At 72.3% G+C, this 115,343-nt stretch carries 95 protein-coding genes (1 of these 95 only partly in view); 53 read left to right on the forward strand and 42 right to left on the reverse strand.

Annotated elements, in window-relative coordinates; all coding sequences use genetic code 11:
- Positions 1-541: the 3' portion of a cytochrome bc1 complex cytochrome b subunit gene (qcrB, locus tag AC0QU1_RS08535; RefSeq protein ID WP_483575924.1), read on the forward strand. It extends 1,130 nt beyond the left edge of the window; only the last 541 of its 1,671 coding nucleotides appear in the window; its start codon lies off the left edge, out of view; its stop codon occupies positions 539-541.
- Positions 542-552: 11 nt separating this feature from the next.
- On the opposite strand, the gene AC0QU1_RS08540 is transcribed toward qcrB, so the two are convergent.
- The 6 genes from AC0QU1_RS08540 to AC0QU1_RS08565 form a co-directional block, all read right to left on the reverse strand.
- Positions 553-834: an Lrp/AsnC family transcriptional regulator gene (locus tag AC0QU1_RS08540; protein ID WP_483575926.1), complete on the reverse strand. Its 282-nt coding sequence runs from the start codon at positions 832-834 to the stop codon at positions 553-555.
- Positions 828-2,633 (reverse strand): DEDD exonuclease domain-containing protein, encoded by a 1,806-nt coding sequence (locus tag AC0QU1_RS08545; protein ID WP_483576652.1) that lies wholly within the window; start codon positions 2,631-2,633, stop codon positions 828-830. Before AC0QU1_RS08545 ends, AC0QU1_RS08540 begins: the two co-directional genes overlap by 7 nt.
- Positions 2,634-2,749: 116 nt before the next feature.
- Positions 2,750-3,580 carry a phosphoribosylaminoimidazolesuccinocarboxamide synthase gene (locus tag AC0QU1_RS08550; protein WP_483575928.1) on the reverse strand — a complete coding sequence of 277 codons (831 nt, stop codon included), beginning with the start codon at positions 3,578-3,580 and terminating at the stop codon, positions 2,750-2,752.
- 48 nt (positions 3,581-3,628) lie between these two features.
- The gene (locus tag AC0QU1_RS08555; RefSeq protein WP_483575930.1) at positions 3,629-4,036 is read right to left on the reverse strand and encodes a type II toxin-antitoxin system VapC family toxin; all 408 of its coding nucleotides are present in this window, start codon (positions 4,034-4,036) and stop codon (positions 3,629-3,631) included.
- Positions 4,033-4,290 (reverse strand): type II toxin-antitoxin system Phd/YefM family antitoxin, encoded by a 258-nt coding sequence (locus tag AC0QU1_RS08560; protein WP_483575932.1) that lies wholly within the window; start codon positions 4,288-4,290, stop codon positions 4,033-4,035. The genes AC0QU1_RS08555 and AC0QU1_RS08560 overlap by 4 nt, the downstream gene beginning before the upstream one ends.
- A gap of 91 nt (positions 4,291-4,381) precedes the next feature.
- The gene (locus AC0QU1_RS08565; RefSeq protein ID WP_483575934.1) at positions 4,382-6,001 is read right to left on the reverse strand and encodes an alpha-amylase family glycosyl hydrolase; all 1,620 of its coding nucleotides are present in this window, start codon (positions 5,999-6,001) and stop codon (positions 4,382-4,384) included.
- A gap of 83 nt (positions 6,002-6,084) precedes the next feature.
- On the opposite strand from AC0QU1_RS08565, the gene AC0QU1_RS08570 reads away from it, so the two are divergent.
- Entirely contained in the window at positions 6,085-7,578 is a 1,494-nt protein-coding gene (locus AC0QU1_RS08570) for a sulfatase family protein (protein ID WP_483575936.1), read from the forward strand.
- Here the strand turns inward: AC0QU1_RS08570 and AC0QU1_RS08575 are convergent.
- The 5 genes from AC0QU1_RS08575 to AC0QU1_RS08595 all read right to left on the reverse strand — a co-directional run bounded on the left by AC0QU1_RS08575 (position 7,568) and on the right by AC0QU1_RS08595 (position 13,574).
- On the reverse strand, positions 7,568-9,193 hold the full coding sequence (locus tag AC0QU1_RS08575) for a glucoamylase family protein (RefSeq protein ID WP_483576653.1): 1,626 nt from the start codon (positions 9,191-9,193) through the stop codon (positions 7,568-7,570). The genes AC0QU1_RS08570 and AC0QU1_RS08575 overlap by 11 nt on opposite strands.
- A gap of 97 nt (positions 9,194-9,290) precedes the next feature.
- Positions 9,291-10,478, reverse strand: a complete 1,188-nt coding sequence (locus AC0QU1_RS08580; RefSeq protein ID WP_483575938.1) for a glycoside hydrolase family 1 protein — start codon at positions 10,476-10,478, stop codon at positions 9,291-9,293.
- A gap of 10 nt (positions 10,479-10,488) precedes the next feature.
- Entirely contained in the window at positions 10,489-11,403 is a 915-nt protein-coding gene (locus AC0QU1_RS08585; RefSeq protein ID WP_483575940.1) for a carbohydrate ABC transporter permease, read from the reverse strand.
- Positions 11,403-12,293, reverse strand: coding sequence for a carbohydrate ABC transporter permease (locus AC0QU1_RS08590; protein ID WP_483575942.1), 891 nt, complete (start codon positions 12,291-12,293; stop codon positions 11,403-11,405). Before AC0QU1_RS08590 ends, AC0QU1_RS08585 begins: the two co-directional genes overlap by 1 nt.
- Before the next feature lie 3 nt (positions 12,294-12,296).
- Positions 12,297-13,574 (reverse strand): extracellular solute-binding protein, encoded by a 1,278-nt coding sequence (locus tag AC0QU1_RS08595; RefSeq protein WP_483575944.1) that lies wholly within the window; start codon positions 13,572-13,574, stop codon positions 12,297-12,299.
- A gap of 205 nt (positions 13,575-13,779) precedes the next feature.
- Between AC0QU1_RS08595 and AC0QU1_RS08600 the strand changes: the two genes are divergently transcribed.
- Positions 13,780-14,808 (forward strand): LacI family DNA-binding transcriptional regulator, encoded by a 1,029-nt coding sequence (locus AC0QU1_RS08600; protein ID WP_483575946.1) that lies wholly within the window; start codon positions 13,780-13,782, stop codon positions 14,806-14,808.
- Positions 14,809-14,994: 186 nt separating this feature from the next.
- Here the strand turns inward: AC0QU1_RS08600 and AC0QU1_RS08605 are convergent, their stop codons facing one another.
- A complete protein-coding gene (locus tag AC0QU1_RS08605) occupies positions 14,995-15,753 on the reverse strand; it encodes a lysophospholipid acyltransferase family protein (RefSeq protein WP_483575948.1) in 759 nt (252 codons plus the stop codon).
- A 70-nt stretch (positions 15,754-15,823) separates the two neighbouring features.
- Here AC0QU1_RS08605 and AC0QU1_RS08610 point away from each other — a divergent pair, with 70 nt between their 5' ends.
- Positions 15,824-16,411 carry a hypothetical protein gene (locus AC0QU1_RS08610; protein ID WP_483575950.1) on the forward strand — a complete coding sequence of 196 codons (588 nt, stop codon included), beginning with the start codon at positions 15,824-15,826 and terminating at the stop codon, positions 16,409-16,411.
- Between the two features lie 103 nt (positions 16,412-16,514).
- Here AC0QU1_RS08610 and AC0QU1_RS08615 read toward each other — a convergent pair whose 3' ends face one another.
- A complete protein-coding gene (locus AC0QU1_RS08615) occupies positions 16,515-17,459 on the reverse strand; it encodes an ROK family glucokinase (protein WP_483575952.1) in 945 nt (314 codons plus the stop codon).
- Between the two features lie 164 nt (positions 17,460-17,623).
- On the opposite strand from AC0QU1_RS08615, the gene AC0QU1_RS08620 reads away from it, so the two are divergent.
- Positions 17,624-19,456 carry an AMP-dependent synthetase/ligase gene (locus tag AC0QU1_RS08620; protein WP_483575954.1) on the forward strand — a complete coding sequence of 611 codons (1,833 nt, stop codon included), beginning with the start codon at positions 17,624-17,626 and terminating at the stop codon, positions 19,454-19,456.
- A gap of 200 nt (positions 19,457-19,656) precedes the next feature.
- On the opposite strand, the gene AC0QU1_RS08625 is transcribed toward AC0QU1_RS08620, so the two are convergent.
- Positions 19,657-20,403 (reverse strand): GNAT family N-acetyltransferase, encoded by a 747-nt coding sequence (locus AC0QU1_RS08625; RefSeq protein ID WP_483575956.1) that lies wholly within the window; start codon positions 20,401-20,403, stop codon positions 19,657-19,659.
- Between the two features lie 518 nt (positions 20,404-20,921).
- Between AC0QU1_RS08625 and AC0QU1_RS08630 the strand changes: the two genes are divergently transcribed.
- Both AC0QU1_RS08630 and AC0QU1_RS08635 read left to right on the forward strand, forming a co-directional pair.
- Positions 20,922-22,148 (forward strand): pyrophosphate--fructose-6-phosphate 1-phosphotransferase, encoded by a 1,227-nt coding sequence (locus AC0QU1_RS08630; protein WP_483575958.1) that lies wholly within the window; start codon positions 20,922-20,924, stop codon positions 22,146-22,148.
- Between the two features lie 43 nt (positions 22,149-22,191).
- Positions 22,192-23,571: a class II 3-deoxy-7-phosphoheptulonate synthase gene (locus AC0QU1_RS08635; RefSeq protein ID WP_483575960.1), complete on the forward strand. Its 1,380-nt coding sequence runs from the start codon at positions 22,192-22,194 to the stop codon at positions 23,569-23,571.
- A 50-nt stretch (positions 23,572-23,621) separates the two neighbouring features.
- Here the strand turns inward: AC0QU1_RS08635 and AC0QU1_RS08640 are convergent, their stop codons facing one another.
- Positions 23,622-23,987 (reverse strand): Rv2175c family DNA-binding protein, encoded by a 366-nt coding sequence (locus AC0QU1_RS08640; protein ID WP_483575962.1) that lies wholly within the window; start codon positions 23,985-23,987, stop codon positions 23,622-23,624.
- 118 nt (positions 23,988-24,105) lie between these two features.
- Here AC0QU1_RS08640 and pknB point away from each other — a divergent pair, with 118 nt between their 5' ends.
- A complete protein-coding gene (pknB, locus tag AC0QU1_RS08645) occupies positions 24,106-25,998 on the forward strand; it encodes a Stk1 family PASTA domain-containing Ser/Thr kinase (RefSeq protein WP_483575964.1) in 1,893 nt (630 codons plus the stop codon).
- Positions 25,999-26,085: 87 nt separating this feature from the next.
- On the opposite strand, the gene AC0QU1_RS08650 is transcribed toward pknB, so the two are convergent.
- Positions 26,086-27,234: a polyprenyl synthetase family protein gene (locus AC0QU1_RS08650; protein ID WP_483575966.1), complete on the reverse strand. Its 1,149-nt coding sequence runs from the start codon at positions 27,232-27,234 to the stop codon at positions 26,086-26,088.
- A 19-nt stretch (positions 27,235-27,253) separates the two neighbouring features.
- On the reverse strand, positions 27,254-27,823 hold the full coding sequence (locus AC0QU1_RS08655) for a hypothetical protein (RefSeq protein ID WP_483575968.1): 570 nt from the start codon (positions 27,821-27,823) through the stop codon (positions 27,254-27,256).
- A 130-nt stretch (positions 27,824-27,953) separates the two neighbouring features.
- Here AC0QU1_RS08655 and AC0QU1_RS08660 point away from each other — a divergent pair, with 130 nt between their 5' ends.
- The 5 genes from AC0QU1_RS08660 (at position 27,954) to AC0QU1_RS08680 (ending at position 36,236) form a co-directional block, all read left to right on the forward strand.
- On the forward strand, positions 27,954-29,270 hold the full coding sequence (locus AC0QU1_RS08660) for a DUF4192 domain-containing protein (RefSeq protein WP_483575970.1): 1,317 nt from the start codon (positions 27,954-27,956) through the stop codon (positions 29,268-29,270).
- Between the two features lie 40 nt (positions 29,271-29,310).
- On the forward strand, positions 29,311-29,676 hold the full coding sequence (locus AC0QU1_RS08665; protein ID WP_483575972.1) for a universal stress protein: 366 nt from the start codon (positions 29,311-29,313) through the stop codon (positions 29,674-29,676).
- A gap of 334 nt (positions 29,677-30,010) precedes the next feature.
- Positions 30,011-31,756: an RNA polymerase sigma factor gene (locus AC0QU1_RS08670; RefSeq protein WP_483575974.1), complete on the forward strand. Its 1,746-nt coding sequence runs from the start codon at positions 30,011-30,013 to the stop codon at positions 31,754-31,756.
- Between the two features lie 139 nt (positions 31,757-31,895).
- Entirely contained in the window at positions 31,896-33,488 is a 1,593-nt protein-coding gene (locus AC0QU1_RS08675) for a SpoIID/LytB domain-containing protein (protein WP_483575976.1), read from the forward strand.
- 108 nt (positions 33,489-33,596) lie between these two features.
- Entirely contained in the window at positions 33,597-36,236 is a 2,640-nt protein-coding gene (locus tag AC0QU1_RS08680) for a LamG-like jellyroll fold domain-containing protein (protein ID WP_483575978.1), read from the forward strand.
- Between the two features lie 214 nt (positions 36,237-36,450).
- Here the strand turns inward: AC0QU1_RS08680 and AC0QU1_RS08685 are convergent, their stop codons facing one another.
- Positions 36,451-36,657 (reverse strand): DUF7455 domain-containing protein, encoded by a 207-nt coding sequence (locus AC0QU1_RS08685; protein ID WP_253867690.1) that lies wholly within the window; start codon positions 36,655-36,657, stop codon positions 36,451-36,453.
- Positions 36,658-36,942: 285 nt separating this feature from the next.
- Between AC0QU1_RS08685 and AC0QU1_RS08690 the strand changes: the two genes are divergently transcribed.
- The 4 genes from AC0QU1_RS08690 to AC0QU1_RS08705 all read left to right on the forward strand — a co-directional run bounded on the left by AC0QU1_RS08690 (position 36,943) and on the right by AC0QU1_RS08705 (position 42,248).
- Positions 36,943-39,066 carry a DNA gyrase/topoisomerase IV subunit B gene (locus AC0QU1_RS08690; RefSeq protein ID WP_483575980.1) on the forward strand — a complete coding sequence of 708 codons (2,124 nt, stop codon included), beginning with the start codon at positions 36,943-36,945 and terminating at the stop codon, positions 39,064-39,066.
- Between the two features lie 281 nt (positions 39,067-39,347).
- Entirely contained in the window at positions 39,348-39,833 is a 486-nt protein-coding gene (locus tag AC0QU1_RS08695; RefSeq protein ID WP_483575982.1) for a DUF4430 domain-containing protein, read from the forward strand.
- A complete protein-coding gene (locus tag AC0QU1_RS08700) occupies positions 39,812-40,432 on the forward strand; it encodes a DUF6580 family putative transport protein (RefSeq protein ID WP_483575984.1) in 621 nt (206 codons plus the stop codon). The genes AC0QU1_RS08695 and AC0QU1_RS08700 overlap by 22 nt, the downstream gene beginning before the upstream one ends.
- A gap of 385 nt (positions 40,433-40,817) precedes the next feature.
- Positions 40,818-42,248, forward strand: a complete 1,431-nt coding sequence (locus AC0QU1_RS08705; protein WP_483575986.1) for a lipase family protein — start codon at positions 40,818-40,820, stop codon at positions 42,246-42,248.
- A gap of 66 nt (positions 42,249-42,314) precedes the next feature.
- On the opposite strand, the gene AC0QU1_RS08710 is transcribed toward AC0QU1_RS08705, so the two are convergent.
- Entirely contained in the window at positions 42,315-42,956 is a 642-nt protein-coding gene (locus AC0QU1_RS08710; RefSeq protein ID WP_483575988.1) for an SRPBCC family protein, read from the reverse strand.
- 269 nt (positions 42,957-43,225) lie between these two features.
- On the opposite strand from AC0QU1_RS08710, the gene AC0QU1_RS08715 reads away from it, so the two are divergent.
- From AC0QU1_RS08715 to AC0QU1_RS08755, 9 genes are all read left to right on the forward strand, one after another.
- Complete coding sequence (locus tag AC0QU1_RS08715) at positions 43,226-43,522, forward strand: WXG100 family type VII secretion target (protein WP_483575990.1); 297 nt, start codon at positions 43,226-43,228, stop codon at positions 43,520-43,522.
- 4 nt (positions 43,523-43,526) lie between these two features.
- Positions 43,527-43,814, forward strand: coding sequence for a hypothetical protein (locus tag AC0QU1_RS08720; RefSeq protein ID WP_483575992.1), 288 nt, complete (start codon positions 43,527-43,529; stop codon positions 43,812-43,814).
- A 47-nt stretch (positions 43,815-43,861) separates the two neighbouring features.
- Positions 43,862-45,145: a hypothetical protein gene (locus AC0QU1_RS08725; RefSeq protein WP_483575994.1), complete on the forward strand. Its 1,284-nt coding sequence runs from the start codon at positions 43,862-43,864 to the stop codon at positions 45,143-45,145.
- Positions 45,146-45,293: 148 nt separating this feature from the next.
- The gene (locus AC0QU1_RS08730; protein ID WP_483575996.1) at positions 45,294-45,956 is read left to right on the forward strand and encodes a hypothetical protein; all 663 of its coding nucleotides are present in this window, start codon (positions 45,294-45,296) and stop codon (positions 45,954-45,956) included.
- Positions 45,953-46,666: a hypothetical protein gene (locus AC0QU1_RS08735; RefSeq protein ID WP_483575998.1), complete on the forward strand. Its 714-nt coding sequence runs from the start codon at positions 45,953-45,955 to the stop codon at positions 46,664-46,666. Before AC0QU1_RS08730 ends, AC0QU1_RS08735 begins: the two co-directional genes overlap by 4 nt.
- An 84-nt stretch (positions 46,667-46,750) precedes the next feature.
- Positions 46,751-48,421 (forward strand): LysM peptidoglycan-binding domain-containing protein, encoded by a 1,671-nt coding sequence (locus tag AC0QU1_RS08740; protein ID WP_483575999.1) that lies wholly within the window; start codon positions 46,751-46,753, stop codon positions 48,419-48,421.
- Complete coding sequence (locus AC0QU1_RS08745; RefSeq protein WP_483576000.1) at positions 48,414-50,297, forward strand: discoidin domain-containing protein; 1,884 nt, start codon at positions 48,414-48,416, stop codon at positions 50,295-50,297. Before AC0QU1_RS08740 ends, AC0QU1_RS08745 begins: the two co-directional genes overlap by 8 nt.
- A gap of 1 nt (position 50,298) precedes the next feature.
- Positions 50,299-54,744, forward strand: a complete 4,446-nt coding sequence (locus tag AC0QU1_RS08750) for an FtsK/SpoIIIE domain-containing protein (protein ID WP_483576001.1) — start codon at positions 50,299-50,301, stop codon at positions 54,742-54,744.
- A gap of 246 nt (positions 54,745-54,990) precedes the next feature.
- Complete coding sequence (locus AC0QU1_RS08755) at positions 54,991-56,301, forward strand: family 43 glycosylhydrolase (RefSeq protein WP_483576002.1); 1,311 nt, start codon at positions 54,991-54,993, stop codon at positions 56,299-56,301.
- A gap of 54 nt (positions 56,302-56,355) precedes the next feature.
- Here AC0QU1_RS08755 and AC0QU1_RS08760 read toward each other — a convergent pair whose 3' ends face one another.
- On the reverse strand, positions 56,356-57,864 hold the full coding sequence (locus tag AC0QU1_RS08760; protein ID WP_483576003.1) for a lipase maturation factor family protein: 1,509 nt from the start codon (positions 57,862-57,864) through the stop codon (positions 56,356-56,358).
- Positions 57,865-58,228: 364 nt separating this feature from the next.
- On the opposite strand from AC0QU1_RS08760, the gene AC0QU1_RS08765 reads away from it, so the two are divergent.
- Positions 58,229-58,900 (forward strand): cytochrome b, encoded by a 672-nt coding sequence (locus tag AC0QU1_RS08765; RefSeq protein ID WP_483576004.1) that lies wholly within the window; start codon positions 58,229-58,231, stop codon positions 58,898-58,900.
- A 126-nt stretch (positions 58,901-59,026) separates the two neighbouring features.
- Here AC0QU1_RS08765 and AC0QU1_RS08770 read toward each other — a convergent pair whose 3' ends face one another.
- Positions 59,027-59,959 carry an LLM class flavin-dependent oxidoreductase gene (locus tag AC0QU1_RS08770; RefSeq protein WP_483576005.1) on the reverse strand — a complete coding sequence of 311 codons (933 nt, stop codon included), beginning with the start codon at positions 59,957-59,959 and terminating at the stop codon, positions 59,027-59,029.
- Between the two features lie 112 nt (positions 59,960-60,071).
- On the opposite strand from AC0QU1_RS08770, the gene AC0QU1_RS08775 reads away from it, so the two are divergent.
- Positions 60,072-61,616, forward strand: a complete 1,545-nt coding sequence (locus AC0QU1_RS08775; protein ID WP_483576006.1) for a peptide MFS transporter — start codon at positions 60,072-60,074, stop codon at positions 61,614-61,616.
- A gap of 264 nt (positions 61,617-61,880) precedes the next feature.
- On the opposite strand, the gene AC0QU1_RS08780 is transcribed toward AC0QU1_RS08775, so the two are convergent.
- The gene (locus tag AC0QU1_RS08780) at positions 61,881-62,306 is read right to left on the reverse strand and encodes a VOC family protein (RefSeq protein WP_483576007.1); all 426 of its coding nucleotides are present in this window, start codon (positions 62,304-62,306) and stop codon (positions 61,881-61,883) included.
- Between the two features lie 204 nt (positions 62,307-62,510).
- On the opposite strand from AC0QU1_RS08780, the gene AC0QU1_RS08785 reads away from it, so the two are divergent.
- A complete protein-coding gene (locus AC0QU1_RS08785; protein WP_483576008.1) occupies positions 62,511-63,677 on the forward strand; it encodes a helix-turn-helix transcriptional regulator in 1,167 nt (388 codons plus the stop codon).
- Here AC0QU1_RS08785 and AC0QU1_RS08790 read toward each other — a convergent pair.
- From AC0QU1_RS08790 to ilvD, 3 genes are all read right to left on the reverse strand, one after another.
- Positions 63,664-64,998 carry a purple acid phosphatase family protein gene (locus AC0QU1_RS08790; protein ID WP_483576009.1) on the reverse strand — a complete coding sequence of 445 codons (1,335 nt, stop codon included), beginning with the start codon at positions 64,996-64,998 and terminating at the stop codon, positions 63,664-63,666. The genes AC0QU1_RS08785 and AC0QU1_RS08790 overlap by 14 nt on opposite strands.
- Positions 64,999-65,247: 249 nt before the next feature.
- Entirely contained in the window at positions 65,248-66,450 is a 1,203-nt protein-coding gene (locus tag AC0QU1_RS08795; RefSeq protein WP_483576010.1) for an MFS transporter, read from the reverse strand.
- A gap of 96 nt (positions 66,451-66,546) precedes the next feature.
- Positions 66,547-68,253, reverse strand: a complete 1,707-nt coding sequence (gene ilvD / locus AC0QU1_RS08800) for a dihydroxy-acid dehydratase (protein WP_483576011.1) — start codon at positions 68,251-68,253, stop codon at positions 66,547-66,549.
- Between the two features lie 126 nt (positions 68,254-68,379).
- Between ilvD and AC0QU1_RS08805 the strand changes: the two genes are divergently transcribed.
- From AC0QU1_RS08805 to AC0QU1_RS08835, 7 genes are all read left to right on the forward strand, one after another.
- Positions 68,380-69,459 (forward strand): amidohydrolase family protein, encoded by a 1,080-nt coding sequence (locus tag AC0QU1_RS08805; protein ID WP_483576012.1) that lies wholly within the window; start codon positions 68,380-68,382, stop codon positions 69,457-69,459.
- The gene (locus tag AC0QU1_RS08810) at positions 69,456-70,247 is read left to right on the forward strand and encodes an SDR family NAD(P)-dependent oxidoreductase (protein WP_483576013.1); all 792 of its coding nucleotides are present in this window, start codon (positions 69,456-69,458) and stop codon (positions 70,245-70,247) included. The genes AC0QU1_RS08805 and AC0QU1_RS08810 overlap by 4 nt, the downstream gene beginning before the upstream one ends.
- Positions 70,248-70,270: 23 nt before the next feature.
- Positions 70,271-71,434, forward strand: a complete 1,164-nt coding sequence (locus AC0QU1_RS08815) for an aldo/keto reductase (protein ID WP_483576014.1) — start codon at positions 70,271-70,273, stop codon at positions 71,432-71,434.
- Positions 71,434-72,282 (forward strand): fumarylacetoacetate hydrolase family protein, encoded by an 849-nt coding sequence (locus AC0QU1_RS08820; protein ID WP_483576015.1) that lies wholly within the window; start codon positions 71,434-71,436, stop codon positions 72,280-72,282. Before AC0QU1_RS08815 ends, AC0QU1_RS08820 begins: the two co-directional genes overlap by 1 nt.
- Before the next feature lie 153 nt (positions 72,283-72,435).
- Positions 72,436-74,007 carry a sugar ABC transporter ATP-binding protein gene (locus AC0QU1_RS08825; RefSeq protein ID WP_483576016.1) on the forward strand — a complete coding sequence of 524 codons (1,572 nt, stop codon included), beginning with the start codon at positions 72,436-72,438 and terminating at the stop codon, positions 74,005-74,007.
- A 25-nt stretch (positions 74,008-74,032) separates the two neighbouring features.
- Positions 74,033-75,040, forward strand: coding sequence for an ABC transporter permease (locus AC0QU1_RS08830; protein WP_483576017.1), 1,008 nt, complete (start codon positions 74,033-74,035; stop codon positions 75,038-75,040).
- 83 nt (positions 75,041-75,123) lie between these two features.
- On the forward strand, positions 75,124-76,104 hold the full coding sequence (locus AC0QU1_RS08835) for an ABC transporter substrate-binding protein (protein ID WP_483576018.1): 981 nt from the start codon (positions 75,124-75,126) through the stop codon (positions 76,102-76,104).
- Positions 76,105-76,213: 109 nt separating this feature from the next.
- Here the strand turns inward: AC0QU1_RS08835 and AC0QU1_RS08840 are convergent, their stop codons facing one another.
- Both AC0QU1_RS08840 and AC0QU1_RS08845 read right to left on the reverse strand, forming a co-directional pair.
- Positions 76,214-76,918, reverse strand: coding sequence for a FadR/GntR family transcriptional regulator (locus tag AC0QU1_RS08840; RefSeq protein ID WP_483576019.1), 705 nt, complete (start codon positions 76,916-76,918; stop codon positions 76,214-76,216).
- A 25-nt stretch (positions 76,919-76,943) separates the two neighbouring features.
- Positions 76,944-77,852 carry an alpha/beta fold hydrolase gene (locus AC0QU1_RS08845; RefSeq protein WP_483576020.1) on the reverse strand — a complete coding sequence of 303 codons (909 nt, stop codon included), beginning with the start codon at positions 77,850-77,852 and terminating at the stop codon, positions 76,944-76,946.
- A gap of 431 nt (positions 77,853-78,283) precedes the next feature.
- On the opposite strand from AC0QU1_RS08845, the gene AC0QU1_RS08850 reads away from it, so the two are divergent.
- From AC0QU1_RS08850 to AC0QU1_RS08870, 5 genes are all read left to right on the forward strand, one after another.
- Positions 78,284-78,961, forward strand: a complete 678-nt coding sequence (locus AC0QU1_RS08850) for a response regulator transcription factor (protein ID WP_483576021.1) — start codon at positions 78,284-78,286, stop codon at positions 78,959-78,961.
- Between the two features lie 118 nt (positions 78,962-79,079).
- A complete protein-coding gene (locus tag AC0QU1_RS08855; protein ID WP_483576022.1) occupies positions 79,080-80,750 on the forward strand; it encodes an ATP-binding protein in 1,671 nt (556 codons plus the stop codon).
- 75 nt (positions 80,751-80,825) lie between these two features.
- A complete protein-coding gene (locus AC0QU1_RS08860) occupies positions 80,826-82,286 on the forward strand; it encodes an ABC transporter permease (protein ID WP_483576023.1) in 1,461 nt (486 codons plus the stop codon).
- Between the two features lie 3 nt (positions 82,287-82,289).
- Positions 82,290-83,015: an ABC transporter ATP-binding protein gene (locus AC0QU1_RS08865; RefSeq protein ID WP_483576024.1), complete on the forward strand. Its 726-nt coding sequence runs from the start codon at positions 82,290-82,292 to the stop codon at positions 83,013-83,015.
- Positions 83,016-83,058: 43 nt separating this feature from the next.
- Positions 83,059-84,546 (forward strand): S1C family serine protease, encoded by a 1,488-nt coding sequence (locus AC0QU1_RS08870; protein WP_483576025.1) that lies wholly within the window; start codon positions 83,059-83,061, stop codon positions 84,544-84,546.
- A 114-nt stretch (positions 84,547-84,660) separates the two neighbouring features.
- Here AC0QU1_RS08870 and AC0QU1_RS08875 read toward each other — a convergent pair whose 3' ends face one another.
- Entirely contained in the window at positions 84,661-85,344 is a 684-nt protein-coding gene (locus AC0QU1_RS08875) for a DUF4232 domain-containing protein (protein ID WP_483576026.1), read from the reverse strand.
- A gap of 449 nt (positions 85,345-85,793) precedes the next feature.
- On the opposite strand from AC0QU1_RS08875, the gene AC0QU1_RS08880 reads away from it, so the two are divergent.
- Positions 85,794-87,896, forward strand: a complete 2,103-nt coding sequence (locus tag AC0QU1_RS08880) for an HNH endonuclease signature motif containing protein (RefSeq protein WP_483616477.1) — start codon at positions 85,794-85,796, stop codon at positions 87,894-87,896.
- Between the two features lie 396 nt (positions 87,897-88,292).
- On the opposite strand, the gene AC0QU1_RS08885 is transcribed toward AC0QU1_RS08880, so the two are convergent.
- Positions 88,293-89,174: an SDR family oxidoreductase gene (locus AC0QU1_RS08885; RefSeq protein WP_483576028.1), complete on the reverse strand. Its 882-nt coding sequence runs from the start codon at positions 89,172-89,174 to the stop codon at positions 88,293-88,295.
- Between the two features lie 85 nt (positions 89,175-89,259).
- Between AC0QU1_RS08885 and AC0QU1_RS08890 the strand changes: the two genes are divergently transcribed.
- Together AC0QU1_RS08890 and AC0QU1_RS08895 are read left to right on the forward strand one after the other, a co-directional pair.
- Positions 89,260-89,943: a TetR/AcrR family transcriptional regulator gene (locus AC0QU1_RS08890; protein ID WP_483576029.1), complete on the forward strand. Its 684-nt coding sequence runs from the start codon at positions 89,260-89,262 to the stop codon at positions 89,941-89,943.
- 54 nt (positions 89,944-89,997) lie between these two features.
- The gene (locus AC0QU1_RS08895; RefSeq protein WP_483576030.1) at positions 89,998-90,504 is read left to right on the forward strand and encodes a GNAT family N-acetyltransferase; all 507 of its coding nucleotides are present in this window, start codon (positions 89,998-90,000) and stop codon (positions 90,502-90,504) included.
- Positions 90,505-91,195: 691 nt separating this feature from the next.
- On the opposite strand, the gene AC0QU1_RS08900 is transcribed toward AC0QU1_RS08895, so the two are convergent.
- On the reverse strand, positions 91,196-91,843 hold the full coding sequence (locus AC0QU1_RS08900) for a TetR/AcrR family transcriptional regulator (RefSeq protein WP_483576031.1): 648 nt from the start codon (positions 91,841-91,843) through the stop codon (positions 91,196-91,198).
- Positions 91,844-91,920: 77 nt separating this feature from the next.
- On the opposite strand from AC0QU1_RS08900, the gene AC0QU1_RS08905 reads away from it, so the two are divergent.
- The gene (locus AC0QU1_RS08905) at positions 91,921-93,231 is read left to right on the forward strand and encodes a glycosyltransferase (RefSeq protein WP_483576032.1); all 1,311 of its coding nucleotides are present in this window, start codon (positions 91,921-91,923) and stop codon (positions 93,229-93,231) included.
- A 324-nt stretch (positions 93,232-93,555) separates the two neighbouring features.
- Here AC0QU1_RS08905 and AC0QU1_RS08910 read toward each other — a convergent pair whose 3' ends face one another.
- From AC0QU1_RS08910 to AC0QU1_RS08925, 4 genes are all read right to left on the reverse strand, one after another.
- Positions 93,556-94,605, reverse strand: coding sequence for a hypothetical protein (locus AC0QU1_RS08910; RefSeq protein WP_483576033.1), 1,050 nt, complete (start codon positions 94,603-94,605; stop codon positions 93,556-93,558).
- A gap of 242 nt (positions 94,606-94,847) precedes the next feature.
- A complete protein-coding gene (poxB, locus tag AC0QU1_RS08915; RefSeq protein WP_483576034.1) occupies positions 94,848-96,581 on the reverse strand; it encodes a ubiquinone-dependent pyruvate dehydrogenase in 1,734 nt (577 codons plus the stop codon).
- 145 nt (positions 96,582-96,726) lie between these two features.
- Positions 96,727-97,380 carry a response regulator transcription factor gene (locus AC0QU1_RS08920; protein ID WP_483576035.1) on the reverse strand — a complete coding sequence of 218 codons (654 nt, stop codon included), beginning with the start codon at positions 97,378-97,380 and terminating at the stop codon, positions 96,727-96,729.
- Complete coding sequence (locus AC0QU1_RS08925; RefSeq protein ID WP_483576036.1) at positions 97,365-98,654, reverse strand: sensor histidine kinase; 1,290 nt, start codon at positions 98,652-98,654, stop codon at positions 97,365-97,367. Before AC0QU1_RS08925 ends, AC0QU1_RS08920 begins: the two co-directional genes overlap by 16 nt.
- Positions 98,655-98,809: 155 nt before the next feature.
- Here AC0QU1_RS08925 and AC0QU1_RS08930 point away from each other — a divergent pair, with 155 nt between their 5' ends.
- Both AC0QU1_RS08930 and AC0QU1_RS08935 read left to right on the forward strand, forming a co-directional pair.
- Positions 98,810-99,277: a hypothetical protein gene (locus AC0QU1_RS08930; RefSeq protein ID WP_483576037.1), complete on the forward strand. Its 468-nt coding sequence runs from the start codon at positions 98,810-98,812 to the stop codon at positions 99,275-99,277.
- Positions 99,278-99,448: 171 nt separating this feature from the next.
- Entirely contained in the window at positions 99,449-101,107 is a 1,659-nt protein-coding gene (locus AC0QU1_RS08935) for an FAD-binding oxidoreductase (protein ID WP_483576038.1), read from the forward strand.
- Between the two features lie 156 nt (positions 101,108-101,263).
- Here AC0QU1_RS08935 and AC0QU1_RS08940 read toward each other — a convergent pair whose 3' ends face one another.
- Positions 101,264-101,533, reverse strand: coding sequence for a hypothetical protein (locus AC0QU1_RS08940; protein WP_483576039.1), 270 nt, complete (start codon positions 101,531-101,533; stop codon positions 101,264-101,266).
- Positions 101,534-101,559: 26 nt separating this feature from the next.
- On the opposite strand from AC0QU1_RS08940, the gene AC0QU1_RS08945 reads away from it, so the two are divergent.
- Positions 101,560-102,084, forward strand: a complete 525-nt coding sequence (locus AC0QU1_RS08945) for a CGNR zinc finger domain-containing protein (protein WP_483576040.1) — start codon at positions 101,560-101,562, stop codon at positions 102,082-102,084.
- Positions 102,085-102,208: 124 nt separating this feature from the next.
- On the opposite strand, the gene AC0QU1_RS08950 is transcribed toward AC0QU1_RS08945, so the two are convergent.
- Together AC0QU1_RS08950 and AC0QU1_RS08955 are read right to left on the reverse strand one after the other, a co-directional pair.
- Positions 102,209-102,733: a 2'-5' RNA ligase family protein gene (locus AC0QU1_RS08950; RefSeq protein ID WP_483576041.1), complete on the reverse strand. Its 525-nt coding sequence runs from the start codon at positions 102,731-102,733 to the stop codon at positions 102,209-102,211.
- Positions 102,734-102,808: 75 nt separating this feature from the next.
- The gene (locus AC0QU1_RS08955; RefSeq protein WP_483576042.1) at positions 102,809-103,639 is read right to left on the reverse strand and encodes a helix-turn-helix transcriptional regulator; all 831 of its coding nucleotides are present in this window, start codon (positions 103,637-103,639) and stop codon (positions 102,809-102,811) included.
- Between the two features lie 180 nt (positions 103,640-103,819).
- Here AC0QU1_RS08955 and AC0QU1_RS08960 point away from each other — a divergent pair, with 180 nt between their 5' ends.
- A complete protein-coding gene (locus AC0QU1_RS08960; protein ID WP_483576043.1) occupies positions 103,820-104,665 on the forward strand; it encodes an SDR family NAD(P)-dependent oxidoreductase in 846 nt (281 codons plus the stop codon).
- A gap of 23 nt (positions 104,666-104,688) precedes the next feature.
- The gene (locus tag AC0QU1_RS08965; protein ID WP_483576044.1) at positions 104,689-104,961 is read left to right on the forward strand and encodes an acylphosphatase; all 273 of its coding nucleotides are present in this window, start codon (positions 104,689-104,691) and stop codon (positions 104,959-104,961) included.
- A gap of 85 nt (positions 104,962-105,046) precedes the next feature.
- On the opposite strand, the gene AC0QU1_RS08970 is transcribed toward AC0QU1_RS08965, so the two are convergent.
- On the reverse strand, positions 105,047-105,532 hold the full coding sequence (locus AC0QU1_RS08970; protein ID WP_483576045.1) for a DUF488 domain-containing protein: 486 nt from the start codon (positions 105,530-105,532) through the stop codon (positions 105,047-105,049).
- A 227-nt stretch (positions 105,533-105,759) separates the two neighbouring features.
- Positions 105,760-106,875, reverse strand: coding sequence for a hypothetical protein (locus AC0QU1_RS08975; protein WP_483576046.1), 1,116 nt, complete (start codon positions 106,873-106,875; stop codon positions 105,760-105,762).
- Between the two features lie 270 nt (positions 106,876-107,145).
- Here AC0QU1_RS08975 and AC0QU1_RS08980 point away from each other — a divergent pair, with 270 nt between their 5' ends.
- The 3 genes from AC0QU1_RS08980 to AC0QU1_RS08990 all read left to right on the forward strand — a co-directional run bounded on the left by AC0QU1_RS08980 (position 107,146) and on the right by AC0QU1_RS08990 (position 109,602).
- Complete coding sequence (locus AC0QU1_RS08980) at positions 107,146-107,682, forward strand: AAA family ATPase (RefSeq protein WP_483576047.1); 537 nt, start codon at positions 107,146-107,148, stop codon at positions 107,680-107,682.
- Positions 107,683-107,775: 93 nt separating this feature from the next.
- On the forward strand, positions 107,776-108,258 hold the full coding sequence (locus tag AC0QU1_RS08985; protein WP_483576048.1) for an NUDIX hydrolase: 483 nt from the start codon (positions 107,776-107,778) through the stop codon (positions 108,256-108,258).
- 99 nt (positions 108,259-108,357) lie between these two features.
- A complete protein-coding gene (locus tag AC0QU1_RS08990) occupies positions 108,358-109,602 on the forward strand; it encodes a M20 metallopeptidase family protein (RefSeq protein WP_483576049.1) in 1,245 nt (414 codons plus the stop codon).
- A gap of 76 nt (positions 109,603-109,678) precedes the next feature.
- Here AC0QU1_RS08990 and AC0QU1_RS08995 read toward each other — a convergent pair whose 3' ends face one another.
- The 3 genes from AC0QU1_RS08995 to AC0QU1_RS09005 all read right to left on the reverse strand — a co-directional run bounded on the left by AC0QU1_RS08995 (position 109,679) and on the right by AC0QU1_RS09005 (position 115,177).
- Positions 109,679-110,128, reverse strand: coding sequence for a hypothetical protein (locus AC0QU1_RS08995; RefSeq protein WP_483576050.1), 450 nt, complete (start codon positions 110,126-110,128; stop codon positions 109,679-109,681).
- Between the two features lie 242 nt (positions 110,129-110,370).
- The gene (locus tag AC0QU1_RS09000; RefSeq protein WP_483576051.1) at positions 110,371-113,655 is read right to left on the reverse strand and encodes a family 78 glycoside hydrolase catalytic domain; all 3,285 of its coding nucleotides are present in this window, start codon (positions 113,653-113,655) and stop codon (positions 110,371-110,373) included.
- A gap of 868 nt (positions 113,656-114,523) precedes the next feature.
- Positions 114,524-115,177, reverse strand: a complete 654-nt coding sequence (locus tag AC0QU1_RS09005) for a hypothetical protein (protein WP_483576052.1) — start codon at positions 115,175-115,177, stop codon at positions 114,524-114,526.
- Positions 115,178-115,343: the final 166 nt, after the last annotated feature.

Below are 115,343 nucleotides of genomic sequence, written 5' to 3' on the forward strand. Positions count from 1 at the left end.
CACGGCGACGGGCGTCGCCCTGTTCGTCGCGTTCCTGGTGTGTGCGCTGGCGGCCACGAACGACCTCATCGCCACGCACTTCTCGCTCTCCATCTTCGCGATCACCTGGGCGCTGCGCGTGCTGCTGTTCGTAGGCCCCCTGTTCGCCTTCTGGGTGACCAAACGGGTGTGCCTCGGGCTGCAGCGCAAGGACCGTGAGCTGGTGCTGCACGGCCACGAGTCGGGCCGCATCGTGCGGTTCGCCAACGGCGAGTACGTCGAGGTGCACACCCCGCTCGACCCGCAGGAGGTGTGGCTGCGCACCTCGCACGACGTCCCGCGCCCGCTGGAGATCAAGCCCGCGACGGACGCGCGCGGCGTGCGGCGCAAGGGCTACCGGTCCGACCGGCGCTGGCAGCGGCTGTCGGAGTTCTTCTACGAGGACCGGGTGGAGCGTGCGACGCCCGCCGAGGTCGCGGCAGCGCACTCGCACGGCAAGCACGACGAGATCGAGGCGGCGGCCCCGGCCGGCGTCGCGGGCGGTGCGTCCCGCAAGAAGTGACCGAGCCCGGCTCAGTCGTCGAGCCCCAGTGCGAAGGCCTGCTCCAGGTCCGCCTTGGAGTACGCGCGGAACGCGATGAGGGTCTCGGTGTTCTGCACGCCGGCCACCTTGTTCACGGCGTCGGACACGACGCCGGCGAGCTGCTCGTGCTCGGGCACGCGGACGATCGCCACCAGGTCGGCCTTGCCGGTCACGGAGAAGACCTCGCTCACTCCGTCGATGTTCGCGACCTCCTGCGCGACCTCGGGGATGCGGGACGTCTCGGCGTCGATGAGGACGATCGCGGTCAGCATGCGGTCATCGTATCCACCCGCTCCGGGTCCGGGCCGACCACCGCGCCGACGGCCGCGCCGACCACCTGGCCGATCTCCGCCCGCACCCGGTCCGACGCCCACGCCAGGTCGGCGTGCGCGCCCGCCGCGCGCACCGGGCAGGCCCACGTGTCGCTGACGTGCACCAGCCGCACGCCGGGGGAGTCGAGCCACGCGAGCAGCAGGTCGGTCTCCTCAGGGTGCGCGGCCGGCGCCGGGGGGACGGGCGGCTCGACGTGCTCCGCCGTCGTGCGCAGCGCGGACACCAGGGGGAGGGGACTCGCCCCGGGGGCCGAGACGTCGGTGGCGGCGAGCCGGCCGTGCTTGATCACCACGATCTCCCAGCCGCCGGGCCTGCCCGGTGCGTCGCCGATGCCGGAGGGGCGCGCCGCGACCAGCTCGGCGCAGCGCGCGAGGGGGTCCAGCTTCTGGGCCCGGTGCGCGCCGGCAACGAAAGCGCGCAGCCGCCGCGTGACCTCGCCCGCCTCCTCGTACCGTTCCTGATGGGCGAGCGTCGCGATCCGGTCGGAGAGCGCGCGCACCACCGGGCCGGCGTCCCCGGTCAGGGCGTCGCGGGCGGCGTCGGCCACCTGCGCGTAGGCCGTGTCGGGGCCCTCGGTGGCCACGCACGGGGCGGAGCAGCGGCCCATGCCCGCCAGCGCGCACGGGCTGCCGGCCTTCGCCGAGACCAGCGGGATGCGGGCGGTGCACTGGCGCAGGTTCAGGGCGTCGTGCAGGGCGTGCACGGCCTCCTGCGCCGTGCGCCGGGACCCGAACGGGCCGATGTGGGCGGCGCCCGCCACCACGTTGCCCACTACCGACAGCCGCGGGTAGGCCTCGTCGGTCAGGCGCACCCACGAGTGCCGCTCCGGGTACTTGGAGCGCCGGTTGTAGCGCGGCGCGTGCTCCGTGATCAGCCGCAGCTCGCGCACCTGCGCCTCCAGCGGCGTGGCGCACACGACGGGCGTGACCCGCTCGGCGATGCGCACCATCTCGGTGATCCGCTTCCGCTTCTCGGCGGCGGTGAAGTACGAGCGCACCCGCTTGCGGATGTTGACCGACGTGCCGACGTACAGCACCTCGTCGCCCGGTCCGCGGAACAGGTAGACGCCGGGCGCGTCGGGCAGGTCGTCGGCGAGGTGCCGCTTGCGGCGCACCTCGGGCGGCACCGGGTCGGCCGCCGTCGCGAGGTCCTCCAGGTGCGTGATGCCCAGGGGCGCGAGGCGCTCGAAGAGGGCGTGCAGCACGTCGACGGTCGCGCGCGCGTCGGCCAGGGCGCGGTGCTCGGGGGAGACGGTCGCGTGGAACAGGTTGGCGAGCGTGGACAGCTTGTGGTTGGGCGCCTCGTCCCGCGTGACCACCCGCCGGGCCAGCGGCACCGTGTCCACGACGGCGAAGCCCGGCCACGGGTAGTCGAGCCGGGCGCACATCTCCTTGAGGAAGCCGACGTCGAACGGCGCGTTGTGCGCCACCAGCACCGTGTTCCGGGCGAACTCCAGGAAGCTGGGCAGCACCAGTGCGATATCGGGCGCCGTCGCCACCATGGCGTTGGTGATGCCCGTCAGCCGCGCGACGAAGGCCGGGACCGGCTGACCCGGGTTGACCAGCGACTGGAACTCGCCCAGCACCTCGCCGCCGCGCACCTTCACCGCGCCGATCTCGGTGATACCGCCCTCCTTGGCGCTCGTCCCGGTCGTCTCCAGGTCCACCACCACGAAGGTCACGTCCCGCAGCGGCGTGCCGAGCTCCTCGAACGTGGCCTGGTAGGCGGACGTGGTCATGCTCACGGGGCAGAGGCTAGCCGGAGACACTGACACGCTTGTTCGAGCCGCGCCGTCGGACGACGGGGCGGTGACGTGCCTTTCCTACGGGGGCTAGCGGACGCCCGCGGAGACGCTCAGGCCCAGCGCTCGCCCGTCAGCGTCTCGTAGATCTCGACGTACCGCGCGCGGGTCTCCGCGACGACGTCGGCGGGGATCTCCGGGCCCGGGTAGGTGCGGTCCCACTCGGTCAGGGTGGACGACCAGTCGCGGACGAACTGCTTGTCGTACGACCACTGCGACCGGCCGGGCTCGTACTCGCTCGCTTTCCAGAACCGGGAGGAGTCGGGGGTGAGCACCTCGTCGGCGAGCGTCAGGACGCCGTCGGCGTCGGTGCCGAACTCGAACTTGGTGTCCGCGATGATGACGCCGCGCTCGCGGGCGATCTCGGTGCCGCGGCCGTAGATGGTGAGCGTCAGGTCCCGCAGCCGGGCCGTGGTCTCCTCGCCCAGGTCCTTGGCGATCTCCTCGGCCGAGACGTACTCGTCGTGCCCCTCGTCCGCCTTGGTCGAAGGCGTGAACACGGGCTGCGGGAGGCGGTCCGCCTCGACCAGGCCCGGGGGGAACGCGACGCCGGAGACGGTGCCGGTGGCGCGGTAGCTCTCCAGGCCGCCGCCCGCGAGGTACCCGCGCGCGATGCACTCGACGGGCAGGATCTCCAGCCGCCTGCAGCGAATCGCCCGTCCCGCCCACTCGGCGGGGACGTCCTCGTTGATCACGTGGTTGGGCACCAGGTCGGCGAACTGACGGAACCACCACAGCGAGAGCTGTGTCAGGATCGCGCCCTTGTCGGGGACGGGGGTCGGCAGCACGACGTCGTATACCGACACCCGGTCGGAAGCCACCAGGATCACATCGTCGCCGTCCGCGTAGACCTCGCGAACCTTGCCCTTCCGGATCAGTTCCACGCGGCCAAGGCTAACCCGGCGCACGGGGTTGGTCCGGCGGGGTGGGGGCTACGAGAACGGGTTGAAGACCTCGACGCCCGTCTCCGCGAAGTCCTTCTCGTTGCGGGTGGCGACGGTCAGCCCGTGCTCGATGGCGGTAGCGGCGAGGAGCGAGTCGACGGCGGGGAGCGTTCGCCCGGAGTTGATCTCGCCCCAACGGGTGGCGATCTCCGTCGTGACCGGCAGAATTCGGTCCTGGTAGGTCTGCTCGAGCAGCGAGACCCAGTCGCCCAACGTGCGGGCCCGGGCCGGGGCCTTGCGCGCCAGCCTCTTGATCCCCCGGCGGAGCTCGCCGATCGTGAGTACCGAGAGCGAGATCTGTTCTGTTCGTAGCTGCGCCAGCCAGGTACTCACCTGGGGGTCCGGTTCGCGCTTGCGCACCTCGGAGATCACATTCGTGTCGAGGAGGAAGTTCATGCGAGCTCGTCGAAGTCGACCTCGCGAATGGTGGAGCGGTCTCGCTCCACGGCCAGGTCGTCGGCGGCGGGACCGTGTACCAGGAACTCACCGAGCTCGACCCGGGGTGTCGCGAGCTGGTGGTACAGCTCGATGCCGATGACGACGGCGACCTCTTCGCCGTGCCTCGTGATGGTCTGGGGTCCGTCCGTGAGTGCTTCCCGGAGCACCTCACTGAACCGCTGCTTTGCCTCTTGCACCTGCCATGCCGCCATGGGTCCACCTCCCGTCGTCTGGACAGTCTAGACAGAGAATCGAGGAGCGCGCCAGACGAATGTCGGTCTGTGCGGCGTCGGTCCGGGATCCTCAGCTGGTGGCCAGGTCGAGCACCGCGTACCCGTACCGGTCGAGGCGCACGACGTCAGGCCCGCCGTCGGCCGCCTCGACCCGCAGTCCCTTGGCGAGGACCTGCTGCGCCCGGGCGGCGCCGTCGAGCGGGAGCCGCACGGGGGCGCGGCCCGGGTTGAGCACGACGGCGAGCGTGCCGCCCCGGACGTACGCCATGGGGTACCCCGTGGCGAGGACCTCGACCGGCGCCTCGACCGCCAGGCGCGGGTCGCGGTGCCGCAGCGCGATCAGCTCGCGCACCAGGTGCAGCAGCGAGCTGCCGTCGCCGAGCTGGCCGGCCACCGTCGGGCGGTCGGGGTCGGGGTCCTGCGGCAGGTACGTGGTGGTCGCCGGGGTGCCGGGGCCGAGCGTCCCGGCGGGCAGGTCGCCCCACTGCATGGGGGTGCGTGAGCCGGCCCGGTCGTACGTCGGGCTCAGCCGGGAGCCCTCCAGCGTCGGCGTGCCCGGCACGTACCGCATGCCGATCTCGTCGCCGTAGTACACGGACGGCATCGCCGGCCAGGTCATCGTGAGCAGGTGCGCCACGCGGGCCTGCTCGGCGTCGCGCGGTCCGGCGACCAGCCGGGTGAAGTCGTGGTTCGACGTCGGCAGGCCCACCACCCCGCCGTGGCCCGCCGCTGCGATCGCGTCGGCGGCGTCCTGCCAGGCCTTGACGAACGTGGCGGCGTCACCGCGGCCGTCGTCGCCGGCCCAGGCGGGTACCTCGCCCCACGACGGGTTCACGGTGCCCGCGCCGTTGTTCCACAGGGACCGCAGCGGGAGGCCGTCGTCGTCGCCCCCGAACTGGAGGAAGAAGTCGGCATGGAAGCCCGCCGGCACGGCCACCTTCGGGTTGCCCCACTCGCTGATGATGACCCGCCCGGGCCACTCGCGGTCGAGCCACGCGCGCGTCTCGTGCCACAGGCGGCCCGTCTCCACGTGCCCCGGGTCGTCCTTGACGAGCGAGGACGCCATGTCGACGCGGAACCCGGCGACGCCCAGCCCGAACCAGTGCGCCATGATCTCGCGCAGCGCCGCCCGGTTGGCCTGCGGGCCCGGCGCGTCGACGGGCTGGCGCCAGGGCTCGGCGGGATCGGTGCGCGCGTAGCCGTAGTTCAGCGCGGGCTGCACGGGGAAGAAGTTGGGCCGGTAGAACCCGCCGCGCGCGCCCGGGCCGGGCTCGAACCCGTCGACCGGTACGTCGCTCCACACGAACCGGTCGTCGTCCGGGTCGTCGGCCGACGCGCGGAACCACGGGTGCTGGTCGGAGGTGTGCCCGGCCACGAGGTCGAGCAGCACGGCGATCCCGCGGCGCCCCGCCTCCTCGGTGAGCCGCGCGAGGTCCTCGTTGGTGCCGTAGCGCGGGGCGATGGTGAGGAAGTCCGCGACGTCGTACCCGGCGTCGGCGAACGGCGAGACGAAGCACGGGCTGAGCCAGATGGCGTCCACCCCGAGCCACGCGAGGTAGTCCAGGCGTCCGGCGATGCCGGCGAGGTCGCCGATCCCGTCGCCGTTCGCGTCCGCGAAGGACTGCGGGTAGATCTGGTACAGCACGGTGCGCCCAAGCCGAGAGGCGAGGTCCACTGCGGTGGAGGTCAACGGTCTACCCCTTCGTAGGTGTCCGGGTCGTCGGTGTCGAGACGGTGCGCGGTGATGCCCACCGAGGATGCTATGCATGAAACATGACCCGCCCCGCCCGCAGGCCCGACATCGTGCTGATCCTCACCGACGACCACGCAGCGCACGCGATCGGCGCCTACGGGTCGGTGGTGAACACGACGCCGCGGATCGACGAGATCGCGCGGGCGGGCTGGCGGCTGGACCGCTGCTACGCGACCAACGCCCTGTGCACCCCGAGCAGGGCGTCGATCCTGACCGGCACGTACAGCCACGTCAACGGCGTGACCACGCTGTCGACGCCGATCGACGCGAGCCTGCCGACGTTCGTCACGCAGCTCCGCGCGGCGGGGTACCGCACGGGGATCGTCGGCAAGTGGCACATGGGCCACGGCGAGGGGCACGACCCGCAGGGCTTCGACTACTGGGACGTACTGATCGGCCAGGGCGAGTACTTCGACCCGACGTTCCTGTCCGCCGACGGCCGGCGCACCGTGCCCGGGTACGCCACCGACGTCATCACGGACCTGGCCCTGGGCTGGGCCGACAGCCTGGCCGACGACGAGCCGGTCTGCCTGCTGATCTGCCACAAGGCGCCGCACCGGTCGTGGGAGCCGGACCCGAGGCACGCGGGCCTGTACACCGACCCGATCCCGGTGCCTGCCACGTTCACCGACGACTACGCGACGCGCACGTCGTCGGCCCGGCGCGCCGCGATGCGGGTGGCCGACCACCTGACCCTGGAGGACCTGAAGGTCGCGCCGCCCGAGGGGCTGGGCTACGACGAGCTGGCTCTCTGGAAGTACCAGCGGTACATGGAGGACTACCTGCGCTGCGTCGCGTCGGTGGACGACAACGTGGGCCGGGTGACCGACTGGCTGCGCGAGCGCGGGCGGCTGGACGACACGCTGCTCATGTACTCCTCGGACCAGGGGTTCTTCCTGGGGGACCACGGCTGGTTCGACAAGCGGTTCATGTACGAGGAGTCGATCCGGATGCCGTTCGTGCTGTCCTACCCGCGCCGGCTGCCCGCCGGCCGGGTGCACGACGGCATCGTGACGAACGTCGACCTGGCCCGGACCGTCCTGGAGGCGGCGGGCGTGCCGCCGCACCCGGGCATGCAGGGGCGCAGCTTCTTCGCGGACCTCGCGGGCACCAGCGCAGCCGCCGACGCCGACGGCGACGCGTCGGCCGGCGCCGGGGACGCCTCCGTCGGGCCGAACGGCCCAGCCCCCGAGGGCTTCTACTACCGCTACTGGGAGCACGACGACGGCAACCACCGCGCGCCCGCCCACTACGGCTACCGCGACGCCCGGTACAAGCTGATCTACTTCTACAACGACGGGCTCGGCCTGCCCGGGACCGGCCGGGGCCGGTACCCGGGCGAGTGGGAGCTGTACGACCTGGAGCTGGACCCCGACGAGCTGCGCAACGTGGCCGACGACCCCGCCTACACGCAGGTCCGGGCGCGGCTCGAGGTCGCGCTGTGGGAGGCACAAGCCGCCGTCGGCGACGTGCCGCACCCGGACCAGCCGGTGCCGGACGGCGTCAGCGGCTGACAGCGAACTCCTCCATCGCCATCAGCGGCCGGACCGTCCGCTCCAGGGCGCCGCGCGAGACGTAGCGCCGCACGGCGTCGTCGGCGAGCTCGTTGCCGAGCGCTGCCATGATCATGCCCTGGTCGAGCGCCAGGTAGCGCTGGGAGACCTGGCCGCTGCGCACGGCGACGGCGTCGTAGAAGCCGCCGGGGCCGTAGGCGTCGAAGTCCGCGGCGATGTGCCGCAGGTTGGCCATCGCCTCGCGCGGCGCGTACCGGAGCGCGAGGAACGACGCGTGCGGCGTCACGACGCCGTCGCCGTACTCCGTGGGCGCGGGGGAACCCTCGCGGCAGCCCTCGTAGGGCTGGTCCACGGTCGTGCGCTCCTGGTCGGAGGTGTAGCCCGGGCCGTCCAGCCCGAGCTGGTCCACACCGTACTCGCGGTACCCGCCCGCCGGGTTGTTGGACGGCGAGAAGCCCCAGTACCCGTAGTCCGCCTCGCGCAGCCCGTGCTCGATCTGGCCGCGCACGTACAGCGGGTGGTTGCGGCCCCACGACCGGGGCCCCCATGTCTCCTCCGGCACGAAGAGCGGCACCATCAGCGCCTCGAACATGCTGCCGCCCCAGGTCGGCACCACGTGCATGCCGCGGTACGGCAGGGCGCCCTCGAAGACCGGCACGCCCAGGTACTCGGCCCACTGCCCGACCGGGCGGGTCTCGGTCCAGGACCAGTCGCACGAGTCGGGGAAGGTGCGGTAGGTGCCGAAGTAGTGCTTCGCCGGGATCTGCCCCTCGGCGATGCCCAGGTAGGACGCGATCCGCGGCTCGGTGTTGAACGCGCCGTAGTGGTGGCCGGTGTACCAGACGTCGGCGCCCATGCCGCAGTAGTCGCCGGGCACCGGCGCGGTCTCCTGCGGGTCGACGTCCCAGAACCCGCCGCGGATCTGGTTCTGCGCCGGGTCGTAGTAGCAGCCGAAGTTCATCCGCTCGCGGACGGCGTCGGCCTCGTCGGCCAGGGACGGTTCCGCGCGGGCCGTCAGGAGCAGGCCCGTGGCGAGCCAGCCGTTGTCGACGCTGGACAGGAACGGCTTGACCGGGTCGCCGCTCGTGGGGAACTCCAGCAGCTTGGCGCCCGTGGCCGGGTCGTACCAGTTGTAGAACATGCCGCTGGGCTCGTGCGTCTCCAGCCCGGCCACGGTGTCCAGCGTGGTCGCCAGGCGCTCGCGCGCCTCGGCGCGCCCGATCAGGCCGACGTCGCGGGCCACGACGGTGCTCCACAGGTAGGCGCCGATGTTCGTCGGCGAGGTGTAGCCGCCGCGGCTGCCGGGGTCCAGGTCGCCCGCGATGTTGTCGTCGGGCAGGCCCGTCTCCTCGACGACCAGCGCCTCGAACGAGCGCCACGTGTCGGCAGCCCAGGTACGGAGCTGACGGCGGTCGTGGCTCTGGCTCGCGGCCTGGTCCTGGGTGGCGGCTCGGTCGGGGGCAGCGGGGGCCGCGCCGGTGGCGCTCGCGGGTACGGCCGTGAGCGCGAGCGCCGCGACGGCAGCCGCCGCGGCCGCCGTCCTGTGCCTCCCCGTGACCCGCTTCCCTGTGACTTGCTTCCCCGCGACCTGCTTCCCCAGGGCGCGCTTGTTCATGACGTGCCTTCTCACGGTGTGTCTCCTCTACGTCGTCGTAGCCATGACGGGTGGTGCGGTGCGGCGGCGGGCGGCCGCCGCCTGGTCGGGCGTCGGGTCAGGCGGAGAGCTCGCCCGTGCGCGCGACCTTGCCGAGCCACGCGAGGCTCGGCTTGGGCGTGCGCTCGAACGTCGTGCGGTCGACGGCGATGAGCCCGAACGTCGGGGCGAAGCCGCTCATCCACTCGTAGTTGTCGAGCAGCGACCAGTGCAGGTAGCCCTCGACGCGGCAGCCGCCGGCCATCGCGCGGGCCATGCCCTCCAGGGCGCCCCGCGTGTAGTCGATGCGGCGGGCGTCGTCCGCGGTGGCCATGCCGTTCTCGGTGACGATCATCGGCACGCCGCCGGTGATCTTGTGGGTGTACTCCAGGGCCTCGCCCAGCGCCTGCGGGTAGTACTCCCAGCCGGTCAGCGTCTTCTCGACGTCGTCGCCGAAGGGGATGGGCTCGCCGTCGGCCCCGATGATGGTGCGCAGGTAGCTCTGTACGCCCACGAAGTCGTCGCCGCGGGCGACCTCCAGGAAGAAGTCCTCGCGCGGGTAGGCGTACGCGTCGCGGGCCGCCTCGGCGCCGGGCGCGGCCTGGAACACCTGGTTGGCGATGGTCCACCCGGCGCGCACGTGGCCCAGGCCGTGCAGGATCTCGACTGCGCGCCGGTGGGCGGTCGCCTGGGTCTCGGAGGCGGCCTGGTCCGGGGCGGCGAGACCGGCGGCGTCCAGATTGGTGCGGCGGCTGGCGCCCAGCATCATCGAGGTGATGTTGGGCTCGTTGATCGTGACCACGTGCCGCACGTCGTCCAGGATCGAGCTGACCGTCTCGACGTAGCGCGCGTACACGTCGACGGCGTCGGGCGCGAACCAGCCGCCGCGCTCCGCGAACCACCGCGGCAGCGTGAAGTGCAGGAGCGTGACCACCGGCGTGACGCCGGCCGCGAGGCACGCGTCGATCATCCGCCGGTAGTGCGCGAGCTGGGCCCGCGAGACCTCGCCCTCCGCCGGCTCGATGCGGGCCCACTCGACCGAGAACCGGTAGGCGTTCAGGCCCGCGTCCGCCAGCAGCGCGATGTCCTCCGGGTAGCGGTGGTAGCTGTCGACGGCGTCGCCGGAGCTCTCCGCGCACAGCGTGCCCGCAACGTGCTCCTTGGCCCACCAGTCGCTGTTGACGTTGCCGCCCTCGATCTGGTGCGCGGCGGTCGAGGCGCCCCACAGGAACTCGGGTGCGGTGGGCAGCGTGATCTGTTCGGTCACGGAAGAACTCCTACTTCAGGCCGGTGGTCGAGATGCCCTGCACGATGTGCCGCTGCAGGACGAGGAAGACGATGAGGATGGGCAGCACGATGACCGTCGCGCCCGCCACGAGCAGGCCGTACTGGACGGTGTTCTGCCCGGTCGAGTACAGGGCCAGCGCGACGGGCAGGGTGTACCTGTCGGCGGACTGCACGGCGACCAGCGGCCACAGGAAGTTGTTCCAGGACCCGAGGAACGTCAGGATGCCGAGCGTCGCGAGCGCCGGCCGGGTCTGCGGCAGGACGATGCGGAAGAACGTGCGGAACTCGCCGGCCCCGTCGACGCGCGCGGCGTCGAGCAGCTCGTCCGGGATGTCGAGCATGAACTGGCGCATGAGGAACACGCCGAACGGCGCCGCGAGGAACGGCAGGATGAGCGCCGCGTAGGTGTTGATGAGGTCGAGGTTGGCCACCAGCACGAACAGCGGCACGAAGGTGACCATGCCAGGGACCATCAGGGTACCCATGACCAGCGCGAACAGGGTGCGGCGGCCGGGGAAGTCCAGCTTGGCCAGCGCGTAGCCGACCATCGCGCTGAACAGGACCGACCCGACGGTCACCACCACCGCGACGACCACCGAGTTGAGGAAGTACTGCGGGAAGTTCAGGGACGCGAACAGGTCCGTGTAGTTGGACCAGGTCACCTCCTCCGGGAGCAGCGTGGGCGGGAACCGCCGGATCTCGCCCTCGGGCTTGACCGACGAGAGGACCATCCACACGAGCGGCCCGATGGAGGCGGCCAGACCCACCAGGAGGGCGACGTTCAGGAGCACGGCACGAGGGCCGAGGCGCCGCCGCCGGACGGCGCCGCGCGCCGCGTCGTCGGGTGATCCGGAGCGGTCGGCCGCGGTGGTGCGCGCCGCGGGCCGGCTGGACGTGGACGTCATCACTTCTCCGTCCTGAGCAGGCGGAACTGGAAGTAGGACAGGATCACGATGGCGATGAACAGCACGTAGCTCATCGCGGCGGACAGCCCGTAGTTCCCGAACCCGAACTGGTTGAAGATCTCGTAGGCGACCGAGTTGGTGGCGCCCAGCGGACCGCCCTGCGTCATGACGAACGGCTCCTCGAAGAACTGCAGGTAGCCGATGCCGGTGATGACGGCGCAGAACAGCAGGGTGGGCCGCAGCAACGGGACGGTGATGGACCGGAACTGCCGGACCACCCCCGCCCCGTCGATGGCCGACGCCTCGTACAGGTCGCGGGGGATGCCCTGCAGCCCGGCCAGCAGGATCACCATCGAGTATCCGACGTTGCGCCACGTGGCCATCACGATGAGGGACGGCATGGCCCAGACCTCGTCGGTGAGCCAGCGCGGACCGTCGATGCCCACGGCGCCGAGCACCGAGTTCACGAGGCCGAAGTCGGGCTGCAGGAGGAACCGCCACACGACCGCCACCGCGACGATCGACGTCACCACGGGGGCGTAGAAGCCCACGCGGAACACCGAACGGAACCATACGAGGCCCGAGTTCAGCAGCACGGCCAGGAGCAGCGCGATGCCCAGCGTGAGCGGCATGGCGACGCCGACGAAGTAGAGCGTGTTGCCGGCGGCCTGCTGGAACTTCGGGTCCGCCAGGACCGCCACGAAGTTGTCGAGCCCCACGAAGTTCACGGCCCAGGGCGACCTGAGGTCCGCGCCCCGCATGTCGGTGAACGCCATGTACAGCGACGAGGCGACCGGCACGAGCAGGAACACGGCGAACAGGAGGGTGAAGGGTAGCGCGAAGCCCCAGGCGGCGAAGCCGATGCGGCGGCGGCGTGCGGAGACGGCCACTGGTCAGTCCAGCCCCGTCCCGATCGAGGTGGCTGCCTCCTGCATCTGGGTGGCCGCCTCCTGGGGCGTCACGTCGCCCGCGATGACCTGCTCGATGATGAGGTCGAGCTCGTGCTCGATCTCCGACCAGGTCGGCACGGCGGGCGTGGAGCGCGCGGTCTCCAGCACGTCCTGGTAGACGGCGACGGCGTCGTCGTCGGCCAGCGCCGGGTCGTCCCACGAGGCCTGGACCGCCGGCAGGTCGGACGAGATCTCGAACCAGTCGACCTGGGTGGCGGGGTCGGTGGCGTACTGGACGAACTTCCACGCGGCGTCCGGGTTGGCGGCGTCGGCGAGGACGGCGAGGTTGGAGCCGCCGATGAACGACGCCGTCGCCTCGTCGGACGGCAGCGGCACCACGCCGAACTGGTCCGCGAAGTCGTCGCCCGCCGTGGTCAGCAGGTTCGCGCGCTCCCACGGGCCCGAGACGAACGAGCCGAGCCGGCCGTCGATGAAGTTCTGCACCTTCTCGTCCTCGACGAGCACCGGCGGGGCGAGCCCGTCGCGCATGAACGAGGAGTAGTACTCCAGGGCCTTGACCTGGGCGTCGTTGTCGAGCGTGAACTCGCCCGCGTCGTCCATGATCTCGCCGCCGGCCTGCCAGTAGAACGGGAAGTACATGAGAGCCGTGGAGTTGCCGCGGGTCTGCAGCGCGATGCCGTGGTCGGCCCCGGCGTCCTGCAGCCCGGCCGCGAAGTCCGTGAGGTCCGCCCAGGTCTCCGGCGCCTCGACACCGGCCTCCTCGGCGAGGTCGGTGCGGTAGTACAGGACGCGCGACTCGACGTACCAGGGCACGCCGTAGGAGGTCCCGTCGACCACCGTGGTGTCCCACGCGCCCGGGAAGAAGGCTTCGGAGTCGAAGTCGTCGGGGGTGGGCGCCAGCCCGTCGAGCCCGACGAAACCGCTCATCAGCGTGGTCCCGACCTGCATGACGTCGGGCACCTCGCCGGTGGCGATGGCCGTGTTGATCTTCTCCGTGGACGACTCCCACGGGACCGGCGTCACGTTCACCGTGACGTCGGGGTTGTCGGCCTCGAACTGCTCGGCGAGCTCAGGCAGCAGCTCACCCTCCGTGCCCATGGCCCAGACCTCGACGGTGCCGGTGGCTGGGCCCTCCGAGATGCTGCTGGAACCTTCTGCTGTGCCGCCGGCCTCGTCGCTGCGGCCGCAGCCCGTCAGGGCGAGGGCTAGCGTGAGGGTCGACGCCGTCGTCGCTGCGACGAGGCGAGGTGTCCTGTTCACGATCACTCCTTTGTTGATCCGCCGTCCGAAATTTCGCGGTTGAATCTCGGAAAGACCCCGGGAGGTTAGACGCGCCGGCCTGCCTTGTCAACGGACGGCAACGGCGGTTTGCCCGAGCACTTGGGCTTTCGGCCGAGCACTCCGCGGCGTCGGCTACGATCCTGGTTTCGGAAACGCTTTCCCACCGACGTCCGACGGAGGACCCATGACCCAGGACCGGCCGCACATCCCGCTCGCCGTTGTCGCGGCAGAGGCCGGCGTGTCCGTGCCCACCGTCTCCAAGGTCCTCAACACCCGGCCCGACGTCGCGGGCGCCACCCGCGCCCGCGTCACCGAGGTGCTGGAACGGCACGGCTACGTCGTCCGGGCGAAGGCGCCCAAGCCGACCGGCATGATCGACGTCCGGATCGTCGACTTCGAGGGGACGTGGTCGGAGGCCGTGGTGCGCGGCGCCGTCGCTGGCGCGCGGCGGTTCGGCCTCGACGTGGTCCTCGCCGTCGAGCCGGACCCCGACGACTGCAGCTCCTGGGTGCGGCACGCGCTCGACCGCGGCACGGACGGCCTGGTCAGCATTGTCGCCGTGCCCGACGCCGAGGCGCGGCGCGCCCTTGAGGACACCGGCACGCCGCTCGTCGTCGTCGACCCGCGGCAGCGGCCGCCGGAGGGGATGCTCAGCGTGGGCGCCACCAACTTCCAGGGCGGGCTCGAGGCCACGGCGCACCTGCTGTCGCTGGGCCACCGGCGCATCGCCACGATCACGGGGGCGCTCGAGCAGGACAACGCCATCGCGCGGCTCGCGGGCTACCGCGCGGCCATGATCCGCGCCGGCGCCACCACCGAGGACGAGCTCGTCTACGTGGGCGCCTACGGCGTGACCTCCGGGTACGAGGGCGCGCAGCGGCTCCTGAGCCTGGACGACCCGCCCACCGCCATCTTCGCCAGCAGCGACGACACGGCGCTGGGCGCCCTGCGGGCACTGCGCGAGGCGGGCCTGGTGGTGCCGCGCGACGTGTCGCTCGTCGGCTTCGACGACCTGCCGATCGCGCCCTGGATCGACCCGGCGCTCACCACGGTGCGGCAGCCGCTGGCCGAGATGGGCGCCACCGCCGTCGACCTGGTGCACCGCGCGCGCACCGCGAGCGGCCACACGCTCCGCACGGAGCTGGCGACCAGCCTGGTGCTCCGCGCCTCGACGGCCCCGCCTAGGGGGCTGGAGGCCGGCGGCCTCGCGTGACGTCGGCAGTTGGCACCGAGATCGGCTCAGGCCTGGACCGATCTCGGTGCCAACTGCCGACTTTGTGGGGCAAACTGCCGACCGTGGGGCGCTGGGGCGTGCGGCAGCGCGGGGGCGCTGGGGCAGGTGTGGCGGTGGGGCGGGTGTGGCGTTGGGGCAGCGCGGGGGCCGGCAGCGCCGGAGCAGTCAGCGTCGCTTGCGGCGCGGCGGGCGCGGGCGCTCGACCTCCGGCAGCGGCAGCCCGCCCGGACCCTCCTCCGACGCCGGGATCGGGTCCTCACCGCGGGCGGCGCGCTCCTTGGCGCTGGCCGCGTAGGCGTCGACGTACTCCTGGCCGGACAGGGCGAGGATCGCGTACTGGATCTCGTCGGCCACGGCGCGCAGCACGAACTTGTCGGTCTCCATGCCCTTGTACCGGCTGAAGTCGAGCGGCTCGCCGACCACGGCGCCCAGCGGCATGAACGTGGGGATCGTCCGGCCCACGGGCTGGGCGATCTCGGTGTCGACCATGGCGACGGGCACCACGGGGGCACCCGACTCCAGGGCCATCCGCGCCACGCCCGTTTTCGCCTTGTAGAGGCGGCCGTCAGGGCTGCGCGTGCCCTCCGGGTAGATGCCGAACAGGCTGCCCTCGCGCAGCACCCGCAGGCCGGTGCGCAGCGCGGCCTCGCTGGCGGCGCCGCCGGAGCGGTCGACGGGGATGACGCCGATGCCCGTCATGAACCAGGCCACGAACCGGCCCTTGACGCCCCGGCCGGTGAAGTAGTCGGACTTGCCGAGGAAGGTCATCCGGCGCGGGATCACCAGGGGCAGGATGAACGAGTCGATCACCGCCAGGTGGTTGCTGGCCAGGATCGCGGGACCGGTGCGGGGCACGTTCTTGGCGCCGATGACCCACGGCTGGTACGCGAGGCGCAGCAGCGGGCCCACCAGCAGGTTCCTCATCACCCAGTAGAACAAAATTCCTCCTCAAGACCCGCCCCCGCGAGTTCCCCGACGACAATAGAGTGTGCCCATGGCCGCATCGAACACCAACGACCGCGACGACGACGTGCCGGGCGACACCCCCCGCGAGCTGGGCGACGACGACGTCGCGTCGCGCTGGGCGGACATCGTCGCCACGCTCGGCGACATGGACGTCTCTCGGGCCGGCGGCGAGGCCGACGGCAGGGAGCAGCCTGCCGAATCTTCTCAGACTTCGCGGCCCGATGACGAGGGCAGCGGCGATGACCGGGCGGCCGAACCCGGCGGCGACGCGCCGGGGACCGAGTCGCGTCCGATCGTGCCCTCCGGGCCGCGCGACTGGCCGCTGTCGCCGGAGGCCGAGGCGCTCGAGGAGGCCGACTCGCACTTCACGCCGCCGGAGCCTCCGCCGCTGCTGTCCCGCGACCCGCTGATGACCATGGCGTGGAGCTTCGTCGTCGGTGTACCCGTGCTGGCGGTGATCGGGATGATCGTGTCGGCGGCCATGCCGTCCGTGGCGATCCCGCCGCTGGCCGGGCAGATCGGCATCGGCCTGTTCGTCGCGGGCCTCGGCGTGCTGATCTGGCGCATGCCGCACCAGCGGGACCCGGACGACGACGGGCCGGGCGCCGTCGTCTGAACGTTGCCCGAACGGTCCTCCGGACCGCCGGCCGAACCGCCGTCCGACGATGTCAGAAGCTCAGGCCACCCCGGTGACCTGAGCTTCTGACCTGAGGGGAGGCTCAGCGGCGGGCGAGGTCCGCCGCGCCCACGATGCCGGCCTCGTTGCCGTGCTGGGCCAGCTCGATCTGCGCGACGGGCCGGTGGCCCATGGCGGAGAGCTGGGCCTCGAAGCCGCGGCGCACCGGGCCGAGCAGCAGGTCGCCCGCCGCGCCGACGCCGCCGCCGATGACGATGAGCTCCGGGTCGAGCAGGGCGGCCACCGAGGCAGAGCCCTCGCCGATCCAGCGTCCGAGGGTCGCGAGCAGATCGATCGACAGCTCGTCGCCCTCCTGCGCGGCCTCCGTGACCATCTTGCCGCGGATCTTCTCGGGGTCGCCGCCGGCGAGCTCCAGCAGGCGCCCGGCCTGGTCCACGCGGGCGACGGCGGCGTGCTGGGCGTCACGCTCCAGCGCGCTGCCCGACGCGTACTGCTCCCAGCAGCCCTCGTGGCCGCAGCCGCAGTAGTGCCCCTCCGGCACCACGCGCATGTGCCCGACCTCGGCGGCCATGCCCCACTTGCCGCGCACGAGCTCCTTCTCGGAGATCACGGCGCCGCCCAGGCCGGTGCCGACCGTGAGCATCAGCATGTCGGTGGCGTCGCGGCCCGCGCCGAACCGGAACTCGGCCCAGCCCGCGGCGTTCGCGTCGTTCTCCACGACGATCGGGACGTCGGCGTCCACGAGCGCGCCGACCTTCGCGGCCAGCGGGTACTCACGCCAGGCGATGTTGGGGGCGAAGTTCACCGACGTCCGGTCGGGGCTGACGAAGCCGGCGGCGGCCAGGCCGATGGCGCCCACCTCGTGCTCCTTGACCAGCTCGTTGCACGCGTCGGCGATGGCCTTGTCGATGTGCGCCACGTCGTCGGCGTCCGTCTCGCGGCGCACCTGGGCAAGGATCTTGCCGTCCTCGTCGACGACTCCCACGGCGATCTTGGTGCCGCCGATGTCCACCCCGATGGCGTGCATTCGTCCTCACGTTCTTTCGTCGCGTGACGGCCGACGGGCCGTCGAGAAGGGGGCTGCACCGAGTCGGTGCGCACACCCAGGGTAGCGACCGTGGGCGGTGCAACACGCGGCGTCCGTTTCCCGGTATCTTTGCAGGCACGGTCAGTACTGCCACTGGAGTCAGAATGGACGAGATCTTCAGCCCGATCCTCATCGAGCTGCCCCCCACCTCCAACCTCAACGACGTGCTCGCGGAGCGGGTCGGCGCCGGTGCCGACAAGCCGATGATGGAGGTTCCTCGCGGCAAGGGAGAGCCCTGGCGGGTCGTCTCGGCCGGCGAGTTCGACGCACAGGTCGTCGCCGTGGCGAAGGGCCTCGTGGCCCGCGGGATCGAGCCCGGCGACCGGGTAGGCATCATGTCGCGCACCCGGTACGAGTGGGCGGTGCTGGACTTCGCGGCCTGGGCCGCCGGCGCGGTCCCGGTCCCGGTCTACGAGACGTCCTCGGCCGAGCAGGTCGAGTGGATCCTGTCGGACGCCGAGGTGAAGCTGGTCTTCGCCGAGACCGCGGCCAACGCCGCCACGGTCGAGGAGGTGCACGGCACCCTCCCGCTCCTGTCCGACGTGCTCGTCATCGACGACGGCGCGCTGGACGCGGTAGCCGCCGACGGCGCCGACGTGCCCGACGCCGAGATCACCCGTCGCCGGGCACTCGCGGACCTCGACGACCTCGCCACGATCATCTACACCTCCGGCACCACCGGCCGCCCCAAGGGCGCCGAGCTGACGCACCGCAACTTCGCGTCGCTCGCCGTGAACGCCGTCGAGGCAGTGCCGGAGGTGTTCGCCAAGGACGGCGGCCGCACCCTCCTGTTCATCCCGATGGCGCACGTGTTCGCGCGCTACATCCACGTGCTCGCCGTGGCGGGCGGCGTGGTCACCGGGCACTGGGGCGACACGTCCACGCTGGTGGACGGCCTGGGCGAGTTCAAGCCCACGTTCATCCTCGCGGTGCCGCGTGTGTTCGAGAAGGTCTACAACACGGCCGAGCAGACGGCGGCGGCCGGCGGCAAGGCGAAGATCTTCCACTGGGCCACCGCGACGGGCATCGCGTGGTCGCGGGCGCTCGACACGCCGTCGGGCCCGAGCGTGGGGCTGCGGCTGCAGCACGCCGTCGCCAGCGCGCTGGTGTTCTCCAAGCTGCGCGCCCGGCTGGGCGGGCAGGCGGAGTTCGCGGTGTCGGGCGGCGGGCCGCTCGGCGAGCGCCTGGGCCACTTCTACCGTGGCCTGGGCCTGACGGTGCTCGAGGGCTACGGCCTCACCGAGTCCACGGCCCCGACCTGCGTGAACCGTCCGACGGCCACACGGATCGGCTCGGTCGGCCTGCAGCTCCCCGGGTGCGGCGTCAAGATCGCCGACGACTCGGAGATCCTGCTCAAGGGGCACCACATCTTCCGCGCGTACCACAAGAACGAGGCCGCGACGGCGGAGGCGTTCACCGAGGACGGCTGGTTCCGCACCGGCGACCTGGGCGTGCTGGACGACGACGGGTTCCTCACGATCACCGGCCGCAAGAAGGAGATCATCGTCACCGCGGGCGGCAAGAACGTGGCGCCCTCGCTGCTCGAGGACCGCATCCGCGCGCACGCGCTGGTCAGCCAGTGCGTCGTCGTCGGCGACGGCAAGCCGTTCATCGGGGCGCTCTTCACGCTCGACGCCGAGGGCCTGCCGGGCTGGCTCAAGATGCACGGCAAGCCCGCGATGTCGGTGGAGGAGGCCCGGAGGGACCCGGACGTCCTCGCGGCGCTCGACCAGGCGGTGCAGCGCGCCAACAAGGCGGTCTCGAAGGCCGAGTCGATCCGCAAGTACACCGTGCTGGCGGGCGACCTGACCATCGAGAACGGGTACCTCACGCCCAAGCAGAGCGTGAAGCGGGCGGTGTTCCTCAAGGACTTCGACGCCGACGTGGAGCGCCTGTACGCGGACAAGAACAAGGAGAGCCTGCACCTGATCGGGTGAGGCTGTTCTGGTGCGCAGGGGCTGTTCTGGTGCGCAGGGGTCGGGACTGGTTCGCTGGGTCGCGACTTCGGTCGGTTGCGTCGTGAGGTTCCGTGACTTCGGTCGGTTGCGTCGAGATCGGTCGGTCGTTGGACCGATCTCGACGCAACCGACCGAAGTCATGTCGGGGCCGGTGCATCCGACCGAGGTCGTGTGGCCGGTTACCTCGTTGTGAACGAGATCCACGTGTCCGGGGGCAGGTCGGGGCGGCCCGGGACGGCGCGGTGCTCCTCTGTCCACTCCTGGCCGACGGCGTCCGTGGCCACCTTCCGCCAGAAGCGCACCGCCGGCGGGTTGTCGTCCTGGAACGCGATCTCCCAGCGCCCGGGGAAGCTCGCCAGCACCTGGGCCGCGAGCCGCCGTCCGACACCTGACCTGCGCGCCCCGCGCACCACGAAGAACGAGTTGAGCACGCGCGTGGGGGTGTCGACGGCGCGGACGAGCGCGAAGCCGACCGGGGACGGCAGGACGGCGGGGGACGGCGGGACGACGGGCGGCGTCGGTACGGCGAGGGATGGCGGGACGACGTCGGCGGGCCGGACGCGGTTGTCGGGCTGAACAGGGTCGCCGGGCCGGATGCGGCTGTGGGGCTGGACGCGGTCGCCGGGCTGGATGCCGCCACCCGGCTGGAATCGGCTGCCGGGCTGGATGCCGCCACCCGGCCGGAGTCGGCCGCCGGGCTGAGCACCGTCGCCCGGCTCCAGGTGCGCGATGATGCCGCGCCAGCCCGGGTCCGTGAACGCCGCGTCCAGGCGCTCGCGGCGGAACTGGCCGGTCGGGTCGGGCAGCGCGCCCGAGACCTCGGACAGGTCGTGGCGGAACAGGAGCCAGAGCCGCTCCAGCACGGGGCGGTCGGCGGGCGTCGCCGGGCGGATGGTGAGCTGCGGTGAATCGTGAGTGCTCGTCATAACAAAAAGCCTCCCGGGCCGCTGGCCGCCGGGAGGTTCGTGAACATTCTCGCACGCGCGGCGACCCGCCGTCGAACCGCAGCTTGCCGGTCACCGCCGGCCCCGAACCGCAAGGCACACGTCGATCAGAGCCCAGATCGACGCGTAGGTTCCGGTTGGACGCCGATGGTGACCGGTAACCTGCGGTTTGGCGGCGGTGGTGGCCGGTAACTTGCGGTTTGGCGGCGGTGGTGGCCGGTAACTTGCGGTTTGGCGGCGGTGGTGGCCGGTAACTTGCGGTTTGGCGGCGGTGGTGGCCGGTAACTTGCGGTTTGGCGGCGGTGGTGGCCGGTAACTTGCGGTTCGGCGCCGGCGGTGGCCGGCAACCTGCGGTTCGGCGTCGTCGGCGGGGGTGCTCATTCACCGGACGTGCCCGGCACTGTCAGCCGCCGTCAGTAGGATGACGACGAAGGGGTGCCGCGCGGGCGATGGCCGGTCGGGGCGCCCGCGAATTCTCCCTGATGAGAGGTGCTCCTCCGATGGCTGTTCGTCGTGTGGCCCTGCTGACCGCCGGCGGCTTCGCGCCCTGCCTGTCGTCCTCGGTCGGCGGTCTGATCGAGCGTTACACCGAGCTCGACCCCGAGATCGAGATCATCGCCTACCTGCACGGCTACCACGGCCTGCTGACGGGCAACAAGATCGAGATCGGGGAGGAGGCCCGCAAGCAGGCGCACGTGCTGCACCGCTTCGGTGGCTCGCCCATCGGCAACTCGCGCGTCAAGCTGACCAACGTCAAGGACGCGGTCAAGCGCGGCCTGGTCCAGGAGGGCCAGGACCCGCTGCACGTGGCGGCCGAGCAGCTCAAGGCCGACGGCGTGGACGTCCTGCACACCATCGGCGGTGACGACACGAACACCACGGCCGCCGACCTGGCCGCCTACCTGCACGAGAACGGCTACGAGCTCACCGTCGTCGGTCTGCCCAAGACCATCGACAACGACGTGGTGCCGATCAAGCAGTCGCTCGGCGCGTGGACCGCCGCCGAGGAGGGCGCGAAGTTCGCGGCCAACGTCATCGGCGAGAACCGGGTCGGCCCGCGCATGCTCATCGTGCACGAGGTCATGGGCCGGCACTGCGGCTGGCTGACCGCCGCGACCGCCCAGAAGTACCGCGGCTGGCTCGACGACCAGGAGTGGGCGCCCGCGCTCGGCCTGTCGCGCGAGCGCTGGGACGTGCACGCGGTGTTCCTGCCCGAGCTGGAGATCGACCTGGAGGCCGAGGCCAAGCGCCTGCGCGGCGTCATGGACGAGATCGGCAACGTCAACATCTTCCTGTCGGAGGGTGCCGGCATGCACGAGATCGTGGCCCAGCTCGAGGCGGCGGGCGAGACCGTGGAGCGCGACCCGTTCGGGCACGTGAAGCTCGACACGATCAACCCGGGCCAGTGGTTCGCGAAGCAGTTCGCGGAGAAGCTCGGCGCCGAGAAGGTCATGGTGCAGAAGTCGGGCTACTACTCGCGTGCCGCCGCGGCGAACGCCGAGGACCTGCGCCTGATCAAGTCCATGACGGACTACGCGGTCGAGTGCGCGCTGCGCGGCGAGTCCGGCGTCATCGGCCACGACGAGGAGGACGGCGACCGGCTCAAGGCCATCGCGTTCCCGCGCATCGCGGGCGGCAAGGCGTTCGACGTCTCGCAGGAGTGGTTCGGGCAGATCCTCGCGGAGATCGGCCAGCCGCTCGTGCCGGCCGTCGCGGCGGAGCACTGAGCCAGGTGCGGGCACCACTCCGGCCGGCACGCCAGGCGAGCCGATGAGCACCGTCACCGATCCGGCCGGGCGGTCAGCCGTGCCCGTCGGGCCGTCCGGGCCGGCCGGCCTGGACCACTTCCGCACGCTGGAGGCGCGGCAGCAGCCGACGTGGCCGGACGCGGCGGCGCTCGCCGCCGCGACCGGCCGCCTGGCCCAGGCCGCGCCTATCGTGGTGCCTGCACAGGCCGACACCCTGACCGAGCGGCTCGCCGCCGCCGGCCGGGGCGAGGCGTTCCTGCTCCAGGGCGGGGACTGCGCGGAGACGTTCGCCGAGGCGAACGCCGACCGCATCCGCAACAAGATCCGCACCATCCTGCAGATGGCGGTGGTGCTCACGCACGGCGCGAGCACGCCAGTAGTGAAGATGGGGCGCATGGCGGGCCAGTACGCCAAGCCGCGCTCCAGCGACACCGAGACGCGCGACGGCGTGACGCTGCCCGCCTACCGCGGCGACATGATCAACGGGTTCCCCTTCACGGAACAGGCCCGCACGCCCGTCCCGGAGCGGCTGGAGCAGGCCTACCGGATCTCGTCGGCGACGGCGAACGTGGTGCGCGCCTTCACGCAGGGCGGGTTCGCCGACCTGCGCCAGGTGCACGAGTGGAACCGCGGCTTCATGCGCAACCCCGCCTACGCGCGGTACGAGAAGACGGCGGACGAGATCGACCGCGCCATCCGGTTCATGCACGCCTGCGGGGCCGACTTCGACGCCCTGCGCACCGTCGAGTTCTTCCTGAGCCACGAGGCCCTGGTGCTCGACTACGAACGGGCGCTGACCCGCACCGACCAGCGCACCGGCAAGGCGTACGACACCAGCGCGCACTTCCTGTGGATCGGCGAGCGCACCCGCCAGCTCGACGGCGCCCACGTCGACTTCGTGGCCCGCATCGCCAACCCGATCGGCGTGAAGCTGGGCCCGACGACGACGCCGCACGACGCGCTGGCGCTCACCGAACGGCTCAACCCGGAGAACACCCCCGGACGGCTCACGTTCATCACCCGCATGGGCGCGGGCCGGGTCCGGGACGTGCTCCCGGCCATCGTCGAGGCCGTGACCTGGTCGGGCGCGAACGTCACGTGGGTGACCGACCCGATGCACGGCAACACGATCACGTCGGACAGCGGCTACAAGACGCGCCGCCTCACGGACGTGCTCGACGAGGTGGCCGGGTTCTTCGAGGTGCACAAGACGCTGGGCACCGTGCCCGGCGGCCTGCACATGGAGCTGACCGGCGACGACGTCACCGAGGTGCTCGGCGGCAGCGAGGAGATCTCCGACGAGGGCCTCGCGCTGCGCTACGAGACCCTCGTGGACCCGCGCCTGAACCACCAGCAGTCGCTGGAGCTGGCGTTCCAGGTGGCGGAGATGCTCCGGAGGTAGGCGGCGGCGCCCCGGCGGCGGGTCACCCGAGTGCCGTCACAGGAGCATCGTCACAGGAGCGTCTGCGCCACCCGGCGCACCGCCGCGCGCTTGCCGTTGATCAGGGCGTCCACGGGCCGCTCGCCGAGCTCGTCGTTGGGCGTGAACAGCCACTCGAGGATCTCCTCCTCGGTGAACTGGGCGTCCGACAGCACCATGACGGTGCCGCGCAGGGTGGGGATGACGCCGGGGCGGCCGTCGACGTCGGGCAGCACGAACCGTGCGGGGACCTGGAAGGTCTTGGGCTCGCCGCGCTTGGTGCCGACCACCTGCCGGTCCCGGACCAGGCCGCGGGCCTTGCCGACCTCGATGCCGAGGGTCTCGGCGAGGTCGGGCAGGGTGAGCCATTCGCCCACGAGGGTGTCGAGATCTGTCACGGGAGAAGCGTAGGCGACAGGGCCCGGAGTCGGGAGACGGCAACGATCCGGCAACGGCCACTTGTCCGATATGCGGGTTACTGCCGGGGCGTCGGTGGTCACCCGTACACTCCCACCCGTGGCTCAGGTGACGGCAGACCCCCTCATCGGCCGCCTGGTCGACGGGCGGTACGAGATCGTCGCGCGCGTGGCGCGCGGAGGAATGGCCACGGTGTACCGCGCGCAGGACACGCGTCTGAACCGTGAGATCGCCCTCAAGGTGATGCACCCGCACCTGGCGGAAGGGGAGCAGGCCGCGAGCTTCCGCGAGCGGTTCGAGCGCGAGGCGCGCTCGGCGGCCGGCCTGCAGCACCACGGCGTCGTGGCGGTCTACGACCAGGGCACCGACGGCGACATGCGCTACCTGACGATGGAGTACGTGCCGGGCACGAACCTCCGCCAGCTCATCCGCGACGGCGAGCTCACCCTGCGCCGCTCGTTCGCGATCCTCGACGTCGTGCTGTCGGCGCTGGCGGCCGCGCACGCCAAGGAGATCGTGCACCGCGACATCAAGCCGGAGAACGTGCTGCTGGAGGAGGGCACCGGCCGGCCGAAGGTGGCCGACTTCGGCCTGGCCCGCGCCATCTCCGAGGTGTCGAACACGACGACGGGCACCGTGCTGGGCACCGTCGCCTACCTGGCGCCCGAGACCATCTCGACCGGGCACGTCGACACGCGCGCCGACGTGTACGCCGTGGGGATCCTCGCCTTCGAGATGTTCACCGGCCGCCTGCCGCACGAGGGGGACGGGCCCATCCAGGTCGCGTTCGCGCACGTCAACAGCGACGTGCCGCCCGTGAGCGCGTTCGCGGGCCACCTGGGCAGGCCCCTGGACGCGCTGGTGCGCGCCTTCACGGCCCGCGATCCGGACCAGCGGCCGCGCGATGCGGCGGTCGCGCTCGACGTGCTGCGCAGCACGTTCCGGCAGATCCCGAACGAGGTGCTGGACATTCCCGCCAAGGCCGCGCCGCCGCCGTCGTCGGCAGCGGTGAAGGCGGCGCGCACCGCCGTGGTGGAGCGGCCGCCCGCCGGCGGCTGGGTGGCCCAGCGGCCGCCGCAGCCTCCGCCGCCCCCGCCGGAGCCGGCGCGCAGACGCGGCGGCAAGGTGCTGCTGGCGGTCGCGCTGGTCGCGGTCCTGTTCAGCGCCTGGTGGTACACGGAGCGGGGCCCGGGCGCCTACGCCGTGGTGCCGAACGGCGTGGTGGGCGTGCCCGCCGAGCAGGCGGAGGAGGCGCTGACGGGCGCCGGGCTGACGTCGACGAGCGAGGAGCAGCACAGCTCCGAGGTCCCGGAGGGCGAGGTGGTCTCCGCGGAGCCGGACGAGGGCAGGCGCGCGCTGCGCGACGAGCCCGTGCGCCTGGTGGTCTCGCTCGGGCCGGAGCTCGCGGAGGTCCCCGCCGGCCTGGTCGGCATGCGCGAGCGCGAGGCACGCCTCGCCCTGAGAGGTGTCGGCCTGGCCGACATCGAGGTCTCGCGCGAGTACTCCGCCGACGTGCCGCGCGGCGAGGTCATCTGGGCCTCCGTGCGCGACGGCGCCATGGTCCCGACCGACGAGACCGTGCGGCTCACCGTGTCGGCCGGCCCGCCGCCCGTCACGGTGCCAGAGGTGGCGGGCCTGACGCTGGAGGACGCGACGGCGACGCTGGCCGCCGAGGGGTTCGACGTGGTGCGGGCGGACCGGTTCGACGAGCAGGTCCCCGCCGGGTCGGTGGTCGGGACCGACCCGGGTGCCGGCGAGGGCGCCGAGCAGGGCAGCCCCATCACGGTGGTGGTGAGCATGGGCCCGAAGGGGACGGTGCCCTACGTGGTGGGGATGTCCGCGGAGGACGCCCAGGAGCTGCTGGAGAAGGCCGGCTACACGGTGGAGGTCCGCGGGTTCGGCGGGCTGTTCGGCGACGGCGTCACCGAGACCGTGCCGGCGGCGGGCGAGCGGCTCAGGCAGGGCGGCGAGGTCACCATCTGGACCTGGTGACCCGGACCTGGTGACCTGCTGGACCTGCTGGACCTGGTGACTCGGACCGGAGGACGGCTGGCCCGTGCGCCTGCCGGAGTCGGGCGGTCAGGCCGCCCGGTCGACGGCGGCGTGGGCCAGGTCGGTCAGCACGCCCCGCCCCGGCTCGGTCAGGTCCGCCAGGTCCAGCAGCGCGTGCGCGCGGACGGCGAGGTCGCCGATGAGCTGCTCGACGGCGTCCAGTGCGCCGGACGCGACGATGATCTCGCGCACCCGCGCCACATCGTCGTCGGACAGGTCGGGGTTGCCCAGCGCTGCGACCAGGGCGGCGGCGTCCGGGCCGGCGGCGTCCGGCAGGAGCGCGAGGGTGCGCGCCACGACCACCGTCCGCTTGCCTTCGCGCAGGTCGTCACCGGCCGGCTTGCCGGTGACGGCCGGGTCGCCGAAGACGCCGAGCAGGTCGTCGCGAAGCTGGAACGCCTCGCCCAGCGGCAGGCCCGCCGCCTCGACCGCCGCTGCCGCCTGCGCACCCGCGCCGGCCAGCAGCGCGCCGAGCGCGAGCGGCGCCGCCACCGAGTAGCTCGCCGACTTGGCGCGCAGCACCTGCCGGGCGCGCTCCTCGTCGACGGCGGGGTCGTGGCCCCACGGCTCGGCCTGGACCAGCACGTCGAGGTACTGGCCCACCACCACCTCGCTCTGCATGGCGTCGAAGCGGGTGCGGGCCGCCTCGGCGAGCGCCGCAGGCAGCGGAGCGAGCGCCGCCGACAGCTCGCGCTGGGCGGCCAGGAGCACGAGGTCGCCGAGCAGGATCGCCGCGGCGTCGCCGAACCGGACGGGCTCCCCGGCCCAGCCGGCGGAGGCGTGCTTGGCGGCGAACGCACGGTGCGTGGTGGGGCGGCCCCGGCGGGTGTCGGAGTTGTCCATCACGTCGTCGTGCAGCAGTGCCGCCGCCTGGAAGAGCTCGAGCGCCGCGCCCACCCGGACGGTCGCGATGCGGGCGGGGTCGGTGGCGTCGGCGGAGCCGCCGTGCGCGCGGAACGACCAGTAGCAGAACGCGGCCCGCAGGCGCTTGCCGCCCATGAGCAGGCCCGCCGCCTCGTCGACCAGCGCCCGTGCGCTCGGGCTGATCGCGCCGACCTCCGCCGCCAGGCGGTCGAGGTGAGCGGTGACGGCGGCGTCGACGTCGGCACGGAGGTTCTCGGCGTCGACGAGGGCCGCTGGGGTCAGGGGGCCGGTGCGGGCGGGGGAGAGGGGCACGGCACCAGCCTATGGGGTCCTACGGAGTGCGGACGGTGCCGCTGATCGAGCAGAGGCGCCGCTCGCCGTCGTCGAGCACGCCGACCAGGAGCGACTCCTGCACCTCACCGGACTGGCCCCTGGAGATGCGCAGGAACGCGGTCTGCGCGGTGAGGCCGCTCGACTCCGGCGCGGGGATCTGCCGGAAGCCCTTGCTGGTCAGGATGTGCTTAGCCTGCTGGATCACCTGGGCGGTCGGGCGGCTCGACGACAGGTTGAGCGTCACCTGCGTCATCGGCGTCGCCTTGGCCCCCGCGTTCTCGGAGACAGGCGCGGGCCGCGCCGACGAGGCGAGCAGGGTCGCGTCCTTCGGCATGGGGAACAGGTCAGCGGGGAACCCCTCCGCGTACGTGCCCACGGCCGACGACGGGTCGAACGTCGGCAGGTCGGTGGGCCCGTCCGACGTCGCGGTGGTCGGCTCCTGGGTGCCCGCGGCGGTGGCGGCCGAGGCCTCCGGCTCCGACCCCGCTGCGCACGCGGCTGTCGCGAGCGCCAGCCCGACGGCGGCGGCGAGCGCGGCCGCACGACGGGGCGAGGCGAACTGGGGCACGAGGCACACGGTAGCCGGAGAGACCCTCGTGACGACAGCGCGCGGGACTGAGCGAGACCACAGGAAATTCGTTGTCCACACGGCCCTCCTGGACGCGCCGCCGCCTTCCCGGCGGGCTGGGATCGTGGACATGAACCCGAAGAACACACCCGAGAACTACCGCCGGGGACCGGCGGAACCCAACGCCGTGGTGGTCCGCGTGGCGGGGCCGGCGGACCTCCTGGCCTACATTCCCTACCGGCTCGGCTTCGAGCCGGTCGAGTCGGTCGTCGCGGTGAGCCTGACCGGACCGCGCCAGCGCGTGGGGCTCGTCGCCCGCGTCGACCTCGACGACCTGCGCCTGCGCCAGCCGGACGACCCCGACGGTCCCGACGGCGGCGCCACCGCCCGCTGGCTCGCCGACCACGTGGTGGCCGACGGCGCCGACCGCGCGGTCGTCGTGCTGTACACCGCCACCGACCCGACGGCGCCCTCCGGCCCGGCCCGGCGCGCTGTCGAGCTGGTGCGGGCGCGGCTCGAACGCCGGCTGCCCGGCACCGAGACGTGGCTCGTCAGCCCCACCGGGTACCGGGCGCTCGACTGCACCGACCCGGCCTGCTGTCCCGCCGAGGGCCGGCCGCTGGCCGACCTCAAGGGGAGCCGGGTGGCCGCCCACATGGTGCTGGAGGGCCGCACCGTCGCGGGCACCCGCGAGGAGCGGTACGCGCTGCGCGCCGCACCCGAGGCGGCCCGCACCCAGGCCCGGCGCGCGGCGGCGCGCTGGACCGGCACCTACCGGCGGCTCCTGAACAACGGCGCCGCCTTCGACAGCAAGGGTGCGGCCTTCGGCCCGCGCGCGGCGGCGGCCGAGGCCGAGCGCGCCGAGCGGGCGCTCGCCGAGTGGGGCGCCGAGAGCCTCGCCCTGTGGCGCTCCACCACGCGCCTCGTGGCCGACGCCCGGCCGGGGGAGCCCGCCACGCTGTCCCCGGTCGACCTCGGGAAGATCGGCGCGGCGCTCGCGGACACGTACGTGCGGGACGCGGTGCTGCTCACCCTGGCGCCGGGGACCCAGGAGGCGGCGCTGCGCACCGCCCGGCGTACGGTGGACGGCGACGCGTTCGCGGCCACGGGAACGGTCATGGCGGGGATCGTCGACCCCGAGCAGGGCGTCCCGCCGTCCGAGGAGATCACCCGGCCGGCGCGCCAGGTCCTCGAGGCGGTCGTCCGGCACGTACCGCGCGCCCGGCGGGCTCCGGCCTACCTCCTGCTGGCGCTCGTCGCGTGGTGGCACGGCGACGGCGGACTGGCGGCCGAGCGCGTCGCGGACGCGCTCGGGGTGGACCCGGAGTACCGGCTCGCGCTGCTGCTGCGCGGCGCGATCGTCGGGGGAGTCCCGCCGGGCTGGGTGCGGCGGGAGCAGGCCCTCTTCCGCGGCGGGCCGGACGCCGAGCGGGCGGCCGCCGTGTGAGGCGCGGCAGGAGGCGCGGTGTGGGGTAGCGTCGGTGGACATGACGATCGTCGTCGGCCACCTCGCCACGCCGGAGGGCCAGGGCGCCCTCAGCACCGCCGTCACCGAGGCCAGGGAGCGCGGGGCCGCGCTGGTCGTGGTCACGAGCGGGAAGAGTCCCGTCGACGAGTGCCGGGCGGAGGTCGCCGAGCTGGTCGGCGACCTGGCGGCCGAGGTGGACGTCCGGGTCGAGGAGGGCACGGGCGACCTTGCCGAGGACCTGATCCGTGCCGCCACGAGCACCGGGGCGGAGCTGATAGTGATCGGGCTGCGCCGGCGCAGCCCCGTCGGCAAGCTCATCCTGGGCGCCGGCGCGCAGCGGATCCTGGTCGAGGCGCCCTGCCCGGTGCTGGCTGTCAAGGTCTGACCGGGGCTGATCTGACCAGGCCGGTGTGAATCGGCCGACCGCGGACCGGCCGACCCGATCCGGTTGAGCTGGTTCGCCTCAGCCGGCCGGCGCAGGCCCGACCCGACCAGATTCGCCGGATCGGGAATTGCGGGGCCGCCCCGCTCGTTGACTCTTGGCACGCAAAATCAGAAAGCCCCGCGGGGCTGCCCGCCCGAAGTGACTCTCGCACTGACTTTGCCTGTATCGCGGCGTTGGTCGCGGCGTACAGGGCTGCCGACGGTACAATATATATGTTCGCCGGCGGAAGAAGAAGGTCTAGCGAGGCCTCGCCGGCGGTACACCGCCCCCTCGAATGCCGAAAGGTCGGTTTGTGGCGCCCACTCCGCTGAAAGCCCCCCAGGACATCGCTCCTGTCCCTGCACGCGACAACCTGCCCCGTGAGTTCGAGCATCCTGCCCTGCAGGAGCTCCTCGCTCGCGGTGCCGCCGACGGCTCGGTCGACGCCGAGAACTTCCGGCGTGCATGCGAGACCGCGGAGGTCGGTGACGCCAAGCGGCTCAAGGCGGTGCTGCGCGCACTGGCCAACGCCGGCGTGCAGGTCGGGCTACCTACCGTGACCAAGGTGGCCGCCGCCGCGGCCACGCGTTCCACCGCCGTCGCCGCGAAGGCGCCCGCCGACGAGGAGGCCGAGGCCCCCGCGAAGCCGGCCCGGCGCACGCGCTCGACGGCCACGAAGACCGCGAAGTCCGCGGCCAAGACCTCGACGGCCAAGAAGTCGACCTCGACGCGGTCCACCGCGAAGCCGAAGGACGCCGACACGGGTCCCAAGGACGACGTCGACCTGCCCGACGACGTCGACCTCGAACTGGACGACGACTTCGACGACGACCTGGACGACGACGAGGCGGGCGAGGGCACGCGCAAGAAGCCGTCGGCGAAGTCCGCGGCCAAGAAGCCCGCCGCCCGGGGCAAGTCGAAGTACGACAACATCGAGCCCGACGGCGTCGCCGTCGAGGACCCGGAGGACGAGGCGGAGCCCGGCCCCGAGGTCGTCACGAAGACGAGCCGTGGCCGGGGTGGCAAGGCGGTCAGGGAGGGTGACGAGAACTCCGGTTTCGTCGTCTCCGACACCGACGACGACGACCAGCCCGCACAGCAGGTCGTCACCGCCGGTGCCACGGCCGACCCGGTCAAGGACTACCTCAAGCAGATCGGCAAGGTCGCGCTGCTGAACGCGGAGCAGGAGGTCGAGCTCGCGAAGCGCATCGAGGCCGGCCTGTTCGCGGAGGAGCGCCTGGCGACCACGGACTTCGACCGCAACGACAAGGACCAGCGCCGGCTGGAGCGCGACCTCAAGTGGATCGCGCACGACGGCAAGCGCGCCAAGAACCACCTGCTGGAGGCCAACCTCCGCCTCGTGGTCTCGCTGGCCAAGCGCTACACGGGCCGCGGCATGCTGTTCCTGGACCTGATCCAGGAGGGCAACCTCGGTCTGATCCGCGCGGTCGAGAAGTTCGACTACACCAAGGGCTACAAGTTCTCGACGTACGCCACCTGGTGGATCCGGCAGGCGATCACGCGCGCCATGGCCGACCAGGCGCGCACCATCCGCATCCCGGTGCACATGGTCGAGGTCATCAACAAGCTGGCCCGCGTCCAGCGCCAGATGCTCCAGGACCTGGGCCGCGAGCCCACGCCGGAGGAGCTGGCCAAGGAGCTGGACATGACGCCCGAGAAGGTGGTCGAGGTCCAGAAGTACGGCCGCGAGCCCATCTCGCTGAGCACCCCGCTCGGCGAGGACGGCGACAGCGAGTTCGGCGACCTCATCGAGGACTCCGAGGCCGTCGTCCCGGCGGACGCGGTGTCGTTCACGCTGCTGCAGGAGCAGCTCCACCAGGTGCTCGACACGCTGAGCGAGCGCGAGGCCGGTGTGGTCTCCATGCGGTTCGGCCTGCAGGACGGCCAGCCCAAGACGCTCGACGAGATCGGCAAGGTCTACGGCGTGACGCGCGAGCGCATCCGCCAGATAGAGTCCAAGACGATGTCGAAGCTGCGGCACCCCTCGCGGTCGCAGGTGCTGCGCGACTACCTCGACTGACGACGGCGGCGGCTGACGGCAGCCACCGACAGCAGCCACTGACGGCGGCCCGAGCAGCAGCGGGCGGCCTGGACGCCGGGCGGGTGAACTTCTTCGGAAGGCCACCCGCCCGGCGTCGTCATGTGGAAATGTGCCCGATGTGTCCTCACTGATCAGCGCCGCTCCCGCAGCCCGCATCGCTCGGGTGGCCGCCTCCCTCCTCGCCCTGTTCCTCGCCGCCGGGATCGTCACCGTCGGCCTGCCGGCCGTTCCCGCAGCGGCGGCCGGCTACACGCTGACGGCCTCCGGCACGTCGACCACCACGGCGTCGACGCCCAGGACCCTCTCGGTGGTCTACCGCTACGACGGCGCGCCGCGGGCGAACGCCACGGTGGCGCTGCAGAAGTACAGCGACGGCTCGTGGGTTCGGGTCAGGTCCGTGACCACGGGCTCCACCGGCAAGGCGACGACGTCGGTCAACCCGACCGTCACGTCGAAGTACCGGTTCAAGACGACCAGGGCGACCAGCGCCACCCTCACGGTGACCGTGGTGCCCGGCTCGTGGAGCATCGCGGGGTCCGGGAACGGGCACGGCGTGGGCATGTCGCAGTACGGGGCCTACCAGATGGCGCGCACGGGCAGCACGGCGTCCGACATCCTGCGGTACTACTACCCGGGCGCGACGGTCGGCACCGCGAGCAACCCGTGGACGACGATCGACGTCCAGGTGCTCGGCAAGTCGTCCGACCCGGCGACCACCACGCTGAGCCTGTCCGCCGGGTCCTGGCGCCTGCTCGACGGCGCGGAGGCGCAGCTCGCCACGGGCACGTCGGCGCGCAAGATCACGATCGGGCGCACGACGTCGGGCGTGACCGCGAAGATCACCCAGAACGGCAGCGTGGTGCAGACGATCGGCGCCCGCCGCACGCTCTACCTGGAGTGGACGGGCACCGACCACTGGGCCGGCACCGCCGGGACGGTGACGGTGTCCGGCGCCCAGGGCAGCTACCGGCACGGCCGGCTGCGGATCACCAGCCCCAACCCCCGGCCCAACGTCGTCAACCAGGTGGTCATCAACGACGAGTACCTCTACGGGCTCGACGAGATGCCCTCGCTGTGGGGAACCAGTGGCTACGGCGGCGCCGCCGCGCTGCAGGCGCAGGCGATCGTCGCCCGCAACTACGCCATCCTGGACAAAACCGAGGGCCTGAAGGCCTCGTGCGACTGCCACCTGTCCGACGACACCGCCAGCCAGAACTACACCGGCTGGAAGAAGGAGGGCGGCGAGGCGGGCGCGACGTGGCGCGCCGCGGTGGACGCCACGCGGCAGGACGACGCCGCGACGGTCACCGTCGTGCGCAACGGGTCGGGCGGCATCGCCGAGACGCCGTACTTCGCCTCCTCGGGCAGCGGCGGCATCTTCGCGGGTACCGCGAACAACCAGGACGCCTTCGGCACGGCCGCGCAGTCCCACCTCGCCCACGTGGCGGACCCCTACTCGGCCCAGGCGCCGGGCAACCCGAACACCTCGTGGACGGGCACGCTCACGCAGACGAAGGCGAAGAGCGTCTTCGACCTGACCTGGGTCAAGTCGGTCAAGGTGACGGCGCGCTACTCCAGCGGGCAGATCAAGACCATGCAGGCGACGTCGACCACCGGCGCGACCAGGACCCTCACGAAGACGGCCGAGGGCTGGCGCACCACCCTCGGGTTCCGGGGCTCGTGGGCGGACACGGTCACCGCGCGGAAATGACCTCAATGGAAATGTTCTGAATGCGGGCTAGGCGGGGCCCCGACCGGCCGTTACGGTACTTCCTGGCAACGATGCCCATCGTGTTTCGGGACCAGGAAGGTGACGCCGATGTCGCTAGCAAGGTCGCACCGCAACCCGTCCGCCACCCGCTCACGCCGCGCTGAACGCTCCGCGCCGGCCGTCGCCCGGCGCCGTCTCGGCGCGGCGGTCGTCGCCCTCGCCACGGGCGCCGTGCTCGCCGTCGTCCCCGGGACGTCCGCACCTGCGGTCACCCCGGCGGACGGCGGCGGGGCCGCCTGGCCGGTCACCGATGCGCACCTGCCCACGCCGTGGACCGAGGAGGTCACGCCGGACAACGCGCTGCCGGAGTACCCGCGGCCGCAGCTCGTCCGCGACCGGTGGGAGAACCTCAACGGGCTGTGGGAGTTCGCGGGGGCCACCGAGGGCCAGGCGCCGCCGTTCGGCGAGACCCTCGCCGAGGAGATCCTGGTGCCGTACCCTACGGAGTCCGAGCTGTCGGGCATCGACCGGCACGAGGACCACATGTGGTACCGCCGGACGGTCGACGTGCCGCCGTCCTGGCGCACGGGCGGCCAGCGGGTGCTGCTCAACTTCGGCGCCGTCGACCACACCGCGACGGTGTGGGTGAACGGGCGGGAGGTGGCCCACCACGAGGGCGGCTACGGCCGGTTCTCCGCCGACATCACCGGCGCCCTGACGGCGTCGGGCCCGCAGGAGGTGCTGGTCGGCGTCACCGACCGCACCGACGCCACCTGGCAGCCCGTCGGCAAGCAGCGCAACGTGCCCGACCGCGGCATCTTCTACGAGGGCGCGTCCGGGATCTGGCAGACGGTCTGGATGGAGCCGGTCGCCGCCGTCCACGCCGAGAAGCTGAGCATGACCCCCGACGTCGACACGAACACCCTCGCGCTCACCGTCCAGGGCAGCGCGGCGGCCGACGGCCGCACGGTCGACGTCGTCGTGCGTACGCCCGGCACCCCGGCTGACGGCGACCGCGCGGCAGGCTCGGGCTCGACGACGGGTTCGACGGCGGGCAGGGGCGTGGCGCGGGCCGTCGGCACGGTGGGCGACGAGCTCACCGTGCGCGTGCCGCGCGCCCACCTGTGGACGCCGGACGACCCGTACCTGTACGACCTGGAGGTACGCGTCCGGGACGCGCGTGGCCGGGTGGTGGACACCGTGGGCTCGTACTTCGGGATGCGCGAGATCGGGATCGCGCAGGGCGAGGACGGGCGCAACCACATCACGCTCAACGGCGAGATCCTGTTCCTGCTGTCCACGCTCGACCAGGGCTACTGGCCGGACGGCATCTACACGGCGCCTACCGACGAGGCACTCGCGTTCGACCTGGTCAAGCACAAGGAGCTGGGCTTCAACACCGTGCGCAAGCACATCAAGGTGGAGCCTGACCGGTGGTTCTACCACGCCGACCGCCTCGGGCTGCTGGTCTGGCAGGACATGCCGTCGATGAAGCCGGGCCGCCCGCCGGCCGAGGCGCAGCAGCGGTTCGAGCGCGAGCTGCACGAGATGGTCGACCAGCACTCGAGCTGGACGTCCGTGATCGGCTGGGTGCCCTTCAACGAGGGCTGGGGCGAGTGGTCGCGGGAGGCGACCGGGCGGATCGCGCGCGAGGTCAAGGCGCAGGACCCGACGCGCCTCGTCGACGCCCACTCGGGCGTGAACTGCTGCGACTCGCTCGGTGACAGCGGTGCGGGCGACATCATCGACTGGCACGCGTACGTCGGACCGGGCCAGCCGCTGCCCGACGCCACGCGCGCCTCGATCGACGGCGAGCACGGCGGGTTCGGCCTCGAGGTGGACGGCCACATGTGGTTCGAGGACGGGCACGCGTACGAGATGACGCCCGACGTCGCCACGCTCACCCGCCGGTACGTCGAGAACCAGCGGGACGTGCTCACCGCTGCCCAGCAGTGCGGCATCAGCGGGTCGGTCTACACGCAGATCACGGACGTCGAGCACGAGGTCAACGGCTTCTTCACCTATGACAGGCAGGTCGAGAAGATGGACTTCGGCCAGGTGCGGGAGGTCAACGAGTCGATCATCGAGGGCGCCGACGGCACGGGCGGCGAGCCGCCCGTCGTCGACCCGGGCACGCCAGGCCTGGCCGGGGTGCACGCCTGGGGCTTCGACGAGGGCAGCGGCACGGTGGCCGCCGACGGCGTCGGCGACGCCGACGCCACCCTCACCGGCACCACCTGGACCGACGGCGTGACGGGCGGCGCGCTGTCGTTCGACGGCGCGGGCGAGGCCGACACCGGGCAGTCCCTCGTGGCCACCGACGGCTCCTACAGCGTCTCGGCGTGGGCGCGCCTCGACGTGGCCGACGGCGGCTTCCAGACGGTGGTCAGCCAGGACACCGGGAGCAACAGCGCGTTCTTCCTGCAGTACTCGGGACAGGACCAGCGCTGGGCGATGAGCTTCGTGGGCACGCGCGCGCTGTCGCCCACCAAGCCGGAGCCGGGCCGCTGGTACCACCTGACGGGCGTGCGGGACGCCGTCGCGGGCACGCTGTCGCTCTACGTGGACGGCGAGCGCGTGGCCACGAGGGACGTCTGCACGGCGCCGGCGACCGAGGGGTCGCTGGTGATCGGCCGCGGCCAGTACGGCGGCGCCGAGGTCGACCACGTGCGGGGCGACGTCGACGACGTCCGGGTCTTCGACCGCGCGCTGACCGACGCGGAGGTCGCGGAGCTCGCGGCGGGCTGACGGGCTGGGCTCTGCTGGCGGGCTGGGCCCGTGCTGACGGGCCGGGCCGCGCTCGGGCCGTGCTGACAGGCCGGCGCCGCGCGGGGACGACGAAGGCGGTGGGTCACCTCTCGCAAGAGGTGACCCACCGCCTTCGTCGTCCTTCGGCTGATCCCGGTGGTCGGATCAGGCCGTCGGATCCAAGTGTGTGGCCCGGTGGTGGTCCGGTCTGGTCTCAGGCCTGGCCGTGCTCCGCGTGGAGCCGGTCGGTCTCGTCCTGGACATGGGTGGCGATGTCCGCGTAGGCGGACGCGTGTGCGCGGGCGTGGTGGCCGCAGAAGAGCAGCTCGCCCACGGGCAGAACGACGCGCACGTAGGCCTGCGCGCCGCAGCGGTCGCAGCGGTCGAGGGCGGTGAGCGGTTCGGTCGTCAAGGTCGTCACGTCTCCATCCAACCATTCGCTCGCGCGGTTCATGCCAGCCCGGGTGGCCGGTTCGCTGCGAGCATAGCGGCGTGTCTCACACTCCTGGTGCCATCTGACCCCAATTGCGCTGAAAGGGTAATTTCCGTCATGGGTGAATCCTGCGGGCGGAGTGCCGTGCAGGATCTGGGCCGGGCGTCGGGCCAGGTGCTGGGCCGCGTGTCGGGTGGGCATCGGGCCGAACGTCGGCGAAGTCCTGTGGAGCGCCTCACGGAGGTTGTCGGTGTCCTCGTCTACGCTGGCGCCGTGACCGCAACGTCCGAGTCGTACACCGCTCGCCACCTGTCCGTCCTTGAGGGCCTCGAGGCGGTACGCAAGCGTCCCGGTATGTACATCGGGACCACCGACTCCCGTGGCCTGATGCACTGCCTCTGGGAGATCATCGACAACTCCGTCGACGAGGCCCTGGGTGGGCATGCCACCAAGATCGGCGTCGTGCTGCACGCCGACACGTCGGTGACGGTGTCGGACGACGGGCGCGGCATCCCGGTCGACATCGAGCCCAAGACGGGCCTGAGCGGCGTCGAGGTCGTCTACACCAAGCTGCACGCCGGCGGTAAGTTCGGCGGCGGCTCGTACCAGGCGTCCGGCGGTCTGCACGGTGTGGGCGCCTCGGTGGTCAACGCCCTGTCCGCGCGCCTCGACGTCGAGGTGGACCGCGGCGGCAAGACCCACCGCATGACGTTCCACCGTGGCGAGCCGGGCACGTTCTCCGACCCGGCGTCCGGCCCCAACCCGGATGCGGCGTTCCAGCCCTTCGTGGACCACTCCGAGCTTGCCGTCGTCGGCAAGGTGGCGCGCGGCCGGACCGGCACGCGGGTGCGCTACTGGGCCGACCGGCAGATCTTCCCCAAGTCCGCCGTGTTCAGCTACGACGAGCTGGTGACCCGCGTCCGGCAGACCACGTTCCTCGTGCCCGGCCTCGAGATCCTGGTGCGCGACGAGCGCGGGCTGCCGGGCACGCCCGGCGAGAACGGGCCGCACGAGGAGGTCTTCAAGCACACCGGCGGCGCCGCCGACTTCGTCGAGTTCCTGGCGCCGGACTCGCCGGTCACGGCGACGTGGGTGCTGCAGGGCTCCGGCAGCTTCACCGAGACCGTCCCGGTGCTGGACGAGCGCGGGCACATGTCGCCGCGCGAGGTGCAGCGCGAGTGCGAGGTGGACATCGCGCTGCGCTGGGGAACCGGCTACGACACCGAGGTCCGGTCGTTCGTCAACATCATCTCGACCCCCAAGGGCGGCACGCACCTGACGGGCTTCGAGCAGGGCCTGCTCAAGGTGATCCGCAAGAACGTCGAGGCCAACGCCCGCAAGCTCAAGGTTTCCACCAAGGACGGCGCGGAGCGCATCGAGAAGGACGACGTGCTCGCCGGCCTCACCGCCGTGGTCACCGTGCGCCTCGCGGAGCCGCAGTTCGAGGGGCAGACCAAGGAGGTGCTGGGTACCGGTCCGGTGCGCCAGATCGTCTCCCGGGTGGTCGAGAAGGAGATCCAGGCGCGCCTGACCTCCGCCAAGCGCGACGAGAAGACGCAGGCGTCGCTGCTGCTCGACAAGATCGTGGCCGAGATGCGGGCGCGCATCACCGCCCGCAAGCAGAAGGAGATCTCGCGCCGCAAGAACGCGCTGGAGACCTCGTCGCTGCCAGCCAAGCTGGCCGACTGCCGCTCGAACGACGTGGACCGCTCCGAGCTGTTCATCGTCGAGGGCGACAGCGCGCTCGGCACCGCGAAGCTCGCGCGGTCCAGCGACTTCCAGGCCCTGCTGCCCATCCGCGGCAAGATCCTGAACGTCCAGAAGGCCTCGATCAGCGACATGCTGCGCAACGCAGAGTGCGCGGCGATCATCCAGGTGCTCGGCGCGGGCTCCGGCCGGTCGTTCGACATCGAGGCCGCCCGCTACGGCAAGATCATCATGATGACCGACGCCGACGTGGACGGCGCGCACATCCGTACCCTGCTCCTGACCCTCTTCTACCGGTACATGAAGCCGATGGTGGAGGCCGGGCGCGTGTTCGCGGCGGTGCCGCCGCTGCACCGGGTCGAGGTGATCGGCAACGGCCGGCGCAAGAACGAGTACATCTACACGTACTCGGAGGCCGAGCTGGGCGCCACGCTCAAGAAGCTCGACAAGGCCGGGCGCCGCTACAAGCCGGACATCCAGCGGTACAAGGGCCTGGGCGAGATGGACGCCGACCAGCTCGCGGAGACCACCATGGACCCGCGGCACCGCACGCTGCGCCGGGTCACGGCGGAGCACGCCGAGGCCGCCGAGCGGGCGTTCGAGCTGCTGATGGGCACCGACGTGGCGCCCCGCAAGGAGTTCCTCATCGCGGGTGCGGCGGAGCTGGACCACTCCCGGATCGACGTCTGAGGTGTTCGTGGGGGGCCTGCTCGCGCGGGAGCCTGGGCTGGGCAGGGCTGGGCAGGGCTGGGCAGGGCAGGCAGGGCAGGGCAGGGTCGGCCGAGCTCCCGGGCTGCCGTTCTTCTCTCGCGGCAACGGTCCCTGGACGACGACCATCACGACAGTGTTGGATACGGCGGCACTTGAGGCGGCGGTTCGCGGGCTGACGGTCTCCGCGACGCCGGCCTTGGAGACGGCGGCGCTTTGAGACGGCGGCGCCGTGCGGCGCGCACCGACCTAGACTCGCCGACGTGAACACGACTTCTCGCCGCTCGCTCCGGACCGTCGTCAGCCCGGTCGGCGCGGCCCTTCTCGTCGTCGGCTTGCTCGGGGCCTGCGGCAGCACGGCCGAAGAGCCGGAGCCCATGGTCTCGGCGACGCTCAACGCGGCGCCGGACGCGGCGTCCGACAGCGCTTCACCTGCGGAAGGTGCGTCGCCGTCGAGTGGTGCGTCGCCGTCGGACAGCGCGTCGCCGTCGGACGGTGCGGAGACGTTCAGCTACGCCGGGCGGACCGGCGCGACGGCGCTGGAGCTGCTGCTCGAGGCGGACCCGTCCGCCGAGGTTACCGGCGAGGGCGAGAACGCGTTCGTGACCGCGATCGGCGGTCGCGCGGCGGACGACTCGAAGAGCGAGTTCTGGGCGCTGTCCGTGGACGGCGAGCTCGCGCAGGTCGGCGCGGGGGCGCTGGAGACCGAGGACGGCCAGGAGATCACGTGGACGCTGGAGACGTACTGACGCCCGCGGTCGGCCGGCGCGACGTGACGGTTCGGGAGCTGGCTCACCGCTGGTGGCGTCCGGCGATCGTGGTGCTGGTGCTGGCCGCCGCGGTGGCCTGGCGCCTGGTCGCACCCGGGCTGGGCGCGCCGCCGAACCTGGAGATCGCCACCGCTGCGACCTTCCTCGCCGTGCTGCTGCTCCGGAACCGGTGGGCTGCGGTGGTGCCGTTCGCCGTGGTCGCTGTGAGCGATGCGCTGCTCGGCAACACGCAGATCATGTGGTTCACCTGGTCCGCGTGGGCGGTTGTGGGCCTCGGCGCGATCCTCGCGCGGCACCTGCACGGCCCCGCCCGGTACGCCGCGGCGCTCGGGGTGGGCGTCGGCGGGTCGTTGTGGTTCTTCGCGTGGACCAACTTCGGCGTCTGGCTGATGGACGGTCTGTACCCCCAGACCCTCGACGGGTTGCTCGCGAGCTACGTGGCGGGTCTGCCGTTCCTGCGCACCATGCTGCTGGGCAACCTGGTGCTGGTGCCGCTGGCCGCGGTTGTCGCCGGGCTGGTCGAGCGCGCCGAGGCCACGAGCCCGGCCACGGCGAGCGAGCGGACGGCGCACCGGTAGCTGTCCACGGCGTGAGGGCCGCGGCACGCGATGACCGTTTGTGGCGTGGGCGGCATGCGGTGACCATTTTATGGCGTGAGGGCGGGCGGCACGCCGGCGACTGTTGGTGGCGGCGCGAGGGCGGCGGCCGGCCGGAACCGCCGAGCCGTGATCGCGTTCCTAGGCCGTGACTTCGGCTCCGGCGTCGTGACTTGGGCCCGAGGTCGTGACTTTGCACTGAGATCGGCACAGGCCTGGATCGATCTCGGTGCAGACTGCCGACCTGGGCGCCCTACTTCCGCCGGACTCTGTTGTCCGGATGTTATTGGGGTTACAGTCAGTAGCGGCCCGCTCGCGGGCTCGGGCGCTCAACGCCGAGCGTCCGGGACCTCACCGAGGAGATCCCATGCCGCTTGTCACCGATCAGCACACCTCATCAGCCGTCCCGTCTCCGGCGTTCGGCCGACGACGGCGCGCGCCTGGGCGCCGGACCGCCGCCGTCGCTGCGCTGGCCGTGCTGGCGCTGCCCATCGCCGCCGTCCCATCAGCCGCGGCGGACGCGCCCGCCGTCCAGTCAGCCGCGGCCGACGTCCCCGCCGTCCAGTCAGCCGCGGCCGACAGCTCCGCCATCCCGTCAGTCGCGGTCGACGGGCTTGGCGCCACCTCCGCCGCGCCGACGCCGATGTTGGTGCCGACGTCGCCGTCGGCGTCGGCGTCGATGTCGACGTCCGACCTGCCCGACTTCCCCGCCGTGCCGACCTCGGGCCAGGCCGACGACTTCTACACCCCGCCGGACCCGCTGCCCGACGGCGCGGACGGCGAGGTGGTCCGGTGGCGCGAGGAGCCCCGGCAGCTCAGCGCCCGCAACTACCTGGTGATGTACCACTCGACGAACGCGACCGGGCGGGACATCGCCGTCACCGGGCGTGTGCTGGTGCCGACCGCGCCGTGGCGGGGCGAGGGGCCTCGGCCGATCGTGTCGGTCGCGAGCGGGACGCGCGGCGTCGGCGACACGTGCGCGCCGTCGCGCTGGCTCGACTACGAGCGGCCATTCATCGAGCCGATGCTGCTGAAGGGCTGGGCGGTCGTGGTCACCGACTACGAGGGGCTCGGCACGCCGGGCGGGCACACGTACGTCGTCGGACAGTCGGAGGGGCGGGCCGTCATCGACATGGTGCGCGCCGCCACGAACCTGCCCGCCGCCGGGCTGGCGGCCGGCGGCAAGGTCGCGTTCTCCGGCTACTCGCAGGGTGGCGGGGGAGCGATGTGGGCCGGCGAGCTGCAGCCGGAGTATGCGCCGGAGCTCGATCTGGTCGGCGTGGCGGCCGGCGGCGTGCCCGCCGACCTGACCGAGGTCGCGGAAGGGCTTGACGGGCAGGTCGGGTTCGGCTTCCTGCTGCTGGCGGCCTACGGGTTCGACGCCGCCTATCCCGAGCTGGACCTCGAGTCCTATCTCAACGAGCGCGGCCGGGAGACGTTCGAGCGGGAGCAGGACGACTGTGTGGACGTCACGCTCACGCACGCGTTCCAGAACATCGGGATGTTCACGACGTCGAACCCGCTGCAGGCGCCCGACTGGCGGGCACGGCTCGACGAGAACCGGCTCGGGGCCAGCCCGCCGGACGTGCCGATCCGGCTCTTCCACGGGACGCTCGACGAGATCGTGGCCCCGGACCAGGCCCGGACGCTGCGGGACGAGTACTGCGCCGCAGGCGCCGACGTCCAGTGGGAGTGGCACCTCGGCGAGCACGTCTCGACGATGGTGACCGGGGCGCCCGGCGTCATCGCCTTCCTGGACCGGAGGTTCGAGGACCGTCCGTTCCTGGTGCACTGCTGACGGATCCCGCCCGGCCGCCGAGCGCCAGGCCCCGGCCACCCCCCGGGGGGCCTGGCGCACTGCCGGTCAGCGTCCCAGGTCCGCCTCGGCGCCGTCCCGCATCCCGGCCAGGGTCGCGCGCATCATCGGGGCCAGCGAGTCGGTCACGTACCACTCGACGAACGGGGTGACCACGGGTGAGGTCGGCAGCAGGGAGTAGGTCCACTGCACGCGGGTGGCGTCGTCGCCGAGCTCCTCGAAGGTGAACGACGCCGTCCCGTGGCGGACGGCGAGGCGCTGCGGGCTCGTGAAGCCCCAGATCTGGTACGTGAACTCGGCCGGGTTGTCGGTGATGACCTCCTCGGCGAGGTAGTGGCCGTCGGAGAACTGGACGCGGCGCCGGTCGCCGACGCGGCCCGCCTCCGGGTCCCACTCGCCGCGCAGGGCGACCGTGCTCTCGACCGCCGGGATGGCGCCCTGCGCCTGGACGACGTCGCCCAGCTCGCGGCCGGGGTCGTTCGTCCAGCGGACGTAGTCCGCGCGCGGCACGGCGACCGTGACGGTCTCGGTGTGGCTGACGTAGCCGGACGTGGCGAGGTCGGGCCGGTCCCCGGTGTAGGCCGGCGGCTCGGCGGGTGGCCGGATCAGCGTGAGGTATCCGACGGCGCCGGCGGCCACCGCGGCGGCGATCGCCACCGTGATGACGACCAGAGTGCGTGGGCGTGGCATGTGCTGCTCCATCTGAAATCTTCGTGAACCCTCGCCTGGGGTTGACGTTGTCAACCACGGTAGCGGCCCAGGTGGACACCGTCAACCAAAATTACGGGATTCCTCGTACGCGAGGCTGTGACCTGCGCAATCGCCCCTGCTCTCGCGCCACGTGAGGGTGAATCACGAGGGCCGAGCGGGCTGCAACAGCACATCGGGTTTCACCTGGGAGATGTCCGATTCGTGTACGCTCGCGTCGTTTCCTCCGAACTAACCCGAAAGGACCGATCGTGGCCAACATCAACGTGACCTTCCAGCAGATGGAAGACGCCGCTCAGCGCATGAAGCAGGAGTCGGACGACATGCAGGCCAAGCTCGACCAGCTCCGGACGATGGTCGACAACCTGGTGCAGGACGGCTACGTGACGGACAAGTCCTCCAAGCGGTTCGACGAGTCGTACAAGGAGCTCGACAAGGGTGGCAAGCAGGTCATGGAGGGTCTGACCGGCATCGGCGAGTACCTCAAGCAGGCCGCAGAGGCGCTGCGCAAGACCGACGAGGAACTCGCCAACGCGCTGAACAAGTAGTCCGATGGCCGACCTCGTCGTCACCTCGATCGCCGTCGACGAAGCTGCCACACAGCTCAAGTCCATCCTCGACGAGCTCGAGAACATGGACGCGATGTGGGACGGCGGCGACATCTTCGGTCACAAGACGGTGGCGGGCGCGATGGACGACTTCATCGACAGCTGGTGGGTCAAGCGGGAGAAGCTCCAGGAAAACCTCAAGGACCTCCAGAGCAAGATGGAGAAGGCCGCCGAGACCTGGAACAACACCGAGATCGAGCTCGAGAAGTCGCTGACGCCCGACGAGGGCTGACGGTACGACCTGAAGGCAACTAGTCAGCACGACCTGAAGGAGACTTGATGAGCGCCGCCCGCGTGGGTGAGTGGCATCTGCTGGATCACGATTCCGACCCGGTGCCGGCGGAGGCGTCCGGTCTGGACGCGGTGATCAAGCACTACAAGGAGATCGCCGAGATGATGACCACGCAGGCGGCGCTCCTCAAGAAGATCGGCGACGGCGACGAGACCCTGCTCAAGGGCGAGTCGGCCGATGCGATGCGCAAGCGCGCAGGCGAGAGCCACGAGCACCTCAGCGCCGCCGCCGGCCGGTACGAGGACGTGCACTCGGCGCTGTCGGCGTACCAGCCGGCCCTGGAGACCGCCCGCTCGGAGACCGCCAAGGCCCTGGCGGACGCCGAGAACGCCGCCGCCGCGCTCAAGAGCGCCGAGGGCATGCCCGACCCGGTGAACGCGGACCGGCCGGACGACGCGCCGCCACTCACCGAGAGCGAGAAGCAGGAGTCCCAGAACCGGACGAACAAGATCAACGGCGCGAACGGCGACCTCGCGGCGGCCAAGGCCAAGTGCCAGGCCGCGCTGGACGCGCTGGCCACCGCGGCCGAGACGGCAGCGACCAAGATCAAGGAGAACTGGGGCGACGACGGGCTCAAGCACAGCGGCTGGGAAGCCTTCGTGCACGGGTTCAACAAGTTCCTCAAGGGGCTCGTCGAGATCCTCGGCTACATCGGCATGGCTCTCGCTGTGCTCGCCATCCTCCTGCCAGGGGTGGGTGCGCTCGCCATCGCCGGTCTGGTGGTGGGCGTCGTGAGCCTGCTGGGCTCCATCATCCTCGCCGCCCAGGGTGAGGCGAGCTGGACGGGTGTCATCCTCGGCGTCATCGGTGTCGCCGCCGCCGGCGTCGGCCTGGCGGTGGCGAACTCGATCTCGGCGACCGTGAAGGCGGCCCAGGGCGCCGTGCTTGCCGGAAAGGGCGGCTCGACCACCTTCATCGCCACCGCCGGCGGCACGATCTTCAAGAGCCTGCCGATCCAGAAGATCTCGATCGCGATCACGTCGAAGCTCCCCGGCTGGGCGTCCATCGTCGCCCCGATCAAGACCTGGTCGCTCAGCGGGGCGTTCGGTCTGGGCGGGCTCAAGGAGCTCAGCCTCCTCGGAGTCTGGGGCGCGAACTTCACCATCAAGCCATGGGTCTACATCGCGGGTCCCACCGCCATGCTCTCGGGCCTGTTCACGGGTCTCTGGGGCGCCGTGCCGCCCACGTTCTTCCCCGCGCTGGCCGACAAGGACAAGCGCGCGGAGTGGACCGATCTGACCGACTACGAGTACAACCACCTCACGACCTGAGCCGGGAACCGGCCCGGCCGTGTGACCGGAGCGACGGCGCCGCGACGAGCTCCGGCCGCCACGAGACCTTGGCCGCCATGAGACCTTGACCGCCACGAGACATCGATTGTGACGAGACATTGACAGCGAAGAGACACAGGGTGCGGGCATGACCGCCGTCGAGGACGGCCAGGTCTGGTCGTGGGCCATCGAGCCCCCGGACGGCTGGCTGACGGTGCCCTCCACGGCCACCGAACCGGCCGAGGTGGTCGAGGGATGGCAGGACGAGGTCGTCGAGCTCCTGATGGGGTCGTTCGGCACCCAGACCTCCGAAGGGCCGGACGGGTCGGCGAGCGAGCTCAGCCCGGACCAGGCGGAGGTGATGCGCGGCGCCCTCACGCGGACGGTCGCGAGCCTGGTGGCGTTCGCCGACGAGGCGGCGACCGAGGGGGCACGCGCCATGGCCGGCCTCGGCCTGCTGGACCGCGGCCCCGTACCCGTGCTCGTCACCGTCGGCATGAGCGACCCGGCGGAGTCGGACGACGCGTTCATGAGCGTGCTCGGCGCGACGGGCGGGAACCCCGTGAACCCACCGAGCATCGAGTACCCCGACCTGCCCGACGGCGACGGGATCCGGGTCACCCGGGTCGACATCGACGAGGCGGGCGGCGCCTGGGTGACCGTGGCCGCAGGCCGGCGCACCGAGTTCTCGGACGCGGTGGTGGACATGGCGCTGGTCTGGCGCAGCCAGGATCTCGTGCTCGTGCCCACGATCCACGAGGCGCTCGTCGGTCTGCTGTCGGCCGTCAAGATCAACCGGAGCGAACAGTGAGCGAGAACCCAGTGACCGAGCAGGCGACAGGGCAGACCGACCGGCCGGCGCCGTCCGGCAAGCCGACCGACGCCTGGGTCATGCTCCTGCCCCCGGGCTGGGCCCGGTTCCCGACCGGCGAGGGGCGCCAGCGGGAGCTGGACGACGCGGTCGAGCAGGTCGTGGCGCGGGCGCTGCCCGACTCGCTGCCGCGCGACAAGGCCGAGCCGTTCCGGCACATGCTCCGCGACGAGCTGCACAAGACCCTCAGCAAGGCGCGTGACGCCGGTACCGGTGCGGTCTACATGCCGACCGAGACGATGGAAGGCGTGATCGTCCCCGGCTCGATCGCGGAGATCGAGGTGGTCAGCGACGCCGGTACCGACCCGATGCAGATCGTGACCAGCATCCTGAGCGACGGGTACGAGGCGAGCGAGCTGGTCGAGCTCGACGGGCGCCCCGGCGTCCGCGTCGTGCAGACCCAGCACGGCATGCGGCAGGACGACCTGGAGCTGTCCACCCGGCAGGTGCTGTACGCGGTCTCGCGTGACGAGAACGACGGTGAGTGGCTCGTCCTGTCCTTCTCCACGATCTGGAACAGCGAGAACACCGAGCGGCTGGCCGAGGCCATGGTCCTCTTCTTCGACGCCGTGATGACCACCTTCCGCTGGGCCGGCCCCGGCACCAACCCCCTGAAGCTGCCGGAGCGAAGCGTCCCGGGCTCGGCCTGACCACGCCTGACCGCGCCCTACCACCGCCCCGCCCGACGCACCACCCACCCCGACTGACGCGATACCCCTGAAGACGGAGCAACAGTGCATCCCGCCCACCGCACGGCCGCCCTCGCGGCGCCGGTCCTGTCCGCGGCCTTGGCCGCGACCCTGCTCGTCGCGACCGCCGTACCGACGGCGGCCGCGCCGGCCACGGCGGGCCCGCCGCCCGCCGCGTCCGGCACCGTCCTCGGCACGATCCTCGCCACGGACGAGGGCGAGGGCGAGAAGGTCAAGTACTACGTGATGCAGACCAAGCCGAACGGCGAGCAGGAGTTCCTGTTCGAGATCGCCCAGCGGTACCTGGGCGACGGCAACCGGTACACGGAGATCTTCGAGCTGAACAAGGGCCGCACCCAGCCCGACGGGAACAAGCTGACCGACCCGGCCGCCGTCCTGCCGGGCTGGGTGATGCAGATGCCCGACGACGCGGAGGGCGAGGGCATCGAGTTCGGCGTACTGCCGACGGGCCCGGCGAGCGGCGCGGGGGAGAGCGCCCCGGCGGACGACGCGGAGCCGGAGGCCTCCGCCGCGCCGTCGGTGCCGTACTACGTGATCGGCACGACGCCGGAGGGCGAGCCCGAGTTCCTGTACGCGATCGCCGAGCGGTTCCTCGGCGACGGCGAGCGGTACCGGGAGATCTTCGAGCTCAACGAGGGCCGGGTCCAGCCGGACGGCGGCACGCTCACCAACCCCGAGTCCGTCACGGTGGGCTGGGTGCTGCAGCTCCCGGAGGACGCCGAGGGTGAGGGTTTGCAGCACGGCCCGCTGCCGGGCCCGAGCTCGTCCCCGGAGGCGAGTGACGCGGCAGCGGACGAGGCGGCGGGGGAGCAGGCCGCCGCGGGGAGCCCGTCCTGGCTGGTGCCGGTGCTGATCGCCATCGGTGCGGTGCTGCTGCTGGGTGCGGCGGCCTTCGGCGGGGTGCTGCTGGTGCGCCGGCTGCGCTCGCGGCGGGAGGAGCCGTTCGACGACAGCCTGCTGCGCACCGACACGTCGGCGTCCTGGATGGTGGACCGGGCGCTGCGGGTGCTGCTGGCCTCATGCGAGCGGGACGGGGTGGACGTGCCCGGCGTGACGGGGGTGTTCATCGAGGGCGGGTCGATGCGGCTGCGGCTGGCCAGCCCGGCCTCGCCGGCGCCGGTGCCGTGGGTGGCGAACGAGGACGGGCAGAGCTGGTCGGCGCCGCTGGCCAAGCTCCAGGCCGCCCTGGCCAGCGAGGCGTCGACCGCGCGGTTCGCGCGCCTGGTCACCATCGGCGTGGCCGAGACGGGCCGGGTGCTGGTGGACTTCGCGACGGCACGCGGCATGATCAGCCTGGACGGTCCGACCAGGGCCCGGCACGAGGTGCTGCGCCGCTGGCTGGGTGAGCTGACGGGTAACCCGTGGTCGAACGACCCGCGGGTGGTGATGGTCGGCAACGGCCTGCCGCAGCCGGAGCTGGCCGAGCACCTGTCGGCGATCGAGCAGGTGATCCCGGAGCTGGAGGCCACCGATGGCGGCGTGCTGGTGCTGTCGCAGGCGCCGTCCGCCACCCAGCAGGAGATGCTGGCGGCCCGGTTCGCGTCCCCGAGCTTCGGCTGGGTGGTCATCGTGCTGGGCGAGTCGGCGTCGGCGAAGTGGCGGATCACCGCCAGCGACGACGGGTGGCTGCGCAGCGGGTTCCTGCCCGACGTCCGGTACAGCGAGCAGATGGCGGTGCGACGGGCCGGTGAGTGAGTCACGTACGCGGGTCACGCTGCTGACCCTGGCGACAGTCCTGCTGGCGATGTTCGCCGGCACCGTGGTACCGGCCGGCGGGCCGGCAGTGCTGCCGGGAGTCGTACCGGCGGCCCCGCCGGCCCAGGCGCAGGAGGAGCAGGAGGTCCTGCTCTCGCAGGGCAAGCCGGCGGTTGCCTCGGGGCTCGAGCGTCCGGAGCTCGCCGCCCGCTTCGCCGTGGACGGCGACGGGCTGACCCGCTGGTCGAGCGCCTATGCCGACCCGCAGTGGATCTGGGTCGATCTCCAGCAGACGGCGACCGTGCGGCGGGTCGAGATCGACTGGGAGACCTTCTACGCCAAGGTCTACTCGATCGAGGTGTCGGACGACGCCCAGAACTGGCGCGTGCTGTGGTCCACCGACGCGAGCGACGGCGGTACCGACGTGATCCCGGTCGACGGCAAGGGCCGCTACGTGCGGATGTACTCCACGCAGCGGAACGACACGGCGGCGGGCAACTCGATCTGGGAGATGCGCGTCTTCGGCATCCCAGAGCCCAAGCCCTCGCCGACCCCGACCAGGAGGCCGAGCCCCAAGCCGGACCCGAGGCCGACGGCGAGCACCGTCCAGGAGGAGCCGTCGCCGTCGCCGACCCCGTCCGCACCGCGGCCGACGCCGAGCCGCAGCGGGCCGCCGGGATCGGTCCTGTACTACGTGGTCGGCAAGGAGCCGAACGGGTCGGTCGAGAAGCTGAACGACATCGCCGAACGGTTCCTCGGCGACCGCAACCGGTACCCCGAGATCGCGGAGCTCACCGAGGGGCACCGGCAGCCCGACGGCGAGTTCCTGACCGACCCGCGGACACTGAAGCCGGGCTGGGTGCTCAGGATGCCGGCCGACGCGACGGGCAGGGGCCTGAAGTTCGGTCCGCTGCCCGGGTACGAGCCGTCGGCGAAGCCGTCAGCGGAGCCCAGCCCGTCGCCGTCGCCGTCGGCCACGACGGAGCTGGAGGGTGCCCAGGCGGCGTCGGCGGTCGGCTGGCTGGTGCCGGTGGTCGGGGCCGTGGGAGTGCTGGTGGTGCTCGGCGGGCTGGTCTTCCTGGGCACGTGGCTGGTGCGGCGGCGCAAGAAGCGGACCGAGCCGTTCGACGACAGCCTGCTGCGCACCGACACGTCGGCCGCGTGGACGGTGGACCGGGCGCTGCGCGTGCTGATGGCGGCGTGCGAGCGGGACGGGCTGGAGATCCCCGCGACGACCGGGGTGTTCATCGAGGGCGGTTCGCTGCGGCTGCGGCTGACCAACCCGGCCTCGCCGGCGCCCGAGCCCTGGACCGTGAGCGAGGACGGGCAGAGCTGGTCGGCGCCGCTGGCGAAGCTGCAGTCCGGTGCGGCCTCGGAGGGCTCCACCGCGCGGTTCGCCCGGCTGGTCAACCTGGGTATGGGCGAGACGGGCCGGGTGCTCGTCGACTTCTCGGTGGCCAAGGGCGTGATCAGCCTGGAGGGGCCCACCCGGGTGCGGCACGAGGTGCTGCGCCGCTGGCTGGGCGAGCTGACCGGCAACCCGTGGTCCAACGACCCCCGGGTGGTCATGGTCGGCAACGGCCTGCCGCAGCCGGAGCAGGTGGAGCACCTGGCCGGGATCGAGCAGGTGGTCCCGGAGCTGGAGGTCGGCGACGGCGGGGTGCTCGTGCTGTCGCAGGCGCCGACCGGCCCGCAGCAGGACATGCTCGCGGCGCGGTTCGCCAACCCGGAGTTCACCTGGGTGGTGATCGTGCTGGGCCAGTCCGCCTCGGCGAAGTGGCGGTTCACGGCCGGCGACGACGGCTGGCTGCGCAGCGGGTTCCTGCCCGACGTGCGCTTCGACGAGCAGACCGCCGTGCGGCGGGGAGGCGAATGACATGCACGCACTGATCACGGCTCGCCACGGCGCGCGCGAGACCCTCCTGTCCCTCGACCTGGACGACCGCACCGGGGCGGCCGAGCTGGCCGAGCGGCTGGCCGCGGAGGTCGGCGCGCCGCGCGGCAGCACGATGTACGTGGACGGGCGCGCCGTCGTGCAGGGCTCCGGGGTGCAGGACCGCTCCGTCCACGGGATGCCGGACGCGACCGGCCCGGGCACCGAGCTGCTCGTCGCCGACTCCGGCATCCGGGACGGCGCCGTCGTCACCTTCGCCGAACCCGGCCTGCGCGACGGCGCCTCGGGCGGCCCGGTCGACCTGTGCGTCACCGGCGGCACGGGCGCGGGCGCCGTGGCCCGGCTCGGCGTCGGGGAGTCCACCGTGCAGGTGGGCCCCGACGGCCGGGTCCGGGTCGACGAGCCGCGCGAGGGTGGCCTCCCGGCGCTCGCCGTCGTCGTCGCGCTGGACGGCGGGGTGCGGGTGCGCCGCATCGCGGACCCCCGCTCGGCCGGCAGGCAGGTGCACCTGGACCGGCTGGAGGACCCGCTGGGCGAGGACGAGGCGCCGTGGCCGGCGGGCACGCAGCTCCGCATCGGCCCGAGCGTGCTCACGGTCCAGTCGGCCACGCGGCCCGACGCCGACCTGCGGCCCGCCGCCGAGCCCGGGCACCTGGACTACAACCGGCCGCCGCGGCTGCTGCCGCCCATGCCGGCCACGCGCTTCCGCCTGCCGGCCGAGCCGACGGCGCCCGCCCGCAACCCGCTGCCGTGGCTCATGATGGCCATGCCCGCGGTGCTGGGCATCGTGATGGCCTGGGTGTTCCAGTCGCCGTTCTACCTCATGTTCGCCCTGGCGTCGCCGCTGATGGGCCTGGGCAACTGGTGGATGCAGAAGCGCAACGGCGTCACCACGCACAAGGAGAAGCTGAAGCAGCACGCGGAGGAGCGCGCCGCCCTGGAGGAGGAGGTGCTCGACGCGGTGCGGCGGGAGCAGCACCGGCGCCGCGTGTCCAGCCCCGGCGCCGCCGAGCTGCGGCTCATCGCGACCACGCCCACGCGCCGCTTGTGGGAGCGCCGCAGCACCGACGGGGACCACCTCACGGTCCGGCTGGGGCTCGCGGACGCGACCAGCCGCGTCGAGGTCGAGGACAGCGCCGAGCCGGAGCACCGCCGCAAGACCCGCGCGACCGTGCGGTCGGTGCCGGTCACGGTGCCGCTCAAGGAGGCGGGCGTCGTCGGCCTGGCCGGGCCGGGCGACTGGCCCCGGCGCCGGGCCCGGTGGATGGTGGGCCAGCTCGGGGTGCTGCAAAGCCCGCGCGACGTCCAGGTCTACGTGCTGACCAGCTCGGAGCACGTGCAGGACTGGGCGTGGGCGGCCTGGCTGCCGCACGTCCGCCCGTCGTTCGGGCAGGAGGCCGTCGCCCTGATCGGGACGACGACGGAGACGCTCGCCGCCCGTGTCGCCGAGGTGAACTCGCTGATCACCCAGCGCCGCGCGGCCATGGAGGGCTCCGGCGGCAAGACCATGGCCGGCCCGCAGGTCGTGGTGGTGCTCGACGGCGCCCGCCGCCTGCGCGCCCTGCCCGGCGTCGTGTCGATCCTGCGGGACGGCCCCGGCGTCGGCGTCAGCGTGGTCTGCCTGGACGGCGACGAGCAGCTCCTGCCCGAGGAGTGCACGGTCGTGGCGCTCGCCCGCGTCGACGGCGGCATGACGCTGCGCCGCCAGGACACCGACGACCTGCGGTCGATCCTGGTCGACGAGGTCGAGGACGACTGGTACGAGCCGGTGGCGCGCGCCGTCGCCGCCGTCCACGACGTGACCGCCACCGAGGGTGAGGGGCTGATCCCGGACTCGGCGCGCCTCGTCGAGGTGCTCGGCATCGAGGAGGTCGACGCCGCGCAGATGGAGGCGCGCTGGCGGATGATCTCGAACGGCGGCAAGGGCAGCACCGAGGCCGTGATCGGCGTCTCGCTGGACGGGCCGTTCGCGCTCGACCTGGTGCGGGACGGGCCCCACGCCCTCGTGGGCGGCACGACCGGGTCCGGCAAGTCCGAGTTCCTGCAGACCGTCGTCGCGTCGCTCGCCGTGGTGAACACCCCGGAGACCATGAACTTCGTGCTCGTGGACTACAAGGGCGGCGCGGCGTTCAGCCAGTGCGAGCAGCTCCCGCACACCGTCGGCATGGTCACCGACCTCGACTCCCACCTCGTGGAGCGGGCGCTCGACTCGCTCCGCGCCGAGCTCACCTACCGGGAGCACGTGCTGGCCGCCGCCGGGGCCAAGGACCTGGAGGACTACCTCGACGCGCAGGGCCGCGGGTACGTCGGGCCCACGCTGCCGCGCCTGCTGATCGTGATCGACGAGTTCGCCTCGATGGCGCGTGAGCTGCCCGACTTCGTGTCCGGGCTGGTCAACATCGCCCAGCGGGGTCGCTCGCTCGGCATCCACCTCATCCTCGCCACGCAGCGCCCCTCCGGCGTCATCTCCCCGGAGATCCGCGCCAACACCAACCTGCGCGTCGCCCTGCGGATGACGGACAAGAGCGAGTCGAAGGACGTCATCGACGCGAACGACGCGGCTGACATCGCCAAGTCGCAGCCCGGCCGGGCCTACGCCCGGCTCGGCGCCGCCTCCCTGGTCCCGTTCCAGTCCGCCCGCGTGGGTGGACGGCGGCTGTCCCTCTCCGACGCCACGCAGGTGGAGGCCCCGTTCGTCGCGCGTGTGCCCATCGCCGACCTGGGCGCCCCGCCGCCCAGCCGCCCCCGCGTCAAGCGCCGGGAGGACGTCGAGACCGACCTCGCGGCGCTGGTCGAGACCCTGCGCGAGACGGCACGCGTCGGCGGCTGGCCGGTCCCGCGCCGGCCGTGGCTGCCGCCCCTGCCGGACCTGCTCCCGCTCGACATGCTGGCCAAGCCGACCGCTGCGCCCACCACCGGGTCGGAGTTCGCGTGGGCCATGGAGGACTCGCCGGCCGACCAGCGGCAGGGTCCCGCCGTGATCGACCTGGACTCCTTCGGGCACCGGTACGTCGTCGGCGCGCCGGGCAGCGGCCGGTCCACCGTGCTGCGCACGACGGCGTTCGCCGCAGCGGACGCGATGTCCGTGGCCGACCTGCACCTGTACGCGATCGACTGCGGCAACGGCGCGCTGACGGTGCTGAACGAGCTGCCGCACACGGGCGCCGTCGTGCAGCGCGGGCAGGCGGAGCGGACCAGCCGCCTGCTCACCCGCCTGAAGGCGGAGCTCGCGCGGCGCCAGCAGGTGCTGGCGGCCGGGAACTTCGCGAGCGTGACCGAGCAGCGGGAGATCGTGGGGCCGGGGGAGCGCCTGCCGCGCGTCCTGGTGCTGATCGACCGCTGGGAGAGCTTCCTGAGCACCTACGGCGAGACCGACAGCGGTGCGCTCGTCGAGGCCGTCCAGGAGCTCATGCGCGACGGCGCGAGCGCGGGCATCCACCTGCTGATCGCCGGCGACCGGAGCCTGCTCTCCAGCCGGATGAGCGTGCTCACCGACGACTCCCTGGTGCTGCGCCTCACCGACCGGTTCGACTACGGGATGGCCGGCATCAACCACAAGAAGCTGCCGGAGGAGATCCAGCCCGGCCGGGCGTTCCGGTCCGGTAGCGGCCTCGAGGTGCAGGTGGCGATCATCGGGGACGACCCGTCGGGTCGCGCCCAGACGAGCGCCGCGCGCCAGCTCGCCGCCCGCATCCGGGAGCGGGAGGACGTCGTCCCGGGCACCGGGCCGTTCCGGGTCGACGACCTGCCGACGACGATCACCGTGGACGCCGCCTACCAGTACGTCGGCCCGGAGGCGGCCAAGCCGATGTGGGCGCTGCTCGGCGTCGGCGGCGACGACCTGGCGGCGTTCGGGATGGACCTCGCCGGGGACGCGCCGACCTTCATCGTGGCGGGTCCCGCGAGGTCCGGCCGGTCCACGATGCTCGCCGTGATGACCGAGTCGCTGCTGCGCGGCGGTACCGAGGTGGTGGTCATCGCGCCGCGGCAGAGCGTCCTGCGCGACTTCGCGGGCCGCGACGGCGTGCGCGCCGTGCTGACCGGCACGGACATCACCGAGGAGGAGCTGGCGCCGCACCTCGACCCGGACGACGCCGCCGTGGTGCTGGTCGTCGACGACGCCGAGCTGGTCGCCGACGTCCCCGCCAAGACCTGGCTGCGCGCCTACCTGCGCACCGCCGCCGACCACCGGCGCGGGCTGGTTCTCGGTGGCGACGCCTCCGAGGTGGCCAGCGGGTTCTCGGGCTGGCAGGTCGACGCCAAGAAGAACCGGAGGGGAGCGCTGCTCAGCCCGCAGGACCGGTTCGACGGCGACCTCGTGGGGGCGAGCCTGCCGCGGTCGTCCGTCGCCACGCAGATCACGCCGGCCAAGGCGCTGGTGCACCTGGGGTCGGGCGAGCTGATGACGTTGCTGGTGCCGACGCTCTGAGGATCGCCGCCGAGTATCGCCGTCGGCGCCGAGCCGCAAGTTGTCCGCACATCCGGCCGCCGAACCGAAGGTGACATGTCGATCCGAGGCACGATCGACGTGCAGCCTTCGGTTCGGCACCGGACGGTGGTCCGATTCATTCGTGCCGGCGACCTTTCTGTCGCGTCTTGAGCGTCGAAAGGAGTCTGGTTACCGTCGCGTCCGACGCGCGGCAGCGGCGCCGTGCGCGGAAGGAGGACACGTCCGATGACTGGCTTCGAGAACGGGTTTCCCCTCGACCGGCGGTCGCTCCTGGCGGGTGCGGCCGGGGTCGCGGGTTCGCTGGTGGCCGGGCTGGCGCCGTCGGACGCCGGACGGGCCGGGCGCTACCCGGCCAACTGGCCCGACCCCGAGCCCTACGGCGTGGCCGACGTCCGGCCGGACCTGTGGCCGCGGGACGACAACTCCTTCGTGCTGCCGCTCGAGCTGCGCCCCCAGGACCGGGAGCTCGGCCGCGTCTGGATGCGCGACACCTACGTGAACTGCTTCATGGTCGGCGGGCGCCCGCTCTACGTCGCCACCGGCACCACCCGCTCGCCGGGGCTCGCCGCGGCCGGGCCGTGGAACGACGGTATCTACGTGTGGGTGGCCCCGGCCCTGCGCGGGCCGTGGACCCTGGCCGACACGACCGGCATCCGGCCCGGCGCGGCCCGGGGCAAGGTGTGGTCGCCCGAGTTCGTGGGCGAGAACCGGCCGGGCCGCACCGTCGTCGCGCCGTGGCAGGAGTACTGGTACGACGACGGCCAGTTCGGCAAGCGCGGCAACGCCTGGGCGCCCGAGCTGCACTACTTCCGCGGCACCTGGTACCTCGTCGCGTGCATGGGCGACCATTCGCGCAAGGTGGGGTCGTTCATGCTGGTGAGCGAGGGCGGCGTCGCGGGCCCGTACCGGGTGGCCGAGGGCAACCTCGCCAAGCCGTTCGGCGACCCGTTCATCGGGGGACCTGGCTTCATCGAGCCGGGCGCCTACCACCACATCGACGGCAGCCTCTTCGCCGAGGGCGACGACGCCTGGCTCGTGCTGCACAACCACCTCTACGCGCGGTTCCGGGACGACATGGAGGACATCGTCCCGGCCACCGGCGTGCCGCGGTTCCAACAGGTGCCGTACTCGCCCGAGCCGTACCTGGAGGGCGCCTACGTGTTCAAGCACGGCGGCAGGTACTACCTCCTGCACGCGGCGTGGGACCGCACGTCGACCAACGCCGACGGCAGCGCCCGGCACGCCTACGACCCCGCCGGCACGGGCCGCGTGCAGTACCAGTACGACGCCGTCGTCGCCGTCGCGGACCGCTTCGAGGGGCCGTACTCGCGGCGGTGGACCGCCGGGGTGGGCGCCGGGCACAACAACTTCTTCCGGGACCACCAGGGCCGGCTCTGGGCGACGTTCTTCCGCAACCCGGTGGCGGGCTACTGGGCCGACCCGTCCCGCGTGGGCGACGCCGCCGTGCCCGGCGTCGTCCGCGTGGAGTGGACCGGGCCCGACGGCGGCCGCCTGTACGTCAGGCGTCGCGGTTAGCCGGCGCCTCCTCGTTGCTCGACAGCAGCGTACTGGCTAGAGCCCGCTCGACGACTAGAGCCCGCTCGGCGCCGCCCTGAGCTCCCCGCCCGCGAGCCGCACCGGGTCGACCACGACGCGCAGCCGCTCCCGCACCCACCAGGCGCCCGTGCGGCGCCGCTCCTCGGGCGTCGTATAGCGGTAGCGGTGGAGCACGGCGCGGACGGCGTGCGGTGGGCGTCCGCCGAACGGGTCCCGGCGCAGCAGCCGCAGGGTCGGCTGGTCCGCTTCGAGCAGCCGGCGCAGGAACTCCGTGAACCACCCGGCCGGGTGGCCCAGGGGGATGAACCACATCAGCCAGTCCAGCCGCAGGTGGTAGGGCGCCACCTGCGGCGGACGCCGGTCGACGGGGCCGGGCTTGCCCCGGAACCCGTACTCGACCCAGTCGTCCGGCCCGGGATGCTCGGCGAGCGTGCCCTCGACGGTGATCTCGTCGCGGCGCCGGGTGACCGAGCCGAACGCGCCGTAGGCGTTGACCAGGCGGAACGGCTCGAAGCTCGCGTTCATCCGCTGGTGCCGCGACGCGAGGTTGCGCGCCGGCCGCACCGACAGCACGAGCAGCAGCAGCGCGACGGCGCTCACCACGATCACGCAGGTGAGCGGCGCCGACGGCGAGCCGGCCGCCGCAGCCGGCGCGCCGCCGTCGGGCAGACCGGGCAGCCCCACCAGGGCGCCGAGCCAAGCCCACGTGCCGTCGCTGATCACGCCGAGGGCCAGGACGATCGTGGCCCAGTTGAGCCACGCGAAGTTGCCGGTGACCACCAGCCACGCCTGGGTGAGCACGAAGACGCCGCCCGCGACGGACGGGAAGGGCTGCGGGAGGAACAGCAGCCACGGGACCAGGAGCTGGCTCACGTGGGTGCCCCCCGCCTCGAACCGGTGCCACCAGCGCGGCAGGTGGTGGGCGTGCCAGGACAGCGGGCCGGGCATGGGCTGCGTCTCGTGGTGGTAGTACAGGGCCGTGCCGTCCCGCCAGGCGGGGTCGCCGCGCCACTTGATCAGGCCCGCGCCGTGCTCCACGCGGAAGAGCAGCCAGCGCACGGCCAGGATCGTCAGGAGGGGCACGCCCACGCCGTCGGACCCGAGGAACGCCACCAGGAAGCCCGCCTCGCACAGGAGGGACTCCCAGCCGAAGGCGTAGAAGGTCTGCCCGACGTTGACCACCGACAGGTAGAGCCACCACAGCACGAGGAAGACGAGGGCTGGTACCCACCAGGGCCCGGCCTGCGGCAGCCCGACGACGGCGCTCACCCCGAGCAGCACGCCCGCCCACGCGCACGCCACCAGCAGGCGGTCGGAGTACCGCCACCGGAACAGCGACGGGCCGCTCCGCCAGCCGGTGCGCGCCACGAGCTCCGGGACCGGCTGCAGGCCGCGCTCACCGAGCAGCGGCCGGAACTGGCGCAGCACGCACCAGAACGCGAGCGCGTACAGCGCGCCGAAGCCGCGCTGGAGCACGGCGCGCGCGACGTCGTAGTCCGCGCTCGACCACCAGCCGAGCCAGTCGGGCAGAGCTGCTGCCATGTCGCCACGCTATCGGGTCCCGGCCCGCCGAACCGCAAGTCGGACGTCGATCCACCGGCGCCGAACCGCAGGTTCTTGGTCGCCGGCAGCCGAACCGCAGGTTCTTGGTCATCGCGGGCGTCGAACCGCAAGTTCCCGGTCACCAACGCCGCCGAACCGAATGTTGTGTGTCCTGATCGGCGCTGATGGACGTCTACCTTGCGGTTCGGCGCCCGCGATGACCACAACCCCGCGGTTCGGCGACGGGAGTGGGGACCAACTTGCGGTTCGGCGCCGGGAGGTCTGGGTCGGTGGGCGGAGAGACGGGGCGGGCCGGACGGTTCGGGCTGGACAGACCGGGTCGCCCTGCTGTGAGGTTGCCGCCATGAGGTGGCGCAACGTCGAGCACGGGTACGGCATCGTCACGAAGGTCCTGCACTGGCTCACCGTCGGCCTGCTGGTGGCCCAGTTCACGGTCGGTTACGTGATGGACGCCGACGGCGACGTGCCCGACGTCGACTGCGACCCGCCGGGCGAGGACCGCAGCGGTGGTGACACGTCCGACGCGGAGGAGGACCGGCTCGACCGGCAGGAGGACCGGTGCGAGCAGGCGCAGGAGCTCCGCGAGCAGGACGCCGACGACGCCGTCGGCTCCGCGTGGTCCGATCTGTGGGCGGGCGACCTCTTCGGCGGTGGGACCGGCAGTGAGGTTGGCGGGGTCGGGCTGACGCTGCCCGGGTGGCACGTCGTGATCGGGCTGTCGATCATCGCGGTCGCCGTCCTGCGGGTGGTCTGGCGCAGCACCACGCCGCTGCCGCCCTGGGACGCGCGGCTCACCGAGACCGACCGGAAGATCCTGCACTGGGCCGAGCGCATCCTGCTCGGGCTGCTGTTCGTGGTCCCGGCGACCGGGATCGCGCTGGTGGTCGGCAGCAGCGACCTCGTTCCGCTGCACATCGCGGCGCACCTGTGCTTCTACGCGGCGCTCGCGGTGCACGTCGGCGTGGTGGTACGACGGCGGGTGGTCGGGCGGATGCTGTGGGGGCGGCCTGCCTGAGGGCGACCTGCTGGAGGTGCGGCCTGCTGGGCGTCTTCGCGGCGGGCGACATCGCGGTCGCGCCGCCCGACCCGCCGGAGGAACGGCCTCGCCCACGGTACGGCCGGCGTCACGCGCCCACGTCGCCTACCGTCCGGAGAGCTCGGCGACGACCGGTGCGAGCCGTTCGGCGAAGTCCGCCCCGAAGACGAAGTAGGAGTAGCCGATCTCCTCGCGCCGCCGGTGGATCTCCTCGGCCGCCGCCGCGGGGTCGTCGGGGAGGTAGGCCAGCGAGTCGGCCTCGCGTAGCGCGGCCGTGTCGATGTCCGGGGGCGCCATGAACGGCGCCACACGGTCGCCGACGACGGGCACGTGGAGCGCGAGCTCGACGTCCCGTTCGGCCTCGGCGTGTTGGGCAGCCTCGGCGGGCCGTGCAGTCCCGGCGTCCCGTTCGGCCTCGGCGTCCTGTGCCGTCCAGGCGTCCCCTGCAGTCCCGGCGTCCTGTGCAATCCCGACGTTCCGTACCGCGCGGAACGCGCGCGCCCGCCTCGCCACGTCAGCACGGCTGTCGTCCGGCATCGCCGCGATGGTGACCGTGTCGGCGACCTCGGTGGCCAGCGCCTGGGCTCTCGGCCCGCGCACGGCCATCACGACCGGCGTGTGCAGGTCGGGCCCGTCCAGGTCGCGCAGCGTGGCGACGGCCTGCCGCACCACGGCCAGGCGTTCGGGCGGCGGGGTCACGGGTATCCCGAGGGTGCGGAGCTCGTCCTCGATCCCCGGCCGCCCGGTGCCGATGCCCAGCTCGAAGCGGCCCTCGGTGAGCACGGACAGGGAGTGCGCCTCCCACGCGATGCTCCAGGCCGGGCGGAACGGGGAGGCGTAGACCCAGGTGCCCACGCGCAGGTCGGTCTGGGCCGCCGCGAAGGCGAGCGTCGGTGCGGGCGCCGGCTGCCAGCTCGGGACGTCGGGCATGAGCAGCGTCGAATAGCCGGCGTCGGCGATCCTGCGGACCCGGTCGCGCCACGCGGGCAGGTCGGTCAGCACCGGGGTCACTACCCCGAATCGGAACGGTCTGGTCATGTCTGGACCCCTCTGTCCGGCACCGACGAAACCTGACGTTAGCAGCCCGTCACAGGTGATCCCCAGGGCCGCCCGACATGCGCGCCGTCCGCAACGCGCGGACGATCGGGACATGAGCACAGGCTCGGCGACGCCGCCCCCACGACCCGGCCCCGACTCCGCCCCGGCGGCCGCGCTGGCCGGCGACCGGCGGTTCTTCGGGCATCCGCTCGGCCTGATGACGCTGTTCACGACCGAGCTGTGGGAGCGCTTCAGCTACTACGGCATGCGCGCCATCCTGGTCTACTACCTGACCGACACCATCGCGAACGGCGGCCTCGGCCTCGACCAGACCCTGGGCGAGGCGGTGGTCTCGATCTACGGCACCGGCGTCTACCTGCTGTCCGTGGTCGGCGGCTGGCTCGCGGACCACGTGATCGGCGCGCGGCGCTCCACGCTCTACGGCGGCATCATCATCGCGGCGGGCCACGTGTGCCTCGCGATCCCCGCGGCCGGGTTCTCCTACCTCGGGATCGTGCTGGTCGCGCTCGGCACCGGCCTGCTCAAGCCGAACGTGTCCTCGATGGTCGGCGCCCTGTACGACCGGCAGGACCCCAGGCGCGAGGCCGCGTTCCAGATCTTCTACATGGGGATCAACATCGGCTCGCTCTTCTCGCCGATCATCGTCGGCGCCGTCCGCGGCCTGTGGGGCTACCACGCCGGGTTCTCCGTCGCCGCGGTCGGCATGGCCGTCGCGCTCGTCTTCTTCGTGCTGGGCCGCAAGCACCTGCGCGGCGCAGGCGACGACGTACCCAACCCCGTCCGGCCCGAGGAACGGCCCGCCGTCGCGCGGATGTTCGCCGTCGTCCTGGCCGCCGTCGTGGTGGTGTACCTCGTGGCGCGGCTGGTGTCGGGCCAGTGGGGCGTGCTCGCCCTCATCGACACCCTCAGCTACGTCGCGTTCCTCGCCCCGGTCGCGTTCTTCGTCGTCATGTACCGCTCGCCCCGCGTGACCGACGCCGAACGCCCCCGCCTGCTCGCCTACATCCCGCTGTTCGTCGCGGCCATGCTCTTCTTCATGATCTTCGAGCAGGCGGCCACCACCCTCGCCACCTTCGCCGCCGACCGGACCTCCCGCGAGGTGCTCGGGTTCACCGTGAGCCCCGAGTTCTTCCAGTCGATCAACCCGGCCTCGATCATCATCCTGGCGCCGGTGTTCGCCTGGCTGTGGGTCCGCACCCACGACCGACCGCCCACGCCGTACAAGTTCGCGATCGGGCTGGCGCTCGCGGCCGTCTCGTTCCTCGTGCTGGCCGGGGCCTCGGCCGCGGCGGGCGACGGCCTGACGCCGGGCTGGGTGCTGGCCGCCGTCTACGTGATCCAGACGCTCGGCGAGCTCTGCCTCTCGCCGGTGGGCCTGGCCGCGACCACCCTGCTCGCGCCCCGCGCCTACCAGGGCCAGGCGATGGCCCTGTGGTTCCTCGCGCCCGCGGCCGGGCAGGCGATCACGGCGCAGCTCGTCCAGGCCACGGCGGACGCGTCGGACACCGTGTACTTCGGCGGCATCGGCGTGGTGGCGCTGGCCTTCGCGGCGATCCTCGCGCTGCTCGGCCCGTGGGTCACGCGGCACGTGCGCCGGGCCGACCGGCTGGAGGGCGTGCACACGGCGGGCGAGTGAGCTGCTCCGTCCTTCTCTTCGAGACGTCTCTTCGAGACCGAGGTTTCTTCGCTTTGAACTGCCTCAAAGCGAAGAAACCTCGGTCTCGAAGGGAAGGGGCTGGGCGCGGGCAGTCGCCCGCGGTTGGCGGACGGCGCGGTTGGCCGGCCGTGCGTTGGCCGGCCGTGCGTTGGCCGGCCGTGCGTTGGCCGGCCGTGCGGTTGGCCGACGGCGTGGTTGGCCGACGGCGCGGTCAGCCGACGGCGCGGTCAGCCGGTGGGGTGCTCAGGGGGCGACGGGCGCTGCCGCGATGTCGAGGACCCAGGTGACGCCGAACCGGTCGGTGAGCTGCCCGTACAGCGGCGCCCACTGGGACGGGCCGATCGGCTGCTTGACGGTCGCGCCGTCGGCCAGCTTGTCCCAGTAGCCCTGGAGCTCCGCGGGGTCGGTGCCGCGCACGGACACGAAGAACGGGTCCTGCCCCTGGTCCCACGGTAGGTGCGGGTAGACGTCGTAGGCCATGATGCGGAAGCCGTCGTCGGTCGCGACCTGCCCCCACACGACGTTGTCGGCGGTCTGCGGGTCGGAGCCGTTCCCCATGTCCGCGTAGGTGATGACGACGAGCTCGCCGCCGAAGACTGACCGGTAGAACTCCAGCGCCTCGCGGGCGTCGCCGCGGAAGTTCAGGTGCGGGGTCACGTTGATTGCCATGGTTTTTCCTTCCATCGGGAGTGCATCGGAGATGCATCGGAAATGCATCAGGAATGCATCGGGATCACAGGGGGACCGCGTCGGGAGTGCCGTCGGGAACGGCACCGCGAGCGGTGATGCGCCCGGTCCGTTCACCGGCCGCAGCACGAGACTCCCAACAGAAGCGGCCAGCCCATGTCCACTTCTCCACCGAGAATGGATTCCATGACGGACGCACCATCGCGGATGCTGAGGCTGCTGTCGCTGCTGCAGACCCGGCGCGACTGGTCCGGCCAGGTGCTCGCCGAGCGGCTGGCCGTCAGCTCACGTACGGTGCGCCGCGACGTGGACCGGCTGCGCGAGCTCGGCTACCGCATCCGCGCGATCAAGGGGCCCGACGGGGGCTACCGGCTCGACGCCGGTTCGGAGCTGCCGCCGCTGCTGTTCGACGACGACCAGGCGGTTGCCCTGGCAGTTGCCCTGCGGATGGCGTCCGCCTCCGGGGCCGAGGTCGAGGAGACGGCGGCGCGCGCCCTGGCCACGGTGCGCCAGGTGCTGCCCTCCCTCCTGCGGCACCGGGTCGACGGCGTGACGTTCACGACGGTGCCCACTTCCGGCTTGTCGACCCCGAAGGTCGACCCGGGCGTGCTGTTAGCGGTGAGCGGTGCCGTGACAACGCGCGAGGTGCTGCGGTTCGACTACACGGCAGTGGGTAGCGGGTACCCGGCCGCAGGTTCCACATCGGACAGCTCCTCTGGCACGACCCTTGGCAGCGCACCAGGCAGGACTCCGAGCAGCGCACCAGACAGCCGACCAGGCGGCGCCGCCTCGGCCGACCGACCAGCGCCGCGGCGGGTCGAGCCGCACCACGTCGCGGCGAGCGGCGGGCACTGGTACCTCGTCGCGTGGGACCTCGACCGTGCCGACTGGCGGGTGTTCCGGCTCGACCGGATGACGCCGCGGACCCCCACCGGCCCCCGGTTCTCGCCGCGGGCGGTGCCCGGCGGGGACGTCGGCAGGTTCCTGTCCGCCCGGTTCAAGGGGCATTCGGCCGGCACGTCTGGCGCGAACGGCGCGTCTGGCGCACCTGGCACGGCCAGCACGAACGGCGCGGCGAGCACGGCCACCACGACCTGCCCCGACGCCTGGCCCTGCACCGGCGAGGTCGTGCTGGCCCTCCCGGCGCGCGACGTCATCCCTTACGTGCCGGACGGGATAGTCGAGGAGCTCGGGCCGGACCGCTGCCGGCTCGTGCTGGGGTCGTGGTCGTGGGTCGCTCTGGCGGCCGCGGTCGGCCGGTTCGACGCCGAGGTCACCGACGTGCGGCCGCCAGAGCTCGTGGAGGCGTTCGGGTTGCTCGCCGCGCGCTTCGGCGCGGTCAGCGGTCGGTGACGACCTTCGTGCCGCCCGACCTGTCCACGGTGAACCCGTCCACCACGGCGCCGTCGGCGGTGCGGGCCTCGTAGGTGAGCCGGTCCGCCGTCACCGACACGACCTGGTACGTCTGCGTCTGGCCGTGCTGGGCGCGCACCTCGGCGCCGCCCGCGATCCAGTCCGCGGTGGCCGGCTCGTAGAACTTGGGGCCGGTGACCGCGACCGTGTAGACGGGGCCCGTGTGCGAGTCCGCGCCGAGGCGGTTGGCGCGCAGGTTGCCGCGGCCGTAGGAGTGGTCGTGGCCCTGCAGCACGAGGTCGACGTCGTGCTCCTCGAACAGGTCCAGCCAGTACTCGCGGACGACGAGGCCCGTGCGGCCCTCGCTGTTCGCGAACACCGGCTGGTGGAAGGCCACCACCGTCCACCGGTTCGGGTTGTTGGTGAGCACGCCCTCGAGCCAGGCCTCCTGGTCCTCCATCCAGTCGTCGACGTCCAGCCACGGCGCGTTGGTGTAGTTGCTGTTCAGCACCACGAACCGCACGCCCTGGTAGTCCGTGTACCAGACGGTGTCGTCCAGGTCGTCGTCGCCCGGGCCGTTGCCGGTGCCCGGGAACTGGCGGTTCCAGAACTCCGACACGTCCCACACGTCGTACTCGTGGTTGCCGATCGCCGCGACGTGGTTGACCGACGCCGACTGCGGGCCCTGGGCGGCGAACCACTCGCCCCACTGGCCGTTGTCGTCGGCGTCGTTGATCAGGTCGCCCGCGTGCACCGCGACCTTGGCGTCGGGGACGGCCGCGTAGGCGGCGCGGACGACGTGCGCCGCCCCGGCGGTGATGTCGTTCTGGACGTCGCCGAAGTAGAGGAACCGGAACGGCTCGCCCGCGGCGCCGGCCGTCGTGAGCTGGTGCCACTCGCTCCACGTGGCGCCGTCGCCCACGCGGTAGCGGTACGCCGTGCCGGGCTGCAGGCCCTCCAGCGTGGCGCGGTGGTAGTAGCCGCCGCCGGCCTCGCCGGTGCCGGTACCCGCCGTGGTCACGACGGCGCCGCCCGCCACCGGCTCGTGCTGCACCTGGGAGGCGGCGTCGGTGGTGGTGCGCCAGGTGACGGTCTGGCTGGTCGACGGCGTCGCCGTCGGGCTGAGGGTCACGCGGTCCGGCGCGGCGGCGGCCTGCGCGGTCACGGCCTGTGCGCCGATCGCCACGGTGGCGGCGACCGCGACGGACAGGGCGACGATCTTGCGGCGTCGTGAGGTTCCGGGGGTGGTCGGCGCGGTGCGAGCCGGCGCTGCGGGTGTCTGCGCTGCGTGAGTCGTCGGCGTGCTGGGCGTGGACGGCATCGTTCCTCCAGATCGGCTGGGATCGGGCTGGGCGTGCGCGTTCATGCTCGCGGGAGGGCGTGGCGACCGGGTGAATCGCTGCTGAACTCCGCCGACAGGACTCATGAGGCTTACGCGGCCGGACGGCGACGTCAGGGGAGCGATCGCCTCCCGGACCTGTGTTGCTGTGAGTCGATGCCGTCTACTCACGGCAACGTCCGCCCGCGGGGCAACCGACCGCACGACGGCAGCTATCCGCCCAGACGCCAGCTATCCGCCCAGCCGCCGCCGGTCGGCTTTCCCGGTCCAGTAGCCGACCCAGACCGCGCCCGCCAGCGCCAGCAGGCCGATCAGCACGGGCGCGGCGGCCAGCGGTGCGACGGCGGCCACGGCCGAGACGAGCAGCGGCCCGCCGGTGTTGCCGATGTCGCCGCACAGCCGCCAGCCGCCGAGGAACTGCGCGCGGCCCTCCTCGGGCGCGGCGTCGGCGCCGAGGGTCATCACGATGCCAGAGCCCAGGCCGTTGCCCAGCGCGATGAGCGCCATCACCGCCCCGACCGTGAGCGCGGAGTCCGCGAGCGGGAGCAGCAGGCAGCCGACGCCGACGGCGAGGACCACCGGCACCGCCACCACCTGCCGACCGCGGGTGTCCAGCAGCCAGCCGCCGGGCAGCGTGAGCAGGATGTCGATGGTGGCGGCCACCGCGAACAGCAGGGAGACCACCGCCGGCTCGATGTGCACGTGGTCGGCCCACAGCGGCAGCAGGCCGGTCCGCACCGACCGGGAGGCGCCGATGATGATGACGGCCACGCCGAGCGTGAGCAGCGTGCGCCGGTGCTCCCACAGCACTGTGCGCACCGGCAGCGGCGCGATCCCGCGGGCCACCCGGCCGAAGTCGGGCATGCGGGTCACGATCAGCGCCGAGACGAGCGACGCGCCCGCCGCGAGCACGAAGACCGACCGGACCCCGAGGAAGTGGATCAGCAGGGCCCCGAGCAGCGGGCCGATCAGGATCCCCAGGCGCATCGACCCGCCCAGCAGCGCCATGCCCCTGGCCCGGTGGCTGATCGGCACGGCGTCGATGAGGAACCCCTGCCGGGCGAGCAGGAACGCCGTCCAGCTCATGCCGCTGACGAACACGCACAGGCACAGCAGCCAGACGGACGGGACGAGGAAGGCCACCAGCATGGCCGCCGCGTCGACGAGACCGGCGATCACGAGGGTGCGGCGCTCGCCGAGCCGGGCCACCAGCGCGCCCGACGGCAGGGAGTTGGCGAGCTGCCCGATGCCCAGCAGCGCCACCACGAACGCCGCGAGGGCCGTGGTCGCGCCCAGGTCGCCGGCGTGGATCGCCAGCACGGGCATCACGGCGCCGTGGCCCACCGAGCTGACGACGGACGGCAGGTAGGCGACGACGGCGATGTCACGGAAACGGAACTCCGGATCGTCGCCGACCTCACCCGTTCCCGTCACACCGCCATCGTGCCAGATAGTTAGCCGCGGCAACGACTCCGTGTCACAGAGCGAGAAGTTCCGCGCGACCGACCGGAGGGCGCGGAACCCCGCACCTCATTCGAGCACCGCACCCCGCGACGCCGACCCGACGAGCTTCGTGTACTTGGCCAGCACCCCGCGCTGGTAGCCGTGGGCCAGCGGCGCCCAGCCGTCCTTGCGGGCCGCCAGCTCGTCCGGTTCCACGAGCAGGTCGAGGGTCTTGGCGGACACGTCCAGGCGGATGCGGTCGCCGTCGCGCACGAAGGCGATGGGCCCGGCGTCGACGGCCTCGGGCGCGATGTGCCCGACGCACAGGCCGGTGGTGCCGCCGGAGAACCGGCCGTCCGTGATGAGCAGCACGTCCTTGCCGAGGCCCGCGCCCTTGATGGCGCCGGTGATGGCGAGCATCTCGCGCATGCCCGGCCCGCCCTTCGGCCCCTCGTAGCGGATGACGACGACGTCGCCGGCCTGGATGGTCCCGTCCTCCAGGGCGTCCAGCGCGCCGCGTTCGCGCTCGAAGACGCGCGCGGTCCCCTCGAACACGTCGGAGTCGAAGCCCGCCGACTTCACCACGGCGCCCTCCGGCGCGAGCGACCCGTGCAGGATGGTGATGCCGCCGGTCCGGTGGATCGGGTTGTCCATGGCGCGCAGGATCTTGCCGTCCGGGTCGGGCGGGGCGATCTCGGCGAGGTTCTCGGCCATGGTGCGGCCCGTGACGGTCATGACGTCGCCGTGCAGCAGCCCCGCGTCCAGCAGCGCCTTCATGACCACAGGGACGCCGCCGATCCGGTCGACGTCGTTCATCACGTAGCTCCCGAACGGCTTGAGGTCACCCAGGTGCGGCACGCGGTCGGCGATGCGGGAGAAGTCGTCGAGGGTGAGGTCCACCTCGGCCTCGTAGGCGATGGCGAGCAGGTGCAGCACCGCGTTCGTGGACCCGCCGAACGCCATGACGACGGCGATGGCGTTCTCGAACGCCTCCTTGGTCATGATGTCGCGCGCCGTGATGCCCTGGCGCAGCAGGTTCACCACGGCCTCGCCCGACCGGTGCGCCCACGTGTCGCGCCGGCGGTCGGCCGACGGCGGCGCCGCGGACCCCGGCAGGGACATGCCGAGCGCCTCGGCCGCCGACGCCATCGTGTTGGCGGTGTACATGCCGCCGCACGCCCCCTCGCCGGGGCAGATGGCCCGCTCGATGCGGCCGACGTCCTCCTCGCTCATCAGCCCGCGCGCGCACGCCCCGACCGCCTCGAAGGCGTCGATGATCGTGACCTGCTTCTCCGTGCCGTCCGACAGCTTGACCCAGCCCGGCATGATCGAGCCCGCGTAGAGGAACACGCTGGAGAGGTCCAGGCGCGCCGCCGCCATCAGCATGCCGGGCAGCGACTTGTCGCACCCGGCCAGCAGCACGGAGCCGTCCAGCCGCTCGGCCTGCATGACCGTCTCGACCGAGTCGGCGATGACGTCGCGCGACACGAGCGAGAAGTGCATGCCCTCGTGGCCCATCGAGATGCCGTCGGAGACGGAGATGGTGCCGAACTCCAGCGGATAGCCGCCCGAGGCGTGCACCCCCTCCTTGGCGGCCTTGCCCAGCCGGTCGAGCGAGAGGTTGCACGGCGTGATCTCGTTCCACGAGCTCGCGACGCCGATCTGGGGTTTGGCGAAGTCGTCGTCGCCCAGCCCGACGGCGCGGAGCATGCCACGGGACGCGGTGGCCTCGAGACCGTCGGTCACCTGGCGGGAGCGGGGCTTGATGTCGACGGGGTTGTCTGCGCTGGTCATGGATCCTCCTCGATGCCTCCCGCATTCTGCCCGGTCTTGGTGGCGCAGTCACATGCGGGTGTCGTCGCCGACGGCCGTCGTGCTATACATCTGATGTTTCGGCCAACCTCTCCGAGGGGAGCAACGGTGCTGCACGACGTCGTGGACGCGCACCATCATCTGTGGGTGCGCTCGCGCACTCCGCAGGACTGGATCGACCCGGTCACCATGGCCGCCATCGACGCCGACTTCACACCCGCCGACCTGCCGGCGGCCGCGCACGGGGTGGCCGCCACCGTCGTCGTCCAGTCCGCGAGCCTGTGGTCAGAGGGCCGCGGGCTCCTGGCGATCGCCGCGTCGGACGAGGGGCGCGCCGCCCGGATCGGCGGCGTCGTCGCCTGGGCGGACCTGCTCGACCCCGGCGTGGCCGACCTGGTCGCCGCGCTGCGGGCCGGGCCCGGCGGCGACGCGCTGGTCGGCCTCCGCACGCAGGTGCAGGCCGAGCACGACCCCGCGTACCTGGACCGCGACGACGTGCGCCGGGGCATCGCGGCGGCCTGCACGGGCGGTGTCGCGGGCGTCTCGGCCAGCACCTCGACGGGCGCCCCGACCGACAGCTCCACCGGTATCTCGACCGGCGGACCGGGCTCCGGAGGCCTCGTCTTCGACCTGGTGGTGCGCTACGACCAGCTCGCGGCGTGCGCCCGCCTGGCGGCGGCGCTGCCCGAGGTCTCCTTCGTGCTCGACCACCTGGGCAAGCCTCGTCTCGGCGGCGGCGCGACCGCCGACCTCGGGGCCTGGGAGGCCTGGAAGCGCGGCCTCGCGGACCTCGCCGCCCGGCCGAACGTGACGGCCAAGCTGTCCGGGCTCGTCACCGAGGCCCGGTGGGACGTCTGGCAGCCGGACGACCTGCGGCCCGCCGTCGACCACGCGCTGGAGGTGTTCGGGCCGGAGCGGCTCATGTTCGGCTCGGACTGGCCCGTCTGCCTGCTCGCGAGCGACTACGGCAGGTGGCTGGCCACGCTCGGCGACCTGATCGCCGGGCTGCGCCCGGACGAGGCCGCCGCGGTGTGGGCCGGCACCGCGCGGCGGGTCTACGGCCTACGGGCCGACGGCGCGAAGCCGGCCGAGGGCGCGAGCCGAGCCGACGGTGCGGAGCCGCCCTACGGCGCGAGCCAGGCCGACAGCCCGGAGCGGACCGACACCCGAGGAGAGGACCACGCATGACATCCCAGACCACAGCAGGCGCCACCGCGTCGGCCGAGCTCGCCGGCGTCCGCGCGATCGTCACCGGCGGGGCGTCGGGTATCGGCGCCGCGATCGTGCGCGCCATGCTCGTGCGCGGCGCGCAGGTGACGTCCATCGACCGGGTGGTGGAGGGCGTGCCGGCGGGTGCGTGGGCACAGGTGGCCGACGTGACCGACGACGCGGCGGTGCGCGCGGCGGTGACGGCGGCGGCGGAGGCGATGGGCGGCATCGACGTCGTCGCCAACAACGCGGGGATCGGCGCGCAGGGCACCGTCGCGGACAACGACGACGCGGAGTGGCTGCGCGTGCTGGACGTGAACGTGCTCGGGATCGTCCGCGTGACCCGCGCCGCACTGCCGTACCTGCGGGAGTCGGCGCACGCCGCCGTCGTGAACACCTGCTCGATCGCGGCGTGGACCGGACTGCCGAACCGGGCCCTGTACTCGGCGTCCAAGGGCGCGGTCCAGTCCCTCACGCTCGCCATGGCCACGGATCACGTGCGCGAGGGCATCCGCGTCAACTGCGTCAACCCGGGGACCGCCGACACGCCGTGGGTGACCCGGCTGCTGGACGCCGCCGACGACCCCGTCGCCGAGCGGGCCGCGCTGGAGGCCCGCCAGCCGTCCGGCCGGCTGGTCAGCGCCGACGAGGTGGCGCACGCCGTCTGCTACCTGGCGAGCCCGCTCGCCGCCGCGACCACCGGCGCGATGCTCGCCGTGGACGGCGGCTCGCACGCGCTGCGCACCCGCGCGCCCGAGCACGGCTGAGCCGGGCCGGGGGACACAACAGCATGGAGACGACGGCGGTGCGCGCCACCGGGGTCCGGCTCACCGCGCTCGGCCTCGGCGCCGCGCCGGCGGGCAACCTGTACCGGGCGACGACGGACGAGGAGGCCCACGCGACGTTCGAGGCGGCCTGGGCCGCCGGGGTCCGCTACTTCGACACCGCGCCGCACTACGGCCTCGGGCTGTCGGAGCGCCGGCTCGGCGCCTACCTTCGTACGCGGCCCCGGGACGAGGTGGTGGTGTCCACCAAGGTGGGACGGCTCCTCGTCCCGTCGCCCGAGACCGCGCACCGCACGGACCCGGAGATGTTCGAGGTGCCCGCCGACTCCCGACGGGTGTGGGACTTCTCGCGCGACGGCGTCCTGCGCTCCATCGAGGCCAGCCTGGAGCGCACCGGCCTGGATCGGGTTGACGTCGTCTACCTGCACGACCCCGACGACCGCTGGGCGCAGGCCGCGCACGAGGCGCTGCCCGCCCTGGTGGACCTGCGGGACCAGGGCGTCGTCGGCGCGGTCGGCGCCGGGATGAACCAGTCGGCGATGCTGGCCCGGTTCGTGCGCGAGACCGACGTCGACGTCGTCATGTGCGCCGGGCGGTTCACGCTCCTGGAGCAGCCAGCGCTTCTCGACCTGCTGCCCGCGGCGGCCGAACGCGGCGTCGCCGTCGTGGCGGCCGCCGTCTACAACTCGGGCCTCCTCGCCTACGACGACCCGCCGTCGAACGCCACCTACAACTACGCGCCCGTCTCCGCCGGGCTGCTCGACCGCGCCCGCCGGATCGCCGCCGCGTGCGCCGACCACGGCGTGACGCTCCCGCAGGCGGCGCTCGCGTACGTGCGCACGCACCCGGCGGTCGCGAGCGCCGTCGTCGGCCTCGGGACGCCCGAGCAGGCGCGGCAGGCCGCGGACCGCGCCGCGGCGCACGTGCCCGCCGGCCTGTGGCGGGACCTGGCCGACGCGAGCCTGCTCGCCGAGGCGGCCGTGCCCCCGTTCGAGGGCGCCGCCTCCGGCGGCCTCAGCCCGAGCAACCTGGCATCGGGCGACCTGGCATCGGGCGACCTGGCGTCCGGCGACCCGGTGTCCGGCGACCTGGCGTCCGGCGATGCTGCGGCTGGCGACGCGGCACCCGGCGACCCTGCGAACTCGTCCCACCCCGAGAGAAGGTACTGATGCGTCTGCTCCGCCTGGGCCCCGCCGGCCAGGAGATCCCCGCGGTCGAGGACGGCGGCGTCGTCCACGACCTGCGACCGCTCACCGCCGACATCGACGGCGCGTTCCTGGCCTCCGACGGGATCGCCCGCACCCGGGCCGCGCTCGCCGCGGGTGAGCTTCCCGTGCTCGACGGCGCCGGCGCGCTGCGCCGGGGAGCGCCGGTGGCCCGGCCGACGGCGGTGATCGGCATCGGGCAGAACTACGCGGCGCACGCCGCCGAGTCGGGCGCCGAGCTGCCGTCGTCCCCGATCATCTTCTTCAAGCACCCGGGCACGGTGGTGGGGCCGGACGACGACGTGGTCATCCCGCCCGGCGCCGACACGCTGGACTGGGAAGTCGAGCTCGGGGTCGTCGTCGGCGCGCGGGCCTGGCGGCTGCCGTCGGTCGCGGCGGCGCGCGAGCACATCGCGGGCTACACGATCGTCGACGACCTCAGCGAGCGCACCTGGCAGCTCAAGGAGTCGGGCGGGCAGTGGTCCAAGGGCAAGGGCGGTCCCGGTTTCGCGCCGACCGGCCCGTACCTGGTGCCCGCCGCCGACGTCGACCCGGCGGGCCTGCGCCTGCGGTCCTGGGTGAACGGCGAGCCGCGGCAGGACTCGGTGACCGCCGACATGATCTTCGGCGTCGACCACATCGTGCACCACCTGTCGCAGTACATGGCGCTCGAGCCGGGCGACCTGATCTGCACGGGGACCCCGGAGGGCGTGGCGCTCTCGGGCCGGTTCCCCTACCTGCGCGACGGCGACGTGGTCGAGCTGGAGGTCGAGGGGCTCGGCCGCCAGCGGCACACGTTCGTGGCCGAGTAGCCGATCGGGTACGGCAGGCGGTGGGAAAGATCTGACCTATCTGGGTCGCGAGGTTGCGGAACGGGATCGATCGGCACTGATCTTCGCCCGGACCCTTGAGATGCATCGGATGTCTGGGGTATGAATGCGGTGCACGGAGGCAAGGGAGCACACGTGACGGACAGCCAGGCCCTTCTGAGCGCCACGGGGATCAGCAAGTCCTTCCCCGGTGTCCGCGCGCTCGACGACGTCCACCTCGACCTGCGGCACGGCGAGGTGCTGGCGCTCGTCGGCGAGAACGGGGCGGGCAAGTCCACCCTCCTGAAGCTGCTGTCCGGTATCTACCAGCCGGACGCCGGGACCATGGAGCTCGACGGCGTGCCGATGAGCCCCACCGGCCCCCGGCAGGCCAACGAGCTCGGCATCAGCGTGATCCACCAGGAGTTCCACCTGATGCCCGACCTGACGGTCGCGCAGAACATCTTCATCGGCCGCGAGCCCCGGCGCGCCGGCCTCATCCGGGACGACGTGCTCGAACGCCGGGCGGCCGCCCTCTTCGACCGGCTCGGCATCCCCCTGGACCCGCGGCAGCCGGTCTCGCACCTGAGCGTGGCCGGGCAGCAGATGGTCGAGATCGCCAAGGCGCTGTCGTTCGACGCCCGCGTGCTGATCATGGACGAGCCGACGGCGGCGCTCACCGAGACCGAGGTCGCCACCCTGTTCCGGATCGTGCGCGACTTCGTCTCCCCGCGCACCGGCGTCATCTACGTCTCGCACCGCATGGACGAGGTCAAGGAGATCTCCGACCGGATCACGGTGCTGCGCGACGGCCGGTACGTGGACACCCTGCCGACGGCGACCACCCAGACCCGGGAGGTCATCGCGGCCATGGTCGGCCGGCAGCTCGAGACCGGTGTGCGGCCGGAGCCGCCGTCGTCCGAGGTGGGCGGCGAGGGCGGGGCAGGCGAGGGCGGCGCGGGCGGGCGCGAGGTGGTGCTCGCGGTGCGCGGGCTGAGCACGCGCAAGCTGCTCAAGGACGTGTCGTTCGAACTGCACCGCGGCGAGATCCTCGGCTTCGCGGGCCTCATGGGCGCCGGGCGCACGGAGGTGGCCCGGGCCGTCATCGGGGCGGACCGCTCGACGGGTGTGGTGGAGGTGCACGGCCGACCGGTCACCATCCGCAACCCCGCCGACGCCGTCCGCCACGGCATCGGCTACCTCTCCGAGGACCGCAAGCGGTACGGCCTGCTGCTGGACCAGGACGTGGTGCGCAACGTCATGCTGTCCTCGCTGCCCGGCATGACGCGTGCGGGCTTCGTCCGCGACGACGCCGGACGGCGGGTGGCCCGCGAGATGGTGGACCGGCTGGCGATCCGGACGCCGTCGGTCACGCAGCGGGCCAAGAACCTCTCGGGCGGCAACCAGCAGAAGGTCGTGCTGGCCAAGTGGCTCGTGCGCGACTGCGACGTGCTCATCGTCGACGAGCCGACCCGCGGGATCGACGTCGGCGCGAAGGACGAGATCTACGGGCTGCTCACGGGCCTGGCGGCGCAGGGGAAGTCGATCATCGTGATCTCGTCCGACCTGCCCGAGGTGCTGCGGCTCGCCGACCGGATAGTCGTCATGTGCGAGGGGCGCGTCACCGGGACGCTCGCCAACGCCGAGGCGACCCAGCACGACATCATGGAGCTCGCGACGCGGTTCGGTGCGGACCGCTCGCTCGTCACGACCGGAGACGCGGAATGACCGGAGACATGACCGGAGACGCAGCATGACGACGACGTCCAGCGCGACCGACACGACCACCCCGGACGCCCCGAACAGGAAGCTCCGGTTCGGCAACCGGCAGCAGCTCCAGCAGATCCTCGCCTTCGCGGGGCTGGTGGTCATCTTCGCCTTCTTCTCCGTCGCCAGCCCGTACTTCCTGGACTGGGCCAACGTGAAGGGCATCCTGCTGGCCACCGCCGTCACCGGGATCATGGCGCTGGGCGCCACCTTCGTGATCGCCACGGGCGGCATCGACCTGTCGGTCGGCACCGGCATGACCCTGTGCTCGGTGATGACCGGCGTGTTCCTGGCGAACCTGGGGCTGCCGCTCGCCGTCGGCGTGCTGGGCGGCCTCGCGATCGGCGCCCTGATCGGGCTGCTGAACGGCCTGAACGTCTCGTACCTGCGGCTGCCGCCGTTCATCGCGACGCTCGCGATGATGATGGTGGCGCAGGGGCTCTCGCTCGTGATCTCCGGGACCAAGCCCATCTACTTCAGCGACGTCGCCGGGTTCGACCAGCTCGCCGCGGGCGAGCTGATTCCTGGCCTACCCAACGCCGTCCTGATCTTCTTCGTCGCGGCCGCCGTGGCCGCCGTCGCGCTGAGCAGGACGCTCACCGGCCGCTACGCGCTGTCGATCGGCTCCAACGAGGAGGCGACGGCGATCTCGGGCGTGGACGTGCGGCGGTGGAAGGTGGTCATCTACGTCGTCGCCGGGCTGTTCACCGGCCTCGCGGGCGTCGTGATGGCGTCCCGGCTCAACTCCGCGCAGCCCGGGCTCGGGCTGGGGTACGAGCTGGAGGCGATCGCCGCCGTCGTCATCGGCGGCACCTCGCTGCGTGGCGGCAAGGCGACCATCCTCGGCACCGTGATCGGCGCGCTCATCATGGCGACGCTCACCAACGGCCTGCGGATCATGTCGATCCCGCAGGAGTGGCAGAAGGTCGCCGTCGGCATCGTGATCGTGCTGGCCGTGTACGCCGACATCCTGCGCAGGGGCAAGGAGGCCTGACCGCGCGCCTCGCTGTGCCCTGACTGTGCCCCAACGTGGGCCTGGACCACGCTCGATCCGACCATCGAAGGAGCTGGACTCGTATGAGCATCACCACCACCACGCGCCGGCGGTTCGCGACGGCCGCCGCGTCCGTCGCCGTCGTGCTCGCGTTCGCCGGGTGCGCCTCGGGCGGCGGCGAGCCGGGCGCCGGCGACCGGCCGTACGTCGCCCTGGTCTCCAAGGGCTTCCAGCACCAGTTCTGGCAGGCGGTCAAGCAGGGGGCCGACGACGCGGCCGCCGAGCTGGACGTCGAGGTCACGTTCGAGGGGCCGGAGACGGAGACCGAGGTCGAGAAGCAGCTCACCATGCTGCAGACGGCGCTGGACAGGAACCCGGACGCGCTCGGCTACGCGGCCCTGGACTCCGAGGCGTCCATCCCGATGATGACCGACGCCGAGTCGCGCGGGATCCCCGTCATCGCCTTCGACTCGGGTGTGGAGTCGGAGGTGCCGGTGACCACCGTGTCCACCGACAACCTGGCGGCGTCGGCCGAGGCGGCCAAGCACATGGCCGAGCTGGTCGGCAGCGGCAAGATCGCGATCGTCGGGCACGACCAGACGTCCCAGACCGGGCAGCAGCGGGTCGAGGGCTTCACGCAGTACATCGCGGAGAACGCGCCCGACATCGAGATCGTCGACACGCAGTACGCGGCGGGCGACCAGCTCAAGTCCGCCGACGCCGCCAAGGCGATCATGCAGGCCCACCCCGATCTCAAGGGCATCTATGGCACCAACGAGGGCTCGGCGATCGGCGTGGTCAAGGCGGTGCAGGAGACCGGCAAGTCGGGTGAGCTCACGGTGATCGGCTTCGACTCCGGCAAGGCGCAGACCGACGCCATCCGCGACGGGCTCATGGCCGGGGCGATCACGCAGGACCCGATCAAGATGGGCTACGAGACCGTCAAGGCCGCGGTGGCGGCGATCGACGGCGAGGAGGTCGAGCCCGTGATCGACTCCGGCTTCTACTGGTATGACAAGACGAACATCGACGACCCGGAGATCGCCGCCGTCCTCTACGAGTAGGTCTGGGTGGGCGTGCGAGCGGGCATGCGAACAGGCCGGGAAAATGACCATGCACCTGCTGCCAGGATCGCGCCCCGACTGGCAGCAGGTGCATGGTCGTCTGGACCGGTCAGGGGAGCTCGTCCAGGTTCTCCGGCCTGGGCAGGGAGTCCTCGACGCCCAGGAGGTGGCTCGCCATCCGGATGCGGGCCGCCTCCGGGTCGCGTGCGGCCAGGGCGCGCCAGATGGCCTCGTGCTCGTCGTGCGTGCGCTCCTCGATGCCCTCCTGGTGCAGCACGCGCCACATGCGCGCCCGGACGGTGCGGCCCGCGAACGACTCGATGAGGGCCTCCAGCACCGGGTTACCGCTGTGCGCCGCGATGACCCGGTGGAACGCGATGTCGATCTCGATGAACCGGTCGTGGTCCACGGGCGTGCCGTGCAGCACCTCGGAGACCTGGTCCAGGATCGCCCGCGCCTCGGCGAGCGCGCCGTCGGTCATCCGGGTCGCGGCGAGCGCGGCGGCCTCGGTCTCCAGCACGCGGCGCACGCTGTGGAAGGCGGGCATGGCGCCGTCGGCCTGGAGGTCGAGGACGAGCGCCATCGGAGAGAGCAGGCGGGCCGGGTCGAGGCTGGTGACGTACGTGCCGTCGCCCTGCCGGGTCTGCACGACCCCGAGGATCGACAGGGCGCGCACCCCCTCGCGCAGCGAGCCGCGGGAGACCTGGAGCGTGTCGGCCAGGTCCTTCTCGACCGGCAGACGGTCGCCGGGGCGCAGGCGCCCGTCCAGGATCATCCTGCGGATGCCGTCGACGACCTCGTCAGTGCGGGACATGGTGTGCAGTATCGCTCACCATCGCTCACTTGATCGCTCGACCGGTCGCTCGACCGGTCGCTCGACCGGTGCGCGCGTGGTCGCCGCCGTCGATGAACTTGCGCATCAGCTCGGCGGCCTCAGGCGCATGCGTCTCGAGCAGGAGGTGGCCCGCGTCGAAGACGTGGGCCTCCATCCGGGGCAGGTCCGCGAGCCACGACTGCACCTCCGCGAGGTCGAAGAAGGCGTCGTGGCGGCCCCAGAGGAGCAGGGCTCGTGGCTGATGCCTCGCCAGGTAGTCGGCCACCTCCGCGAAGCGGTCGACGTAGCGGCCGTAGTCGGCCACGAGCGCCCGCTGCAGCTCGAGCCGTCCTGGCAGGCACATGACCCGCCAGTCCTCGGTCCAGCCACCCGGATCGATCCGGGCCGCGATCTCGGGCGGCACGCCGGCGACGTACTGGTCGCGGGCCCCCTCGAAGGTCAGGTGTGCGGTGGCGGCCCGCTCGTTGGTGGCGCTCGGCGTCGCCCAGAAGGCCATCGTGTCCGCCCAGGGCGGACCGAAGCCCGAGCGGTGGGCGTTGGCGTTCTGGATGACGAGGCCGTCGACGAGCTCGGGAGCGCGGGTGGCGAGCCGGAGCGCCACCGGGGCGCCGAAGTCGTGCAGGTAGAGGAACCTGCGGCCGACGCCGAGCCGGGCGAGCAACTCGTCGACCGAGTCGGCGAGCGCGTCGAACGTCGGCGCCGGGGGCAGGTCGGACTCGCCGAAGCCAGGGAGGTCGGGCGCCACGACGTAGGCGCTGCCGGAGAGCGGGGTGATCACGTCGCGAAACGTCCTGGAGGAGCTGGGGAAGCCGTGCAGCAGGACGAGCGCCGTCCCGGAGGGGTCACCGGCCGTCCGGATCGTCACGTCCCCGCCGGAGGACAGGTGCACTCGCTGGACCGTCACGTCTGTCATGCCGCACCTCCCGTACCACCACGTTATCGGCCGTCGTTGTCCGTCGTCGTCGTGCGTCGTCGTCCTGTGTCGTCGTGCGCCGTCATAGGGTTGGCGACGACCCGCAAGCACCGAAGTACCCGAGCCGCAAGTTGATGGTGAGCTCCGGTGCCGAGCCGCAAGTTGCGCGTCTATCGGGGCACCGATCGACGTCTTCGCTGCGGCTCGACGCCAAAGATCACCATCAACTTGCGGTTCGGCGGCGGTGGCGGGTGGGTGGGACTGGCAGGTTGCGGTTCGGCGTCGGCGAGCTGGTGGAACGACGACCAACTTGCGGGTCGGCGGCGGGTCAGTCCGTCGGGCCTCTTGTCACGAGCTCTGTCGGACCCCCTTCTCAGCTCTGGCGGGGCCCTTCTCACGATTCTCTTAGGTGGCGTGCCGAGAATCGCGGGATGCGGATTCTCCTGGTCGACGACGAGCCCGCGCTGCGGCAGTCGGTCGCGCGGTCGTTGCGGTTCGAGGGTTACACGGTGGTGACGGCGTCGGACGGGCGCGAGGCGATCGACGCCGTCGAGACCGCACGGCCGGACGCGCTGGTGCTGGACGTGATGATGCCGCGCCTGGACGGGCTCGGGGTGTGCCGGTGGCTGCGCGCCTCGGGCGACCGGACGCCGGTGCTCATGCTGACCGCGCGCGACGCCGTGCAGGACACGGTGGCCGGCCTGGACGCCGGCGCCGACGACTACCTGGCCAAGCCGTTCGCCTACGACGAGCTGCTGGCTCGGCTGCGGGCCCTGCTGCGCCGGACGACCGGCCGGCCGGGTGAGCTGGTGCTCCAGGTGGGGCCCGTCCGGCTGGACCCCGGGGCGTGGCAGGTCACGGTCGACGGCGCGCCGGTTGAGCTGACACGCACGGAGTTCGCCCTGCTGGAGACGCTGATGCGGCACCCGGGGCAGGTGCTCACGCGCAGCCAGCTCTACTCGGCGGTGTGGGGCGAGGACCTGGACGGCCTGTCGAACACCCTCGACGTGTACGTGGGGTACCTGCGCCGCAAGCTCGAGGCGGCCGGCTCGCCGCGGCTGGTCCACACGATGCGCGGCGTCGGGTACCTGGTACGGGCCGCGGAATGATGCGGCCTGGAAAGGCGCGGGCCGGAACGGCGCGGCTCGGGATGGCACGGTTCGTAACGGCGCGGCCCGGAGTGACGTGGCCTGGAACGGCGCGGCCTGGAACAACGGGGAGCGCCCCATGAGCCTGCAGAAGCGCCTGACCGTCCTGGCCGCCGCCGCGGTCGCCGCCGCCGTCATCGTCGCGTCGGTGGCGGCGTGGTTCCAGGTCAGGGCCTCGATGCTCGACGAGGTGGACGCGGGGCTGCTGGAGCGCGCCGAGAACGTCGGGAGCATCGCCGACCTCTCGGCGGCGGCACCGCAGAGCACCGGCTCCCAGCGCCGCCTCCTGTCCCTGGTGCAGAACGACCCCGTGAGCGTCCTGGTGGTCACGGGCGACGGGACGGTGCGCGACGACGCCACCTTTGGCCCACTCGGCGACTCGCTGCGGCACCTGGACTGGCTGCCGTCCGCGCCCGCGTCCGGCGACTCCCGGCTCGACACCGTCACCACGGACGGGACCACCTATCGCGTCCTCTCAGCGCGGACCGGCGACTCGTCGGTGTGGATCTTCCAGCCGCTCACCTCGATGGGGGACACCCTCGACCGCGTCGCCTGGGCGCTCGGCGGGACGGCGGCAGCGGGCGTGGTCGTGGCGACGCTGCTGGGCTGGGTGGTCTCGCGGTCCGGGCTGCGCCCGGTGGACCGCCTCGTCGCGGCCACCGAGGCGGTGGCCCGCACCCGCGACCTGGGGCAGCGGGTCGACGACGGCGGGCGGCGCGACGAGATCGGCCGGCTCGCGGGCGCCGTCAATGCGATGCTCGCGGCGCTCGACGACGCGCGGCGCGGCCAGCGCGAGCTGGTCGAGAACGCCGCCCACGAACTACGCACCCCGCTGACCGTGCTCCGCAACGACCTCGGGCTGCTGGCCCGCGCGGAGGGAGCCACTGCACCGGCGGGCGGTCCCGGCGGACCGGCAGACGGTCCCACCGCACCGGCAGGCGCTCCCGGCGGCCCAGCCGACGGAACCGGCGAATCGGCCCATGGAACCCGCGGATCAGCCGACGAACCGGCCCACGGAACCCGCGAACCAGTCGGCGGAACCGGCGGCGCACCCGGCGGCGCATCCGCTGACGGGCCCACCGACAGACCCGGCCGCCGCCTGACCGCCGAGGACCGCCGCCAGCTTGTCGCCGACCTCGACACCCAGGTGACCGCCCTGGCCGACGCGGTCGGCGAGATCGTCGAGCTCGCGCGCGGTGCCGCCGGATCGGAGGCCGCCCGGCGCACCGACCTGGCCGCCCTCGTGGACCGCGCCGTGGCGCGCACCCGGCGGATCGCCCCGGACGTCACGGTGGAGGTGACGGTGACGCCGTCGGACGCGACCGCCGTCGTGCACCCAGCGACGCTGGAACGCGCGACGGCGAACCTGGTGCGCAACGCCGTGCAGGTCTCCGCGCCGGGCGGGACCGTGACGGTGACGGTGATGGTGACCCCGGCCGCGGACGGCGGCGAGCTCCGGCTCAGCGTGCTGGACCGCGGCCCCGGCCTGGACCCGGGCGAGCTGCCCCGCGTGTTCGAGCGGTTCTTCCGGGGCGCGGCCGCGCGGGCCCGGCAGGGGTCGGGCCTGGGGCTGGCGATCGTCGCGCAGGCCGCCCACCTGCACGGCGGTACCGTCCACGCGGCCAACCGGCCGGGCGGCGGCGCGGAGTTCACGCTGCGCCTGCCGCGGCGGGAGGCCGTCCCGGTAGACATTCCCGGCAGACACTCTGAGGTAGACATTCCCAGGCAGACATTCCCAGGAGGGTCTTAACCGGACCCTAATCCGGTCTCACGTGGGGTGTGCAGGCTGCGTCGTGTCCCAACCGACCGAGCGAAGGCACGACGGATGTACATCCTGCAGAACGCGCTGGCGAACGTGTGGCGGCACAAGGGCCGCAACGCGCTGCTGGGCGCGATCATCCTGGTGGTGATCGCGGCGAGCGTCATAGCCCTGATGATCAGCTCCACCGCCACCGCAATCATCGACGACTACAGGGAGCGGTTCAGCGCCGAGGTCACCTTCGTCCCCGACATGGAGAAGGTGCGCGAGGAGGCGATGGCCGAGTCCACCGACGGCATGGTGCGGATGACCATGCCGACCATCGACGCGGACCAGTACCTCGCCTTCGGCGACTCCGAGCACCTGGCCGACGCCGTGTTCACGGCCTCGACCGGTGTGGTCCCCGATGACATCACGCCCGTGGCCGCCGACCTGGGCGGCGGCACCGGGATGATGACGATGGGCGGCGGGCCCGGCGAGTCGATGTTCGAGTCCGAGCCCATGTCCTACCTGGCGTCCCTGCAGGGCAACAAGTTCACCGAGTTCGACGACGGCTCGCGCGCCCTTGCCGACGGCGAGATGCCCGACGCCGCTGGCGAGGTGCTGGTCAGCACCGAGCTGGCCGAGCTGAACGACCTGGCCGTCGGCGACACCATGCACCTGGCGGGCGAGCTGCGCAATGCCGACGACGGCGACGTCGAGCCCATCGAGTACGACGTCACCGTGGTGGGCACCTACGACGACCTGACCGACGAGTACGGCACTTCGCCGCAGCAGAACGCCTTCACCAACCGGCGCAACGAGATCCTGACCACGTACGACACCGTGCTGGCCAACTACGTGTCCGGGATGCAGGGCATGCAGGTCGGCGCCACGTTCTACCTCCGCGAGCCGGACCTGCTGGACGCCTTCACGGAGGAGGTGCGCGCCGAGGGACTGCCCGACGTCTTCGACGTGACCACCGACCAGGCGACCTACGACGCGATAGTCGGTCCCGTCGAGGGCCTGAAGTCGGTGTCGGTCACGTTCATGGTCGTGGTGCTGGTGTTCGGCGGCGTCATCATCGCCCTGCTCAGCTCCATCGCGATCCGGGAGCGCAAGTACGAGATCGGCGTGCTGCGGGCCATGGGCATGAAGAAGTCGGCGGTGAGGCTCGGCCTCTGGTCCGAGATCCTTGCGGTCACGGCCGCATGCCTGGTGCTCGGGCTCGGCGTCGGCTCGCTCGTGGCGCAGCCCGTGACGGACGTGCTCCTGGCCGGGCAGGTCCAGGCGGCCGAGGAGGCCGCAGCGGCGGCCGAGGAGCAGGCGAGCAGCGGCGGCATGGGCCTGCGCATGGGCCCCATGGGCGGCGCGAACCAGGCCGACGCAGACGCCGAGCCCCTGTCGGCCCTCGCCGTCGCCCTGACCCCCGGCACGGTCGGGCAGATCGCCGGCGTCGCCCTCGGGCTGGCCACCCTGGCCGGCCTCACGTCCCTCGGCCGGATCACCCGGTACGAGCCCATCAAGATCCTGTCCGAGAGGAACTGACCTGTGACCAGCACCCTCACCCTCGACCGTGTGACCTACCGGTACGACGGCACCAAGAAGGACGTGCTGCGCGGCATCAGCGCGCAGTTCGAGCCCGGCAAGGTCTACACGATCGTCGGCAAGTCCGGGTCGGGAAAGTCGACCCTGCTGTCCCTGATCGCGGGCCTCGACGTCTGCGGCGGCGGCCGCATCCTGTTCGACGGCGACGACATGCGCACCCTCGACAGGGACGCCTACCGCGCCCAGGGCATCGGCGTGATCTTCCAGGGCTTCAACCTGCTCACCACCGCGACGGCCGTGCAGAACATCGTGCTGTCCATGAACATCTCCGGCAGCCGCGTGCGGCACAAGAAGGCGCACGCCTTCGACCTCCTTGCGGCCGTGGGGATCGACCGGGAGACCGCCGCACGGCCCGTGCTCAAGCTGTCCGGCGGCGAGCAGCAGCGCGTGGGCATCGCCAGGGCCCTGTCGCACGACCCGCGCATCATCATCGCCGACGAGCCCACCGGGAACCTCGACCAGGCCACCGAGGACGAGATCCTGCGCATCTTCACGCGCCTCGCGCACGAGGAGGGCCGGTGCGTCATCATCGTCACCCACTCCCGCCGGGTCACCGCCGTCGCCGACGAGGTGCTCGGGATCACCGCGGGCCGCCTGGGCACGGTCAAGAAGGCGCAGGGGCCGCGCAAGGCCGCCGTGCCGGCCCCGGCCGAGTCGGGCTCGGCCTGACCTACCGGATCATCCACCGACACCCCGTCAGAGGAGAGCCACCATGAACGAGCCAGACCCGGCCAACGGTCGTGTCCCCGGTCAGGACGCGGGTGCGGCGGCCTCGCCCGCCGCCGCACCCGCGACCCGGCCGTTGCCCGCTGCGGCACCCGTGACCCCGTCTTCGTCCGCCGCGGCACCGCCGGCCGACCCCGACCCGGCCACCGCTGCACGCCTCACCGCGACCCCCGCCGCGACAGGATCATCCGCCGACCCGTACGCCGTGCCCGTCACGCAGCCGCCCGGACCCCAGTCGCCCGGACCACGATCACCCAGGCCTCGCGCGACGGTCCCGACGTGGGTCCCCGTCGTGAGCGCGGCGGCGCTCGCCGCCGTCCTCGCGGCCGCCGCGGCCGCCGGCGTCGTCGGCACCCTGTCGGACGACGAGCCGAGCGCGGCGTCGCTGGCCGACGTCGGCCAGGAGCAGGTGGGCGCCGTGCCCGCCCAGAGCTACGTGGGCGACACCGACTGGAACGCGGTGGTCGCCGCCGTCGAGGACTCGGTGGTGTCGATCGAGACGCGGAGCGCGCAGGGCGGGACCGGTGGATCGGGCGTCGTCCTGGACGCCGAGGGCCACGTGCTGACCAACAACCACGTGGTCGAGGGCGCGCAGGACATCGAGATCACGCTCAGTGACGGGCGCATCCTCGACGCGGACGTCGTCGGCGCCGACGCGACGACGGACCTGGCCGTGGTCCAGGTCCAGGACGCCCCGGACGACCTGTCACCCGCCACGCTCGGCGACTCCGACGCGGTAGGGGTGGGCGATCCCGTGCTCGCCGTCGGCAGCCCGCTGGGCCTGTCCGGTACGGCGACCACGGGCATCGTCTCCGCGCTCGACCGGCCCGTCACGGCGTCGTCCGAGGTGGGCGGCGACCTGGTGGTCAGCAACTCCATCCAGACCGACGCGCCGATCAACCCGGGCAACTCCGGCGGTCCGCTGTTCGACGCGGCCGGCGAGGTCATCGGGATCAACTCGTCGATCCTCACGACCTCGGTCGGCGAGACGGGCTCCATCGGGCTGGGCTTCGCCATCCCGTCCACGCTCGCCCGGAGCATCAGCACCCAGCTCATCGAGGAGGGCGAGGCGGAGCACGCGTTCCTCGGGGTCTCCCTCTCCGACGGCACCGCCACCGCCGACGGCGTCACCCGCCGCGGCGCACAGGTCGACGACGTCGTGGCCGGGTCCCCGGCGGCGGACGCCGGCATCGAGGAGGGCGACGTGATCGTCGCCATCGACGACGACTCCGTCACCGGCGCGTCGTCCCTGATCGCCTTCGTCCGCGAGCGGACCGCCGACGAGCCGGTGGTGCTCACCGTGGTCGGCGACGGAGAGACCCGGGAGGTCGACGTGACGCTGGCGCTGCGCGACGAGTCCGACGTCGTCGAACCGGAGCCGGACGAGCAGCCCGCCTTCCCCCGGGACGGCGACGCCGACCCGTCTACCCCGCAGGACGTGCCGGACTGGCTGGAGGACATGTTCGGCAACTGATCGCCGGCCGCCCCTGCACCCTCCCGGCGACGGCCGGGCCGGTGCAGGGGAGCGGCCGGACCAGCCCTGCTTGCTCCGGGCTCGTTGCTCCGGGCTCGTTGCTTCAGGCTCCGCTCAGCCCCCCGGCTGGAATGCCTGGACGTCGAGCAGCTCGTCGTCCGGGTTGGTGCACGCGGTGAGCGTCAGCTCGTCGTTCTGCACGAACAGCGAACGCTTCTCGCCTGGTGGGTAGACACGGAACCCGTCCGCAGGCGTCTGGCCGCACTCGTCCCCGTAGTTCTCGGCGTTCGCGACAAGGACGTCGGCGTGGGCGGCAGATCCCGGGTCGAGTGTCACCGAGCCGTGGGGGCTCGACCGGTCGAGTGTCGCTGCGGCGCCGAGCTGCTTGCCGTCCCCCTCCCCGACGAAGGACACCCCCGGCCAGCCCTGCAGGATGCACGGGGCAGCGGCCTCGTTCTTCAGGACGATCGCGACCTCGTAGTGGCCGGCCGATCCGCCTCCCTCCACCGCTTCGACGCTCCCGGCCAGGTCGGGCGTCAGGCACCGTGGGGTTGCCGACTCGTCCGACGGGCCCGAGCTGGGTTCGGGTGTCTCTTCTGTGGGTGTCTCTTCTGTAGGCGTCTGGTCCGTGGGCGGGGCGCTCGCCGTCTCGCTGGCCGACGACGAGCCGGCGGACGGCGTCGGCGTATCGGACGCGCCTTCACCGCTGGTGGCGCCGGCCGAGTACCCCGCCGTCATGAGCAGTGCCGCGATTCCCGCGGTGCAGCATGCGGTGACGACGATCTTCCGCTTGATCACGCAAGTTCCCCCTTGACCCGACTCGACCCAGCCGCAACCAGCTCAGCGACCTTTCCGATGCTGTCAGATGTCTGGGGGCCTCGCGATGTCGCCGCTGCGCCGTCTCCAATCGTCGGGAGTCCGCACCGTTGGTGCTGGATCTCGACAGCACGGAACCGGCCTGGGGCGTGCCCGGCGGCGACTTCTGCGTCAAGGGCATCTACCTGATGAACGATGCGATGAGCACGGTCCGAGGCGCCCACACCGCATCGGGTCTCTCCAGGTCCTCCGCGTTGGCGCGCACTGGTCTGCATGGCTGCTGAACGTATCTCAGGAGCGTCTCGATGGTGTGGTGAAGGGTTATCCACAGATTTCAGATGGTGCGTGCAGATGGCACCGATGTTCGAGAGAATGGGGTCAGCGAACAACGACGGGCCAGCAGACGACGGGACGGGCGGGGGTGGGGACCAGTGGAGTCGGCGAACGGTGCGGTGTCTGGTGGTCTGCCCCCGGCGACGGTTGAGGAGGCGGTGGCCCGGATCGAGGCCGCGGTCGATGACCTGGCAACCCTGGTCGGTCCGGAGGTGTTGGACGGGTGGGGTGCGCCCTCGGTGGCCCGGTTGGTGGAGGCGCACACCCGGGTCCGTCGGGTGACGGGCCGCCTGGATGGGGTGCGGTACACGTTGTTGCCGCGGATCGAGGCCGAGGGGTCGTGGCGGTCGGGTGGGATGGCCAGGACGTTCACGACCTGGCTGCGGCTGCACGAGGGTGTGTCGGCTGCGACGGCGAGCAAGGACATGACGATCGCGCGCCGCCTGGCCACCGTGCTGCCGGCCACCCGGGAGCGGCTCGTGTCGGGTGAGCTGGGTGTGGATCATGCGCGGGTGATGACGCAGGAGGCGCCGACCAGCCCGACCCGGCAGGACGCGTTGGCCTGGCTGATCGACACCCGCACCGGCCAGCCGACCACGCCGGAGCTGTTCGTGCAGACCGTGCCGGTGGACGTCCCCGACCCCGCGGATGACCCGGACGGGACGGCAACGCGTGAGTTGATCACCGAGGTCCTCCAGGACGCGGTCGCTGAGGGCACGCTGGTGACGGGGGAGGGTGCGGTCCTACGTGAGGCGGGCGTGTTGAACGCGGACCAGTTCCGGATCGTGGCGCGCCGGTTCGCGTCGGTGACCGACCCGGACACCGATGAGGTCGAGGATGACAAGGCCGCTGCGGGTGAGTTCCTGGACTTGTCCAAGACGCTGGGCGGGTATCACGTGGCCGGGTTCTTGACCGATGAGCACGGCCTGCTGGTCACCACCGCGATCACCGCGGTCACCGGCGCACCGGCCGCGGAGGACACCCGCACGCCTACCCAGCGTCGGGCGCAGGGCCTGGCGGACGTGGCCCGGGTCGTGCTGGATGCCAATCAGGCCTCGCCGGGGGCGGCGATCGCGCCGCACTTGAACGTGACGGTGTCCTGGACCGAGCTGGTCACCCAGATCACCCGCACCCGGCAGGGCCTCTGCGTCACCTGCGGACAGACCGCACCCAGCCGCACGACCCAGGCGGGCACCACAAGCGCAGGCACGACGGGCACCACGAGCACGACAGGCGCGACAGGCACGACAGGCCCGACAGGCACGACAGGCCCGACAGGCACGACAGGCCCGACGATCACGACGATCACGGCGGGCATCGCGGGCGGAAGTACCACGGCAGGCGCCACGGGCATCGCGGGCGGAACTGCCACGGCGGGCGCAGGGACCGCGGGCGCAGGGGCGGCGGGCGTCACGGGCTCGGCCGGCGGTGGCGGGGCGGGCCTGGCGGGAACGAGCGGCCCCCGCACCACACGGCTGCAAGTCGCGGGCTGGAACGCAGCGGGCTGGAACGCAGCGGGCTGGAACGCAGCGGGCTGGAACGCAGCGGGCTGGAACGCAGCGGGCTGGGACATGGCGGGCTGGGACATGGCGGGCTGGGGCACGGCCGGCACACCGCCGCCGGTGTCCGGGCTCCTGGCCTCGGGTGGTGCGGTGTTCACCGAGACCGGCGGCCGGGTCCCACGCGCCCTGCTGCGCCGCCTGGCGTGTGACAGTGCCGTCACGAGGATCGTGTTCGGCCCCGACGGCGCCGTCCTGGACGTCGGACGCGCCCAGCGGACCGTGACCGGGCAGATGCGCCGCGCGGTCATTGCTCGGGACCAGCACTGCGTCTACCCCGGATGCGACCAACCACCATCCAGGTGCGAGGTCCACCATGCGGTCAAGCACTGGGCCGACGGCGGAGACACGTCCGTGGCGAACAGTGCCCTGCTGTGCTGGCACCACCATGCCCTGGTAGACACGCGGGGCATCACCATGCACTGGACCGGCAAACCCACCACCAATACCAGTGCCGTCGGGGCCCTGGTAGAGACCGGATGGGCCTTCACCGACGCCCACGGACACCACATCCACCTACCCGACGCCATCGACACCCCACCACCAGCCGACACCAACCCCGCCAACCGTGCGGACCCGCCGGCCGCCGACCCACCCGCCGACCCACCACCCGCGGACCCACCCGCCGCCGAAGCCGCCTGACAGCGGCCCGGCAGGCACGGCGGCCCGGCAGACCCACCGGCCGCCGAAGCCGGCTGACGACAGGTCCGGCGGCCCAGGCTCCCGGCGGGCCGGCAGACCCAGCGGACCGTACGCGGCGTAAGCCAGGCTGTCCCGTGCCCGACGGCCCGACGGCCCGACGGCCCGACGGCCCGGTAGGCCCGGCGAGCTCGGCGAGGTCGGCGGGATCGGCGACCCGGCGGGCCCAACGGCTTCAGCGGCCCAGCGACCCGACCAGAACAGCAGATGCTCAACACCTAACCGCCGGGGCGGCCCCGACAGGAGCGGGTCAACAGCGCGCCACCGAGGTCACCGATTCACCGAGGTCACCAATCCACAGCGATCCTCCCCAAGCCCCAAGCCTCAAGCGGCCACCGGTCAGGGCTGGAGGTTCTCCAGGTCCGCCAGGAGGCTGGGCCGCGTCGGCTTCCAGCCGAGCACCTCCTGGGTGTGGGCGCTCGACGAGGGCTGGTCGGTCGCGAAGATCGGGCCGAGGGACCCGAAGGTCTCCACCGGCACCGACTCCACCGGCAGCCCCAGCCGTCGCCCGATGACCGTCGCGATCTCACGGACCGGGTCGCCCTCGTCGGCGACGGCGTGCCAGGACGTACCGGCCGGCGCCTGCTCCAGGACCAGCCGGAAGAGGGCCGCGGCGTCGAGCGCGTGCACGGCCGGCCAGCGCTGGGTGCCGTCGCCGGGGTAGCCGGACACCCCGGTCTGCCGGGCGACGCGCGCGAGCATGCCCGCGAACCCGCCGTCGCCCCGGTTGTGCACGGTGCGCGGCAGGCGGACGGCCGAGCTCCGGACCCCGCGCGACGCGAGATCCAGGACACCCATGACGGCGCGGCCGCGACCGCCGACCGGTCCGCTGGTCGACGGCGGATCGGCCTCGGTCGTGACGCGGCCCGCGGTTGCCGGAGTGCCCGAGACGACGACGAACGGCCGGTCGCTGCCGGCCAGCTCCTCGCCGAGGGCCGTGAGGGCGGCGCCCTCCTCGGCGACGCACCGCGCGACGGCGTCGGCGCTGCTGAAGTCGTTGCCGAACGCGAGGTGGAGCACGCCGTCGGCCCGGGCGGCGCCGGCGAGCAGGGTGTCCAGGTCGGTGAGGCTGCCCCGGAGTGGCTCGGCGCCGGCCTCCTCGGCCGCCCGCGCCGACGCGTCGGAGCGGGTGAGCGCGAGGACGGTGTGGCCGTTCCCGAGCAGTTCGGCGACGACGGCGGACCCGATCAGGCCCGTGCCGCCGGTGACGAAGACATGCATGACGTACCCCCGAAAGTGATGGGACTCTTGTCCCATCAATGTAGCAGAGTGATGGGACAACTGTCCCATCACGTAGGATGGTCGCATGGCCAGATGGGAACCAGGGGCGCGCGAGCGTCTCGTCGTGGCCGCCGTGGACCTGTTCACCGAGCAGGGCTACGACGAGACGACGGTGGCGCAGATCGCCCAGCGGGCCGGCGTCACCAAGAGCACCTTCTTCCGGCACTTCCCGGACAAGCGCGAGCTGCTGGCGGCGGGTCAGGAGGCGCTGAGCCGTCTGCTGGCCGAGGGGATCGCCGAGGCGCCCGACGGCGCCAGCCCGCTCGAGGCGGTCGCCGCGGGCCTGGAGCGTGCGTCGAGCGCGTTCGGCCCGATGAACCGCGAGCTGGCTCCTCGGCTGAAGGCCGCTGTCGCCGCCAGCGCCGAGCTGCAGGAGCGCGACGCGCTGAAGAACGTGGGCCTCGCCGCCGCGATGTCGGACGCTCTGGTCGCGCGCGGCCTGCCCGAGACGACGGCGCACCTCGCGGCCGAGCTGGGCGCGCTCGCCTTCAAGCGCGCCTTCGCGCAGTGGTCGGCGGCTGCCGGCACCGCGGACGGCGGTACCGCGGACGGCGCTGCGGACGGCACCGCAGGCGGCACCGCGGACGGCGCTGCCGACAACGAGGGTGACGGCGACGACGCGGCCGACAGCAAGGACAGGGACGATATGGCCAGGTACGCCCTCGCGGAGCTCGACGCGCTCCGCGCCGCCAGCAAGTCGCTGGGCTGACGGCCTGAAGAGAGTTTGCCCTGGCGGCCGTACCGGGCGAACTAGGCTTCCGGCATGGTCGAGAGCGCTGCTGAACGGATCGAGGTTCGGGTCGCACGGGACGGCGAGCTGGAGCAGACCGTGCGGCTGCGCTGGCTGTGGACCGCTGAGCGGGAAGGAGTCGAGGTGGCGGACGACGATGCCGACTACGTTCCCCAGGCAGCCGACTGGGCCCGGGCGCACCGGGACACGCACGTACCGCACGTCGCGGTCCTCGGCGAGCAGGTGATCGGGATGGCGTGGCTCGCCCTGACGCCGCGGGTGCCCAAGGTCGGAGCGATCCAGCGGTGGTCGGGCGACCTGCAGTCCTGCTACGTCATGCCCGAGCACCGCGACCGCGGGATCGGCGGGCGGCTGGTCCGTGCGGTCCTGGCGACTGCTGCGCTGCACGGTGCGGAGCACGTCACCGTCCACACCTCTCCGGGCTCGGTGGACATGTACTCACGGAACGGGTTCGAGCACGAGGAGCGACTCCTGTACGCACAGCTCGACCAAGAGGCCGGCGGCGTGGCCGCCGGCTGACTGCCGTAAGGATCTGACCGCCGTAAGGATCTGGAGCAGGCACCGTCCTCGGGACCGGGGACCGGGGACCGGGGAGCAGGGAGCAGGGACCAGGACCGAAAATGTTCGTGCAGCGACCATGCTCCCGAGCGACACTGTCGCAATGTCTGGCTCCGTCTCCCTGCCCGCTTTCACCTGCGACGACACCGTCCGCCTCGCCGCAGCAGCGCTCGGACGCCAGCTCACCGACCCGGTCGACCTCGGCGGGTCGCGCCGTTCGCGCGTGCTGCGCTGTCGCACCGAGGACGGCGGCAGCGTCGTCGTGAAGCAGTTCCTCGTGACGGGCTCGGAGCTCGCGCGTGAGAGCGTGGGTCTTTCGCTCCTGGGCGCGACCCCAGAACTGCTCGCGGTGGACGACGAGCACCGGATCGTCGTCATGTCCGACCTCGGTGACGGCCTGCCGACCTTGGCCGACCTGCTCCTCGGTTCGGACCGGGCCGCCGCGTGGGCAGGTGCGCTGTCGTGGGCGCGAGACCTCGGCTCGATGCTCGGTGCGTCGCGGCGTGTCGCCGACGAGGCCCGACACCGGATCGCCGTCGGGCAGCCGGGTGGCCCGGTGCACTGGGACGCGGCCGCGGACCTTCGGCAAGGTCTCGTGAGCCGCCCGGCAGATCCTCGGCGCCTCGCGGGACGACGGCCGGCGCGCTCACGCCTAGCGCGCCAGCACCGTCTCCCGCATCGTCCGCGCCACGAACCGGTGGTACTCCGCCTGCGGGCGCCCGTCGAGGCGCACGTAGCGCAGGTACGTCTCGACGCTCGTCAGGACGGTGGTCGCGGCGAGCACCTCCTCGAAGGGCACGTCGTCGCGCAGCCAGCCGCGCTCGGCCACCACCCGCAGGATCTGCTCCACCTGCCCGTGGATGGACGCGAGCATGCCGCGGTAGTAGCCGTTCAGCTCCGGGTCGAGGGCGGCACCCCCGGTCAGGGCGATCCACACCCCGGCGACGCGTTCGTTGAGCCCGGTGACCATCTCAGCGAAGAACTCCGCCAGGCCGTCGGGGTCGGTGAGCGCCAGGAAGGCCTTGCCCTCGTCGAGCTCGAGGAAGTCGACCTCGCCCTCGACGCCGAACGAGCCGACCTCGATGGCCGCGCGCATGAGCGCGGCCTTGGGGCCCGCCTTCTGGACGGTCTCGACCGAGACCCGCGCCCGCTGCGCGATCTTGGCGAGCGTGGTGCCCGCGTACCCCAGCTCGCCGAACAGCTCGGTGGCGGCCGCGACGATCCGCGCGCGGGTCTCGGCCGCCTGGCGCGTGCGCAGCTCCGACCGGTAACGACGGGTGGGTGAATCGGTCGACGACACATTGACTCCTGTTCCGTGCAATTCAATACTACTAGGGCGTACCCAATTTGCCGCCTCGCCCCAGACAGGCCAGAGCCATGACCTCCGTCCTCATCGCCAGCGTCCCCATCCACGGCCACGTCACGCCGCTCCTCACCGTCGCCCGCCAGCTCGTCGACCGTGGCGACCGCGTCCGGTTCCTCACCGGCGCGCGGTTCGCCGACGTCGTGAGCGCCACCGGCGCCACCCACGTCCCCCTCCCGCCCGAGGCCGACTTCGACGACCGGCAGGACTTCAACGCCACCTTCCCCGAGCGTGCCAGGCTCCGCGGCCCCCGGGCCGGCGCGCACGACGTCGAGCACATCTTCGTCCGTCCCGGCCGCCCCCAGTACGACGCCGTCATGTCCCTCCACGCCGCCGAACCCGCCGACGTCCTGCTCACCGACCCCATGTTCGCGGGCAGCGCGTTCCTGCTCGGCCACCCCGTCGGCGCCCGGCCGCCGATCGTCATGTGCGGGATCTGCCCGCTGTTGGTCACCAGCCGCGACACCGCGCCCTTCACCATGGGGCTCCCACCCACGCGGGGCCCGCTCGGACGGCTGCGCAACGCGGCCCTGCACGCGCTCGTCGACCGTCTGGTGTTCGCGCGCTCCCAGGACATCGCCGACGGCATCTCCCGCGAGCTGCACGGGAGGCCGCTGGGCTTCCCGACGTTCGACTGGGGCCGGCGCGCCGAGGCGGTCGTGCAGTTCACGGTGCCCGAGTTCGAGTACCCGCTCTCGGACGCCCCCGCCAACCTGCGCTTCGCCGGCCCGCTCTCGGCGTCGGGGTCGCGGGCCCCTCTACCCGAGTGGTGGGGCGACCTCGACGGGTCGCGCCCGGTGGTGCACGTCACCCAGGGCACCATCGCGAACAAGGACCTCGGCCAGCTCGTCGGGCCCACGCTGGAGGCGCTCGCGGACGAGGACGTGCTCGTCGTGGTCGCGACCGGCGGCGTCGCGCTCACCGCGCTCCCGCCGCTGCCGGACAACGCGCGGGCCGCTGAGTTCCTGCCCTACGACGAGCTGCTGCCCAGGACGGCGGCGTTCGTCACGAACGGGGGCTACGGCGGCGTGCAGTACGCGCTGCGGTACGGCGTGCCGATCGTCACGACGGGCGGGCACGAGGACAAGGCCGAGGTGGGTGCGCGCATCGCCTGGTCCGGGGTCGGACGCCGGTTCCGCGCCGAGCATGTGGCCCCGAAGGCGCTGCGCCGGGCTGTGCGCGCCGTCATCGACGACCCCCGGTACCGGACGGCGAGCCGGGCCATGGCCGAGCGGATGGCGGCGTCGGGCGGGATCCGCGTGATCACCGAGGTGGTCGACGGGCTCAGCCGGTCCTCCGGCCGCTCGGTGCCAGGAACCCGCTAGGCGCGCTGGGGCCGAACCGCAAGTTCCTCGGGGCTGTCGGTGTCGAACCGCAAGCTGCTGGTCGCGGTTGGCGTCGAACCGCAAGCTGCCGGTCGCGGTCGGTGTCGAACCGCAAGTTCCTCGGAGCCGACGGCGTCGAACCGAAAGTTGCTGGTCGCCGACGGCGTCGAACCGAAGGGCACACGTCGATCTGGGCGCCGATCCACGCGCAACGTTCGGTTCGACGACGGTGACCACCGGGTTACGCCCGGTTGTTCCGGACTCGGCCCGGCCAGGCCAGGACCCGGCCCAGGCTCAGCCAAGAGCCCGGCCGGGTCGGTGGCGTCAGGCCCGTGCGACGGCGATGTTGGTGTTCCCGCGCGCCCCGGCCTCGTAGTACATGTAGAGGCGGCCGCCCTCTTCAGCGAAGCTCGGCGCCGCGGCCCGGGTGGCGACCGGCTCGGTGTACAGCACACCGAGGTGGTTCTCGCGGTCGAAGCTCGTGCCGACGTCGGCGACGTGGATGGTGCCTGCGCCGCTGTGGTAGACCACATGGCCGCCGCCGTTGCGCGACCAGTAGTGGGCCCCCGAGAGCTGGCCGCCCTCGCCCGCGACCGGTGAGATCAGCGGCTCCTGCTTGAACTGCCAGCCGGAGGCGAGCCGGTTGGACCAGCCGATGAAGATCTTGCGGGTCCCGGCCTGGGCGCCCATGAACAGCATGATCTGCGTGTCCGACTTGGTCGGGTGGGGGAACACCCGCGCGTAGGAGGTCTCGGTGACGTTCGAGGGCAGCATGTCCGTGGTCAGCACCGTGGCGCCGTAGGTGAAGCTGCGCCCGTCGGACGACGTCGCCACGCGGGTGATGGTGTTCTCCCCGTGGAAGAACAGGTAGATCAGGCCGTCGGCGGCGTTCCACACCGCGTGCGGGCTGGAGACGTGGCTCACGGAGTAGTGCGGCGACCAGGTGTTGGCGATGACGGGGTTGCCTGCATACTCCCGCCAGGGACCGGCGAGCGAGTCGGCGTACGCCAGGCAGATGCCGCCGGGCGCGTCGTGCGGCGCGTAGTACATGTACCAGGCGCCCAGCGGGTTGCGGACCTTGCCGGCGACGTGCCGGACCGAGGGGAAGATGATCTCGCCCGTCGGGTTGTAGGCCAGCGCGGACTTGTCCAGGGCCGCGCCGAGCCGGGTGAAGGTCGGGAAGCCCGGCACCGCGGCGGCGGCCGGGGCGGCCGAGGCGGCGACACCGACGCCAAGGGCGGCGGCCGAGCCGAGGGTCGCGGCGCCGAGGAGCAGGGTCCGCCGGTCGAGCACGGTTCGGTCGAGCACGGTTCGGTCGAGCAGAGTCCGCCGGTCGATCAGGAGCTTGCGGTCTGGTTCCACAGTTGGTTCCACGGTGCCTCCAGTCCGGCCCGGGCGGCCGCCGCGCTCCGCTGCGCGACGGCGCGGGAGTGCCGCGCCGGGCCTGTCGGAGACGAATCTCTGACCTGGGGCGTCGTGCCGTCAACAGGATGATAAGGATCATCAACAAAAGACCGCGCGAGCCCCGGCCGGCCCAGCCGTGCGCCGGTCCAGCCGAGCAGCGGCGGCGCCCGGCCGGAGCCCCGGCCGGAGCCCCGACCGCCGTCAGCCGCCTGTCAGTCGAACAGCCGCCGGAACACGTTCGTGTCCGCGAGGTCGACGAGCTCGTCGCCCCGCCCCGACAAGATCGTGCGGATCGCGTACAGCGTGAAGCCCCGCACCTGCTGGGCCGAGATGGCCGGCGGGATCGACAGCTCCTGCCGGGCCGTGACGACGTCGACCAGCGCCGGGCCGTCGTGGTCGAAGGCGGCGCGGAGGGCGCCCTCCAGGTCGTCGGGCTGCTCGACCCGCCGGGCGTGGATGCCCATGGCGTTCGCGACGTCGGCGAAGCTGGGGTTGTCGAGCTCCGTGCCGTAGTTCACGAAGCCCGCCGCCTTCATCTCCACCTCGACGAAGTTCAGCGACGAGTTGTTGAACACCACGATCTTCACGGGCAGCCCGTGCTGCCGGATGGTGAGCAGCTCGCCGAAGAGCATGCCCAGGCCGCCGTCGCCGGACAGGGCGACCACCTGCCGCTCACCGAATGCGGACTGGGCGCCGATGGCGTGCGGCACGGCGTTCGCCATGGTGCCGTGGCTGAACGACCCGATCAGGCGCCGCCTGCCGTTCATCGTCAGGTACCGGGCCGCCCAGACGACGGGGGAGCCGACGTCCGGAATGAACACCGCGTCGTCGCTCGCCAGCTCGCTGACCAGCCGCGCGACGTACTGCGGGTGGATCGGCTCGCGGTTGCGGTCGTTGTCGGCGAGCTCGTCGAGGTCCTTGCGCGCCTTCGCGTAGTGCTTGAGCGAGGCGTCGAGGTGCCTGCGGCTGCGCCGCTCGTCGAGCAGGGGGAGCAGGGCCTCGATGGTGTCGCCGACGTCGCCGACCAGCCCCAGGTCGACCGGCGTGCGCCGCCCGAGCTGCTCGCCCCGGAGGTCGACCTGCACGATCTTCGCCTTCGACGGGTAGAACTGCTGGTAGGGAAAGTCGGTGCCGAGCATCAGCAGCGCATCGCAGCTCTCCATGGCGCGGTAGCCCGAGGCGAAGCCGAGCAGGCCCGTCATGCCGACGTCGTACGGGTTGTCGTACTCGAGGAACTCCTTGCCGCGCATCGCGTGCACGATGGGCGCCTTGAGCCGCTCGGCGAGCTGGAGCACGCGCGCGTGGGCGCCCTCGGTGCCCGCGCCGCCCAGGATGGTCACCTTCTTCGCGGCGTTCAGGAGGTCGGCCGCCGCCCGCAGCTCGTCGTCGCCCGGGCGGACGACGCTCCGCGTGGCGCGGATCGGCGCCGACTTGCGGCGTCCGGCGCTCTCGGCCAGGAAGATCTCGCCCGGCACGACGACGACGGCGACGCCGCGCCGCTCCACCGCCGTCCGCATGGCGATCTCCAGCACGCGGGGGAGTTGCTCGGGCACGCTCACCATCTCGCTGTAGACGCTGCACTCGCGGAACAGCTCCTGGGGGTGCGTCTCCTGGAAGTACGTGCTGCCGATCTCGGCCACCGGGATGTGCGCGGCGATCGCGAGCACGGGCACCCGGCTCCGGTTCGCGTCGTAGAGCCCGTTGACCAGGTGCAGGTTGCCCGGCCCGCAGCTCCCGGCGCAGACCGAGAGCTCGCCGGTCAGGGCCGCCTCGGCGGCCGAGGCGAACGCGGCGGCCTCCTCGTGCCGCACCTGCTGCCAGGTGATCCCCGCGCTGCGGCGGATCGCGTCGGTGAACCCGTTCAGCGAGTCGCCCGGCAGGCCGTAGACCCGCTCGACGCCGGCGTCCTCGATGATCTCCACGATGGTCTCGGCAACGTTCGTCATGGTGTGCGCCCCTCGGCCGGCCTTTGCGATATGTCACGTCTGCGATATGTCACGTCTGTTCGGGAGCCAGGCGATGTCCTCGAACGTAGGCCGGGGCGGGTGACGTCGCAACGCAGGCGACGGAGGCGACTGGCAGAGGCGCCCCTCAGCCGGTCCCTGCGGCGCCGAGATAGGTCAGTACGGCCAGGACGCGCCGGTTGCTGTTGCCGTCGGCCGCGATGCCGAGCTTCGCGAACAGCGCGGTGGTGTGCTTGCTGATCGCCCCCTCGCTGAGGTACAGACGCTGGGCGATCGCCTGGTTGGACAGGCCCTCGGCCATCAGCGCGACGACCTCGCGCTCCCGGTCGGTGAGCGCGTCGAGAGGCGAGGTGGCGCCGGCGTTCAGGATCTTCGCCACGACGGCGGGGTCGAGCGAGGTGCCGCCCTGGGCGACGCGCTCGGCCGCCTCGATGAACTGCTCCGCGTCGAGGACCCGGTCCTTCAGCAGGTACCCCACGCCGCCGCGGCCGTCGGCGAGCAGCTCGCGCGCGTAGAGCTGCTCGATGTGCTGGGACAGAACCAGCACGGGCAGGTCCGGCCGCGTGCGGCGCGCCTCGAGGGCCGCCTGGAGCCCTTCGTCGGAGTAGGTGGGCGGCAGCCGCACGTCGACGACGGCGAGGTCCGGCCGCTGCTCGGTGAGCGCCCGTACCGTCGCGGGGCCGTCGCCGACGGCGGCGACGACCTCGTGGCCGTACGCCTCAAGCAGCCGGACCAGTCCGTCCCGCAGCAGGTAGAGGTCTTCCGCTACGACGATGCGCACGGCACCTCCACGGTGATGCGCGTCGGGCCGCCGGGCGGGCTGGCGATCCGCAGGGTGCCGTCGAACGCGCTGAGCCGGGTCTCGATCCCGGCCAGGCCGGATCCTGGTCCGAGGCGGGCTCCGCCGTGCCCGTCGTCCGTGACGGTGACGGCGACGCCCGCGCGCGTGGGGTCGATGGTGATGTCGACGGCCGACCCGCGGGAGTGCTTGACGGCGTTGGTGAGGAGCTCCGCCGTCGTGAAGTACAGGGCGGACTCGATCGGCGTCTCCAGCCGGTGGTCGAGCGTGGACCGGACCACCGCCCGGACCGGCGCGTCGAGGGCGAGCGCCCGGACCGCGTCGACCAGCCCGCGTTCCAGGAGCACCGGCGGGGCGATGCCGTGCACGAGCTCACGGAGCTCGTGCAGGGCGACCAGCGACGTCTCGCGTGCCTGGCCGAGCAGCACCCTGGCCTGGGCCGGGTCGCTGTCGATCAGCCGCTCGGCGGCGCTGATCGAGAGGCCGATGGAGACGAGCCGCGCCTGGGCGCCGTCGTGGAGGTTGCGCTCGATCCGGTGCAGCTCGGCCTCCTGCGCCTGGGTGAGATCGGCGCGGCCCTGGACCAGCGTCGCGATCCGGGTGGTGAGCCGCACGAGCACGGACGGGCCGAGGAGGCGCCGGGCCACGGGCACCACTGCCCGCCAGCCCACGGGCAGGAGGAGGACACCCAGAACGGCCGACGACACCGCGAGGGACGCGTCCGGTCCGGGCAGGCGAAGCGACGTCGGCGCGGCCAGCTCCACGGCCCCCACGCCGATCAGCGCCACCGGCAGCGCCGCGGCGACGCCGACGGTGAGCGGGGCGACCAGCACCCAGAGCATGTCCCGCCAGGACGCCGGGTCCTGCACGCGCGTCCGGATCCAGCGCTGGATCACCGAGACCCAGCGGAGCCGCTGGTAGTCGTACCCGTTCCACCAGTAGCCCGTCGCCATCCGGGTCACCGGGACCAGCGGACGGTAGGCGGCGGGGACCTCCGTGCTGGTCCAGCGCAGGACGAGGAACCGCGCTGCCCGGCACACGGGCCGGGTGAGCAGCACGAGGCTGGCCCCCGCGACGCCCACCACGCACCAGGCGACGGGCACCACGCGCCCGATCAGGTCGGCGAAGTAGACCGCCGCGGCCACCCAGATCGCGGGCAGGAGCCCCGTGAGGACGACGAGGGCGAGCGAGCGCACCAGCCCCTCGGCGAGCGATCGAGGGACGGCGAGGAACCGTGCGCCGGACGGCAGGGGCATGGCCCCATTCTTCCGGCCGGCCTGCCGTGCGCGCAGCAGATCGAGCGCAGATCGGGCCAGGAGTGGGGCCAGACCCACCCCGGTCGTGGGGCCAGACGCATTCCGGCTCGCCCGGGTGCTCCATAGCGTCGGTGGCGAGCGAAAGGAACTCGTCCATGGTCATCAACATCCTCCAGCCCGGAGGCGTCGGCGCGGGCGGCAAGGTCCCCGCGCAGCGCCTGCAGCAGCCGGAAGCCCGCCGGGCGTTCCGCACCCTCAAGTCCTGGTCACTGGCCTACCTCGGCGTGAGCGTGCTGGTGCTCGCCGCCTCGTTCGTCGTCCTCCGGGACGCGAGCCTCGGGAGCGCCGTCGGCGCCTGGATCCGTTGCGGCGTGGTCGCCCTCATCGCGGGGATCATCTACGCGCTCGCCGTGAGCGCCCAGGGCGGGCAGCGGCGGTCGTACCGGATCCTGCGCGTCTTCGCCTGGCTCGAGTCCCTCGGATTCCTCGTCATCGCCGTTGTGGTCCCGGGTTATCCGCTCTGGCTGCGGATCGCGAGCCTCGTCGTCGGCGTCTTCGCCGTCGCGACGGCGGTCGCCTCCGGGAACCGACACCTCCGGGCGGCCTTCGCGGACGACGTCTAGGCGCACGCGGACCGCCGGCGAAGCACCACGAGGAACCGCCACCAAGAAGCACTGCCGGTGAAACGCCATCGGTGAAACGCCATCGGTGAAACGCCATCGGTGAAACGCCACCGGTGAAACACCACCGGAGAAACACAGCAGAGCACCACCAACAGCGAATCGAGGAAGCACATGTCTGGTCCTACCCGTCGGGGATTCATCGCCGGCACCGCCGCGCTGGGCGGTGCGGCGCTCGGAGGTGCGGTGCTGGGCGGCGCGGCCGTGGCCGGCACGGAGGCGTCCGGCGCCCAGGCCTCCGCCGACCTGGCCGCGGGGGAGAGCGGAGCCGGTTCGGCCCTGATCCCGCGCGGGGACGCCCGCTACGAGGACCTCGTGCTGCGCCGCACGAGCGAACGGTTCTTCCCGCGCCCGGAGTACTTCCGGCTGCCCACCACCACCGAGCAGGTGGAGCGGGCGGTGGACGACGCCGTCCGCGCCGGCAAGCAGGTCACCGTCCGCAGCGGCGGGCACTGCTACGAGAACTTCGTGGGGGACGGCGCCGAGGTGATCATCGACCTGTCCGCGATGCGCCGGGTCGCGTTCGACCGGCGCCGCCGGGCGTTCATGATCGAGCCCGGTGCGACCCTGTGGGAGGTGTACCAGCGGCTCTACCTGGGCTGGGGCGTGACGATCCCCGGCGGCCAGTGCGGCGGGGTCGCCGCAGGCGGCCACATCCAGGGCGGCGGCTACGGCCCGCTGTCCCGGCAACTCGGCTCGGTGGTGGACTACCTGTACGCCGTCGAGGTCGTCGTGGTGGATCGCGCCGGCCGCGCCCGGACCGTCGTCGCGACCCGGGAGCCCGACGACGAGAACCGGGACCTCTGGTGGGCGCACACCGGTGCCGGGGGCGGGAACTTCGGCGTGGTCACCCGGTACTGGATGCGCACGCCCGGCGCCACGGGCACGGACCCGGCGCGCCTGCTCCCCAGGCCGCCCGCCGTGACGCTCGGCGTGCAGGTGGGCTGGAGCTGGCGTGACCTCACCGACGAGTCGTTCCACCGGCTGCTGCGCAACTACGGCGAGTGGCACGAGCGCAACAGCGCGCCGGGCTCCCGGTACGCGAGCCTGTTCAGCCCGATGCTGATCAGCCGGCGCAACACGGGCGAGGACCCGGGCGGGTTCGGCATGGTGGCCACGATGGACGGCACCCTGCCCGGCGCGGACGCGCTCCTGCGTGACTACGTCGCCGAGGTCACTGACGGCGTCCCGGGCACCGTCACCGTCGCGCCGCCGTCCCGGACGCCGTGGCTGGCCGCGGTGAAGGCCGGGTCGCTGAGCCAGGACGACGAGTCCGGGACGTTCAAGGCGAAGGCCGCCTACCTGCGGAGGCGGCTGACCGACGAGCAGATCAGGACCGCTTACACGTACCTGACCAGCACCGATCACCAGAACGAGCGCGCGATGCTCCTGCTGGTGTCCTACGGCGGCCGGGTCGGCACGGTGGCGCCGGACGCGACCGCCACCGCACAGCGGGACAGCATCATGAAGGTGCTCTACACGGTGACCTGGACCGACCCGGACCGCGAGGAGGCGAACCTGGACTGGATCCGGCGCTGGTACAGCGCGATGTACCGGGACACCGGCGGCGTGCCGGTGCCGAACGACGTCAACGACGGCTCCTACATCAACTATCCCGACGTCGACATCGCCGATCCGAGCTGGAACACGTCCGGGGTCCCGTGGCACGCCCTGTACTACAAGGACAACTACCCGCGGCTCCAGCAGGTCAAGGCGCGCTGGGATCCCCGCGACGTGTTCCACCACGCGCTGTCGGTCAGGCTGCCGGGCTAGGGGCTTCAGGGCTACGTCGTCGGTGGCGTACCTGCGGGAGAACCTCGCCGGCGCGGGCCTCGTGCTCGGCGCGGACGACGTCGCGGAGCTGGACCGGATCGGCGGGCGGTAGCGTGTGCCGGTGGACCCAGGGTGACCGTGCGTCGGACGGCGTCCCTACGGCGCCTGGCCGCTATGGCGCCGCGCCGTCCGTGTCGCAGAGGGGGTGCCGACCGCCCTGCTCAGCGGCGCAGGCGGCGTCTCCCGGTGCGCCTGGAGGTCCACGCGGTGCGTGCCGCACACGGCGCACCGCACGTAGAGCACGTCTCCGGCCGACGTCGGATGGCGGGAGTCGGTGGTCCACGAGTGCTCGTGCCGGGTCTCGCGGGTGGCGGCGGGCGATGGCAATGGTGTTGGCGATGCGGTGCTGGTGCTGGTCGTGGTCACGTGCCCCACGATGGTGTAATGGCGTTGTGCATCTCAACCCTTACGGCGAGTACGCGGTGCTGCTGGCCGCGTCGCTGGCCAACGACTGGCCCGCCGACCGCGCGGGTATCGAGGCGCGCACGCGCGAGTTCGGCATGACGATGGAGTTCCGGCACGAGCCGGAGGACCACGCCCGCACGCGCCTGGTCGTCGACGACTGGCTGCGGATCGTGGACACGCCGGCCCCGGACGAGCGCGCCGTGCTGCTGAACGCCCAGATGGCCGCCGTCGCCGCCTATCCGCGCCTCACCGACCACGACGGCGAGGGCTGGCACCTGCACTACCGGGACGAGAACCAGGTGCTGTCCTCGGTGCTGCGCGCCGTGATCAGCGTGGGCACCTCGCTGCACCTGGTCACGCGCGGGATGCACCGGCTGGGGCGCTGCGCCTCCGAGCCGTGTACCAAGGTCGTGGTCGACGTGACCCGCAACGGGCGGCAGCGGTACTGCTCGGTGCGGTGCGCCAACCGGGCCGCCGTCCGGCGGCACCGGGAGCGGGCGAGCCTGGCGTAGGTACGGGTAAGTCTGGCGTGGGTCCGGCCGAGTCTGGCGTGGGCGCGCGTGAGCCTGGCGTGGGTGCGCGTGGGCCCGGACGGGGCCGGCGCATGCGGCGCACGGTTCGCGTCAGGAGGCGCCGTCACGGCACGACGGCGAGCGGGTGCACGGCGCCGGTGCCGGCGTCCACGAGCGCCGCGCGGGTCAGCGTGCCGGTCAGCGGCACGATCTCGTAGACCGCTTCGAGCACCAGCGGCGTCTGCTCCAGCCGTACGCGGGTCGCCACGGTGACGTGCGGCGTCCAGATACCCGGGACGTAGTGCTTGTGCAGCTCGTCGTCCGTCGCGCCGAGGGCCGCCACGACCTGCTCCTGGCGCGCCGCGAGCGCGCTCGTCACGGCCGGGACCAGGCTCATCCGGCCGCGCCGGAAGGCGGCGACGGCGTCGAAGCGGACCGTGGTGGGGCCGGCGTCGGGCAGCGCCTCGACGGCGTCGCGCACCTTGTCCAGGTCCCACGAGCGCAGCACCGCCAGGGACAGATGGGGTACGTGCCTGCCGTGGGTGTGCGTGGCGAGCGTCGGCACGCCGTCGGCCTCAAGTCGCTGCCACAGCCGGCGCAGGACCCGCTCGGTCGGCCTGTCGAACAGCAGGCATACGGCCAGTGCCACGGTGCCAGCCTAGGACGACGGCCGCTCGCGCGGCAGGACCGTTCGGCCGCCGGGGCGTTCAGGCGCCGGGACCGCTCAGGCGTCGTCCACGAGCTCGGCGAGCTGCTGCGCGAGGTCCGAGCCGTCTGGGGCCACGTAGGCGACGAGGGTGTGCCGGCCGTCCAGGGTCCGCAGCTTCGAGAGGGTGAAGGTGACGTCGCCCAGCTTGCGGTGGTGGACGGTGCGGTCGTGCCCGGCCAGCGCGGCGAGGTCCTTGCGGTGCCAGAGCCGGGCGAAGGTGTCGCTCGTGGCCTGGAGGCCGGCGAGCAGCTCGGCGATGCGCGGATCGGTGACGTCGCGGCCGACCTGGGCCCGGAAGAAGGCCACGGTCTGCGCCGCCTCGGACGCCCAGTCGTCGGAGGCCGCGTGGAGCTCGTCGGAGGTGAACGTGAGCCACAGGATGTTCCGCCGCGCCGGGTCGACGCGTGGCAGGTCGGGGTACAGGACCTCGGCGCCACGGTTCCACGCGACGACGTCGAAGCGGTCGTCGAGCAGGAAGGCCGGGCTGGGGTCGAGCCGGTCCACGAGCGCCCGGTAGTGGCCGGCCACGGCCCGTGCGGCCGGCTCGGGTTCGCGCGGCGGCACCTCGCCGGCGAGCCGGAACAGGTGCGCCGTCTCGACGTCGTCCAGCCCGAGGGTGTCGACCAGGCCGGCCAGCACCTGGCGCGAGGCGCGCACGTCCCGTCCCTGCTCGAGCCAGGTGTACCAGGTGACGCTCAGGCCGGCGAGCAGGGCGACCTCCTCGCGTCGCAGGCCGGGCGTGCGGCGCCGTCCGCCCGCGGGCAGTCCGACGTCCTGCGGGCGACGCCGCTCCCTGCGGCTGCGGAGGAACTCGCCCAGCTCCCGGTGCTGATCCGTGGCGACCACGGGATCCATCGTCGCAGACCGCCCGGTCCGGATCCTGTCCGGATCCTGGTGGTCCTGCTACCAGTACAAGCCGCATCTGGAGCCCCGTCGGCGCCCGGGCGAGGCTCGTGTCACGGGTCGGGACGGCGCCCTCGTCGTCCGGCCCCCAACGGACTCGACCTGCCACAGAGAGGCACGACCATGAGCAGCGTCTTCATCACGGGAGCGACCGGCGGGATCGGGGTCCCGACCGTGCGCATGCTGGCCGAGCGCGGCCACCGCGTCTTCGCGGGGGTGCGGAACCTGGGCAGTGCGGCGGTCTTCGACGGGCACGACGGCGTGGAGCCCGTCGTGGTGGACGTGACCGACGAGGAGTCGGTGCACAAGGCGGCGGCCGAGGTCGAGCGTCGGCTCGGCGGCCGGACGCTGGACGCCGTCGTGAACAACGCCGGCCTGATCGTCGAGGGCCCGCTGGAGCTGGTCGAGGGCACGGAGCTGGAGCGCGAGTTCCGGGTCAACGTCTTCGGCCCGGCGGCCGTCGTGCGGGCGTTCGGGCCGCAGCTTCGCGCCGGGCACGGCCGGGTGGTCAACGTCACCGCGCCGACGGCGCGGCGTGCCGTGCCGTACGGCGGGCCGATCTCGGCGAGCAAGGCCGCCCTGGAGTCGCTGAGCGTCGCGCTGCGCGGCGAGCTGGCCCCGTGGGGCGTCCGCGTGGTGATCGTGGAGCCGACCGGCACCGACACGCCGATCTTCGCGTTGGCGGGCGAGGCGGCCGACCGGTCCTACCGCCGGGCCGATCCGGGGGTGGTCGCGGCCTACCGGCCGATGATCGACGCCGTGCGCCGGGCCTCGGCGAGCATGGCGCTCGCGGACCCGTCCTCGGTCGCGCGGGTGCTCGTCCGCGCGATCACCACACCGCGGCCGCGCACGCTGTACACCGCCGGCCGGGGAGCTGGACTGCTGCCCATGGTCGGCCGCCTGCCCGACCCGGTCTCCGACGCCGTCGTCTCGCGCGCCATCGGTATCGCGGGGGTGCGGCCGGGGTAGGGCACGCTGCTTATGCTGGCCGTATGGTCCAGCGGGTTCGGGTGACGGTGCACGGAAGGGTGCAGGGCGTCGGCTTCCGCGCCACCGTGGTCGACGCGGCCCGCGGCCTCCCCGTCGCCGGATTCGTGCGGAACGCGCCGGACGGCACCGTCGAGGCGGAGGTCGAGGGCGAGCCGGACGCGGTAGGCGCGCTGGTCGCCGTCCTGCGCGAGGGGCCGACGGCGGCGGGCGTGAGCGCCGTGGACGTCGCGGAGGTCCCGCCGCGCGGGGAGACGGGGTTCCGGGTCGTCCACTGAGCGGGCCTGACGCCGACCGCGCGCACGCAATCCCCGCCTGGTCACCCGGGAACGGGCTGGATCTCTTCGAGCAGGAACTACCGCGTCAGGACGGGCGCAGGTGTTCGATCGCGACGTCGTGCTGCTCGGCCAGTCGCTGGGCGATCAGTGAACGGTGACAGGCCTCTGGATCGGCCTCGACGCAGAGCAGCGCTGCGGCCCCGGTGCTCGGCAGTGCCGACTGGATCGGCGCGAGGTCGGCGGCGTCGAGGATCTCTGCTGTGTAGCGGCGGATGAACTCGGCGGCGAGCTCACGACGTGACCGCTTGCCGACCCCCTGGTGGTCGTCCTCGGCGTACTGGAGCTGGCGGAGCTCGGTGGTCGGGGCGAGCTCGGGGTGGTGCGCGTACGCGATCCGGGCCTCGGCGAGGGCCGCCTGCAGCCGAGCCGAGTTCGCCCAGGCGTACTCGGCTCCGCGCACACCGCGGCGCTGCCGGACGTCGAGCAGCAGGCGGACGTCTGCCCGCCGCAGTTGGTCCAGGAACGACTCCACGTCGAAGCCGTAGACGCCGATCGTCGCCAGTCTCCGCATCGAAACTCCCGCTCTCGTGCTGCGCGCCGCGCATCGGGCTGGCTTCGTCCAGCACGGCCTCCAGGTTATCGATGCCCGACGCCGGCTGTGCCGCCAGGTCGCCGTCGTGCCGGGGTCCGTCGGCGCCTATCGCGATCCGCCCGGAGCACCGCGGCGTACCGGCGATCAGGTCGACAGCGGCGGTAGGGTCCGGGCCGTGATCGATAGCCAGGAAAGGTGAGGTCCGACTATGCGATGTTCGGTCGTTCCATCAAGTAAGAACGCAGCCGGACCCACCACCGACGAAATGAGTCTGGGGGCACGAACACACCGACGCCGGGTGCAAGGGCGGCTGTGCTAAGAACGAGTGACGTCATGGTGATAATCGTCAGGCCTGCTTGCAGGGCCACGAAAGTGAGATGTAGGCCCTGGAGGCCCAACAGCAACAGTGCGAAACCCGCCGCGGCCGAGTCGGTCTTCGTGAACAATGACCTGTTGCGCGGGGCGGTAAGGCTGACTAGCAAGAGGGCAGTGGCGAACACTGGGCCAACGATGCCGAAAGCGCCGTGTCCTTCGTGCAGTTGGATGACGCTGACCAACAGGGCGGCGACACTGGATGGCAGGCACACGAGGGCGAGCATAACTGGACTATCTCGCAATACGGCGATAGCGATCCCCGCCATGGCGAGACCGAATATGACCATGCTCATGGAGTCAAGATCCAGTCTGTTGAACAATCCGTTTACGCCGAACACCAGGAAGGCAATCCCGCCTACGATAAACGCGTAACCCGTGAGAGCTGTTCGGCCGCTCAGGAGCCTCATGGTCAGCAGAAGTGGCATAGTTGCCAGTGTCAGTATGAAGGCCCCTAGGAACCGTTCATAATGAATGAGTGTGAAGCCAAACTGTAGCGTCACTATGCCGAACAACAAGGCGGCAAGTGCAACGAGGGTTGCCCCAATGGTCGGTCGCGGTGATAGAACTTCCCGAAGTGCTAGGGTGGCGGCTCCACTCACTAAAATGGCGGTCGCTAATGTCGGCCAAAACCCGTCGGCTTCCACTGAGATCGTCAGAACGACGTAGGCGAGAGCCAGTACAACCGAGACGCCTCGAGCAGCGACACGTCGCCAGCGTGCTGACTGAGCCAGCACTCTGTGGTGGAATCGCCTTCCACGCGGGTACAACCATAAGGCCGCCAGCAGCGCGAACGTTGCCAGAAGCAACCAGCGCCGGGCGGGACCCTGAACGAATTCGCTGATCAGTATCTCAAGAACGATCAGCCCCAACTGCACAGCGCCATCTATTGTTGGAGCGCCCGATCCGTTGTCATGGGCTCCGAGGGGTGTGGTCGAATCACCACTCATGAGCACACCGTAGCGGCCGGTTTGGTGAAGACAATTCGAGCTGACCTGGTTCGACTCTCTTCGACGGCCCGTGACACATGGGCCTGACCACTATCCGCCCGACGGTGTTCCGCTGGGAGCGCAGCCTCGGGCGCTTCGCTGCCGCGCTCCATCTGGCCGTGAGCAGATGTGCTCGAACGAGGGCTGCACTCGCGAAGCCTCCGACCAAGCCCGGGTTGAGATCAAGCCCTGCGTTGAGGACTCACGTGACGGCGCCGGTAGGGTCCAGGTGTGACCGGTAGCCGGGAGACCCGTCTGATCGTGGTGCGCGGGCCGTCCGGGGCGGGGAAGTCGACCGTCGCCCGCGCGTTGCGCGAGCGGATGGGGCGCGGGACGGCGCTGGTCGAGCAGGACTACGTGCGTCGCACGTTGCTGTGGGAGAAGGACCTGCCCGGTGCGGTCAACATCGGCCTGATCGACGCCGTCGTCCGGCATGCGCTGGACGCCGGGTACGACGTGGTGCTGGAGGGGATCCTGACGGGTGCCCGGTACGGGGCGATGTTGCGCGCGTTAGCCCATGATCACGCCGGGAGCACGGTGTTCGGGTATCTGGACGTCTCGTTCGAGGAGACGGCGCGCCGGCATGCGACCCGGCCGCAGTCCGCGCAGTTCACCACCGATGAGATGGCGGAGTGGTGGGTGCCGGACGACCGGCTCGGCGTCGAGGAGGAGATCGTCGTCGGACAGGGGTCATCGCCCGACCAGACCGTCGAGAGGTTCTTGGGCGCGGTGGTTTCTCACCCGCAAACCACCCGCGGCGCTTTTTGACGCGTGCCGGCGGAGCAGTTCTCGCCGTCGCCGGCATGCGGGCTCGTTGGACCACCAGACCTGTCGACTACCGGACTCGATACCTTGGGACCCATGGCGACGACGAGCGCAGGCCTCCTGCCCTACCGACGGCTGCCCGACGGCGGGTTCGAGGTGTTGCTCGGCCACATGGGCGGGCCGTTCTGGGCCCGCAAGGACGAGGGCGCGTGGACCGTGCTCAAGGGTGAGCTCGAACCCGGCGAGGACCCCCATGCCGCGGCGCTGCGCGAGGCCGGCGAGGAGCTCGGGCTGGAGCTGCCGCCGTCGTCGGCGCCGGACGTCGAGCTCGGCGAGGTGCGTCAGCGCGCGGGCAAGACGGTCCACGCCTGGGCGCGCGAGTGGCCCGAGCCCGGGCCCGACCTGGCCCAGATCAGGAGCAACACGGTCGAGATAGAGTGGCCGCCCCGGTCGGGCAAGCGCATGGAGATCCCCGAGATCGACCGCGTCGCCTGGTTCGCGCCCGACGACGCACGGCGCCTCGTCGTGAGCGCGCAGGCCGCGTTCATCGACCGTCTGGCCGACGCCGTCCCGGGCTAGCCACGGCAGGCTGACACCGGCCGGACCGGCCGGACCGGCCAGACCGGCTGGACCGGCCGGCGAAGATACGAACACCTCGATCCCTGGAGAACTGACAGCGTGGGCCTGACGGACGATGCGGCACTGATCCTCGACGACCTGGTCGCCCTGCGGCGGCGGATCCACCGGCATCCCGAGGTCGGCCTCGACCTGCCGCAGACCCAGGCGGCGGTCCTGGCAGCGCTGGACGGTCTGCCGCTGGAGATCACCACCGGTGCCGGGCTCAGCTCCGTGGTCGCCGTCCTGCACGGGGACGTGCCTGGGCCTACCGGACAGGGGCCGACGGTGCTGCTGCGGGGCGACATGGACGGCCTGCCGATCGCCGAGGACTCGGGTGAGCCGTTCGCCTCGACCATCGGGACCATGCACGCGTGCGGGCACGACCTGCACGTGGCCGGCCTCGTCGGCGCCGCCCGCCTGCTCAGCGCCCGGAAGGCCGAGCTGACGGGCAACGTCGTCTTCATGTTCCAGCCCGGCGAGGAGGGGCCAGGGGGCGCCCTGCCGATGATCGAGGAGGGCGTCCTGGACGCGGCAGGCACGCCCGTCGACGCCGCGTTCGGCATCCACGTGACCGGCCTGTACGACAAGGGCCTGTTCGTCTCGAAGCCGGGCCCGGCGTGGGCCGGCGTCAACCTCCTGAACGTGACCGTGCACGGCAAGGGCGGGCACGGCTCGTCGCCCTGGATGTCGGTCGACCCGGTGACGGTCGCCGCCGAGATCGTGCTGGCGCTGCAGTCGTACGTGACGCGGCGGATCAACGTGTTCGACCCGGTGGTGATCACGGTGGGTCAGCTCCACGCGGGCACGGCGTCCAACGTCATCCCGGCCACGGCCCAGCTCGTGGCGTCGGTGCGCACCCTGTCGAGCGCGTCGCTGGCGCAGCTGACCGTCGAGCTGCCGCGGCTCGTCGAGGGTGTGGCCGCGGCGCACGGCTGCACCGCCGACGTCGCCTTCCAGCCGGAGTACCCGGTGACGGTGAACGACGCCGCCATGTGGGAGCACGCCAAGACCGTCCTGGCCGGCCTGTACGGACCGGACCGGATCGTCGAGCGGCCCGAGCCGATCATGGGCGCCGAGAACTTCTCCTACGTCCTGGACCGGGTGCCCGGCTGCTTCATCCAGCTCGGCGCCCGCCCGGACGACGTTCCCGCCGGCGGCGCGCCGTCCAACCACTCCGCGGCCGTCCGGTTCGACGACTCGGTGCTCGGCGAACAGGCGGCGGCCCTCGCCGAGCTCGCCGTCGCGACCCTCACGAAGCTCGCGGCCGCGCCGCTCCAGGCGGCCGGAATCCCGCGCCGCGGGTAGCCCTTGGCCGCTCGCTCGGCGAGCGTCCCTCGACGCCGACGCCGACGCCGACGCCGACGCCGACGCCGACGCCGGGCTAGCCGGTGCGGCCGATCGCCGGGCCGGCCGTGGCCGAGGCCGCGAACGACGTGACGAGCCGGTGCAGCTCGGGCTCCTCGTAGATCTCGCGGCCGAGCAGGAGCGCGAGCTCGTCGCGACGGTGCTCCGGGCAGTACGCCCGGAGCTCCGCCGCCTCGAAGAGGGTCCACGACAGCATGAGGTTGGACCTGAGCCCGGCCCGCACGAACCCGGCGGCGGGTGCGAGGTCGTCGAAGAACACCCAGCGGTCGCCGAGGTCGACGGCCGCGCCCCGGCACACCGTCACCTCGCCGTCCTCCTGGGTGCCTGGAAGATAGGGATGGTCGACGACGGCGCAGTACTCGCCGCCGTCCGCGGCTGTCGTGGGGCCGCCGGCCTGCTCGCGGTACGTCGTGCAGATCGATGGCGGGCGGGTCTCGTCCGGTGTGCTGACGATGCTGAGTGCCATGGGTTCCTTCAGGTAGTGACGCAGGCCGTGGTCACGAGCACCGGTGCGGGCGGCATGTATGCAAGATCATGGATTCATGATTCTGCGTTGCCCTCGGCGCGTGATGACAAGGGGGGTGCCCCGACCGGCAGTTGACCGGCCGAGATCCGGCCACGTACATAGTGCCAAAAGTGGTTCAAACCCGCCTTCCGAGGACGAAATGGTTCATCCCCCGTTCATCCGGTGCGCCAGGCCCGGCGGCCTCACGCCGTGAACGTGTACCGGCCGGACCCGACCCGCACCAGCACGGCGCCGTCCTCGACCGAGACGCCCGTGACGCCGGCGGCGCGCCGCAGCGGGCGGCCCCGTTCGGTGACGGCCGCTGGGTCACCGACGGGGAGGCGCACCGTCGCCGTCGACCCGACGGGGACGGTCACGCTCAGCCGGAGCCGGCCGTCCTCGTGCCACCACCAGCTGGCGACCGTGCCGTACGGCGTGCGGACCGAGGCGCTCGCCCGGTCCAGGTGCGCGGTGACCGCCGGGGCGATCGTGATGTCCCGGTACCCCGTGTCGGCCGAGGCCTGGATGCCGGCCACGTGCTGGTAGAACCAGTCGTCCACGGTGCCGAGGAAGTAGTGCCCGTAGGAGCGGGCCTCCCGGGACCAGTGCTCCCACATCGTGGTCGCGCCGCTCTCGATCATGTACCCCCAGCTCGGGTAGCCCGTCTGCACGGCGAGCTCGTAGGCGACGTCGGCGTACCCGTGCCGGGTCAGCACCGGCAGCAGCCACTTGGTGCCGAGCACGCCCGTGTTGAGCGTGGTGCCCTTGGTGCGCACGTCGGCCACGATGCTCTCGACCACGCGCGTGGTCGTCGCGGCGTCCGGCACAAGGCCGAACTCGACCGCGAGCACGTTGTGCGTCTGGCGGTAGCCCCGGTCGCCGTCGCCCCGGTAGTACCCGGCGTCGACGTCGAGGAAGGCGGCGTTGAACGCGGCCTTGATCGTGGCGGCGTTCCGGGCGAAGTGCTCGACGTCGGCCGCCCTGCCGAGGAACCCGGCGCTGCGCCGCATGAAGGTGGTCATGGAGTACAGGAAGGCGGTGGCGGAGACCCGCAGGTCCTCCGGCGCGTTGCCGCCCGCGGGGCTCGCCTCGGGGCTGACCCAGTCGCCGAGCCGCGCGTCGGGCACGATGCCGCCCTGGGACCGGCCGAACTCCAGGTCGACGTACCGCTTCATCCCGTCGTAGTACTCGGTCAGCACGCGCTTGTCCCCGCCGTACTGGTAGAGCCACCAGGGGATCATCACGTACGCCGCGTGCCACGGCGGGCACACGCCCCACTCGCCCCAGTTGCCGGAGCTGGGCGCGATGACGAGCGGCCGGCCCTGGGCGTCGCGCGTCTCGTGCACGTCGCGCAGCCACTTGGCGAACAGCTCGTGCACGTCGAGGTTGAGCAGGAACATCTCCGCGCCGATGGCGGCGTCGCCGGTCCAGCCGTTCTTCTCGAACATCGGGGTGTCGGTCGGGATGCCGTGGATGTTGTTGGTCAGCGTGTCCACCACGGCCCGGTGGGTGCGGTTCATGATCTCGCTGGAGCTGTCGAACGTCCCGGTCTCCGCGGCGGCCGTGTGCACCACCTGGGCGGTGAACGCGTCGAGCGGAGGAGGGCCGTCCTGCGGCCACCCGGTCACCTCGATGTACTGGAAGCCCTTGTAGGAGAAGCGCGGCTCCCACGTCTCCGGCTGCCCGGTGCCGGCCAGGGTGAAGCGGTCGGTCTGGAACCCGGCCTGGAACCCGCCGTTGTTGCTCAGGTTGACGCGCCCGGCGGCGGTCAGCTTCTCGCCGTGGGCGGCCCGGATCGTCGTCCCGGCCGGGCCCGTGGCCGTGTACCGCACCCAGCCCGCGAGCACCCGCGGGAACTTCACCACGTAGACGCCCGGCTCCGGTTCGGTGACCTCGACGGCGGGCAGCGACTCGACCACCTTGATCGGCTGCTGGCGCTGGTTCACGAGCACGCCCCGCGGGCCCGGCGCCACGGTGGCGGCCGCCCACGCGCCGTCGTCGAACCCGACCGTGTCCCAGCCGGGCAGGGTGCGGCGCGCGTCGTAGGCCTCGCCGCCGTAGAGGTCGTCGAACACGGTGGGCCCGGCGTGGATGCGCCAGGTCGCGTCCGTGACCACGTGCTCGACGGCGCCCCCGGCGTACGCCAGGTGCAGCACCGCGCGGACCACGGGCTCGTCGTGCCACGGCGGCGACTCCCAGCGCCACACGTTGCCGCCGGTCATGCCGTAGAAGCCGCGGCCCAGCTCGATGCCCAGCGCGTTGCGGCCCCGCCGCAGGCGCCGCGTCAGGTCGGTCGCGGTGTACTGGACGGTGTCGTCGTAGTCGGTGAAGCCCGGCGCGAGCACCTGGTCGTCGGCGGGGCTGCCATTCACGGAGACGCTGGCATATCCGCCCGCGGCCAGGTACAGCGTGGCGCGTTCCAGGCCCGGCCTGACCTCAAGCTCTTTGCGCAGCAGCGGCGCCGGCAGCGGTTCCCGCGTGGGCAGCCGCACGCCGCTGCCCCACGGCCCCGAACCGTAGGTCGCGATCTCGGCGGCCTGGCCCCAGCCGGAGTCGTCGAGGCCGGGCCGCGCGAAGTCCGCCGGGAACTGTGTCGCGGCCTTCCACGCGCTCCCGGACGTGAAGGTCGACGTCGTCCCGTCCGAGTAGGTCAGGCGTACGACGGCGAGGACCGCTCCCGGGCTGACCGCATCGTTCGTGCCGCGCACGGCGACGACCGTGGTGTCGCCGGACAGGCCGGTCTCGTAGAAGCGCGAGGACTGCCAGCCGTTCTCGGCGGGCTCCGTCGCGCCCACCTCGGCACCGTCGACCCAGAGCGTGAAGGAGTCGTCGGCCGTGATCAGCACCTCGGCCCGGGTGGCGTGCGCGCCGTCGGGCGCGGGCCGCGTGATCCGGAAGGCGCGGTCCTGGCCGGGCAGCTCGCCCTCGGCCGCCCACATCCACGCGGCGCCGGCGAAGGTGAGGTCGGTGACCTGGTCCGAGCCGCGCTCGTTGCCGATCCACGCGGCGCCCGCCCAGTCGCCGTCCGCGTACAGCCCGGTGCGGAACGTCGACGTCGTCGTGCTGCTGCCGTGCGTCGTGGCGACGTCCACCCGCCAGGCATAGTCCGTGGCGGCCCGCAGCGCGGGCCCGCCGTACTCGACGTTCGCCGACTCGCGGGACGGTACGACGCCGCTGTCCCACACCGCGCGGGGACGCGGCCCGCTGGTGCTGACCCGCAGCCGGTAGGACGTCTGCTCGACGCCGCGTCCGTCCGACTCGACGGTCCAGGAGAACCGGGGGCGGTCGACGTCGATCCCGAGGGGGCTGGTCTTCTTCTCGACCAGGGGGTCGGTCAGCCGAACGCCGCCGGTCTTGCCGTGCGACAGCGCCTGTGGGACGGCGGGCGCTGCGGCGCCTGCGGGTGCGGCGGCGGTGCCGACGGGCAGCGCGACGGCGGTGGACGCGACGCCGGCGGTCTTGAGGAACAGTCTGCGGTCGAGGGTCATGGCGCCTCCAGGCGGGTGCGATGTTGAGAGCGAGCTCCATTGCAACGTTTCAACTGCGCGCGCCCGTCAGTGTAGGGGTGACTGCGTGCTGGCGGCCAGCCCCGAGGCGGCTGGGCCGGCGCCGTCGGCCGTGCGGCCGCTACCCGCGTCGTCGGCCCGCCGCCGTCGGCCGTGCGGCGGCTGCCCGCGTCGCCGGCGGTGCCGCCGCTGCCCGCGTCGCCGGCCCGGCCGCTACTGCCCGCGCCGTTGACCATGCGGTTACTGCCGAAAGGCGCCCTGTGCCGGCAGTAACTGCATGGTCAACACTGGCCAGTCGATGGGAGTCTGCCCGGTTTATCCGGGCATGTATAGATTGAGTGAGGAAATGTCCAGGGGAGTGGCGAGGATTGTGTTAGCGCAATCAGATGTGCGTGCAGCGCATAATGACGAGCCCTCCCCGCGGAAATCCGCGGGGAGGGCTCGTCTGCTGGGGGAGTGATTCCAGCGGTGCTAACTGTTACCGCAGGTCAGAGACCCAGCAGGCACAGGATCTGCTCGATGGTGCAGCCCAGGTTGTCGAGGAGGTGCGAGATGATGTCGACGAGGCTCATGGACGTCTGCCCTTTCACAAAATGGGGATCACGGACGATTGCCCGTGAGTCGAACTGTGTTCGCGTTCCATACGTTAAGTACCGGACTCGGACACCGCAACGGGAATGGGATATTGGTAGGTAAAGCGCGAAATGCTTCGCGTTGTGCTAGTGCGTTGCCGGACGCCGGACGCCGGACGCCGGACGCCGGACGCCGGACGCCGGACGCCGGACGCCGGACAAGCGGAAGCGGGCCCCGGCTCGCGCCAGGACCCGCCTCGGATCAGCTCACCCCAGGATCAGGGCTCGATGGTGGGCACGAAGTTGTCCAGGAGGAACTGGCCCTCCGCGCCCGCGGGCAGCTCGCCCATGAACCGGCTGACGACGCCCGTGCTCGCCGACTGGACGTAGACCTGGAAGTCGATCGTCTCGACCGACCCGTCGGCCCAGTGCCCGGTCTGCGCGGCGACGAGCACCGCCTCCGAGGCGCCCTCGACGTCGATGTACGAGGCGTGGAAGCCGACCTCGTTCAGCTCCTCCGGGTCCGGCATCTCCTGGGACACGAAGGGCGACTGGACGAGGATCCGCCAGTGCATGTCACCGAACTCGCTCGGGAAGGCCACCTCCGGCGACTCCCACTCGTGGCCGCTGCCGCCGTCGCCCACGATGGCGCGGCCGGTCCAGCCGGCAGGGATCTTGTAGCCGACGCCGTTGGTCGCCGTGGACTGCCAGGTGTCGGTCGCGCCCTCGGTGGGCTCGCCGAGCTTGATCGGGATGCCGACCGGATCGCAGTCGGCCGGCCCCACGGCGTGGCTCGGGACGTGCGCGGCAGTCGCGGAGCAGGCCACCGAGGCGGGCTGGGCGATGGCGGTCGCCGTCGCGCCCGCCGTGAGGCCGACGGCGACGGCGGCGGTCAGGACGATGGAACGTGCCTTTATCTGTGTGTGTCTCATGACCCTTGTGACGCGCCGGGACGCGGAAAGGTTGGTCGCGTCCCGAAGAGTTTTCCGAGACGTTCGGGCAGGTCGGAAGCCACTTTCGAGCCGTTCGCCCGCCGGGTGGCGCCGCGGGTGCGGGCGCTCGTTCCGGGAAGATCGCCGTCGCCCGACGCCGGCATGA

Source organism: Promicromonospora noduliphila, assembly GCF_056951025.1.

Excerpts from the sequence above, each read along its gene's own strand:
- AC0QU1_RS08540 (WP_483575926.1), bottom strand. The coding sequence starts at position 834 with ATGCTGACCGCGATCGTCCTCATCGACGCCGAGACGTCCCGCATCCCC.
- AC0QU1_RS08545 (WP_483576652.1), bottom strand. The coding sequence starts at position 2,633 with ATGACCACGTCCGCCTACCAGGCCACGTTCGAGGAGCTCGGCACGCCG.
- AC0QU1_RS08555 (WP_483575930.1), bottom strand. The coding sequence starts at position 4,036 with ATGAACTTCCTCCTCGACACGAATGTGATCTCCGAGGTGCGCAAGCGC.
- AC0QU1_RS08560 (WP_483575932.1), bottom strand. The coding sequence starts at position 4,290 with ATGGCGGCATGGCAGGTGCAAGAGGCAAAGCAGCGGTTCAGTGAGGTG.
- AC0QU1_RS08570 (WP_483575936.1), top strand. The coding sequence starts at position 6,085 with ATGACCCGCCCCGCCCGCAGGCCCGACATCGTGCTGATCCTCACCGAC.
- AC0QU1_RS08575 (WP_483576653.1), bottom strand. The coding sequence starts at position 9,193 with ATGAACAAGCGCGCCCTGGGGAAGCAGGTCGCGGGGAAGCAAGTCACA.
- AC0QU1_RS08585 (WP_483575940.1), bottom strand. The coding sequence starts at position 11,403 with ATGACGTCCACGTCCAGCCGGCCCGCGGCGCGCACCACCGCGGCCGAC.
- AC0QU1_RS08600 (WP_483575946.1), top strand. The coding sequence starts at position 13,780 with ATGACCCAGGACCGGCCGCACATCCCGCTCGCCGTTGTCGCGGCAGAG.
- AC0QU1_RS08605 (WP_483575948.1), bottom strand. The coding sequence starts at position 15,753 with ATGAGGAACCTGCTGGTGGGCCCGCTGCTGCGCCTCGCGTACCAGCCG.
- AC0QU1_RS08610 (WP_483575950.1), top strand. The coding sequence starts at position 15,824 with ATGGCCGCATCGAACACCAACGACCGCGACGACGACGTGCCGGGCGAC.
- AC0QU1_RS08615 (WP_483575952.1), bottom strand. The coding sequence starts at position 17,459 with ATGCACGCCATCGGGGTGGACATCGGCGGCACCAAGATCGCCGTGGGA.
- AC0QU1_RS08620 (WP_483575954.1), top strand. The coding sequence starts at position 17,624 with ATGGACGAGATCTTCAGCCCGATCCTCATCGAGCTGCCCCCCACCTCC.
- AC0QU1_RS08625 (WP_483575956.1), bottom strand. The coding sequence starts at position 20,403 with ATGACGAGCACTCACGATTCACCGCAGCTCACCATCCGCCCGGCGACG.
- AC0QU1_RS08630 (WP_483575958.1), top strand. The coding sequence starts at position 20,922 with ATGGCTGTTCGTCGTGTGGCCCTGCTGACCGCCGGCGGCTTCGCGCCC.
- AC0QU1_RS08635 (WP_483575960.1), top strand. The coding sequence starts at position 22,192 with ATGAGCACCGTCACCGATCCGGCCGGGCGGTCAGCCGTGCCCGTCGGG.
- AC0QU1_RS08660 (WP_483575970.1), top strand. The coding sequence starts at position 27,954 with ATGAACCCGAAGAACACACCCGAGAACTACCGCCGGGGACCGGCGGAA.
- AC0QU1_RS08665 (WP_483575972.1), top strand. The coding sequence starts at position 29,311 with ATGACGATCGTCGTCGGCCACCTCGCCACGCCGGAGGGCCAGGGCGCC.
- AC0QU1_RS08670 (WP_483575974.1), top strand. The coding sequence starts at position 30,011 with ATGCCGAAAGGTCGGTTTGTGGCGCCCACTCCGCTGAAAGCCCCCCAG.
- AC0QU1_RS08680 (WP_483575978.1), top strand. The coding sequence starts at position 33,597 with ATGTCGCTAGCAAGGTCGCACCGCAACCCGTCCGCCACCCGCTCACGC.
- AC0QU1_RS08705 (WP_483575986.1), top strand. The coding sequence starts at position 40,818 with ATGCCGCTTGTCACCGATCAGCACACCTCATCAGCCGTCCCGTCTCCG.
- AC0QU1_RS08710 (WP_483575988.1), bottom strand. The coding sequence starts at position 42,956 with ATGCCACGCCCACGCACTCTGGTCGTCATCACGGTGGCGATCGCCGCC.
- AC0QU1_RS08720 (WP_483575992.1), top strand. The coding sequence starts at position 43,527 with ATGGCCGACCTCGTCGTCACCTCGATCGCCGTCGACGAAGCTGCCACA.
- AC0QU1_RS08725 (WP_483575994.1), top strand. The coding sequence starts at position 43,862 with ATGAGCGCCGCCCGCGTGGGTGAGTGGCATCTGCTGGATCACGATTCC.
- AC0QU1_RS08730 (WP_483575996.1), top strand. The coding sequence starts at position 45,294 with ATGACCGCCGTCGAGGACGGCCAGGTCTGGTCGTGGGCCATCGAGCCC.
- AC0QU1_RS08750 (WP_483576001.1), top strand. The coding sequence starts at position 50,299 with ATGCACGCACTGATCACGGCTCGCCACGGCGCGCGCGAGACCCTCCTG.
- AC0QU1_RS08755 (WP_483576002.1), top strand. The coding sequence starts at position 54,991 with ATGACTGGCTTCGAGAACGGGTTTCCCCTCGACCGGCGGTCGCTCCTG.
- AC0QU1_RS08760 (WP_483576003.1), bottom strand. The coding sequence starts at position 57,864 with ATGGCAGCAGCTCTGCCCGACTGGCTCGGCTGGTGGTCGAGCGCGGAC.
- AC0QU1_RS08765 (WP_483576004.1), top strand. The coding sequence starts at position 58,229 with ATGAGGTGGCGCAACGTCGAGCACGGGTACGGCATCGTCACGAAGGTC.
- AC0QU1_RS08770 (WP_483576005.1), bottom strand. The coding sequence starts at position 59,959 with ATGACCAGACCGTTCCGATTCGGGGTAGTGACCCCGGTGCTGACCGAC.
- AC0QU1_RS08775 (WP_483576006.1), top strand. The coding sequence starts at position 60,072 with ATGAGCACAGGCTCGGCGACGCCGCCCCCACGACCCGGCCCCGACTCC.
- AC0QU1_RS08780 (WP_483576007.1), bottom strand. The coding sequence starts at position 62,306 with ATGGCAATCAACGTGACCCCGCACCTGAACTTCCGCGGCGACGCCCGC.
- AC0QU1_RS08785 (WP_483576008.1), top strand. The coding sequence starts at position 62,511 with ATGACGGACGCACCATCGCGGATGCTGAGGCTGCTGTCGCTGCTGCAG.
- AC0QU1_RS08790 (WP_483576009.1), bottom strand. The coding sequence starts at position 64,998 with ATGCCGTCCACGCCCAGCACGCCGACGACTCACGCAGCGCAGACACCC.
- ilvD (WP_483576011.1), bottom strand. The coding sequence starts at position 68,253 with ATGACCAGCGCAGACAACCCCGTCGACATCAAGCCCCGCTCCCGCCAG.
- AC0QU1_RS08810 (WP_483576013.1), top strand. The coding sequence starts at position 69,456 with ATGACATCCCAGACCACAGCAGGCGCCACCGCGTCGGCCGAGCTCGCC.
- AC0QU1_RS08815 (WP_483576014.1), top strand. The coding sequence starts at position 70,271 with ATGGAGACGACGGCGGTGCGCGCCACCGGGGTCCGGCTCACCGCGCTC.
- AC0QU1_RS08820 (WP_483576015.1), top strand. The coding sequence starts at position 71,434 with ATGCGTCTGCTCCGCCTGGGCCCCGCCGGCCAGGAGATCCCCGCGGTC.
- AC0QU1_RS08830 (WP_483576017.1), top strand. The coding sequence starts at position 74,033 with ATGACGACGACGTCCAGCGCGACCGACACGACCACCCCGGACGCCCCG.
- AC0QU1_RS08835 (WP_483576018.1), top strand. The coding sequence starts at position 75,124 with ATGAGCATCACCACCACCACGCGCCGGCGGTTCGCGACGGCCGCCGCG.
- AC0QU1_RS08840 (WP_483576019.1), bottom strand. The coding sequence starts at position 76,918 with ATGTCCCGCACTGACGAGGTCGTCGACGGCATCCGCAGGATGATCCTG.
- AC0QU1_RS08845 (WP_483576020.1), bottom strand. The coding sequence starts at position 77,852 with ATGACAGACGTGACGGTCCAGCGAGTGCACCTGTCCTCCGGCGGGGAC.
- AC0QU1_RS08850 (WP_483576021.1), top strand. The coding sequence starts at position 78,284 with ATGCGGATTCTCCTGGTCGACGACGAGCCCGCGCTGCGGCAGTCGGTC.
- AC0QU1_RS08855 (WP_483576022.1), top strand. The coding sequence starts at position 79,080 with ATGAGCCTGCAGAAGCGCCTGACCGTCCTGGCCGCCGCCGCGGTCGCC.
- AC0QU1_RS08860 (WP_483576023.1), top strand. The coding sequence starts at position 80,826 with ATGTACATCCTGCAGAACGCGCTGGCGAACGTGTGGCGGCACAAGGGC.
- AC0QU1_RS08870 (WP_483576025.1), top strand. The coding sequence starts at position 83,059 with ATGAACGAGCCAGACCCGGCCAACGGTCGTGTCCCCGGTCAGGACGCG.
- AC0QU1_RS08885 (WP_483576028.1), bottom strand. The coding sequence starts at position 89,174 with ATGCATGTCTTCGTCACCGGCGGCACGGGCCTGATCGGGTCCGCCGTC.
- AC0QU1_RS08890 (WP_483576029.1), top strand. The coding sequence starts at position 89,260 with ATGGCCAGATGGGAACCAGGGGCGCGCGAGCGTCTCGTCGTGGCCGCC.
- AC0QU1_RS08895 (WP_483576030.1), top strand. The coding sequence starts at position 89,998 with ATGGTCGAGAGCGCTGCTGAACGGATCGAGGTTCGGGTCGCACGGGAC.
- AC0QU1_RS08905 (WP_483576032.1), top strand. The coding sequence starts at position 91,921 with ATGACCTCCGTCCTCATCGCCAGCGTCCCCATCCACGGCCACGTCACG.
- poxB (WP_483576034.1), bottom strand. The coding sequence starts at position 96,581 with ATGACGAACGTTGCCGAGACCATCGTGGAGATCATCGAGGACGCCGGC.
- AC0QU1_RS08925 (WP_483576036.1), bottom strand. The coding sequence starts at position 98,654 with ATGCCCCTGCCGTCCGGCGCACGGTTCCTCGCCGTCCCTCGATCGCTC.
- AC0QU1_RS08930 (WP_483576037.1), top strand. The coding sequence starts at position 98,810 with ATGGTCATCAACATCCTCCAGCCCGGAGGCGTCGGCGCGGGCGGCAAG.
- AC0QU1_RS08935 (WP_483576038.1), top strand. The coding sequence starts at position 99,449 with ATGTCTGGTCCTACCCGTCGGGGATTCATCGCCGGCACCGCCGCGCTG.
- AC0QU1_RS08960 (WP_483576043.1), top strand. The coding sequence starts at position 103,820 with ATGAGCAGCGTCTTCATCACGGGAGCGACCGGCGGGATCGGGGTCCCG.
- AC0QU1_RS08965 (WP_483576044.1), top strand. The coding sequence starts at position 104,689 with ATGGTCCAGCGGGTTCGGGTGACGGTGCACGGAAGGGTGCAGGGCGTC.
- AC0QU1_RS08970 (WP_483576045.1), bottom strand. The coding sequence starts at position 105,532 with ATGCGGAGACTGGCGACGATCGGCGTCTACGGCTTCGACGTGGAGTCG.
- AC0QU1_RS08975 (WP_483576046.1), bottom strand. The coding sequence starts at position 106,875 with ATGAGTGGTGATTCGACCACACCCCTCGGAGCCCATGACAACGGATCG.
- AC0QU1_RS08985 (WP_483576048.1), top strand. The coding sequence starts at position 107,776 with ATGGCGACGACGAGCGCAGGCCTCCTGCCCTACCGACGGCTGCCCGAC.
- AC0QU1_RS08995 (WP_483576050.1), bottom strand. The coding sequence starts at position 110,128 with ATGGCACTCAGCATCGTCAGCACACCGGACGAGACCCGCCCGCCATCG.
- AC0QU1_RS09000 (WP_483576051.1), bottom strand. The coding sequence starts at position 113,655 with ATGACCCTCGACCGCAGACTGTTCCTCAAGACCGCCGGCGTCGCGTCC.
- AC0QU1_RS09005 (WP_483576052.1), bottom strand. The coding sequence starts at position 115,177 with ATGAGACACACACAGATAAAGGCACGTTCCATCGTCCTGACCGCCGCC.